At 48.5% G+C, this 115,343-nt stretch carries 96 protein-coding genes (2 of these 96 only partly in view); 41 read left to right on the top strand and 55 right to left on the bottom strand.

All coding sequences use genetic code 11. The features are described from left to right. Together metF and J0A67_RS08995 are read left to right on the top strand one after the other, a co-directional pair. Nucleotides 1–462 carry the end of a methylenetetrahydrofolate reductase [NAD(P)H] gene (gene metF, locus J0A67_RS09000; protein WP_206568980.1) on the top strand. 492 nt of this gene lie to the left of the window's left edge, so 462 of the gene's 954 nt are visible here — the last part of the coding sequence; its start codon lies beyond the left edge, outside the window; its stop codon occupies nucleotides 460–462. A 206-nt stretch (nucleotides 463–668) separates the two neighbouring features. Beyond that, nucleotides 669–1,520, top strand: a complete 852-nt coding sequence (locus J0A67_RS08995) for a hydroxymethylglutaryl-CoA lyase (RefSeq protein ID WP_206568979.1) — start codon at nucleotides 669–671, stop codon at nucleotides 1,518–1,520. 4 nt (nucleotides 1,521–1,524) lie between these two features. On the opposite strand, the gene dprA is transcribed toward J0A67_RS08995, so the two are convergent. From dprA to J0A67_RS08950, 9 genes are all read right to left on the bottom strand, one after another. Continuing rightward, the gene (gene dprA / locus J0A67_RS08990) at nucleotides 1,525–2,652 is read right to left on the bottom strand and encodes a DNA-processing protein DprA (RefSeq protein ID WP_206568978.1); all 1,128 of its coding nucleotides are present in this window, start codon (nucleotides 2,650–2,652) and stop codon (nucleotides 1,525–1,527) included. Continuing rightward, entirely contained in the window at nucleotides 2,624–2,977 is a 354-nt protein-coding gene (locus tag J0A67_RS08985; RefSeq protein ID WP_206568977.1) for a MerR family transcriptional regulator, read from the bottom strand. Before J0A67_RS08985 ends, dprA begins: the two co-directional genes overlap by 29 nt. Nucleotides 2,978–3,112: 135 nt before the next feature. Further along, a complete protein-coding gene (locus J0A67_RS08980) occupies nucleotides 3,113–3,817 on the bottom strand; it encodes a 16S rRNA (uracil(1498)-N(3))-methyltransferase (protein ID WP_206568976.1) in 705 nt (234 codons plus the stop codon). Between the two features lie 81 nt (nucleotides 3,818–3,898). After that, nucleotides 3,899–5,674 (bottom strand): DEAD/DEAH box helicase, encoded by a 1,776-nt coding sequence (locus tag J0A67_RS08975; protein WP_206568975.1) that lies wholly within the window; start codon nucleotides 5,672–5,674, stop codon nucleotides 3,899–3,901. Between the two features lie 331 nt (nucleotides 5,675–6,005). Then, nucleotides 6,006–6,797, bottom strand: a complete 792-nt coding sequence (locus tag J0A67_RS08970) for a queuosine precursor transporter (RefSeq protein WP_206568974.1) — start codon at nucleotides 6,795–6,797, stop codon at nucleotides 6,006–6,008. Next, nucleotides 6,790–7,722: a ribonuclease Z gene (locus J0A67_RS08965; RefSeq protein ID WP_206568973.1), complete on the bottom strand. Its 933-nt coding sequence runs from the start codon at nucleotides 7,720–7,722 to the stop codon at nucleotides 6,790–6,792. The genes J0A67_RS08970 and J0A67_RS08965 overlap by 8 nt, the downstream gene beginning before the upstream one ends. Further along, nucleotides 7,719–8,096, bottom strand: a complete 378-nt coding sequence (locus J0A67_RS08960) for an STAS domain-containing protein (protein ID WP_206568972.1) — start codon at nucleotides 8,094–8,096, stop codon at nucleotides 7,719–7,721. The genes J0A67_RS08965 and J0A67_RS08960 overlap by 4 nt, the downstream gene beginning before the upstream one ends. Nucleotides 8,097–8,198: 102 nt before the next feature. Next, the gene (locus tag J0A67_RS08955; protein ID WP_206568971.1) at nucleotides 8,199–9,140 is read right to left on the bottom strand and encodes a phosphoribosylaminoimidazolesuccinocarboxamide synthase; all 942 of its coding nucleotides are present in this window, start codon (nucleotides 9,138–9,140) and stop codon (nucleotides 8,199–8,201) included. A 58-nt stretch (nucleotides 9,141–9,198) separates the two neighbouring features. Next, nucleotides 9,199–10,266, bottom strand: a complete 1,068-nt coding sequence (locus tag J0A67_RS08950; RefSeq protein ID WP_206568970.1) for a toxin-antitoxin system YwqK family antitoxin — start codon at nucleotides 10,264–10,266, stop codon at nucleotides 9,199–9,201. 194 nt (nucleotides 10,267–10,460) lie between these two features. Between J0A67_RS08950 and J0A67_RS08945 the strand changes: the two genes are divergently transcribed. Beyond that, nucleotides 10,461–11,471 carry an FAD:protein FMN transferase gene (locus J0A67_RS08945; RefSeq protein ID WP_206568969.1) on the top strand — a complete coding sequence of 337 codons (1,011 nt, stop codon included), beginning with the start codon at nucleotides 10,461–10,463 and terminating at the stop codon, nucleotides 11,469–11,471. Nucleotides 11,472–11,566: 95 nt separating this feature from the next. On the opposite strand, the gene J0A67_RS08940 is transcribed toward J0A67_RS08945, so the two are convergent. From J0A67_RS08940 to J0A67_RS08925, 4 genes are all read right to left on the bottom strand, one after another. Beyond that, nucleotides 11,567–12,748, bottom strand: a complete 1,182-nt coding sequence (locus J0A67_RS08940) for an acetyl-CoA C-acyltransferase (protein ID WP_206568968.1) — start codon at nucleotides 12,746–12,748, stop codon at nucleotides 11,567–11,569. A gap of 70 nt (nucleotides 12,749–12,818) precedes the next feature. Next, nucleotides 12,819–13,427: a hypothetical protein gene (locus J0A67_RS08935; protein ID WP_206568967.1), complete on the bottom strand. Its 609-nt coding sequence runs from the start codon at nucleotides 13,425–13,427 to the stop codon at nucleotides 12,819–12,821. Next, nucleotides 13,417–14,061 carry a tetratricopeptide repeat protein gene (locus tag J0A67_RS08930; protein ID WP_206568966.1) on the bottom strand — a complete coding sequence of 215 codons (645 nt, stop codon included), beginning with the start codon at nucleotides 14,059–14,061 and terminating at the stop codon, nucleotides 13,417–13,419. The genes J0A67_RS08935 and J0A67_RS08930 overlap by 11 nt, the downstream gene beginning before the upstream one ends. Then, nucleotides 14,061–15,026: a VWA domain-containing protein gene (locus J0A67_RS08925; RefSeq protein WP_206568965.1), complete on the bottom strand. Its 966-nt coding sequence runs from the start codon at nucleotides 15,024–15,026 to the stop codon at nucleotides 14,061–14,063. Before J0A67_RS08925 ends, J0A67_RS08930 begins: the two co-directional genes overlap by 1 nt. A 142-nt stretch (nucleotides 15,027–15,168) precedes the next feature. Here J0A67_RS08925 and J0A67_RS08920 point away from each other — a divergent pair, with 142 nt between their 5' ends. The 9 genes from J0A67_RS08920 (at nucleotide 15,169) to J0A67_RS23380 (ending at nucleotide 23,323) form a co-directional block, all read left to right on the top strand. After that, nucleotides 15,169–17,559 (top strand): TonB-dependent receptor, encoded by a 2,391-nt coding sequence (locus J0A67_RS08920; RefSeq protein WP_206568964.1) that lies wholly within the window; start codon nucleotides 15,169–15,171, stop codon nucleotides 17,557–17,559. Then, nucleotides 17,559–18,395 carry a DUF4249 domain-containing protein gene (locus J0A67_RS08915; RefSeq protein ID WP_206568963.1) on the top strand — a complete coding sequence of 279 codons (837 nt, stop codon included), beginning with the start codon at nucleotides 17,559–17,561 and terminating at the stop codon, nucleotides 18,393–18,395. The genes J0A67_RS08920 and J0A67_RS08915 overlap by 1 nt, the downstream gene beginning before the upstream one ends. Nucleotides 18,396–18,471: 76 nt before the next feature. Next, nucleotides 18,472–18,810, top strand: a complete 339-nt coding sequence (locus tag J0A67_RS08910) for an ArsR/SmtB family transcription factor (protein WP_206568962.1) — start codon at nucleotides 18,472–18,474, stop codon at nucleotides 18,808–18,810. A 63-nt stretch (nucleotides 18,811–18,873) separates the two neighbouring features. After that, nucleotides 18,874–19,347 carry a DUF6428 family protein gene (locus tag J0A67_RS08905; protein WP_206568961.1) on the top strand — a complete coding sequence of 158 codons (474 nt, stop codon included), beginning with the start codon at nucleotides 18,874–18,876 and terminating at the stop codon, nucleotides 19,345–19,347. Between the two features lie 17 nt (nucleotides 19,348–19,364). Continuing rightward, on the top strand, nucleotides 19,365–19,988 hold the full coding sequence (locus J0A67_RS08900; protein WP_206568960.1) for a low molecular weight phosphatase family protein: 624 nt from the start codon (nucleotides 19,365–19,367) through the stop codon (nucleotides 19,986–19,988). A gap of 196 nt (nucleotides 19,989–20,184) precedes the next feature. Continuing rightward, nucleotides 20,185–20,556, top strand: coding sequence for a BlaI/MecI/CopY family transcriptional regulator (locus J0A67_RS08895; RefSeq protein ID WP_206568959.1), 372 nt, complete (start codon nucleotides 20,185–20,187; stop codon nucleotides 20,554–20,556). Further along, complete coding sequence (locus J0A67_RS23060) at nucleotides 20,556–21,869, top strand: M56 family metallopeptidase (RefSeq protein ID WP_241265123.1); 1,314 nt, start codon at nucleotides 20,556–20,558, stop codon at nucleotides 21,867–21,869. Before J0A67_RS08895 ends, J0A67_RS23060 begins: the two co-directional genes overlap by 1 nt. 104 nt (nucleotides 21,870–21,973) lie before the next feature. Beyond that, the gene (locus J0A67_RS08885; RefSeq protein ID WP_206568958.1) at nucleotides 21,974–22,726 is read left to right on the top strand and encodes an energy transducer TonB; all 753 of its coding nucleotides are present in this window, start codon (nucleotides 21,974–21,976) and stop codon (nucleotides 22,724–22,726) included. Nucleotides 22,727–22,819: 93 nt separating this feature from the next. Beyond that, nucleotides 22,820–23,323: an energy transducer TonB gene (locus J0A67_RS23380; RefSeq protein ID WP_206568957.1), complete on the top strand. Its 504-nt coding sequence runs from the start codon at nucleotides 22,820–22,822 to the stop codon at nucleotides 23,321–23,323. An 85-nt stretch (nucleotides 23,324–23,408) separates the two neighbouring features. Here the strand turns inward: J0A67_RS23380 and J0A67_RS08875 are convergent, their stop codons facing one another. Continuing rightward, a complete protein-coding gene (locus tag J0A67_RS08875; protein WP_206568956.1) occupies nucleotides 23,409–25,952 on the bottom strand; it encodes a M14 metallopeptidase family protein in 2,544 nt (847 codons plus the stop codon). A gap of 133 nt (nucleotides 25,953–26,085) precedes the next feature. Between J0A67_RS08875 and J0A67_RS08870 the strand changes: the two genes are divergently transcribed. The 4 genes from J0A67_RS08870 (at nucleotide 26,086) to J0A67_RS08855 (ending at nucleotide 29,827) form a co-directional block, all read left to right on the top strand. Beyond that, complete coding sequence (locus J0A67_RS08870) at nucleotides 26,086–26,853, top strand: 3-keto-disaccharide hydrolase (protein WP_206568955.1); 768 nt, start codon at nucleotides 26,086–26,088, stop codon at nucleotides 26,851–26,853. A 99-nt stretch (nucleotides 26,854–26,952) separates the two neighbouring features. Then, nucleotides 26,953–28,293 (top strand): Gfo/Idh/MocA family protein, encoded by a 1,341-nt coding sequence (locus J0A67_RS08865; RefSeq protein ID WP_206568954.1) that lies wholly within the window; start codon nucleotides 26,953–26,955, stop codon nucleotides 28,291–28,293. Between the two features lie 202 nt (nucleotides 28,294–28,495). After that, nucleotides 28,496–29,125: a carbonic anhydrase gene (locus tag J0A67_RS08860; RefSeq protein WP_206568953.1), complete on the top strand. Its 630-nt coding sequence runs from the start codon at nucleotides 28,496–28,498 to the stop codon at nucleotides 29,123–29,125. Nucleotides 29,126–29,257: 132 nt separating this feature from the next. After that, nucleotides 29,258–29,827, top strand: a complete 570-nt coding sequence (locus J0A67_RS08855) for a DUF3109 family protein (RefSeq protein ID WP_206568952.1) — start codon at nucleotides 29,258–29,260, stop codon at nucleotides 29,825–29,827. 6 nt (nucleotides 29,828–29,833) lie between these two features. Here J0A67_RS08855 and J0A67_RS08850 read toward each other — a convergent pair whose 3' ends face one another. The 7 genes from J0A67_RS08850 to rocF form a co-directional block, all read right to left on the bottom strand. Next, nucleotides 29,834–30,187 (bottom strand): translation initiation factor, encoded by a 354-nt coding sequence (locus J0A67_RS08850; RefSeq protein ID WP_206568951.1) that lies wholly within the window; start codon nucleotides 30,185–30,187, stop codon nucleotides 29,834–29,836. A 53-nt stretch (nucleotides 30,188–30,240) separates the two neighbouring features. Beyond that, a complete protein-coding gene (locus J0A67_RS08845; protein ID WP_206568950.1) occupies nucleotides 30,241–31,095 on the bottom strand; it encodes a universal stress protein in 855 nt (284 codons plus the stop codon). A gap of 75 nt (nucleotides 31,096–31,170) precedes the next feature. After that, the gene (locus tag J0A67_RS08840; protein WP_206568949.1) at nucleotides 31,171–32,079 is read right to left on the bottom strand and encodes a 1,4-dihydroxy-2-naphthoate polyprenyltransferase; all 909 of its coding nucleotides are present in this window, start codon (nucleotides 32,077–32,079) and stop codon (nucleotides 31,171–31,173) included. Between the two features lie 16 nt (nucleotides 32,080–32,095). After that, on the bottom strand, nucleotides 32,096–32,680 hold the full coding sequence (locus J0A67_RS08835) for a glutathione peroxidase (protein WP_206568948.1): 585 nt from the start codon (nucleotides 32,678–32,680) through the stop codon (nucleotides 32,096–32,098). Between the two features lie 2 nt (nucleotides 32,681–32,682). After that, on the bottom strand, nucleotides 32,683–34,473 hold the full coding sequence (gene argS / locus J0A67_RS08830; protein ID WP_206568947.1) for an arginine--tRNA ligase: 1,791 nt from the start codon (nucleotides 34,471–34,473) through the stop codon (nucleotides 32,683–32,685). Between the two features lie 115 nt (nucleotides 34,474–34,588). Beyond that, nucleotides 34,589–34,981 carry a GxxExxY protein gene (locus J0A67_RS08825; protein ID WP_206568946.1) on the bottom strand — a complete coding sequence of 131 codons (393 nt, stop codon included), beginning with the start codon at nucleotides 34,979–34,981 and terminating at the stop codon, nucleotides 34,589–34,591. Nucleotides 34,982–35,038: 57 nt separating this feature from the next. Further along, entirely contained in the window at nucleotides 35,039–35,989 is a 951-nt protein-coding gene (rocF, locus tag J0A67_RS08820) for an arginase (protein ID WP_206568945.1), read from the bottom strand. A gap of 184 nt (nucleotides 35,990–36,173) precedes the next feature. Between rocF and J0A67_RS08815 the strand changes: the two genes are divergently transcribed. Together J0A67_RS08815 and J0A67_RS08810 are read left to right on the top strand one after the other, a co-directional pair. Further along, nucleotides 36,174–36,617, top strand: a complete 444-nt coding sequence (locus J0A67_RS08815) for a hypothetical protein (RefSeq protein WP_206568944.1) — start codon at nucleotides 36,174–36,176, stop codon at nucleotides 36,615–36,617. A 210-nt stretch (nucleotides 36,618–36,827) separates the two neighbouring features. Next, a complete protein-coding gene (locus J0A67_RS08810) occupies nucleotides 36,828–38,216 on the top strand; it encodes an arginine decarboxylase (protein ID WP_206568943.1) in 1,389 nt (462 codons plus the stop codon). An 87-nt stretch (nucleotides 38,217–38,303) separates the two neighbouring features. Here J0A67_RS08810 and J0A67_RS08805 read toward each other — a convergent pair whose 3' ends face one another. The 5 genes from J0A67_RS08805 to uxaC all read right to left on the bottom strand — a co-directional run bounded on the left by J0A67_RS08805 (nucleotide 38,304) and on the right by uxaC (nucleotide 43,540). Further along, a complete protein-coding gene (locus J0A67_RS08805; protein ID WP_206568942.1) occupies nucleotides 38,304–39,026 on the bottom strand; it encodes a DUF5715 family protein in 723 nt (240 codons plus the stop codon). A gap of 197 nt (nucleotides 39,027–39,223) precedes the next feature. Next, nucleotides 39,224–39,802, bottom strand: coding sequence for an O-methyltransferase (locus J0A67_RS08800; protein WP_206568941.1), 579 nt, complete (start codon nucleotides 39,800–39,802; stop codon nucleotides 39,224–39,226). A gap of 191 nt (nucleotides 39,803–39,993) precedes the next feature. After that, nucleotides 39,994–41,175: a mannonate dehydratase gene (gene uxuA / locus J0A67_RS08795; protein ID WP_206568940.1), complete on the bottom strand. Its 1,182-nt coding sequence runs from the start codon at nucleotides 41,173–41,175 to the stop codon at nucleotides 39,994–39,996. 104 nt (nucleotides 41,176–41,279) lie between these two features. Next, complete coding sequence (locus J0A67_RS08790; RefSeq protein WP_206568939.1) at nucleotides 41,280–42,101, bottom strand: SDR family oxidoreductase; 822 nt, start codon at nucleotides 42,099–42,101, stop codon at nucleotides 41,280–41,282. After that, nucleotides 42,101–43,540, bottom strand: coding sequence for a glucuronate isomerase (uxaC, locus tag J0A67_RS08785; protein ID WP_206568938.1), 1,440 nt, complete (start codon nucleotides 43,538–43,540; stop codon nucleotides 42,101–42,103). Before uxaC ends, J0A67_RS08790 begins: the two co-directional genes overlap by 1 nt. A gap of 177 nt (nucleotides 43,541–43,717) precedes the next feature. Here uxaC and J0A67_RS08780 point away from each other — a divergent pair, with 177 nt between their 5' ends. Next, complete coding sequence (locus tag J0A67_RS08780) at nucleotides 43,718–44,746, top strand: LacI family DNA-binding transcriptional regulator (RefSeq protein ID WP_206568937.1); 1,029 nt, start codon at nucleotides 43,718–43,720, stop codon at nucleotides 44,744–44,746. A gap of 61 nt (nucleotides 44,747–44,807) precedes the next feature. Here J0A67_RS08780 and J0A67_RS08775 read toward each other — a convergent pair whose 3' ends face one another. The 10 genes from J0A67_RS08775 to J0A67_RS08730 form a co-directional block, all read right to left on the bottom strand. Further along, complete coding sequence (locus tag J0A67_RS08775; protein ID WP_206568936.1) at nucleotides 44,808–46,640, bottom strand: RagB/SusD family nutrient uptake outer membrane protein; 1,833 nt, start codon at nucleotides 46,638–46,640, stop codon at nucleotides 44,808–44,810. Between the two features lie 20 nt (nucleotides 46,641–46,660). Next, nucleotides 46,661–49,756 carry a SusC/RagA family TonB-linked outer membrane protein gene (locus J0A67_RS08770; RefSeq protein ID WP_241265122.1) on the bottom strand — a complete coding sequence of 1,032 codons (3,096 nt, stop codon included), beginning with the start codon at nucleotides 49,754–49,756 and terminating at the stop codon, nucleotides 46,661–46,663. Between the two features lie 404 nt (nucleotides 49,757–50,160). Further along, the gene (locus J0A67_RS08765; protein ID WP_206568935.1) at nucleotides 50,161–51,849 is read right to left on the bottom strand and encodes a RagB/SusD family nutrient uptake outer membrane protein; all 1,689 of its coding nucleotides are present in this window, start codon (nucleotides 51,847–51,849) and stop codon (nucleotides 50,161–50,163) included. A gap of 19 nt (nucleotides 51,850–51,868) precedes the next feature. Beyond that, nucleotides 51,869–54,886, bottom strand: coding sequence for a SusC/RagA family TonB-linked outer membrane protein (locus tag J0A67_RS08760; protein WP_206568934.1), 3,018 nt, complete (start codon nucleotides 54,884–54,886; stop codon nucleotides 51,869–51,871). A gap of 378 nt (nucleotides 54,887–55,264) precedes the next feature. After that, entirely contained in the window at nucleotides 55,265–56,620 is a 1,356-nt protein-coding gene (locus J0A67_RS08755; protein ID WP_206568933.1) for a Gfo/Idh/MocA family protein, read from the bottom strand. A 6-nt stretch (nucleotides 56,621–56,626) separates the two neighbouring features. Further along, the gene (locus tag J0A67_RS08750) at nucleotides 56,627–58,012 is read right to left on the bottom strand and encodes a 3-keto-disaccharide hydrolase (protein WP_206568932.1); all 1,386 of its coding nucleotides are present in this window, start codon (nucleotides 58,010–58,012) and stop codon (nucleotides 56,627–56,629) included. 244 nt (nucleotides 58,013–58,256) lie between these two features. Next, nucleotides 58,257–58,997: a sugar isomerase domain-containing protein gene (locus J0A67_RS08745; protein WP_206568931.1), complete on the bottom strand. Its 741-nt coding sequence runs from the start codon at nucleotides 58,995–58,997 to the stop codon at nucleotides 58,257–58,259. Between the two features lie 22 nt (nucleotides 58,998–59,019). After that, nucleotides 59,020–61,134 carry a c-type cytochrome domain-containing protein gene (locus J0A67_RS08740; protein WP_206568930.1) on the bottom strand — a complete coding sequence of 705 codons (2,115 nt, stop codon included), beginning with the start codon at nucleotides 61,132–61,134 and terminating at the stop codon, nucleotides 59,020–59,022. Between the two features lie 9 nt (nucleotides 61,135–61,143). Continuing rightward, on the bottom strand, nucleotides 61,144–62,598 hold the full coding sequence (locus J0A67_RS08735) for a DUF1501 domain-containing protein (protein ID WP_206568929.1): 1,455 nt from the start codon (nucleotides 62,596–62,598) through the stop codon (nucleotides 61,144–61,146). Between the two features lies 1 nt (nucleotide 62,599). Beyond that, entirely contained in the window at nucleotides 62,600–64,906 is a 2,307-nt protein-coding gene (locus J0A67_RS08730) for a PSD1 and planctomycete cytochrome C domain-containing protein (RefSeq protein ID WP_206568928.1), read from the bottom strand. A gap of 482 nt (nucleotides 64,907–65,388) precedes the next feature. On the opposite strand from J0A67_RS08730, the gene J0A67_RS08725 reads away from it, so the two are divergent. The 4 genes from J0A67_RS08725 to J0A67_RS08710 all read left to right on the top strand — a co-directional run bounded on the left by J0A67_RS08725 (nucleotide 65,389) and on the right by J0A67_RS08710 (nucleotide 72,127). Beyond that, entirely contained in the window at nucleotides 65,389–68,010 is a 2,622-nt protein-coding gene (locus J0A67_RS08725) for a TonB-dependent receptor (protein ID WP_206568927.1), read from the top strand. Next, nucleotides 68,007–69,062, top strand: coding sequence for a DUF4249 domain-containing protein (locus J0A67_RS08720; protein WP_206568926.1), 1,056 nt, complete (start codon nucleotides 68,007–68,009; stop codon nucleotides 69,060–69,062). The genes J0A67_RS08725 and J0A67_RS08720 overlap by 4 nt, the downstream gene beginning before the upstream one ends. Nucleotides 69,063–69,152: 90 nt before the next feature. Next, nucleotides 69,153–70,211, top strand: a complete 1,059-nt coding sequence (locus J0A67_RS08715; protein ID WP_206568925.1) for a DUF4249 family protein — start codon at nucleotides 69,153–69,155, stop codon at nucleotides 70,209–70,211. Next, complete coding sequence (locus J0A67_RS08710; protein ID WP_206568924.1) at nucleotides 70,208–72,127, top strand: hypothetical protein; 1,920 nt, start codon at nucleotides 70,208–70,210, stop codon at nucleotides 72,125–72,127. Before J0A67_RS08715 ends, J0A67_RS08710 begins: the two co-directional genes overlap by 4 nt. A gap of 67 nt (nucleotides 72,128–72,194) precedes the next feature. Here the strand turns inward: J0A67_RS08710 and accC are convergent, their stop codons facing one another. The 7 genes from accC to pdxA all read right to left on the bottom strand — a co-directional run bounded on the left by accC (nucleotide 72,195) and on the right by pdxA (nucleotide 77,870). Continuing rightward, nucleotides 72,195–73,544 (bottom strand): acetyl-CoA carboxylase biotin carboxylase subunit, encoded by a 1,350-nt coding sequence (gene accC / locus J0A67_RS08705; protein WP_206568923.1) that lies wholly within the window; start codon nucleotides 73,542–73,544, stop codon nucleotides 72,195–72,197. 25 nt (nucleotides 73,545–73,569) lie between these two features. Then, nucleotides 73,570–74,043 (bottom strand): acetyl-CoA carboxylase biotin carboxyl carrier protein, encoded by a 474-nt coding sequence (accB, locus tag J0A67_RS08700; RefSeq protein WP_206568922.1) that lies wholly within the window; start codon nucleotides 74,041–74,043, stop codon nucleotides 73,570–73,572. Nucleotides 74,044–74,138: 95 nt separating this feature from the next. Beyond that, the gene (efp, locus tag J0A67_RS08695) at nucleotides 74,139–74,702 is read right to left on the bottom strand and encodes an elongation factor P (protein WP_206568921.1); all 564 of its coding nucleotides are present in this window, start codon (nucleotides 74,700–74,702) and stop codon (nucleotides 74,139–74,141) included. Between the two features lie 24 nt (nucleotides 74,703–74,726). Beyond that, entirely contained in the window at nucleotides 74,727–75,725 is a 999-nt protein-coding gene (locus J0A67_RS08690; protein ID WP_206568920.1) for a beta-ketoacyl-ACP synthase III, read from the bottom strand. Nucleotides 75,726–75,955: 230 nt separating this feature from the next. Next, complete coding sequence (rpmF, locus tag J0A67_RS08685; protein ID WP_206568919.1) at nucleotides 75,956–76,147, bottom strand: 50S ribosomal protein L32; 192 nt, start codon at nucleotides 76,145–76,147, stop codon at nucleotides 75,956–75,958. A gap of 12 nt (nucleotides 76,148–76,159) precedes the next feature. Continuing rightward, complete coding sequence (locus J0A67_RS08680; RefSeq protein ID WP_206568918.1) at nucleotides 76,160–76,738, bottom strand: YceD family protein; 579 nt, start codon at nucleotides 76,736–76,738, stop codon at nucleotides 76,160–76,162. 109 nt (nucleotides 76,739–76,847) lie between these two features. After that, entirely contained in the window at nucleotides 76,848–77,870 is a 1,023-nt protein-coding gene (pdxA, locus tag J0A67_RS08675; protein ID WP_206568917.1) for a 4-hydroxythreonine-4-phosphate dehydrogenase PdxA, read from the bottom strand. A 103-nt stretch (nucleotides 77,871–77,973) separates the two neighbouring features. Here pdxA and rsmA point away from each other — a divergent pair, with 103 nt between their 5' ends. The 5 genes from rsmA (at nucleotide 77,974) to J0A67_RS08650 (ending at nucleotide 82,113) form a co-directional block, all read left to right on the top strand. Beyond that, nucleotides 77,974–78,759, top strand: coding sequence for a 16S rRNA (adenine(1518)-N(6)/adenine(1519)-N(6))-dimethyltransferase RsmA (gene rsmA / locus J0A67_RS08670; RefSeq protein ID WP_206568916.1), 786 nt, complete (start codon nucleotides 77,974–77,976; stop codon nucleotides 78,757–78,759). Beyond that, on the top strand, nucleotides 78,746–80,113 hold the full coding sequence (gene mgtE / locus J0A67_RS08665; protein WP_206568915.1) for a magnesium transporter: 1,368 nt from the start codon (nucleotides 78,746–78,748) through the stop codon (nucleotides 80,111–80,113). Before rsmA ends, mgtE begins: the two co-directional genes overlap by 14 nt. 2 nt (nucleotides 80,114–80,115) lie before the next feature. Next, nucleotides 80,116–81,048: an NAD(P)-dependent oxidoreductase gene (locus J0A67_RS08660; protein WP_206568914.1), complete on the top strand. Its 933-nt coding sequence runs from the start codon at nucleotides 80,116–80,118 to the stop codon at nucleotides 81,046–81,048. Nucleotides 81,049–81,205: 157 nt separating this feature from the next. Further along, nucleotides 81,206–81,679 (top strand): transcription elongation factor GreA, encoded by a 474-nt coding sequence (greA, locus tag J0A67_RS08655; RefSeq protein ID WP_206568913.1) that lies wholly within the window; start codon nucleotides 81,206–81,208, stop codon nucleotides 81,677–81,679. A 41-nt stretch (nucleotides 81,680–81,720) separates the two neighbouring features. Beyond that, entirely contained in the window at nucleotides 81,721–82,113 is a 393-nt protein-coding gene (locus tag J0A67_RS08650) for an HIT family protein (RefSeq protein WP_206568912.1), read from the top strand. A gap of 90 nt (nucleotides 82,114–82,203) precedes the next feature. Here the strand turns inward: J0A67_RS08650 and J0A67_RS08645 are convergent, their stop codons facing one another. Then, the gene (locus J0A67_RS08645) at nucleotides 82,204–82,953 is read right to left on the bottom strand and encodes a 3-keto-disaccharide hydrolase (RefSeq protein WP_206568911.1); all 750 of its coding nucleotides are present in this window, start codon (nucleotides 82,951–82,953) and stop codon (nucleotides 82,204–82,206) included. Nucleotides 82,954–83,145: 192 nt separating this feature from the next. Here J0A67_RS08645 and ypfJ point away from each other — a divergent pair, with 192 nt between their 5' ends. Next, a complete protein-coding gene (ypfJ, locus tag J0A67_RS08640; protein WP_206568910.1) occupies nucleotides 83,146–84,045 on the top strand; it encodes a KPN_02809 family neutral zinc metallopeptidase in 900 nt (299 codons plus the stop codon). Nucleotides 84,046–84,054: 9 nt separating this feature from the next. Here the strand turns inward: ypfJ and J0A67_RS08635 are convergent, their stop codons facing one another. Continuing rightward, the gene (locus J0A67_RS08635; protein ID WP_206568909.1) at nucleotides 84,055–85,281 is read right to left on the bottom strand and encodes an Nramp family divalent metal transporter; all 1,227 of its coding nucleotides are present in this window, start codon (nucleotides 85,279–85,281) and stop codon (nucleotides 84,055–84,057) included. A gap of 88 nt (nucleotides 85,282–85,369) precedes the next feature. Between J0A67_RS08635 and J0A67_RS08630 the strand changes: the two genes are divergently transcribed. The 4 genes from J0A67_RS08630 (at nucleotide 85,370) to J0A67_RS08615 (ending at nucleotide 90,571) form a co-directional block, all read left to right on the top strand. Further along, complete coding sequence (locus J0A67_RS08630) at nucleotides 85,370–86,383, top strand: alpha/beta fold hydrolase (RefSeq protein WP_206568908.1); 1,014 nt, start codon at nucleotides 85,370–85,372, stop codon at nucleotides 86,381–86,383. Next, entirely contained in the window at nucleotides 86,373–87,614 is a 1,242-nt protein-coding gene (locus J0A67_RS08625) for a DNA recombination protein RmuC (RefSeq protein WP_206568907.1), read from the top strand. Before J0A67_RS08630 ends, J0A67_RS08625 begins: the two co-directional genes overlap by 11 nt. Before the next feature lie 158 nt (nucleotides 87,615–87,772). Then, entirely contained in the window at nucleotides 87,773–89,119 is a 1,347-nt protein-coding gene (gene trkA / locus J0A67_RS08620; RefSeq protein WP_206568906.1) for a Trk system potassium transporter TrkA, read from the top strand. A 3-nt stretch (nucleotides 89,120–89,122) separates the two neighbouring features. Beyond that, nucleotides 89,123–90,571 carry a TrkH family potassium uptake protein gene (locus tag J0A67_RS08615; RefSeq protein ID WP_206568905.1) on the top strand — a complete coding sequence of 483 codons (1,449 nt, stop codon included), beginning with the start codon at nucleotides 89,123–89,125 and terminating at the stop codon, nucleotides 90,569–90,571. Here J0A67_RS08615 and J0A67_RS08610 read toward each other — a convergent pair. Next, the gene (locus tag J0A67_RS08610; RefSeq protein WP_206568904.1) at nucleotides 90,568–93,024 is read right to left on the bottom strand and encodes a ligase-associated DNA damage response DEXH box helicase; all 2,457 of its coding nucleotides are present in this window, start codon (nucleotides 93,022–93,024) and stop codon (nucleotides 90,568–90,570) included. The two genes, J0A67_RS08615 and J0A67_RS08610, sit on opposite strands and share 4 nt — an antisense overlap. A gap of 174 nt (nucleotides 93,025–93,198) precedes the next feature. Here J0A67_RS08610 and J0A67_RS08605 point away from each other — a divergent pair, with 174 nt between their 5' ends. The 3 genes from J0A67_RS08605 to J0A67_RS08595 all read left to right on the top strand — a co-directional run bounded on the left by J0A67_RS08605 (nucleotide 93,199) and on the right by J0A67_RS08595 (nucleotide 95,273). Then, nucleotides 93,199–93,711: a hypothetical protein gene (locus tag J0A67_RS08605; RefSeq protein WP_206568903.1), complete on the top strand. Its 513-nt coding sequence runs from the start codon at nucleotides 93,199–93,201 to the stop codon at nucleotides 93,709–93,711. Nucleotides 93,712–93,912: 201 nt separating this feature from the next. Further along, nucleotides 93,913–94,557, top strand: a complete 645-nt coding sequence (locus J0A67_RS08600) for a hypothetical protein (RefSeq protein WP_206568902.1) — start codon at nucleotides 93,913–93,915, stop codon at nucleotides 94,555–94,557. Next, entirely contained in the window at nucleotides 94,554–95,273 is a 720-nt protein-coding gene (locus J0A67_RS08595) for a DUF3307 domain-containing protein (RefSeq protein WP_206568901.1), read from the top strand. The genes J0A67_RS08600 and J0A67_RS08595 overlap by 4 nt, the downstream gene beginning before the upstream one ends. 183 nt (nucleotides 95,274–95,456) lie before the next feature. Here J0A67_RS08595 and J0A67_RS08590 read toward each other — a convergent pair whose 3' ends face one another. The 7 genes from J0A67_RS08590 to J0A67_RS08560 form a co-directional block, all read right to left on the bottom strand. Further along, nucleotides 95,457–96,056, bottom strand: a complete 600-nt coding sequence (locus J0A67_RS08590; protein WP_206568900.1) for a hypothetical protein — start codon at nucleotides 96,054–96,056, stop codon at nucleotides 95,457–95,459. 10 nt (nucleotides 96,057–96,066) lie between these two features. Beyond that, entirely contained in the window at nucleotides 96,067–98,379 is a 2,313-nt protein-coding gene (locus tag J0A67_RS08585; protein ID WP_317195055.1) for a TonB-dependent receptor, read from the bottom strand. Nucleotides 98,380–98,685: 306 nt separating this feature from the next. After that, nucleotides 98,686–98,838, bottom strand: a complete 153-nt coding sequence (locus tag J0A67_RS08580; protein WP_206568898.1) for a hypothetical protein — start codon at nucleotides 98,836–98,838, stop codon at nucleotides 98,686–98,688. 324 nt (nucleotides 98,839–99,162) lie between these two features. Continuing rightward, nucleotides 99,163–99,597 (bottom strand): hypothetical protein, encoded by a 435-nt coding sequence (locus tag J0A67_RS08575; RefSeq protein WP_206568897.1) that lies wholly within the window; start codon nucleotides 99,595–99,597, stop codon nucleotides 99,163–99,165. A 67-nt stretch (nucleotides 99,598–99,664) separates the two neighbouring features. Further along, on the bottom strand, nucleotides 99,665–100,846 hold the full coding sequence (locus tag J0A67_RS08570) for a class I SAM-dependent rRNA methyltransferase (RefSeq protein WP_206568896.1): 1,182 nt from the start codon (nucleotides 100,844–100,846) through the stop codon (nucleotides 99,665–99,667). Further along, nucleotides 100,833–102,230, bottom strand: a complete 1,398-nt coding sequence (locus J0A67_RS08565; RefSeq protein ID WP_206568895.1) for a high affinity choline transporter 1 — start codon at nucleotides 102,228–102,230, stop codon at nucleotides 100,833–100,835. The genes J0A67_RS08570 and J0A67_RS08565 overlap by 14 nt, the downstream gene beginning before the upstream one ends. 10 nt (nucleotides 102,231–102,240) lie before the next feature. Next, nucleotides 102,241–103,860 (bottom strand): ABC-F family ATP-binding cassette domain-containing protein, encoded by a 1,620-nt coding sequence (locus tag J0A67_RS08560; RefSeq protein ID WP_206568894.1) that lies wholly within the window; start codon nucleotides 103,858–103,860, stop codon nucleotides 102,241–102,243. A 524-nt stretch (nucleotides 103,861–104,384) separates the two neighbouring features. Here J0A67_RS08560 and J0A67_RS08555 point away from each other — a divergent pair. The 5 genes from J0A67_RS08555 to J0A67_RS08535 all read left to right on the top strand — a co-directional run bounded on the left by J0A67_RS08555 (nucleotide 104,385) and on the right by J0A67_RS08535 (nucleotide 111,848). Next, a complete protein-coding gene (locus J0A67_RS08555; protein WP_206568893.1) occupies nucleotides 104,385–107,444 on the top strand; it encodes a SusC/RagA family TonB-linked outer membrane protein in 3,060 nt (1,019 codons plus the stop codon). Between the two features lie 45 nt (nucleotides 107,445–107,489). After that, nucleotides 107,490–109,235, top strand: coding sequence for a RagB/SusD family nutrient uptake outer membrane protein (locus J0A67_RS08550; protein ID WP_206568892.1), 1,746 nt, complete (start codon nucleotides 107,490–107,492; stop codon nucleotides 109,233–109,235). A 308-nt stretch (nucleotides 109,236–109,543) separates the two neighbouring features. Beyond that, nucleotides 109,544–110,539, top strand: coding sequence for an SDR family NAD(P)-dependent oxidoreductase (locus J0A67_RS08545; protein ID WP_206568891.1), 996 nt, complete (start codon nucleotides 109,544–109,546; stop codon nucleotides 110,537–110,539). 4 nt (nucleotides 110,540–110,543) lie between these two features. Then, nucleotides 110,544–111,371 (top strand): AraC family transcriptional regulator, encoded by an 828-nt coding sequence (locus J0A67_RS08540; protein WP_241265121.1) that lies wholly within the window; start codon nucleotides 110,544–110,546, stop codon nucleotides 111,369–111,371. Between the two features lie 210 nt (nucleotides 111,372–111,581). Beyond that, nucleotides 111,582–111,848 (top strand): hypothetical protein, encoded by a 267-nt coding sequence (locus J0A67_RS08535; RefSeq protein ID WP_206568890.1) that lies wholly within the window; start codon nucleotides 111,582–111,584, stop codon nucleotides 111,846–111,848. 132 nt (nucleotides 111,849–111,980) lie between these two features. Here J0A67_RS08535 and J0A67_RS08530 read toward each other — a convergent pair whose 3' ends face one another. Both J0A67_RS08530 and J0A67_RS08525 read right to left on the bottom strand, forming a co-directional pair. After that, on the bottom strand, nucleotides 111,981–113,417 hold the full coding sequence (locus J0A67_RS08530; RefSeq protein WP_206568889.1) for a SusD/RagB family nutrient-binding outer membrane lipoprotein: 1,437 nt from the start codon (nucleotides 113,415–113,417) through the stop codon (nucleotides 111,981–111,983). 12 nt (nucleotides 113,418–113,429) lie between these two features. Continuing rightward, nucleotides 113,430–115,343 carry the 3' portion of a SusC/RagA family TonB-linked outer membrane protein gene (locus J0A67_RS08525; protein ID WP_241265120.1) on the bottom strand. It continues 1,533 nt past the right edge of the window, so only the last 1,914 of its 3,447 coding nucleotides appear in the window; its start codon lies off the right edge, out of view; the stop codon is at nucleotides 113,430–113,432.

Here is a 115,343-nt window from a genome sequence, read left to right as displayed (position 1 = left end):
GAAAACAGCTATCATACCGATTTTTGCATTGGCGTAGCAGGCTATCCGGAGAAGCACTTTGAGGCACCAAGTATGAAATTCGACCTAAAATACCTCAAGGAAAAAGTGGACAAAGGAGCGGAGTACATTGTGACCCAGATGTTTTTTGACAATCAGAAGTATTTTGAGTTTGTAGACAAAGTGCGTCAAGCGGGAATCACGGTTCCGATTATTCCAGGAATCAAACCCATTGCGACTATGGGGCAAATCACCAATCTGCCGAGGACTTTCTTCTTGGATTTGCCGGATGAGCTTACTGATGAGCTCGAGAAATGCAAGACCAATGCAGATGTCAAAGCCGTCGGGATCGAATGGTCGATCAAGCAATGCAGGGAATTGATCGATGCTAATGTCCCATCGCTTCATTTCTACACGATGAGCAAGGCGGACACGACTTACAAGATTGCAAAAGAAGTTTTCTAAGGTCCTTGATTTCTGTTAGTCCAAAAGGCTCAATTCCAGACGGAATTGAGCTTTTTCTTTTGATAAACGAAGATTATATTCTCACTGATCGAAATAGTTTACTTTGCTTACTCGGGAGGGCAATTAAATCTAAAGAGAGGCTGCCGGTTCGGTTTAAGTCGAGTTGGTAGTCAGCTTTTAGTTTCAAAATCTCACTATCTTCGGCCATGATCAAGCTAATAGAATGCCCTCGCGACGCTATGCAGGGGATATCCGGATTTATCGACACGGCGATCAAGGCTGCCTATATCAACCAGCTTTTGGAGGTTGGTTTTCATACGGTAGACTTTGGAAGTTTTGTCAGTCCTAAGGCGGTTCCGCAGATGCGGGACACTGCCGAGGTACTGGAACTACTTGATTTGCACGATGCCAAATCCAAGCTTTTGGCCATCGTTGCCAATGTAAGAGGAGCCGAGGATGCGTTGCACTTTCCCGAGATCGACTACCTGGGTTTTCCGCTTTCCGTTTCGGAGACTTTTCAGCAGCGCAACACCCACGCCTCAATCCAAGATGCATTGGAGACTGTCGAGACCATCCAAAATCTCTGCGAAACCAAGGGCAAAAAGCAGGTCGTCTACCTCAGCATGGGCTTTGGAAATCCATATGGAGATCCGTACTCGCCCGAATTGGTGGCGGAGTTTGTCGAGAAACTGGCTGAGCTGGAGATAGAGACGATATCGCTGTCCGATACGATTGGCGTGGCCAGTCCCGAGTTGATCACCCAACTTTTTGAAGTGCAAAGTCAGGCGTTTCCCCAGATTGAATTTGGTGCGCATCTGCATAGTCGCCCAGAGGGTATTTCGGAGAAAGTCTTGGCGGCGCTGAAAGGCGGATGCCAGCGTTTTGATGGGGCATTGAACGGGTATGGAGGCTGTCCAATGGCAAAAGATGAGCTCGTTGGCAACCTAGCGACAGAAGTATTGATAGAAGCACTCGAAGGTGAAGGCTATGACTTGAATCTAGAGAAGACGGAGTTGGCAGAGGCGATGAAGCTGACGGGATTTGTATTTAATCCCTGATTCTTTACACCAAAAGCTTAAACTTCTTTCCCGGCAGTGATTTTACTATCCCTTCAAATTCAAGCGAGAGAAGTTTGGAAGAGAGCATACCCAAGGGAATGTCCGTTTGGTAACTGATCTGGTCGATCTCGGATTCTCCTTTTTCCAGAAGAAGTCTCAGAATAGATAATTCTTCCTCGTCTCGACCTCCAAGTTCAAGACTTGGTTTTTTTATGGCTTCTTCTCCTGGCTTTGTCCAATAAAGGGCCTCTGCAACATCGTTCGGTCCGGTATAAATTCCGGCTTTCATCTTACGAATCAGCTGATTGCAGCCTTCGGAAAATGGAGACTGAAGATTTCCTGGGACAGCAAATACGTCTTTGTCGTAGCTATAGGCAATCTCCGCCGTGATCAAGGCGCCACCTTTTTCAGCAGCTTCCACGACGATCAAAGCATCCGAAATTCCTGCGATAATGCGGTTCCTTGCAGGGAAATTGCCCGGTACCATCGTGCTTCCAGGCGCATACTCGCTCATTAGGATTCCCGTTTCTTGGAGCTGTTCTGCCGTTTTACGATGTGCTGCTGGATAAATCTGCGACAGTGGAGAGCCCATCACTGCCATTGTAGGCAATCCAACCTGCAATGCCGCTCGATGTGCTTCAATGTCTATCCCATAGGCTAAGCCTGAAATAATCATCGGTCGATAGGGCAGGAGATCTTCCACGATTTTTCGGGTGATGGACTTGCCGTAGGCAGTGGCAGATCTGGTTCCTACGATTCCCACGCTTCGATCCATGTTCAAGTCTCCCTTTCCTTGGACAAAAAGGACGACCGGCCCATCCTCCAAGGCTTTTAGTCTTTGGGGAAAGTGCGGATCGGTTGACGTCAAGATGCGAAACCCTTTCTTTTCACAAAGTGAAATCAGGTCATCCGCCTTGCGCAACAGGGATTCAGATTGTTTTTGGATTTCGAGCAGCTTTTCTCCAACCCTCGGGATTTTCGAAGCTTTTGCCTTGTTCAGGTCAAAAAATGCTTTTGCCGAGCCGCTGTAGGCCAAGATAGCTTTGAACACACCAGGCCCAACTTTGGGAGCTTGGGAGAGAGCGAGCTGGTAGCGTAGGTTTTCAGGATCCGTGGCGGGCTTTGAGTTCATCCTTCAGATTGATTAAAAAGTCTTTGATTTCCTGAAGTTTTTGAACGGCCGCCACTTTGTCAAAACCCTGGTTTTTGCCGGAAGCGATTACCTCCTGAGCACCTTGGAGTGTGTAGCCCTTTTCTTTGACGAGATGGTATACGTAGCGGATCTTTTGGATGTCATCCTTGGTGTAGCGGCGATTGCCTTTCTTGTCTTTTTTAGGGCGGATGATGTCAAATTCCCCCTCCCAATAGCGGATCAGCGAAGGAGCGACCTTAAACATCTCGGCAACTTCGCCAATGGAATGGTATTTTTTCTCGATTTCTCGCTCTTTGTACGGCACAGCAGGTTAGGTTTTATTGTCAATTCCGATTTCTTCAGGAAGTAAAGGGAAAGAGAATTGGGTTAAATATCTAAGTTAAAAATTTGCTTTGTCACTTCAAGGTATACTTGAGGCATATGTGAAAAAACGTCGTGATTATCGATTTATTACCTGAAGAATCTGGACTGCCGTTAGGCCAGCTGTTTCTGTCCGGAGTCTGCTTTTTCCCAGGGATATTGGAACAAACCCATTGTCTAGTGCGGTTTGAATTTCTTTTGCATCAAAATCTCCCTCCGGACCTACCAAGATCAGGTAGCGTTTGTTGGGAAGGGCCACATCAAAAAGGTGGTTTTCGTGATCCTCATCCACGTAAGCGATGAACTTCTGATAGTCGTCAAATTCCCCGGCGTTGAAAAGCTCGCTCAGTTTGGTAGTCGCCTTGATAGTCGGTGTACGGTATTTCAGACTCTGTTTGCAGGCCGAAATCATCTTCTTCTGCAAGCGGTCTGTTTTTAAAAAGCTTCTTTCGGAGTTTATGGTTTCCAAAAGTGTCAATTCATGAAAACCGATCTCGGAGATTTTTTCCACCATCCACTCCATTCGATCGGGGCTTTTCGTAGGCGCAATGGCCAGATGGATGTAGAAGCCATCCTCTGGTACATCCTCCACAGAGAGGATATTGAGCACAGCTCTTTTTGGATTTGCTTCAGAGACTACTCCCTCGAAAACCTGACCTTTGCCATTGGTAAGCCGAATGGAATCGCCTTGTTTTTTGCGCAGCACCCTGATCAGGTGTTTGGACTCCTCTTCGTCAAGGTAAGTGAGTGGTCTCTCGATGTTTTCCTGAAAAAAAAGCTGCATGTACGTGGTGTGCGATTTGGGCACAAAAAAAGCACATTTCTTCAAGAAATGTGCCTTTAACCTAATTAACCTTTAACCAAATTAACCTTTTGAAATTTCCATATTGACGGTTTTTCCTTTGATCGTGTTGTTCTTCATTACTCGAATCACGTGTTCCGCGTCCTTGTTTGGAACATCCACGAAGGAGAAGTTGTCGAAGATGTCGATTCCGCCTATGCTTCGTCCCGGTACACCGGTTTCGCCAGCGATTGCACCCACGATATCATTTGGACGAATCCTGTCCCTGTTGCCAAGGTTCAAAAACAAGCGAGTCATATTCGCATCGCGGGTTCTCTCTTCTCTAGGGCCTCTTCTTTCACCTTCTCTGCGGTCACCGAATCGCTCTTTGCGATCACCACCTCTTTCAAAGCGATCTCCGCGTCCGAACCTACCGGCACCTCTGTCTCCACGGCCAAATCTATCACCACCGCCGAACTCCCGACCTCCGTCTCTTGAGCTTTCTCTTCTGCGATCGCCGTAGGATTCGATTCCGAAATCCTGCTCTTTCAATTCTTTCACGGTTTCACCCATGTTCATCTTGATCAAGCCCAGTGCGATCTGCTCGATGCTAAGGCCTTCAGCCAGCATTTGACCGATAGTCGCTTCAAACAGTTGGTTGTCCTCTTCGACTGCCAATACACGATACACGTCTTTCACCAGCTGCGCTTTTTTCAATTCTACCAATTCCGCCACGGATGGAGGAGTCATTTTACTGATGGTAGCCTTGGTATATCGCTCGAGATCCCTGAGTTTCATGGATTCTCTACGACCGGTGATGAAGGTGATGGCAGTACCGGACTTGCCTGCACGGCCTGTACGGCCGATTCGGTGTACGTAATATTCTTCGTCGAGAGGCAGGTCGTAGTTGAATACGGCCTCTACATTGTCAACGTCTATACCTCTGGCGGCCACGTCAGTTGCCACCAAGACAGAACAAAGTCCTTTGCGGAATTTGCCCATTACTTTGTCCCTCTGAGCTTGGGAAAGGTCCCCGTGAAGCGCCTCAGCCAAGATACCTCTAGCACCCAAAGCTTCAGTTACCTCATCGGTCATTCTCTTGGTGTTACAGAACACCACGCTCAGTGCGTAGTTGTTGATGTTCATCAATCGGGTCATCAATTCCATTTTCAAGGAAGGTTTTACTTCGTAGTAAACCTGCTCGATTTTGGAGACAGTCAGCTCATTTTTGGCGACTTTGATGATCTCTGGATTGTTCTGGTATTTTCTGGTCAAGTCCATGATAGGCTTGGCCATGGTAGCGGAGAAGAAGACAGTCTGTCTTTCTTCCGGCATTTCCTGCAAGATTGCTTCGATATCGTCCCTGAAGCCCATGTCGAGCATTTCGTCCGCCTCATCCAACACGATGATTCCAACGTTGTCCAGCTTGAGCGTACCTCTGCTCATGTGATCCTGAATACGACCTGGAGTTCCTACCACGATCTGAACGCCTTTTTTCAGGATTCTGATCTGCTTGTCGATGGATTCGCCTCCGTAGATCGCCACAGAATTGATGGCTCGGTGGTGCTTTGCAAGTTTCTGGATTTCGCCTTCCACCTGAACTGCAAGTTCGCGGGTAGGGCAAAGGATGATAGCCTGGGGCTTGTTGAAGTCAGCATCGACGAGGTCGATGATGGGAATGGCAAAAGCGGCGGTTTTACCGGTGCCGGTTTGAGCCTGACCTATTACATCGCGTCCTTCGAGAACGAAAGGAATGGCTTGTGCTTGAATTGGGGAAGGGGTAGTATAACCCATCTCTTCCACGGCCCGCAAGATTTCTCCCGAAATCCCCAGGTCTGAGAATTTTACTGTGTTTTCCATGAATGTTTTCCTTACTTTTTCTTGCCATGTTATCCTAAATCCCAGACAAGCGACAGTAAGGATTCACGGCACGAAAAATAGCTGTGTCAAAATTGACGATGCAAAAGTAGGGTTAATAATTTTGAATTCCAAACCTACTCTAAAAGTTTTTTAGAATATTCGATAGAAATCAAGCGGTTAAAACGAAATTAATTTGGTTTACATCGATTGCGTTCCTGAAATAAGAAAGATTACTTGGAGGACGTTGGAGAAAAAATGTTTGTGAAAAGAGATCTTGTTGTCCGAGGGTCTGAATTTTAATAGCATGGAATGCCCTAATCCTTTGGAGTCGCTAAAAAAATGACCGATCCTCGCTGGCATCTTTTACCATCTCCTCAGAAAGCTCCCTTCCCAAATACCGATCGATCAGTCCGTGTCCAAGGTAGAGCAAGGGGGTGAGGAGGACGGCTATGGTGAATTTGTAAATATAGTTGATGATGCCTACTGCGATGATCTGGCTCAGGCTCCAGTTGCCAAAAACGTAGAAGGCTATGCCCAAGACGACAAAGGAATCGATGAATTGGGATACCAAGGTAGAGCCGGTTGCCCGTAGCCAAATCATCCGATGTCCAGTCACGGCACGGAGTTTTTGGAAGACAAACACATCCACCAGCTGACCCAGCAGGAAGGCTGTGAGGGAGCCGATGATGATCCCCAGTCCCTGCCTGAAAATTGTGTTGAAGGCATAGTCGATGTTAAAACTTTGGCCCGATGGAGTCTGGCCATTCACCTCAATCCAGAAGTCTGCAGGCACCAAGACTGTGACTACGCTAATCACCAAAAAGACATAGGCAATCAGTCCCGCCGTAATAAAGCTGATTTTGCGGACTCCTTTTTTGCCAAAATATTCATTGATGATATCGGTCGTGATGAAGACCACCGGCCAGATCACCACGCCGGCTGTGAGGTTAAAGTCCAGTACATATTCGCCAAAAAAAGTCCAGTTCACCGGATCGAATCCCAAGGTCTTTTCGGCTGAGAAAATCTTGACACCGATGATTTCGGCGAGAACGGCATTGGTGAGGAAGATGGCGCTTAGGAGGACGAAGAGGTTGGTCTTGCGGCTCTGTTGGACTTCATTCATTTGGCGGTAAGATTGTGTAGGTTGCACCTTCCTCGCTCAACTCAGAATCGGCAAAAACAGCCCTAGCTTCCCAAAGCATGGCTTGCAAATCAACATATCTTGAGGAAAAGTGACCTAAGATAAGAGATTTTGCCTTGATTAATTTGGCCAATTCGGCAGCCTGTCTTGCCGTGCTGTGAAAGGTGAGCGTTGCTCTGGCAGCTTCGTCCTCCATAAATGTGGACTCATGATAAAGAAGGGTAGGCTGGTCAAGGTATTGCGCGAGTCGCGGTTCGTAGCGCGTATCCGAGCAGAAAGCATAGCTTCTGAGCGGAGGTAGCGGGCAGGTGTACTCTTCCATCCGGTAAACAGCACCACTGGCGTCGACGAAATCTTTACCATGCCTTAGGCTTTGGATAGCCGCCAAGGGGATTTTTCGTTCCTGGAGTTTTTCTTTGATCAGGCTTCTTAGTCCTTCCTTTTCCCGGATCAAAAAACCGGTGGTCGGAAGTCGGTGGGTAAGGGGAAAGCTGTGGACGGTGAACTGGGGATGTTCCAGCAGGAGGTGGAGTCCGTCTGCTCTTGTCTCTATGAAACTAAGCGGGTACGTAAGTCGGGTGTTGCTCCACTTAAACTGCGTAGTAATAATCTCATCCAATCCCCTCGGTCCATAGATCGTCAGTGGCTTGGTTCTTTTTGAGAGGTTGTAGCTAGACAATATTCCCATCAAGCCCAAATAATGATCTCCGTGGAGATGGGAAATGAAAATGTAGGAAATACTGGATGATTTGACCCTGAATTTCCGCATTTGGATCTGGGTACCTTCTCCGCAGTCCAGCAATAAACACGTTTGCCCAAATCTTACGACTTGGGCAGTGTGATTTCGTCCATGTACAGGGATGGAGGAGGTATTTCCTAAAATCGTGATTTGGAAATCGGGAATCAAACCACTTCTTCGTCTTCGCCTCCCTCGATCTCGTGCATGAAGATCGCTTCTCCGGCTTCTTCCAGTGTGCTCACCAGGTTCAGCTTTTTGTCCAACATGGAGATCTTCAGTAGCTTCATGACATGGTCCTGAACTCCGGAGATGATGAATATTCCGCCGTTTCGGCCAAATTCACGATCGCCGACCAACAGGGCGCTCAAGCCGCTGGAGTCCACATACTTTACCTGACTGAGATCCAGCACAATGTTATTGTAGCCTTCTGCATGGATGGTCAGTAGCTCTGATTTCAGTTTGGGAGCAAGTAGGGAATCTATCTTTTCTTCCAATGGAGCAAAGACTACATATTGCTCTTTTTTATCGATGGTGTATTTCATGTGTTTATGATTGTTTTTAATGGCACATGGAATCTCGCTGGGTTGGTAGTCAAATTGAATTAAGGCTTGGGCCTAGCTCGATTTCATGATATTTAGTTGGGTTTAGCGATCCAAGTGAGCGAGGATCGCTTGTTCTATTCTGTTTTCGATGTTTTCGGTTTCGGCTTTGACGAAGTTTTCCCCGGTGATTTTTTCGAAGAGCTCAATATAGCGATCCGAGATGCTTTCTACAATTTCGTCAGTCATTTCAGGTATTGTTTGGCCATCTTTTCCCTGAAAACCGTTGGAAATCAGCCACTGACGGACGAATTCCTTGGAGAGCTGTTTTTGCGGGAGCCCCTGTTTTTGGTTTTCCTCATAGCCATCAGCGTAGAAGTACCTGGAGGAATCAGGCGTATGGATCTCGTCGATCAGGAGGATTTCGTCACCAAACTTGCCGAATTCATACTTCGTGTCCACCAAGATAAGGCCTTTTTCTTTCGCCATTTCCTGGCCTCTTTGGAAGAGCGCTCGCGTGTATTTTTCCAATACGGTGTAATCAGCTTCGCTTACTATTCCCTTTGCGAGAATGTCGGCTCTGGATATGTCCTCATCATGTCCTTGGGAGGCCTTCGTGGTGGGAGTAATGATTGGCTCAGGAAGCTTGTCGTTTTCCTTCAGCCCTTCTGGCAAAGCCACACCGCAGAGTGTCCGTTTACCGGCTTTGTACTCGCGGGCCGCATGACCGGCAAGGTAACCTCTTATGACCATTTCCACTTTGAAAGGCTCGCAGCGCTTGCCAATCGTGACGCTTGGATCAGGTGTCGCCGTCACCCAATTGGGGACGATGTCAGAGGTGGCCTTGAGAAAGCCTGCCGCAATTTGGTTGAGCACTTGGCCCTTGAAAGGAATCGGGCGAGGGAGGACTACGTCAAAAGCTGAGATTCTGTCGGATGCGACCACGACCAATTCTTGGTCAAACATATAGACGTCTCGTACTTTTCCCTTGTAAAAACCCACCTGTCCAGGGAAATTGAAGTGGGTCTCCTTGATGGCCTTGCTCATTTGAAAATTGTTTCGGCAAAAATAGAAAAAGGTATTTCCACTGCCTTAGACTTGGGTTTTATTTATCGATTTTATTTCCGTTTTCCCAAAATTCGGTGGCGACGACCTCGCCAGACTTGTTGTAAAATTTCCGCAAACCGTTCAGTCTTCCTTTGGTATAATTCTTGGTTTCCAGCAAATTGCCATCCTCGTCGTAGATTTTTACTTCACCCTCTTCAAGTTCGTCGACAAATCGGACGGTACTCGCGTTTTTTTCGTTGGAGTGGAAGTTTTCCTCGAGGATTTTTTGGCCTCGTTCGTTGTAGGAAGTGCGCTGTCTGGTCTTTCCGTTGGGATGGAAGTAGGTGATGGGGCTATTTGGGAGGCCTTTTCGGTAATTGGCCTTCATCCTCACCGTACCATCTGCATAGTATTCGGTTATTTCTCCCTCAGGAAGTCCGTTTTTGTATGTCCCCCGCCGCTCTGGGCTCCCATCTGGATAGTTGAGTTCGTAAGCTCCATGGAGTTCTCCGTTGCGAAATTCCCTTTTCGCTCTGACGGACCCGTCGGGGAAATACTGGATTTCCAACCCATCTACCACTCCCCTGGTGTAAAATGCGCTGAAGACCAACTGCCCATTTTCATCATATTCTTCATAGGGTCCGTTATATTGGCCGGCGGAAAATGAAATTTTTGTTTTTGGCTGTCCGTTTTCGTAGAAGGCCTCAGACAATCCCTCCGGTTTGTTGTTTTTGAAGTTAGTCTGGTCGCGGATAGAACCATCCTCGTAGTAGGAGGTGATTTTTCCCTCCAGCTGGTTGTTGACAAAAAAGGATTCCTGGCTTACCGCACCGCTGGAAAAAAAGCTCATCGCTTTGCCTTCACGAAGGTTGTCTCTAAATGGTACGATTCGGAGCGTGTCGCCCGTGTCAGGATCCAAATCGTAGAAATTGCCGTTTTTCTGGTCGTTTTTAAGATTTCCGATCAGGATCAGCTTGCCGGTGGGGTCGAAGAGGCGGACTTCTCCCTCGGCCTTCCCGTTGATCTTGGTCAAAATCTCTTTGATATGGAGTGAATCTTCGTCATAGTAGGTTCGGATGGTGTCCTGACCTAGGGCTATTGTTCCAGATGATAGGAGGACAACCAAGATTGAGAGGAAACATTTTGCGGAAAATCGTGTCATTCGCTTGCGGAAACTGAAGTCGGGTAAAGGTTTGCCTTCGCTTCGGAGGTGATACTTTCCGGAAATTTACGCGGAAGGGATTCAATTTGACTACTTTTGGACAAAATTTCCAGTTTTGCCAGAAGTCAGCCTTGCCTCCTTTTCCCAATTCCTAAATTATGAGACTTCCCTTGATTTGCATACTAACTATTTTGATGGCCTTAACTTCCTGTGCCGAAAAGGAAAGAATTTACAAAACCTACGAGGGTGAAATTTTCGGCACCTACTACCGTATCCAAGTTGAGAACCTTGGCAAAGACCTACAGCCAGAGTTTGACTCGGTGTTTGCCGCGATCAACGCTGCTTCTAATTCTTATGTACAGGAGTCGGAGGTTTCAGCCTTCAATCGCGAGGGGAAGTTGCTCAATCCCTCCGCCACTTTCAGGGAAATGATGGATTCAGCGGCAAAATACAATCGAATTTCGGAAGGTTTTTTTGAGCCGACTCTTTTTCCGCTGATCAAATCTTGGGGTTTTTCTTTTGAGAAAAGAGAGGAAATGGACTCGGCTAGAGTGTCTGAACAATTGGGCTTGATTGGTTTTGACCAAATGATTCAAGTGACCGATTCGGGCTATTTTGCCGCCAAGCCGGGTGTCATGTTGGATATCACCGGACTTGGTGAGGGCTATGCCATTGACGAATTGGTCACCGTGGTGGAGAAAAACGGCATCGCTAACTATATGGTTGAAATCGGCGGAGAAATGAAGGCTAAAGGGCTAAATTCGCGAAATACCCGGTGGACCATAGGGATCGAAGACCCCGTACAGGCTGAGCTGGGGGTGATGAGCTCCATGCTGACCAAGGTCGAGCTGGACAACCGATCAATCAGTAGCTCGGGTAACTATCGCAAATTTTACGTCGACGAAGCTGGAAACAGAAGACCTCACATCATAGACCCGAAAACCGGCTATCCTGTAAGCCACAGCATGGTCTCCGTTTCGGTACTCGCCCCGTCAGCCACCCAGGCTGATGCCTTGGCCACGGCATTTATGGGCATGGGTCCGGAGAGAGCCAAAGCCTTAGCCGAAAGTATCCCCGGAGTTGAAGCTATGTTCGTGATGGGTGGGAAAGAAAAGCTGGAGATGGAGTTTACAAGTGGATTTCCGAAGCCTGTAAGTAGTGAGCAGTAGGCAGTCTCAGCATTTTGCCAAATCTTTTATCTAGGGGGAAGGTTGGAACGATCGTGTAGGCCAATTTCTGCCTTCTGATTTCAGCTTTCTGATTTTTACAACTTCTCAATCACTATAGCTGATGCGCCGCCTCCGCCATTGCAGATGCCGGCCACGCCGATGTCTCCGGATTTTTGGTGAAGGACCGAGTTGAGCGTGGTGATGATCCGTGCACCGGAAGCTCCCAGGGGGTGGCCAAGTGCGACGGCTCCGCCGAATATGTTGAGGCGATCATTGTCTAGGCTTAGTTCGCGCTGGTTGGCGAGGGCAACGGCTGCGAAAGCCTCATTAATTTCGTAATAGGAAACCTCGTCCGAAGCTACTCCTGCGTGTTTCAGAGCTTTTGGAATGGCTAGGGCTGGAGCGGTGGTAAACCACAGCGGGTCGGTCGCTGCGTCCGCAAATCCAAGTATTTTAGCCACGGGTTTGAGGCCCAATTCCTCAGCCTTTTCCTTACTTACTAAGACCAAGGCGGAAGCGCCGTCATTCATCGTAGAGGCATTGGCAGCGGTGACTGTGCCATTTTTGTCGAAGACAGGTTTGAGCGATGGTATCTTTTCAAAGACGACGTTTCTGAATTCCTCGTCTTCTTCGATCAGAATGGTTTCGCCTTTTCTTCCGATCATCTCCACTGGGACGATTTCGTCTTTGAACATTCCCTTTTCCCAAGCTTCGGCAGATCTCTTGTAGGACTGGATAGCATAGGCATCCTGTTCTTCTCGGCTAATATTTAATTCCTTGGCGGTATTCTCGGCACAGTTGCCCATCGGGAACTTATAATAGACCTCAAAAAGTCCATCCTTTACCAGTCCATCGGTCAGCTCTGCATTTCCGTATTTGTAGCCAAAACGCGCCTTTGGAACGTAGTAAGGGACATTGGACATGCTTTCCATCCCGCCCGCCACGACCAAGCCATTGATGCCGAGCATGACAGATTGGGCGGCGAGCATCACGGCCTTCATTCCGGAGGCGCATACCTTGTTGATGGTGGTGCAGGGAACCTGATAGCCGATTCCGGCGCCTATTGCCGCCTGTCTGGCGGGTGCCTGACCTAGATTGGCTGAGATGACATTGCCCATGAAGACTTCGTTTACCGCTTCGGGAGATACTCCAGACTTGGCAAGTGCGCCCTTTATTGCGATGCTTCCGAGCTCGATTGCGCTCAGTCCTGCAAGTTTTCCTCCAAAACTCCCGATGGGAGTCCGTACTGCTGAGACGATATAGACTTCTTTGTTCATGGATATTTGGGTTTAATTTAAAAGGGACAGAAGAAAGAAGACAGAAGTACTCTTCGGTCTTCCGAATTTTTTACCAATCCGGCAGTCCTCGTTTGGGTCTTTGGGTAGGCTTCTTCTTGTTGTCTTGGATATAGCGGAGCTCGGCGGCATTCAGGGACTCGAGAATCTGCGCTGCTTGTTCTGGCGTGAGGTTCATGCCTTTGAGCTTTTCCCGCGTTTCCTCTAGTTTTTTGGCTCGGTCTGCGAGATTGGCGTCCATTTGGTCGTTTGCGTTTTCGCCGGCTTCCTCACTTTGTTGGGATGGGTTTTCGCCTTCTTGCCCTTCTTTGGCTTTGTCTTCCTCGGTTTGTTCTCCGTCTTTTTGCTGGGAGTCGCTTTCTCCCTCTTCGCCTTGGCTATCTTGGCTTTGGTTCTGCTGGTTTTGCTGTTGCTGATCCTGCTGGTTTTGTTGTTGCTCGTCTTCCTGTTCCTTTTCCAGCTTCTCTTTCAAAGCCTGGAGTTTGGCGTCGTTTGGATATTTGCCCAAGCCGTCGTTAACTTCTTTGAGTGCGTTTTCCTTTTCTGTTTTGACGTAAGAGCGAGCCGCTCGGTTGAAGTAATCGCCTGCGGTTTGGGCCATACTTTTCTCAGCGAAAAAGAAAAGAAAACCCACAATAAAGAATGCTAGTTTAGTTTTCATCGATCTCCACTACCTCCTGAAGTGTGCTCATAAAATCTTGATATGCCGCCACAGTTGAGTCCTGTGCCATGGCGTCTTGCATTACCTGTAACGCATCGCCGAAGAGGAATTGTTCCACCAGGCGGTCTGCCTCGGCTTTTTTGCGCTTGGCAAAATCCGATGGTTCCGGCTTATTCTGTTCTTGGTTTTTGCGTTCCTCGTCGCGCTGCATCCAGCGGGCAAGTAGCTCGTAGTTATATCTGGCCGTTTCGTTGGTGGGATCTTTGATCAGCGCAGATTGGAATTTGCTAAGCGCCGCTTCATACTCTTTTTTGTTTCCCGTGATTACCCCGCTCTGGTTGAAGGCAAAGGAGGCCAGCATAGTATTCGGGCTTTGCGTAGCTTGGTCGTAGTGGGTGAGGGCCTCGTCCGGTTTTTCAGAAAATTGATGGCTCAAACCTAGATCAAAACTCAAGGCGGGGGAACTGTATTCAAACTCATTGGCCAAAACCAAGTGATCGGCGACGGATTTCTCGTAGTTCGCTGTGGAATAGCTCTCTTCCGCTGTGGTGATGGCATTGTTTAAGCGAGTCACCCGGGTCCAGGAACTCGGGATAATGAGTAGGGCAGCGATGATCAGTTTGCTCGAGTTCATCAGATTTTAATCGTTTTGATGGGCAAGATCATATCCAAAAGCGCCAGTCCCAAAGCTGCCAATAGGAAGTAGAAGTACTTGTTGGAGCTGGCTTCGACCATGCGGGTATTGGCTACTCCGCCTTCCAGTCGGTCCAGGGCCGACACAAGATCTCCAATCTGCTGTGCTTCCTCTGAAATCTCGAAATACTCTCCGGATGTCTCCGAGGAGGCCATGCGGAGCGACTGGGACTCAAGTTTAGAAATCGCCGGCTCGCCTGTTGCTGGATCGATGACGACGCCATTTCCTCGGGGGATTTGGCTTCCTTTTTCCGTGCCAATGCCGAGAGAAAAGACTTTGATGTTGTTTTCTGCAAGTTCGGAAACGGTGTTTTCCAAGTCATCCCCAAAGTTTTCGCCGTCTGAGATCAAAATCACGGATTTCGCTTTTATTTCCTGGCTTTCATCTTTCATAAATCGATCCATGGCCATCTTGAGCGGTGCGGTGAGGTCGGTGCCGGCATTGGGCACCAATCCTGTGTTTAATCCATCGATATACAGCTGGATGACGGCTTGGTCAAAGGTCAGCGGACACTGCATAAATGCCTCCGAGCTGAAGATGATCAGTCCGATGCGGTCGGAGGGAAAGCTCTTGATAAGGTTTTTCAGCTCAAACTTGATGCGCTGGAGGCGGCTGGGGCCGATATCGGTCGCATTCATGGATTGGGAAAGATCCACTGCAATGAAAATGTCCTTGCCTTCTTCCTTGACTTCCTTGAAAGAATTGCCGATAGATGGTCCGGCAAATGCGATCAAAAACAGGACAAAATAAGCGGAGCGAATGATCAGCTTCGTAAACAGCCTCTGCTTCTCGACTTTCAGCCTGCGATTGATTGCCCAGAATCTAGTCAGGTAAAGGAGGTAAAGCAGGACGAAGACGCCCGTCAGCAAAAGGGTAAGTCTAAGGTCAGGATAAGCCCAAATCATGGCCTGAAATTAGGAAAATAACCTAACTTTGAAAGCCGGGTTTCGGGGAGAGATCTGATGATGGGGAAACTTTTGGCAGAATTAACAAACATTAATTTCTGGTGGCCGTTGGTCAAGCGTATTCCTTCCAAAAGTTTCCTTCATGCCCTTTTTTAGAGTTCTGACCCTGTTTTTTTTGGCAAGCTTTGGTTTTCAGGCCTTTTCGCAGCAGCAGAGATCGATCGTGGGGGAGGTGCTGGACGTTTCCAACTCGGAGCCTTTGGTGGGAGCCAATGTCTATTGGGAAGGAAAAAGCAGTTCGGGAGTAGTGTCTGATATCAATGGAAAATTCCAGCTGGCGGTCTCCGAATTGCCCTTTCGGCTTGTGATTTCCTATGTAGGATATGAACAATCCATTCGGATCATCAACGAAAAGGAGGCTGAAAAGCCCATCCGCTTTTTCCTCAAACCAGAGGAAATGTCGCTGGATGAAATCATTATTCAGGAGCGCCGTCCCGACGAGCAAGTAAAAAATATGGAGATGGGCAAGGCGACTGTGCCGATCGAGACAATTAAAAATATCCCTGCGCTCTTTGGAGAAGTGGACTTGCTGAGAAGCTTGCAGTTGCTGCCCGGTGTCAAGTCGGCGGGGGAAGGCACAACGGGGATTTTTGTAAGGGGCGGTTCGGCAGATCAAAATCTTGTACAATTGGATGGCGCTCCCGTCTACAATCCTTCCCATTTTTTTGGGATTTTTTCGGTCTTCAATCCGGATGGGCTGAAGAGTGTAGATCTCTACAAGGGGAACATGCCGGCGTCTTTTGGCGGGCGCGCTGCCTCCCTTATCGACGTTTCGCTGAGGGAGGGGAACAATGTGAAGATCCGGGGCGAAGGAGGGATCGGAAGTATTTCCTCCCGACTGACCTTGGACGGTCCGCTTTTTGGAAAAAACTCCACCTTCATCATAAGCGGAAGAAGAACCTATGCGGATCTTTTTCTCAAGCTTTCATCTGACGAAAACATCAAAAACAACAAGTTAAACTTCCATGACCTCAGCGGCAAAGTCGCTTTTGTACTCAATAATCGTGATAAGATCTCTCTATCTAGCTACGAGGGAAGTGATTTTCTGGGCCTGGATGAAGAGTTCGGTTTGGGCTGGACCAACTGGGTGAGTTCGGTGAATTGGAGTCGTGTGAATACTGAAAAGTTCTTTTTTGACTTGCAGGGATACCATTCCCGCTACAGTTATACGGTAGAATTTGACGACCCGGAGAATGGCTTCGAATGGAGCAACAAGCTTTCGGAATCCGGGTTAAAGGCATTATGGACACTTTTGCCTGGCTCTGGGACGCAGGTGAAATGGGGTGTCCATAGCCAATATTATCACTTTGCTCCAATAGACTTGGAACCCTCTCCCGAGAGTGCGATACAGCCTATCGCGACCAATCCGAAAAATGGCCTGTTGAACAACCTTTTTGCAAGTGTCGAGCAAGAGGTCTCACCAAAACTCCGCGTTGAGGCCGGTTTGAGATGGGGTCTGTTCAACCAGGTCGGGAAAGGGGTGGACTACCTCTACGAAGGAGGAAAACCAGGGCCTGAGATCGACATTACGGACTCACTGTCCTACGGCACATTGGAAAACATGCAGTTTTACCAAGGACTGGAACCCAGACTGGCCTTTCGCTATCTGATCAATGAAAGATTTTCCATCAAGACGGCCTACAATCGCAATTTCCAGTACATACAGATCGCGTCAAACAGCTCTGCCGGTCTGCCGATCGATCGGTGGGTGCTCTCTGGTCGATATGTCGAACCAGTTCGAAGCGATCAGGTTTCGCTTGGCCTATTTCACAACTTTGACCAAAACCGCTGGGAGTTTTCTGTCGAAGGATACTACAAGGATCTGGACAACGTGATCGATCTCCGCAATGGCGCCCAGGTGCTTTTTACCGACCAAGTAGAAACAGAGCTGCTCGCCGGAAAGGGTTGGGCCTACGGAGCAGAGTTTCTGCTGCGGAAAAATATCGGCAAGACCACCGGATGGCTGGCATACACTTGGTCGCGCACTTGGCGAAAGATAGACGGTGTAAGCAAAAACGAGCCCTATAATCCGAGATTTGACCGGCCAAATGACGTGACCTTGGTACTCAATCACGAGTTTTCGCCCAGCTGGTCAGCGGGGCTGACATTCGTATATACTACCGGACAGGCCGTGTCCTATCCGGTTGGCTCCTATGAGATGGACAATCAGTTCGTGCCGCTGTATTCGGAATATCGTAATCTCGACAGATTTCCAAACTATCACCGCATGGATGCCTCGGTCACCTGGAAAAATGCCGACAAGGGGCGAAAATGGCGCGGCAGTTGGAACTTCAGCATCTATAATCTGTATGGGAGAAAAAATCCCTTTGCTTACGAGTTTAGAAAGATCTACAACGATGACATCAATTTTGACACCTCGGAAGATGGAGAGATCATCTCGGCGACGCCCGGTGTTGTGATGACCTATCTTTTTACCTTTCTTCCATCGATCACCTACAATTTTCAATTTTGATGAAAAGGCTGCTAGTAATTTTGTTTTCCATCGCCCTCTGGTCTTGCCAGGAGGAAGTGGTCTTGCCTTTGGGAGAAGAGGAATCGCCCATTCCGACTATCGAGGCTTACTGGACGGACCAGCCGACCTTCAACGAGGTCAAAATTACCCTTTCAAAGGACTACTATGACTCTGCCGACGTGGAAGTCGTCAACGATGCGGAAGTTTCCATCATTAATCCCAATACTGGAAAGGTGATTCCCTTTGTCTACTTGGGCGGTGCGAATATCTACAGGCCGACAAACCCCCACGAGCGGGCTATAGTGGGGGAAACGTACCAACTCAATGTCAAGTGGCAGGGTCAGGAGTTTGTTTCTGAGGGGCTGATGCTTCAAGCACCCACGGTTGACAGCGTGACTTGGAGCTTCGAAGAAGAGCGGCTTTTTAGGGATGAAGGGTACTATATCAAGGTTTATGGCCAGATTCCCTTTGAAGAGGACAACAATTATCGTATACGGGTGATAGAAAATGATACCCTTAAAAACCAGCGTGAAGACTACTTGCTTTTTGATGATACTTTTGGTCTTGAATTTTTTGAACAGGGGCTGGAGCTGGGCTATCCCTTTGAGGAAAATGACAAGGTCAGGTTGGAGCTTTTCCGATTGAATCGGGATGCGTACGACTACCTTAATCAACTGGTAAATCTGCTTTTTAATGACGGCGGGCTGTTCAGTCCTCCTCCCCAAAACCCTGACTCCAATATCAGGGTTGTCCGGGGAGATACTGACGTGTTGGGGTATTTTGTAGTTACGCCTGTGTTGTCCCGCACGGTACTGATCCAAGCCAAATACGACTGAGTAAAAAAAATATTTTAAAAAAACCTAAAAACCGGTAAACAGAAAGTAATAATAATCGTAATATTGCAATGTAATTATGGGTGTCACGAAAACAGACTTGTTTACAAAACAGCAGAATGAACTAGCGCAAATCGCCAAGGCTTTTGCCCATCCAGCGCGGATTGCAATCCTTGAGATTTTGGTCGAATCAAAAAGCTGCATCAATGGGAATTTGGTACAGGAACTTGGTTTGGCCCAAGCCACGATCTCCCAGCATCTGCGGGAGCTCAAGGAGCTGGGACTCATCAAAGGTTCGATTGAGGGAACTTCGGTGAGCTATTGCATCAATTCCCAGAAGTGGGAGCAGGTTAGGAGTTTATTCAATGGTCTTTTTGACCAAGTAGCCGATTCCTGCGATTCTGATTCTTGTTGTTAAAAAAAATTTGAACTAATCAATCGTAATATTGCAATAAAACAAACATGTCAAAATAAATAGAATATGAAACTATCGGAAATCAAATCCCAGCTTCCTCAATTGAATGAATTGACATTCCTGTTGCCTGATGGCACATCCGTCCCAACGCATTTTCATATCACGGAAATCGGTCAGGTAAACAAGAAATTCATCGACTGCGGCGGAACGCTCCGTGACGAAAAAACCATTAGCTTCCAGCTTTGGGAAGACGGGGATTTCGACCACCGATTGGGAGCGAAGAAACTATTGGACATTATCCAGCTTTCGGAGCGAGTCTTAAACCTCGAGGATTTGGAGGTGGACGTCGAATATCAAGGCGAAACCATTGGCAAATACGGCCTGGACTTCAACGGAGTCGCTTTTGTTCTGACTACAAAGACGACCGATTGTCTGGCCAAGGAAAAGTGTGGAATCCCTTCTCAAAAACCCAAAGTTCGGCTTTCCGAGTTTAAGGCAGCAGCTTCAGGATCTTGCGCACCTAATTCAGGCTGCTGTTAATCCGTATTTTCCAGTTTATGAAAAACTCTTTTTATCCGGCGGTGGAGGAAACGATTTCCTCCCTGCCCATTCATGAGATTCCTGCTGATCGTATGTCTGCGATCGATAGCATGGTGAACTATGTTTTGGGCAAGATCAAGGCAAATGAGCAAGTCAGGCTGAATTTCATCTGTACACACAACAGTCGCCGCAGTCAGTTTTCACAGATTTGGGCTCAAACGGCAGCAGATTACCTTGGAATTGAAGTCTCCAGCTACTCCGGCGGAGTAGAGGTAACGGCGTTCAACGAGCGGGCAGTGGCTGCAATTCGTAGGGATGGATTTAAGGTTGTCCAGAAAGGGGAGGAGAATCCAGTTTACTTTGTTTTCCACGGAGAGGCATCCGAGCCAATCGTCACGTTTTCCAAAGTCTACGACGATCCAATCAATCCAAATTCTGGTTTTGCCGCGGTGATGACCTGCGATCATGCAGATAAAAATTGCCCAATTATACCGGGTGCGGAGACGAGACTTCCCCTTCGCTTTGAAGACCCCAAAACTTACGATGGAACAGACTTCGAAGAAAGAATGTACACGGAGCGTTCCCATCAGATCGGCGCAGAGGTGTTTTTGATTTTTAAGAAAGTCAAGGAGAATCTCTAAGAACCAAGATTTGATAGAATCTTGAGTTGAATGCTTAATTTTTGGGGCTTTCTCTAAGTTCCCAAATGGCCTACATCACTTGTTCATTACTTTATCACTCGGGGAAATAAGTCTTTTCCGGGCAAATTCTAAGATTTTTCCGTAGTTATACGAAAAAATCGTAGGAAGTTAATTTCTGATTTTTTATCTTTCAACTATGGAAGAATTAAATCAAAACGAAGAGCAGATCATGGCGATCTTCTGGACCCAGGGAGAATTGCTAATCCGGGACGTGCTGGACCAGCTGCCAGATCCCAAGCCGCCGTATACCACGCTGGCCTCGACTATCAAGAATATCGAGCGCAAAGGGTATCTCACACACCGGATGTATGGGACGGTCAACATCTACAAGCCGGCTGTCAAGCAGGAAGACTACAGCAAGAAAAGTTTCAACCGACTCGTGACCCATTTTTTTGGGGGATCGGTAGGGAATTTCCTCTCCTTTATGGTGAAGGAAAAAAGCATTTCCGATAAGGAAGTAAAAGAGCTACAGGATATGATCGACAAGATGGACGAGACCTCCAAGTAATGGAAGCGCTGCTGATCTACCTGCTTGAAGCGTCTGTTTGCCTAGGCATATCCCTGCTCATCTACAGACTCCTACTTAGCGGATTGACTTTTTTCGCGTGGAACCGGTTTATTTTGCTTACCATGCTGATCCTTTCGGGAATTATCCCCTTGCTGCGATTGGAGTTTTTCGGCATAGGCAATGAAGTGTCCGAAATGACTTTACCCGTTTTCCAAGTTGGGGAGCCAGGCAAAGCCTCTGGGACGGACTGGATGTCTTGGCCACAGCTCTTGGTTAGGATTTATGTGGTTGGAGCGGTGTTTGTCGCTGCCAGACTGGTGTTTGGATTCATGTCCTCCCAAAAACTCCTAGGACAGGCTCGACTTGCGAGGTTTGGGACGTTTTGGGTCGCAATACATCCTAAATTCGTACCGGCGTCTTTTTTTGATTACATCCTAATGCCGGACTTTCATCCGGAGGATGTGAAGCAAAAGCAGATTTTGGCGCATGAATCCGTGCATGTAAAGCTTAGACATAGCTGGGATCTGTTGTTGATCAACTTTGCCAAAGTCCTTTTCTGGTTCAATCCCTTGGTTTACCTCTTTGAGCGATCGCTTCGCGAAGTGCATGAATATCAGGCAGACCGTGGTGTGACCGCTGAGGTGGCACCCAAGGAATACGCTACCCTGCTTCTGCAGCTGATCACGGCAAAGCCAGGTTTCCAGTTTATGAATAACTTCAATCACTTCCAGACCAAAAAGCGAATCCAGATGATGGCAAAGTCAGCTTCTGAGCCTCTGCAAAGGTTGCGATTTCTTACGCTTGTTCCAGCCGTCGGTCTATTGCTCTTTGTCTTTTCCTGCGAAAAGGAAGATATGGTGCCGAGTCTGTCTGTTGAAAGTTTGAAAACGACCGACCTATTGATAGGTCAAGCCGATGAGGTATTCGATGTGGTGGAGCAGCAGCCCAATCCGCCCGGGGGTATGGCTGGCTGGAATACCTATCTAAGCAAAAATCTGAAATATCCCTATCAGGCTCGACGCATGGGGATAGAGGGTACGGTCATCGTGGTTTTTGAGATACTAAAGGACGGATCCATTCGCAATGTAGAAGTGCTTCGCGGAATCGGCGGTGGAGCGGATGAGGAAGCGATGCGAGTAGTGGCAAACTCTCCAAAGTGGCAACCAGGAAGACAAAGAGACCAAGCGGTAGTCACAAGAATGAGATTGCCGATCCGCTTCAAGCTGGGGAACAGCAAATCCATAGCTTCGGATCTAAAGGAAGAAATGGCTACGGGGGTAAAGCCGCAGGTTACCGTCGTGGGGTACAATTGAGTTTATGCATCGATAATAAGAGAATTGAGCTTTTAAAAGCCAGGTTGAAGTCCAATCTAAGCCTGGTTTTTTAAGCCGGTTTTCTACTAAAAAATCATAAAGACATGAAAAAACAAGTTTTAGTACGCACACTGGTTTACACCGCCTTGCTCGCGCTGGGCTTTCATACGGCGGTTTACTCCCAAACAGAGGAATTCATTGTGGAGAGGAAAATAAACGATCCCAATGGAAATAAGGCGGTGGGTGCAACAGTCGTCATCAAGGGTACAACTACGGGTACTGTCACAAACACGGATGGCAATTTCAGCATCAAAATTCCCTCAAAAGAAGCTGTGTTGGTGATCCAACATTACACGACTTCCCAAGTGTGGGAAGATTCCTTTGAAGCAGGGAAAAAATATGTCATCAAGCTGGCTGAAGATCCTGTTTCGGAGCCCAAGCAAGTTTTTGACAGGGTGGAGGAAATGCCGAGGCCAAAAAGCGGCGACCAGGGTTGGTTTGAATATCTCGCCAAAAACATGAAATATCCCCAAAGCGCCCGCGAAAATGGAATGGTGGGTACGGTAATCGTAGGCTTTGTAGTCTATGCTGACGGGAGTGTTCAAGATGTGGAAATCCTCCGGGGAATTGGCAGGGAATGCGACCAAGAGGCCGCTCGGGTAATTGCGGCCGGACCCAAGTGGGAGCCGGGGAGGATTGCTGGCGAAGCCGTGAACACGCGGATGAGTATTCCGGTGCAGTTTAAACTTCAGGGTGCCGGCGGTTCGCTTCCAGATATCAAGGAAAACACCATAGCCAAACTCTATGGAGAAAAGAGCATGGTGGTGATCGGTTACCTTCCACGGGCTTCCAAATAATTTAATCCAGAGTTTATTTCTGTCCCTCTCTTTCGGAAAAATCCGGAAGCAGGGAAATCCATTTCAAAATTTTAACCAAAAACCAGATAGAACATGAAAAACAACATCTTCAAAATCAGTCAAATAGCATGGATTCCCGCAGTGGGGTTGATGCTCTTGTCAAGTGCATGCCAGATCACTACTGAGGAGGAACTGGAGGGACCGACACAAGTCGAATCTAAGCCTGGCGTGGGCCCGACCAATGTACTTGCCAGAGTCAATGACGTGGGCAAGGATGGGAAAGAAATCTTCGACGTGACCGAGGAACAACCTGTTCCTCCCGGGGGATTGGAAGGCTGGAACGGTTATCTCTCTTCAAATCTTACCTACCCCAACCAAGCAAGACAAATGGGAATTGAGGGTACGGTGATCGTTGTGTTTTTGGTAAACTCCGACGGCTCCATTTCCAATCCTGAGGTTCTGAGGGGAATCGGCGGTGGATGTGACGAGGCGGCTATAAAAGTTGTCGAAAACTCGCCAAACTGGAGCCCTGCCACGCAAAAAGGAAAAGCAGTAAACTGTAGGATGAGGCTGCCGGTTCGTTTCAAGCTTGGCTAAAGAATATTTTCATAGGTTTTAAGTAAAAAAAGCTGCGGAGCGTTGCTCCACAGCTTTTTTGCATCCAATCCAATATAGTTGATCCCTAGTCCATGCTCTCCCCGTGGAAAATCGCATTCAGAAATAGCTTGTTAGTACCAAACCAAGTCCCCCGAAAATTGGGACTGTCGAAGAAGTGAACCACCCGACCCTGACCAACAGGGGAAATTAGCACGCCTGCGCTTTGCTTCAGTTTTTCCAAGTTTGCCTTTGAAATGTATCCTCCCAAGTGGGGATCGGCCGCATATTTTACCGGTGTCAGGTATTTGTTTTCTGAGGGCTTGACGAAAATATCCGTGTTTCGATAGACAGGAAGCGTGCTTCGATGATAACCATAGGCGATGGGGTGGCTGAGGTCCAGTTCGGCACGGTAGATGCTTCCGCCTACCTCCTTGGCCCCTTCAAAATCATTGCGAACGGCAAAAGGAAGGGAGTCAGGGTCTTTCGGAGCTTCTTCCAACTCAACCGGAAGCTCTTCGCTAATTCCTTTTTGATTGAGCCAAAGTGAAGCGTTTTTCATGGAAATGACCGTTCCCCCTCGGTTGATCCAATCTTTCAGATGGTTGACTTGGCCTTCGGAAAATGAATTGTAGCTACCAGAAGGCAGAACTAACATGTTGTAGTCGAAGAGATTGATTCGGCCAAACTGATCAGAATTGACCTTGGTGATCGGCATGCCGACCTGCTGATCCAGTAGGTTCCAGATTTCCCCAGCCTCGTAGGAGTTGATACCATTTCCCACTACCATTAGGACTTTGGGTTGCTGAATGGCGGAAACCAAATTCGAACCCAAGTCGATGCCGCTGAGGTTGAGTCCGGTTTGCACCGCATAGACTTTCTGGCGGTTTTTGGCAGCCAGTTCTTTTAGTTTGGCGGAAATTTCTTCGGCTTTTAGCTTTTGAAAACCCAAAGGGATCATCAGGGTTCCCGCGGTGAAATCCACCTTTCCGTCTTGGGTTTGCGAGGAAAAAGGCCGATGAATCGCTTCCACGTGAATACCGGCTTTTTGCATCTCAAACAGCATCTTTGGTGCGTAGTAGTCCGTCCAGTCGACTAGATAGGCGTATGCTTTTCCCTCCGGGAAGGTAAAATTTGGTACTGCAACTTCGGTGATTTCGGTTCCGGATTTTGCTGATGCTGCAGCGGAAAATGGCATTCCATAGGCCGCGGCCATGGTCCAAGCCGAAGCGTCATAGAACACCGAATCCGCAAACTCCTTTTCATATTCAAACATCGTTCGCACCATTCGGTATTGAGGCTGATTGGTTGGGACGATCCAGGATTTCCCTTTCTTGAAGGATTGACCTGAAACGGTCAGATCGGATGAGTTTTCGTAGACCTTGATTTTGTGATCCAGGAGAAACTTCACAAAAAGTCGGTTTCGGCTTTCGTCAAATTCATCTCCGAAAACATAGCTTTTTGCCTCATCTTTTGCTCCCTCAGATTTTGCGCTTTCGAAGAATTCCCGAAGGTAGTCGTGCATATACACTCGATTGTCAACGGAAGCTTCCATCGTCGCCAGTGAATTGACAACGTGGTTTCTGATGGTGAAAGCAAATGTGATGTCACCACGCTGGCTGCTTTGCACATGTCCTCTAGAGCTGGCGGTTTCAAAGACGAGACCCAATCCTCCGTGGATGTCCGGATAGGTGGATCCATAGCCAGGATAGCTGTTGTCAAAGACTTCCTTGGTCCAGTAGAGACTACCGATATCGTCCATGTATTTGGCAAAATACTTGGCAAAACGTGGATTGATATCATCGTAGTTTTTTCTCGGAACGACTGGATTCTCGGAGCCGTATGGTTTGGTGGGTTCAAAGAAATAGGTGCTGTTAGTTCCCATCTCATGAAAGTCCGTCGTCACATTGGGATACCATTGGTGATACCATTCGACCTTCGCGCGGGACTCGGGATGGGCAAGCGGCAGCCAGTCGCGGTTGAGGTCAAACCAGTAGTGGTTTGTTCGTCCGCCTGGCCAAGCTTCGTTGTGCTCCCGGTCGAGAGGATCGGCGACGGGAGGGAAGCCTTTGTTAGAGTTTGCCCAGAGGCTATGGCGGTCGCGTCCGTCGGGATTCAGCGTGGGGTCGATATGTATTACTGCATTTTGACGGATGTTTTGGGCCAAATCAGACTGAGCTGCCAAAATCCAGTAGGCGGTCAACATCGCGGCTTCGGCGGAGGATGGCTCGTTTCCATGTACGCCATAGCCCAAGTGGATGATCGAGGGCATGGTGTTGACATCCGGTTTGGACTGAGTGGGATCGGCCAGCTGGACTTGCTTGATTCGGATTTGCTCTAGGTTTCCCATGTTTGCTGCGGAAGCCAGCGTAAGGATGACCTTGGGTCTATGCTCGTGGGTATAGCCTATGGTTTGGAGCTGGGCCATCTCGGTCACTTCGTCCAGCTTTTCGAAGTACTTCACGATGAGGTCATAGCGGGTATGCCATTCGCCAATCGGATAGCCGAGGAACTCGGAAGGAGAGGGGATCGCAGGGTCGAATTTTTCCCCGGGAAAGTAATATTCCTCCTGAGCGTATACAGCAGGATTGATCAAAAGGGCCAAAAATAGCCAGAGTAAAGGTTTGTACATGGTGGTCAATTTTGTTTTAAAGTAGAAAAGGAAGGGCGCAATTCCCGTAAAAATCCATCAACGGCTTTCCGATTCACGGCATTTTTCCTGTAATTTATCGGGTTAACATTCATTTCCTAAAATAATCTATTGTATGAACAAGCAAGTATTCGCCATATCGCTGCTAGCAATGGGCCTATCATTGAGTTCCGTGTCTTTGGCTCAGGAGCAAACTCCCCCCAAATTGCCGCCTCAGGCGACCGAGTTTTACACCCCAGTGCCTCCGAAAATCACTCCCGGAGCAAATAATACCGCGCCTCCTTCGGATGCAATTGTCCTTTTTGACGGGAAAAATCTAAACGGCTTTGTCAGTGCCAAAGAAGGAAATGGCCCGGCGGAGTGGACGATTGAAAACGGTGAACTGGTGGTAGCAAGAGGAAAAGGAGACATCCAGTCCAAGCAGGCTTTTGGTGATGCGCAGTACCATTTGGAGTGGTCAGCCCCTACCGAGATCGTTGGCGAGGGCCAAGGTCGTGGTAACTCTGGTTTTTTCTTGATGGGCATGTATGAGGTCCAAGTGCTGGACAGCTACGAAAGCAAGACCTACACCAACGGCCAAGCAGGTTCGATCTACAAGCAGCATCCTCCACTGGTGAATCCGCTGAGAGCTCCAGGCGAGTGGAACTATTATGATATCATCTTCAAAGCGCCACGATTTGACAAAAATGGCATGGTGACTTCCCCTGCGACAGTGACCTTGTTGATCAATGGCGTATTGGTACAAAACAACGTGATCCTGAGAGGCCCAACCGAATATATCGGCATTCCAAACTACAAGGCTCATGCGGAAGAACTTCCTATCAAACTCCAAGACCACGGCAATCCGGTAAGATTCAGAAATATCTGGGTGAGACCGCTTTAATCAGTTGGCAGTGTTTAGTAATCAGTAAGCAGTAAGCCTGCAAACAGCCTACTGTCACTGCCTACTTTTTGAAAATTGACAATTAACCCTAAACAACCTATGTCTTCAAGAAGAAAATTCCTCCAAAATACCATGCTGCTGGGAGCGGGGCTGAGCATGCCCTCGGTCCTCACCGCTGCGGATTTCGGGACTTTCACCCGGAAAATCAAAGCTTCTGACCAGATCAACTACGGCCTGATCGGCTGCAAAGGCATGGGCTGGTCCAATATGAATGCCCATCTCAAGATCCCCAATGTCAATTGCGTGGCATTGGCGGATATTGACCAATCCGTGCTCGATCAAAGAACCGAAGATGTATTCAAGCTTCGCGGCACGCGTCCAACACAGTACAAAGACTACCGCAAACTCCTCGAGGATAAAGACATTGATGTAGTGATCATTGGCACACCGGATCACTGGCATTGTCTGAACATGGTCGACGCGGTATCTGCCGGCAAACATGTCTATGTGGAGAAACCCATCGCCAATACCATTGAAGAATGCCAGATCATGGTTAAGGCACAAGAGCGTTATGGTAAGGTCGTACAAGTAGGGCAATGGCAGCGCTCGGGTTCGCAGTATGACGAGGCCATCCAATACGTCAAGTCAGGTAAACTCGGCCAGATCCGTTTGGTAAAGTGTTGGGCTTACCAAGGTTGGATGAAGCCGGTTCCGGTAATGCCTGATGGGCCTGCACCTGCTGGGGTGGACTATGACATGTGGCTCGGCCCGGCTCCGAAAAGACCATTTAATCCCAACCGCTTCCATTTTAACTTCCGTTGGTTTTGGGACTACGCGGGTGGACTGATGACGGACTGGGGCGTGCATGAAATCGACATCGCGCTCTACGCGATGGGTGTGAGCGCTCCAAAGTCAGTAATGGCTTCCGGTGGGAAATTTGCCTATCCTAATGACGCCTCTGAAACTCCAGACACGCTGCAGACTGTCTATGAATACGATGGGTTCAACATGCTTTGGGAACATGCCACTGGCATAGATGGCGGTAACTATGGTACGACCGAAGGCATTGCGTTTATAGGAAACAATGCGACTCTTGTCGTCAATCGGGGAGGCTGGAAAGTCATTCCGGAAACGGAAATGGTAGACGGGCAGCGGAAAAATAAAGTGGACGAGGTAGCCCATACCAAGCCTCAGGGAAATGCGCTGGACCACCATGCCAACAACTTTGTGGAATCTGTCTTGGCCAACGATCCAAGCAAGCTCAAATGTGCAATCCAAACCGGTTCGGTCGCCGCGATCAACGCCCAGATGGGTAATATCGCCTATAAAACCGGCAAGAAGGTGTATTGGGATGCTGGCAAAAACCAGTTTACTGACTCGGAAGCCAATCAGCTGATGAAGGCACATTACCACAATGGCTGGAATGTGCCAAAAGTTTAAATTAGGATTATCATTGTCACCCTGAGCCGAGTCGAAGGGTTAGGATTTACGAACCCTCCGGAGAGATTTGGAGGGTTTTGTTATTTTTATTGGAACAGAAGCGATATGAAAAGAAATCTAGTTCTTTTTGGAGACCTCGGGGTTGCCACTCCCATTTTTTTGCTTTATCATAGTCAAAGCAATTAACCAAAAGAATATTTAGATGGACATATCCAAGATTTTTGAAAACAACGAAAAGTGGATTCAATCCAAAACTGAGAATGACCCCGGCTACTTTGAAAACCTCGCCAAAGGCCAAAAACCAGATGTGCTCTATATCGGCTGCTCAGATTCCCGGGTGACTGCAGAGGACCTGATGGGCATGCAGCCCGGTGAGCTCTTCGTACATCGCAACGTCGCCAATGTCGTCAACGCCATAGATCTGAATGCCCAGAGCGTGATTAACTATGCGGTAAAATATCTTGAGGTCAATCACGTGGTGGTTTGTGGGCATTACGGCTGCGGCGGAGTCAAGGCGGCAATGGAGGCAAAGGATCTTGGAATCCTAAATCCATGGTTACGGAACATCAGGGATGTTTACCGAGCTCACAAGGACGAACTAAACGCCATTGATGACGATCACCGACGCTATGATAGACTGGTCGAACTCAATGTGGAAGAGCAGGCGATCAACGTGATCAAGATGGCTGCGGTACAAAGCGCCATTCGGAAAAGAGGAATGCAGATCCATGGCTGGGTCTTTGACATCAAGTCCGGCAAGCTGGTCGATTTGAAAATCGACTTTAGGAAAGTGCTGGAAGGCGTAATGGAGATCTATAGGCTGGAGGATTAGCAATTTGGGCCTGCGTCATCAATTCTGTCAGCTCCGTAGTTCCTACTCGATCCTACGAATGAGCATGATGTAAGACGAAATGATAGGATCGGCAAGCATAGATTTTTACCTTTACGGAAACAATCCAAACGTATGATTCTGGTAGGAAATGCCGTGCTGTCTGACGATATCAAAGAAAACTTCTTTGTCTGTGACCTGGAGGCCTGCAAAGGAGCGTGTTGTGTAGAGGGAGATGCAGGTGCGCCATTGGAGGATGAAGAAACCCAGATCTTGGAACAAATCTATCCCATTGTCAAAGATTACATCACCGAGGAAGGACGCCAGGCTATTGCCCAGCAGGGAGTTTGGGTGATAGACAAAGACGGTGACAAAGGGACACCTACCATAGGCGACAACCGGGAGTGTGCCTACGCCCTGTACGATGAGCGGGGAATCCTTAAATGCGGAATCGAACAGGCCTACATAGCGGGTAAAATCTCATGGAAGAAGCCCATATCCTGCCATCTCTATCCGATCCGAGTCACCAAGTACGATCAGTTTGATGCGCTCAACTACGACAGATGGCATATCTGCGATCCTGCTTGTCAATTGGGACAAAGCCTCAAGGTTCCTTTGTATCGCTTTCTCAAAGACTCGCTGGTCAGGAAGTATGGCGAAGCTTGGTATGAAGCTTTGCTGGACGAGATTGAAGGTGAAAAATAACCGAAATCAGCCGCCTGACTTTTTGGCTCCGTAGCCGGCCTGCTGTAGGACCTGAAGTACTTTGTCCCGATGATCGCCTTGGATAAGGATTTCTCCATCTTTGGCTGAGCCGCCAACTCCGCATTTGTTTTTCAGCAATTTGCCCAATTCTTTGAGATCGTCCTCGGTTCCGACAAAACCCTCAACCAAGGTTACCTGTTTACCCGCACGGGCTTTTTTGTCGAGCAAAACCTTCAGCTTCTGTTGGGCAGGAGGGAGGGTTTCGGCATCGTCCTGATTTCCGAAGTTGTATTCAAAATCGTCGCTTGTTGAGTAAACGACTCCGTCGCGTTTTTTCCAGTCGTTGTTTTTCTTTGCCATAGGGAAACTAAAAAGGCCCACACCGAAGTGAGGGCCTCAAAGTTAACGGTGAATTACTTGGTTTTGTAAGTCCAGACGGGTCTTTTTGAATGGTTGACTACATCCTCTGCGATACTGCCGGTGATCAGGTGGAGCAGGCCCGTGCGACCATGTGTGGTCATGGCGATCATGTCCGCATCGATGTCGTCCGCAAACTCGATGATGCCGGACTCCTCAGACAGGGAATTGTAGATCTCCGCTTTGATGTTTTCAAATTTATATTTCTGGACAAAAGCCCGAATCCTCTCCATAGACTCTCGGGTCGTCTCGAAGTTGCCTGGAGTGTTGATTGCTACAAAATAGAATTCCGCATCAAAGATGGCTTGCATGCGCTTGATACGGCTCGCCACCTCATCGTTTGACTCCCTGAAGTCGGACGCAAAAACGATCTTTTTCATCGACGAGATGGGAGTCTCCGCTTTGATGGTAATGACTGGGCATGAGGCATTTCTGACGACCTTTTCGGTGTTGCTGCCGACTAGCACTTCTTCAAAGCCGGACGTTCCTTTGGATCCCATGATGACCAAGTCGGGTTCCTCATCCTGGATAGCGTTGCTAATGCCTCTAAATACATTACCGAGAACCAATTTGGTCCTGAATTTAAATTTGGAATCCGCATACCTTTCTTCCAACTCTTTGAACTGTCGCTTGCGCGTCTCCACCAGCTCCATGTAGAAAATCTGGTTTTGGATGTCGGGAATAGCCTCCAATCCGCCGCCCATGGTTCCCATGCCTGTGGTCACGGGTGTCTCTACCACGTGGATGACACTCAGCTCAACCTCGTGGTATACTTCAGTCAGGCTGGTGGCGAAGTTTAGGGCATGTTGCGCTGTTGAGGAAAAATCAAAAGGGACTAAGACTCTGATCATGGCTAAAAGGGTTGTTTTTGTTGATTTTAAATTAGCTATTTAAAACGACAGGAAAATGATTTTTGATAGCTTTTACTAAAAAAGTAAACCGATGCCAAAAAGCATCACCCATAGGAGCGTACTGATCGCCATGCGTTTCAAAAAAGGATCGGTTTCCGCTGACGATTGCGCACGCTGTACGCCGAAACCTACTTTTAGCATGATCGGCATCGCAAGCAAAGCCGCGAGCGAGTAATATTTCCCTGTCGACACCGCAAAGACAGCCAAGCAAACATAGCCACCGATCAAGAGTGTCCAATTGTAAACCACGGCGGATTTTCTGCCAAAGCGAACGGGGATGGATTTCTTCCCCGCTTTCTGATCGGATTCTATGTCACGGATGTTGTTGATGTTAAGCACGACGGTACTGAAAAATCCCAGAGAGATGCCGATCCAAATGCTTGCCGTCATGAAACTCAGGGTATGGAGAAAGAATGTGCCAAGTACGCCCAGCAAACCAAAGAAAATGAACACAGATATGTCGCCCAATCCGGCGTAGCCGTAGGGATTGCTGCCGGAGGTGTAGGTGATCGCCGCCCAGATCGCCGCTAGTCCCAAGCCTAGAAACAGCGCGAACAGCTTCCAGTCCTGTACCGCCGAGTAGACCAGAAGCAGGCCGGAAACCAATGCCAAAATGCCGAACAGATACATCGCACGCTTCATCTCTTTCAGGGAAATCATCCCTGATTGAACGGCCCGGACAGGTCCGGTCCGATCCGCCGAATCCGCCCCGTGAACCGTGTCTCCGTAGTCGTTGGACAGGTTGGATAGAATCTGTAGGCAGATCGTGGTCAGTGCCGCCAGCAGGAGAATTTCCCATCTGAACGCTTCCTGCCATGCCGCAAGGAAGGAACCTGCAAAAATACTGGCTAGGGCGAGGGGCAAAGTACGAAGCCTGACCGCGTGCAGCCAGGCTTCTTTTTTTGATGTAATTTCTTTTTTCAAGGAGTAAATTCTTGAATCAGGCTTCGATTAGTTTAAGGATTTCTTCGTCCAAAGGTGTAACTGCTGAAGGGAAGAACTTGACCAATTCCCCTTTCTCGTTGACGAAGTATTTGCAGAAGTTCCAGTTGGGTTCTTCATTGTTCCACCCGTTTTTAGAGGCATCCGAAAGCCAGCGATAGAGTGGATGCTTGTCAAATCCCGCAACGGAGATCTTTTCAAACATTGGGAAGGTTACGCCATACTCTGTCGAGCAGAATTCCTTGATTTCTTCATTTGAGCCGGGCTCCTGGCCGCCAAAGTTGTTGGCAGGGAAGCCGAGGATGGTGATCTTGTCACCGTGCTCCGCGTACAGTTCCTGAAGCTGGGCATACTGCTTGGTGTATCCGCACTTGGAGGCGACATTGACCAAAAGGAGTTTTTTGCCTTTGAATTCTGAGAAATCAACTTCCTTACCGTTGATGTCCTTGAGTTTGAAATCGTAAAATGAGCTTTCCGCCATAGTGTTGGATAGGGATTGTAGTTTTACTTGACTAGCTGGTCTTCCCAGAAAGTCACCAGAGGCAAGCAAAATTGTGCTGATGAGTACAAGAAGTGTTTTCATAATTACATTCGTTCTGGGACCGCAATACCAAGTAAACCCATTCCTTTTTTGATTGTTTTGGCAGTCAGTGCTGACAGTGCCACTCGAAAGGCTTGAATTGCCGGGTCCTTTTCATGGAAGATAGGAAGATCTGCATAAAAGCGGTTGTATTCTTTGGCCAAATCGAAAAGATACTGTGCAATAACTGCTGGAGAGTACTCGTCCGCCGCCAATTTGATTTTCTTTTCAAAACTGTCCAACAGGAAGATCAAGGCAGTTTCTGTCTCGGCTACAGCTGTGATCCCCGAAAAGTCGGGATGCTGGTAGTCCACGCCGATTTGATCGGCTTTCCTGAGGATGGCGGCAATACGCGCATGGGAGTATTGCACAAATGGGCCCGTATAGCCTTGGAATTCGATAGATTCTTGTGGGTTGAAGAGCATTCGCTTTTTCGGGTCCACCTTGAGCAGAAAGTATTTCAAAGCACCCATTCCGAGGACTTGATAGAGTTCCTGAGCCTGCTCCTCGGTGAATCCTTCGATTTTACCCAGTTCCTTGGTGTGGTGCTCAGCGGTCTCGACCATTTCCTGCATCAGGTCGTCGGCATCGACTACCGTCCCTTCGCGCGATTTCATCTTGCCGGTAGGTAGATCTACCATACCGTAGGACAAATGATAAAGGCCGTCCCCATAAGTTCTGCCGAGTTTTCGCATAATCTTGAACAAGACATCAAAGTGGTAATCCTGTTCATTCCCAACGACATATACAGACTTGTTTATTTGAAAGTCCTTGTATTTCAGATCGGCTGTTCCCAGATCTTGAGTGATGTAAACAGAGGTTCCATCGCCTCGTCGAACGAGCTTCTCATCAAGACCTTCATCGCTCAGATCCACCCATACCGAACCGTTTTCTTTTTTGAAAAACACGCCTTTTTCAAGTCCTTCCTCGACGATGTCCTTACCCAAAAGATAGGTGTCCGACTCGTAGTAGTACTTGTCGAAGCTTACGCCCATTCTTTTGTAAGTCTCCTCGAAACCCGCATAAACCCACTCGTTCATCTGCTTCCAAAGAGAAACAACTTCCTTGTCGTTTGCCTCCCATTTGCGAAGCATGTCTTGGGCTTCCAAAAGGATCGGCGCATTTTTCTTTGCTTCCTCCTCAGATTTGCCAGCAGCCTTCAATTCGTCAATCTGTTTTTTGTATTCCTTGTCAAAAAGCACGTAGTATTTTCCCGCCAGATGGTCTCCTTTGAGTCCAGAAGATTCCGGGGTCTCACCATTTCCAAAATGCTGGTAGGCCACCATAGATTTGCAAATGTGGATGCCGCGATCATTGACCAGATTGGCCTTGATAACCTCGTAGCCGTTGGCTGCCAGTATCTCGGCGACTGAGAACCCCAAAAAGTTGTTTCTCAAATGCCCTAGGTGAAGGGGCTTGTTGGTATTGGGGGAGGAGTACTCCACCATCACTTTTTGCCCATTGGCTGGAAGCTGGCCGAGGTTTGGGTTTTCGTAGATCTGCTTGAAAAGGTCGACCCAAAGCGTTTCGTTCAGGACCAGATTCAGAAACCCTTTCACCACGTTGAAGTCCGCGACCTCACTGAGGTTGTCCTTGAGGTATTCTCCGATCTGCTTGGCGGTCGTGTCTGGATTTGCCTGGGAAATTTTCAAAAAGGGGAAAACCACAAAAGTGTAGGTCCCTTGAAATTCTTTACGCGTAGGAGCGAGGCTGATCTGCTCCAGCGGGAGCTCATGGTTGTAGATATTCTGAAAGGCCAGCTGAATGCCCTGGATGATTTTGTCTTGTATGTTCATTTTATTTGCCGCAAAGTCCTCCAAGTTTTGCTTAGAGGACGCAAAGGTTTTTGTTTAAACAATTTAAGATTGTTCGATAGGTCTAAGTGACCGTTCTTGAATGATTAAAGGGTTTCTACTTGCTATTGATCACTCTTTGAAGGCCGAATTTAAGGCGGGTTACGTTAAAATTGATCAAAAGAGCGAGTTTATACTTTCCTAATTTCAGGTAATTCAACGTCTGGGCCATGTGAAGATCGGAGAGCCTCTCCACCGACTTAAGTTCCAAGACCAATTTCCTTTCCACGAGAATATCGATTTTATAGGCCATTGCAATTCGGATATCATCCAATTCGAGTGGCAAAGCCTTCTCGACTTCAATAAAAAAGCCAGCGTTTTGGAGTTTCCTTGCCATCACTTGCTTATAAGCATTTTCCAACAATCCTGGTCTAAGCTTGGTATGGACATCTATAGCCATTCCAATAACCTTGGAAGCCAATTCATCTTCCGAATGAAGTCCAAAGTCCATAGGTTGAAAATCTTTGCGTCCTTTGTGTCATGATCCTTGCGTCCTTTGCGGTTAAAGTTAAAAATAATCCACCAAAGACTTCGTGGTTGCTTCGAGGACTTCGAAAGCGGCTTCGGCCATGGTGTTCTCCGTGTCCAAAGTCGGGTTGACCTCGACGATTTCCCAACAGCAAACCCGCCTGTCCCGAATCAATCGGACGTTGAGTTCGATCGCTTCCTGGATCGTCAAACCGTTTGGCACAGGGGTTCCGGTGCCGACAGAGATAGAGCTATCGAGACTGTCCACATCAAATGAAATATAGATTTGCTCACATTCTTTCAGGACTTCCAACGCTTGGGCTGCTACCTTTTCAATTCCTTTTTCCCGAACCTCCTGCGTGCTGAAATTATTTATCCCATACTTTCGGATCAGATAGTTCTCTGGTTCTTCGGTATCACGGACAGAAATATAGACGATGTCTTTTGGGTCAATTTTTGGGAAATCGCCCCCTATTTTTTTGATTTTCTCCCAGTAGATGATAGTCTCTGCCCTAGGACTATTGACTTCACAATCCCTGTTGTCGAGCTGCGCTGCCATGGCTAGCGGCATGCCGTGCATATTACCCGAAGGGGTAGTAAATGGGGTATGAAGATCGGCATGTGCGTCGATCCAGATGATCCCAAGCCGCTTTTCCGGATGTGCTGCCTTAATTCCCATGATGGTACCTGCTGCCGTACTGTGGTCTCCCGCGAGTATAATGGGGAATTTTTTTTCCAAGCGAAGGGACTCGATCGTAGAATAGACGTTTTTCAAAACCTGGTAGACTCCATCAATGTACTTGGCGTGTGGATGTTTGTTGCCCTTCCATAGGAAGCTGTTGGCATCTGGTACCTCGATGGGATCAAATTGGGTGAAAAATGCCGACTGCTTGTCGAGACTGGCGATTTTGAGGGCATCTACTCCCATACTAGCACCGCGTGTGCCCGCGGCGATTTCTGAGCGGACTTCCACAAGTTTGATGTTTCTCATCCCTGGTTTGGTATTTGGGTTTTTATTGGTTCTCGTTTCGAAGGTAAAACTAGAAAAAAGCCCCGAATTCCATTTTGGGCAATTTTTCAACAGATCAAAACAAAAGTCTATAAAAATTATAGGGAATATAGGAAAATAAAAATATGGCCCTTACCTTTGGTCTATCGTCAACAAATCATTTCCGATGAGCGCTTTAGTAAAACCAGTCAAAACCGAATTGAAGTCCAATGCATGGACTGTATCTACTTCACCTGATCTCTCCCAATTCATTGTGGGCAAGGAAGTAATCCTCAAGATTTTTTCCCAGGAAGTAGGCAACCAGATGCAGGGGATGTGCCGGTTTGAGCGTGGTTTTGAGCAACTGTTGCCCCTGTTCAGGGGATTGATCTTGCTTGGAAAGCCTTCCTCGTTGAGCCTGATTTACGACTTTGACCGTGCCCAGGCTTTCTTTACCTTTTTCCAGTCGGAGAAGGTCGAGGTAGTCCGTTTTTTCAACCGGATCATCGAGTTGCTGAAGCGAGAGGTGGCTTTCAAGGAGATTCTGGATCAAGTGATCGAAAACAAAAAGCGATTCAGAGCTGAACAATCCCTGCTGCATTCCGCACTAAAGGGTGCAGCTTGGGATTAATTTACTATTAACCTTGCGTTAAATGGGGCAAGTCCGGCGCGGATTTGCCCCATTTTCATATGATGTGGGTATATTGGGTTTTTTAACGGTCGCATCGAATGCCAAACATAGTCATTCTACTAGGACAGAAGTTTTCTCGCGGGCATTTGAATAACCCCGATAAAAGCGCAATTTTTGCACCCTTATTTCATGTATTTAACCCCTTGGTAAATGAACAGATACATTGACCTGATCCAACAGACGTTTGATTTTCCTACCCGAGAGTTTCATGTTGAGAACAATGAGCTCTTTTTTAATGGAGTCAATCTGATGGAGATCATCGAAACCTACGGCACGCCGCTCAAATTGACCTACTTGCCCAAGATTTCGGAAAGCATCCAGAATGCAAAGACTTTTTTCAACAATGCAATCCAAACGCATGACTATAAGGGGAAATATACCTACTGTTATTGCACCAAGTCCTCTCATTTTAGTTTTGTCTTGGACGAAGCGCTGAAGAATGACATCCATATCGAGACTTCTTCCACTTTCGATATTCCTTTGATCAGAAGTCTATTTGCCAAGGGGAAGATCACCAAGGAAACTTACATAGTTTGCAATGGCTTCAAGCGAGAGCTTTACAAAAAATACATCTCTGAACTGCTGAATGACGGTTTTGTAAACTGTATTCCAATTCTGGACAACCTCGGTGAGATCGACTATTACTTGGAGCATGTCAAAGTGCCCTTCCAGGTTGGAATCAGGATTGCAGCCGACGAGGAGCCAAAATTTGGCTTTTATACCTCCAGACTTGGAGTACGCTACAACGACATCATCAGCCTGTACGAAGAGAAAATCAAGAACAATCCCCAGGTCAGCCTGAAGATGCTTCACTTTTTCATCAATTCAGGGATCAAAGACACAGCCTATTACTGGTCTGAACTGACCCGTTTTATCCAGAAGTACGTGGATCTGAAGAAGATCGCTCCTTCGCTGGATACCATGGATATTGGAGGTGGCTGGCCAATCAAGACCAATGTGTTTTTCGACTACGACTACCAATACATGGCAGATCAGATCGTAAAAAACATCAAGTGGATGTGTGCCAAAAACAACACGACAGAGCCCAATATTTTCACCGAATTCGGAAGCTATACGGTAGGGGAGAGCGGTGCCGTGCTCTACTCGATACTGGAGGAAAAGCTTCAAAATGACAAGGAATTGTGGTACATGATAGACGGATCTTTCATTACGCAATTGCCGGACAGCTGGGGGCTAAATCAAAAATACATCATGCTGGCGGTGAACAATTGGGACGAGACCTATCAAGGCATCTCGCTCGGCGGTCTGACCTGCGATAGCATGGACTACTACAACTCCGAAGCACACCAGTATAATATTTACCTTCCGAAGATAGAACCTGGTAGAAAGCAATATATCGGCTTCTTCCACACCGGAGCCTATCAAGAGTCGCTTGGAGGCTATGGTGGGATCCAGCACTGCCTGATTCCAGCACCCAAGCACGTCCTAATCGACAGAGACCAAACCGGCAAGGTCGTCCATAGGCTCTTCGCTAAGGATCAGACCGAGGAGAGCATGCTGAAGGTGTTGGGATATTGATATCGAAAAATTGCGTGTGGAGACACACGCAATGGCATATAAAAAGACCGCCTCTCAGCGGTCTTTTTTGGTTTGTCGTAATTTCCGTCACCTTACGGTGACGTGGTAGCAAGCTTGCCTTCTTTCCTTGATGACAAAGATTTTGTTTTCCTTCTGAAAATGCTTGAGCACTGCTTCTAAGTCCTTTTGCGCTTTTCGGTCATAGTTCTTTTCGCCATTGAAGCGGATGTAGGAGATGTCAAAGGATACCCCATACGAATGGGAGCTTTCTCCTTTTGTGGCGTTGCGGTTGCGTCTTTTCAGCCTGTTTTGCTGCTCCATGGTGCGGGTGGTCGAAGTTACCGTAAAGTACCTTTCTTCGTCGGACATTGCCTGAAATGTTCTTCCAAGCTCTTCCAGCACTTTTTTGGAATGTAGGGTGATGTAGGGATAGCTATGCGTCAGCGAATCGACTTTGTATCCGATTCCCTCGCTCGCCTCTACCAGCACTCTGTTTTTCACCAGACTGAAGAGTTGCCTTTCATCGAGAATCAAACCAATCCCCTTTAATTCAGCTGCATTCAAGTGATCGTCGTAGGAGTCTTTTGTAAGTCTACCGGAAAAGTCGGGAAGTTTGATGTCCGTGAGCGGTTCTTCTCGTGGAGGCACAGGCAGAGCCATCGAGTCTTTGGGCCCAGGATCCTCCATCAATGTGCCATAGGTTTGTTTTAGTCGTTTTGTCAAGTCCGGTTGGTAGCTGACCATGGCTAGTGTTCCGAGTGAAAAAAGGGTAATGAAAGCGAATACAATGACTGCGGAGGTTTTATTCATTGGTAAGGAAAAGGGGTGATTTTCGTTGGGGAGGTGATTAGTCCTTTCTGAGTTTGCAAATTATTGAGAGAAACTGGCATTCGACATCACATTTATCCAAACGGAGAGCAAGCGCAGAAATTTCCCCTTGCCTCGAATCTTTCGGAGGATTAGATCTCAGATTGCGTTTGACTAAAGCGAAGCCCGAAAAACAGCTTCTACCATTTGCGCGTTGCAATGATGATGCCAGTGGACCAATTCAGCTTGGTAATCGTCAAATTCGGCATGGATTCGAGCTTTTTGATAAAATTCTCCGCTTTCGCAGCATGGCCTTCTGGCCAGTTTTCTTGTGGCAGCATGTCGTCAACAATATAAAGTCCGCCCGGAGAAAGCATCTCCAGCACCTCATCTAGCAAAAGGTATTTACCATGCCAAGTGTCGGCAAAAATAAAGTCAAATGTTTGCTCCCTATTTGATTCGACCCATTTCTCCCCATCGATCAGTTCCAGTGTAAGTCGTGTATCATCGCCCAAAAACTTTCGGGCAATAGAAAGAAATGCTTCGTCAAAATCAATGGAGACCAAGCTGGATCCTGAGTCCATACCGTCCAAAATCCAGGAGGTAGAGAGGCCAGTTCCGGTACCCAGTTCGAGGAAATTCCCTTTCGGTTTGGTGGCTGCCAGAGTTCGAAGCAAACTCCCGGTGGAGAGGTCGGAAGCCATGGAAAAGCCACTTTCGAGGGTGGCTTGCTGGATTTTGGAATAGAATGGCGGAATAGGCAAGAAGTCCTCTGTCATGGGATGGTAGGTTTAGATGGTCCGACAAAACAAAAATCCACCTGAAATTGATTCAAGTGGATTTTACGGGTAAAAGATAGGGGAAGAAATCCTGTTTCTCAGTTGCTGGAGCTGTTTTTATCCCGAACTGAGGCAGCCAAACCTGGGATGTCGGTCGCTCTTCACCCGAATTTCGAGCTTATCTACTTGATTTACTTTCCACTTTCTTTTACCCAAAGCAAGGCTTCTTCCACGCCGCGGATTTCAGCCAGACCTTTCAGGCGGCCTATAGCAGAGTAGCCTGGATTGGTCTTCTTGTGCAGATCGTCGAGCATCTGGTGTCCATGATCGGGACGCATGGGCAGACTTTTACCTCTTTTCTCCTGGACTTGGAGGATCTCATTGATTACCGATACCATCGGCACATTTCCCTCGAGATGGTTGTCTTCGAAGAAGTTGCCCTCGGCATCCCGCTTCGTACTGCGCAGGTGTATAAAGTGGATTCGATCTCCAAACTCTTTTACCATCGCAGGGAGGTCATTGTCCGCACGAACGCCGTAGGAGCCCGTGCAGAAGGTCAATCCATTATGATGGCTAGGAGTTTCTGTAAGAATTCTACGGGCATCCGAAGCTGTACTCACCACCCTAGGAAGGCCATAAAGTGAAAATGGTGGGTCATCCGGATGGATGCATAGAAATACGCCAACTTCCTCCGCTACAGGGGTGACCGCATCAAGGAAAAGCCGCAGGTGTTCGGCAAGCTTCTTTGCATCAATGCCTTCATACGTCTTCAGCATTGCCCTGAATTCATCCATTGTATAGCCGATTTCAGAGCCAGGGAGGCCTTTTAGGATATTATCGATGATGAGCTGCTTGGCGTCGGGCGTAAGTGCTTCGTAATAGGCTTTCACTTCAGCGATCTCTTCGGCAGAATATTCATTGGATGCCTCTGGTCGCTGCAGGATGAAAAGGTCGAAGGCTTGGACCGCTTTTTTCTCATAAAGCAACGCTTTCGCACCGTTTTCCAACTCAAATTCGAGATTGGTACGGGTCCAGTCCAAGATAGGCATGAAATTGTAGCATACCGTAAAGACACCCTCAGCTGCCAGATTCCGCAAAGTCTGCTTATAATTTTCAATGACTTGAAGATAGTCACCGGTGCGGGTCTTGATCACCTCATGGACAGGTACAGACTCGACGACCGACCAGGTCAATCCGGCGTCTTCTATGGTTTTTTTACGGATTTGAATCTCCTCACGGCTCCAAACTTCACCGTTTGGGATATGGTGGAGCGCCGTCACGATGCCAGTGGCGCCAGACTGTCTGATGTCTCTCAGGCTTACCGGATCTTTGGGACCATACCAGCGCATGGTCTGTTCCATTTTAATGCTCATGGAAATTGCGAATTGGTTAAAGGTTTATTGTTATCGAGTTTTTGGCTACTGCGTGAAAAGTTAAGGGATAATTCTGGGCAAATAGCCAATTGTTAGTTGTTTTATCACACGCCCGAATAGGCGCTAAAGCCGCCGTCCACCGGTACGATCGTACCCGTCACAAATGCCGAAGCATCACTGCACAGCCACTGCAGTGCTCCAAGCAGATCCTCGGGTCTCCCAAATCGACCCATCGGCGTATGGGTGATGATCTGGTTTCCCCTTTGGGTCAGACTGCCGTCCGCCTCGGTCAGGAGTGTGCGGTTCTGCTCTGTCAAGAAGAAGCCAGGCGCGATGGCGTTAACCCTGAAATCCGGTCCATGCTTCTGGCACAGCTCTACCGAGAGCCATTTAGTTAGATTGTCAATGGCCGCCTTTGCCGATGCATAGCCCATCACCCGTGTCATAGGTCGGGTGGCGGCCATGGAGCTGATATTGAGGATGTTGCCTTTACCTTGTTTGAGCATGAGTGGAAGCAAAGCCTTGATAGGCAATACTGTACCCAGGTAGTTGAGGTCCATGACCTTGCGAAGGGACTGCGTATCCAAATCCAAGAAGTTTTGGTCGGGTCTTACCACAGCGCCAGGCATGTTGCCTCCGGCAGAATTGATCAGAATATCGATATATCCGTGTTTGGTCTCGATGACTTCGGAGACTTTTGACAGGGATTCCTCCTCGGTCACATCTACGAAATAGCCCCAGGCTTTCCCCCCTGTTTCTTTGATCTCTGTCACGAGTTCATTTACTTTTTCGGGCGTTCGGCCCAGTATCAACAATTCGGCACCTGCTGAGGCCAAGTGTAGAGCCATGGTTTTGCCTAGCACTCCGGTGGCACCGGAGAAGGCGATTTTCTTTCCCTCTATGGAGAATAGATTAGAAAAACTCATCAAAGGCGATAATTAGAAGGGGAGAAGTCAAAGTAGTTTTTGGCGTTGTGGTAGCAAATGTCGGAAACCAGCTGTCCCAGCCACTTTTCGTCTGCGGGAAGTTCGCCGTTTTGCACGTCTTGGCCGATCAGGTTGCAGAGGATACGACGGAAATATTCATGTCTGGGAAAAGACAGGAAGCTTCTGGAGTCGGTCAGCATTCCGATAAAGCAGCTGATCAATCCCATGTTGGAAAGGGCATTCATTTGCTTTTCCATGCCATCCTTCTGATCCAGGTACCACCAGCCGGATCCGAATTGGATTTTGCCTTTGATCGAGCCATCATTGAAATTGCCGATCATGGAAGCTAATACCTCATTGTCGCGCGGATTCAGATTGTAGAGAACCGTTTTGGCCAGCTGGTCGGAAGAATCCAGTTCATTGAGGAAGGAAGCGATTGCTCTTGCTTGGTCAAAGTCTCCAATAGAATCAAAGCCGGTGTCCGCTCCCAAAACTCTCAACATGCGGGAATTGGTATTTCGTAGCGCGCCGAGATGAAACTGCTGTACCCAGCCTTTAGCATGGTACATCTTGCAGAGTTTCTTTAGAACCTTGTATTTGAAATATTCTATTTCCTCTGATGTGGCATGGTTGCCCCGGAGAACTTTAACAAGAATCCCTTCGGCGGAAAGTTTGGTTTCCGAAGAGTAGACGAGCTTTTCCATACCGTGGTCAGAAAGTCGGCATCCCATGGAGTGGAAGAAATCCACCCGATTGGAGAGCGCTTCTACCAAATGGTCAAATGTAGAAATTTCGAAACCAACGACGTTTCCGAGCTTGGTCAGATAGGCCTTATAAGTTTCTGGATTTTCGATGGCGAAGGATTTGTCGGGTCTGAAGGCGGGATAAAGCTTCACTTTGCCATTAGCCTGAAAATAGTCCTTGTGTTCGGACAAAGAATCCACCGGATCATCTGTAGAGCAGACTACTTCCACATTCATTCTTTCCAAAAGGCCCCTCGCTCGAAACTCATCCTTTTGAAGCAACTCCGTAGTGTGCAGATAGATCTCAGCCGCATTTGCAGAAGTCAACAGTTCATCCACCCCAAAATACCTCCTCAACTCCAAGTGGGTCCAGTGGTAGAGGGGATTCCTCATCGTATAGGGAACGGTGTGGGCCCACTTGTCAAACTTCTCGGTATCGGAAGCATCACCGGTGATGTATTTTTCAGAAATGCCTAGGGTACGCATCGCGCGCCACTTGTAGTGGTCTCCAGCCAGCCAGATTTTGCTGATATTTTCAAACTTTCTGTTTTGCGCGATTTCAGCAGGGGGGAGATGGTTGTGATAGTCTATTATAGGAAGATCTTTTGCATAGTCATGGTACAGCATTCGAGCGAAATCAGAATGCAGCAAAAAATCTTCGGTGAGGAATGAATTTTGGGTTTGGACAGGGATCATATCAATTATGAGTGCAAAGCGAGTATCAATTTGATAGGCTAATTTATCCTGAAATCGGCCCCATCCCTTATTAAAATACGGAAACGATTGCGAAATAACTTTACTGGAATAATTTATTTATTTTAACGCACGGAAATTGTCCGATAAACCCTAAGCACAATAAACCTACCAATACCGATGAGTACCGGAGTCAATCTGAAAGAACTGGCAGCGGAGCTGAAGTTATCGCCTTCGACGGTTTCGCGGGCGCTCAATGACAGCTACGAAATCAGCGAGGAGACCAAGAAGAAGGTCGTCAGCATGGCTGAAAAGTTGAACTATCAGCCCAATCCATTTGCCCGCAGCCTGAGAGAAAACAAAAGCAAGACCATCGCCGTGGTCATGCCGGAGCGGATGAGCAGCTTTTTCTCCAAGGTAATTGACGGGATAGAGGAAGTCACACACCAGCATGGGTATCACCTCTTGATTTACAGCACGCACGAGGATGTAGAGCGGGAAAAAAAGATCGTCAATCTATTGATGAATGGTCGAGCGGATGCGATAGTGATGTCCGTTTCCAGCCAAACGAGTGACATTTCCCACTTGGCTAGATTGCATGAGCGAGGTTTCCCATTGATTTTCTTTGACCGGATATGCGACAACATCCCCACGACGAAATTCATTACCAACGACTACGAAAGCTCATTCGAGGGTACCCGACACTTGATCCAACAGGGCTGTAGAAAGATCGCTTTTCTGATGCTTTCCAAAGAACTGTCCATCACCAAGGAAAGGTACCGTGGGTATTTGGACGCTTTGAAGGCTGCGGGACTTTCTCCGACTCCCTCACTTCAAGTGACCTGCGCGCATGAGGAAGAAAAAAACATCGAGGCGATCCGGAATTTGTTGCTCTCAGAAGACAGGCCGGACGGATTGGTTTCTTCCGTGGAAAAGCTGGCTTTGGCGACCTATCACGCAGTGAAAAAGACGGACATTAAAATTCCTGAGGACCTGAAGATCATCAGCTTCTTCTCCAATCTGAGTATCGCGGGGCTTTTGACGCCTTCGCTAACGACGATTACCCAGCCGGCATTCAATATAGGCGAGGAGTGCGCAAAGCTCTTGATCAAAAAGCTCACCAAACCACGACAGCCGGATCTTCCCAATCAGACCATCAGCATCCCTTCGAAGATTACGATTCGGGCGAGTACTTTGGTGGAATACTAACCGATAGCGAAATACATAAAAAAGGCTCCGAATATTCGGAGCCTTTTTTATAGGTAGTATGTCAATCCTCTTCAATAGTCGTTAAAGGAGGGACATTGTTTTCAAAACCGGAATAGCCTTCATTTTGGTTGATTTGGCCTTGAGTATTGCCATCAATCGAGCTTTGGGGAACCGGCCACAAGACGTGGTATGGACTTAGCGTATAAGTGTCTCCATGCCGGGTGAATACGCCCTTGTTGTAGAAGTCCGTCTTTTCCATGATTCGATCATAGTAGAAGTTGTCTCTGGAAAAGTCCGCTTCGTTATAGGTTTTGCCATTATACGCGGACTTCCCGGTCTGAGCGAAGATTCTCGCAATTCGCGTCAATTCAGTTTTCCTAGGCTCTTCGTAATAAAGCTCCCGCGCTCGCTCGTCCAGAATGGTACCGATGTTAATTTTATCGGGTGTATACGGAGCTGCTCCAGCCCGAGTCCTGACCGCATTCAAATCCTCAGCTGCACCAGCCAAATCACCCAACCAGAATTTCGCCTCCGACCTAAGTAGATATGACTCGGCAAGTCGGAAGACATACCAGTCCGTAGGCCCGCCTTGAGGCTGAATTCGCTGGGGATCTGGGACATAAAGCTTGTAGTGGGGCCAAGAAAACCAGCTTCTGATGGTGTCTACCGCCAATACTACTCCTGCGTCATTTCTAAACTGTAAATTTTTCCCATAGTAGGGGTCATTGTTACTGATACCCGGATTGTTGTAGACCAAGTCAGTCATATCCATCCAGTTCCCGGGAGCGTGCCTCAGGTCGTTTTCGTCATCCCAGATCATACTCTGATGGTACCAGGTGGCTCTCAGTCTTCCAATACCTCTTCCGTAGGTAGTCACAAGATTGATTGGGGCCGTAGCAAGATCCGAAGTTCCTTTGTTACCTGCCGGAGTATTGATGTTGCTGCCCCAGAATGGCACTGCATTTCTCATCGAGATGATCCCACTGGAGTTGCCTTCTGTGTCTACTCTATCCATTACAAGTAAGATAGCTTCTGTGTTGGTCACGAGGGATTTGTTTTCTGGTCGGTGAAGATCCCAGATCACGTTTTTGGTAGGATCGTTGGCGTCCACGCCAAATCTCCTCGTCATTAGTGCATAGGGACCTTGGTCGATCAGTCGGTTAGCCACATCCAAGGCATCTTGAAAATCACCCAAAGCAAGATTGATCTTGATGAGTAGGTGCTGGAGAGCGCCTTTGGGCACCCTGCCTCTATCGAGCCCGTCTGGAATCCACTCTTCGCCCCACTCCAAGTCTTCCTTCATTTTGCGAAGAATGACTTTCCTGTCGGTGGAAAAGAAGTCAAGCTTTGGGCTAACGATTTCTTCGAGAATTAAAGGAACATTGCCAAACTGCTGGGTTAAGCGGTAGTACCGTAGCGCCCGGTGGAAATAAGCCGTGGCCAAAATGTGGTTGCGTTCTGCCTCGGACTCATAGTCTTGCGGCTCGTCAATTCTGGAGACGACGGTATTTGCATATTTGATGCCTTTGAACCCTTCCAGCCAATACCATCCGATTCGATTGAAATCGGTGTGGTTTAATTGTGCATCAGGTGTGATGAGGAGGTTCATATCTTGAGCAGGGCCTGTCTTGTCGGTAGTACCCTCGACAGCCACCTCTGAGAAGATATGCTCGGTAAGGATCGGTGAGCCATCACCTGTGTACTCATGACGCATATTACGCTCACAGGCTACCAAGGCAGCCCAGAGACCGCTAGCTTCATTATAGGTATTTTCCGGAGTGTAGAAAGAAAGGGGTTTTGGATCCAGCCAATCTTCGCTACAGCCTGGAGCCACCGCTAGAATCAATCCTGTCAATAGGGTTTTTATGGAAAAAGATTTGATATGTATTTTCATATTACTGTTGCTCTTTAGGTTTAGAATGTGACATCGAGTCCCAGTGTAAAATAGCGAGGGGTTGGGCCGGAATTTTCAGGATCCCAGAAATCCCATTCAGGGGCATAGTAGCCTACGTTTCTTATGTTGAAGTACATGCGTGCATTAGCCATATTGGCTTTTTCTACCAGCTGTGTTGGGAAAGTATAGGCGAGTGAGATATTCTCGAGACGGATAAAGGACTTTTTGCGATAAACGCTGAAACCGCTAGCTCCGCCCTCGCTGGAATTGAGTCTAGCCCATTCATTGTTTGGATTTTCCTCTGTCCAATAAGGAGTAATGTATGAGCTGGTTCTGTCCAGGAAGCCATCTCGGTTTTTCATTTGATTGAAGGTGTTTTCATGCCCCCAATAGGAATACATCATGAAGGAGAAGTCGATGTTTTTCAGGATGGTAAACTCGTTTCGTAAGCTCCAACGGAATCTGGGCTGGGTAAACCCTTGAAATTGTCTGTCAGCGTTAGTGTAGAGTCCGTCGCCATTCACGTCTTGGATCTTGAAGTCTCCTGGACGGACACCGTATTTTTTCGCCTCTTCCTCCTCGTTGCTTTGCCAGATCCCTTGGGTTTTGTAATTCCAGATTTCATCTATCGCATGCCCGATAAACCATCGGTTGGTGATGTCGTCTCGCTCCTTGCCGTTTTCATCATAGTCGCCGTAGAGGTGCACGATTTCGTTTCTGTTTAGCTGAAAGTTGCCGGTTGTTCTCCAGCTGAAGTTGGTTTTTTCGATGTTGGTCGAGTTCAAGGTGAGCTCAAATCCCTTGTTGTCCACTTGTCCGAGGTTGTCATACACATTGTCAAAACCCAAGAAATTGGGAAGTGCGCGCTGTACCAATAAGTCTGTGGTAGACATCTTGTAGGCCTCAAGGGTACCGGAGAGGCGTGTTTTCAGTATGGAGAAGTCGAGGCCAAAGTTGAAAGACTCAGTACGTTCCCACTGGAGATTTTTGTTTTCCATTCGGTTCACGTAGAGTTGGTTGACCAGATTGAGCTCGCCACTAGGGGTTTGGTAGAAATATTTTCCTGTGTTAAGATCCGAAAGAGCCACGTAGCGACCGATGTCCCGGTTACCGTTGCTTCCCCAAGAGACTCGCATTTTGCCATAGTCCAGCCAATCTATGTTGATGAAGTTTTCGTCCGAAAATACCCATCCCACTGCTGCTGAGTAAAAAAGGGCTCTTGGGTTTGCCCCGCCAAATGCGGAGTAGCCGTCGCGCCTTACTGAGAGAGTAGTCGAATACTTCGCGTCATAGGAGTAGATCAATCGTCCCATTAGAGCGTCTCCCGTGCTGTATTCGTCGTTACTGCTGATGATGGGGTTGATACCAGCGCCGATGTTGTGATAACCAAGTCGGTCGGTAGGCTCGAATTCGTTGTTGTTCATCGTGTTGGACCAATACTGGAATTTCTCCGCATTGGCCAAGAATGTAGCATTGAAGTCGTGTTTTTCTCCAAAAGTCTTCTGCCAGGTCAGGATATTGTCGATCTGCCAGTAGTATTCTTTTTGGTTTCTTCGGTTTGCCACGCCTCCTTGCGCACTCCACTCAGCATGTTCGGCAGATCGATGGTAAAAACGTTCCTCATATCTAAACCGAGGGCTAAAGTTGGTTCGGAAGTTAAAGCCGAAGGGTAGCTTAATTGAGGCGAAAATCGTGGAATTCAGCGTCAAGGTTTTTTCATAGCGATCAGTGAAGCTCATAGCATAAAGCGGGTGATTTCCACCGCTTGCTTCGTCGTTTGGCCTCCATTTATAGCTGCCATCCTCGTTGTACTCGGAGCCCCACGGAGACAGGGTGCGAAGCAATCCCCAGCTAGCATACATTGGCGCTGGGTCATCATCGATGGGCACATGGCTATCATCACTTACTGCAAATTGGGTATTTACTCCGACGCTAAGCCACTTGTTTACTTTACCCTCGAGATTTACCCTGCTTCGGATGGTCTCGTACTCATCACCGATGACGATCCCCTCGTTATTAAGGTAGCCTAGGGACCAGTAATAGTTGATGTTTTCAGAACTTCCGGAGAGGCTGACTGTATAATCCTGCCGCAGACCGGTTTGGAAGATTTTATCCTTCCAGTTCACAGATTTTCCAGCTATGTAGTTTTCTATTTCTGCAGGCTGCATATTCAGGCGCTGTAACCAAACCGTCACGGGATCGCCCGATGAACCGTCATAGGCCATCCACTCTTCTAGAGTGATGTCACTGGGAAGAGTTCTTGGGTCCGAAAATTCGTAGGGTTCGTAGCCACCTGCATTGATACTTTTGAAGACATCTTCCCGCCAAGCTACGAATCCGTCCGGCCCATACACCTCAGGAAATGTACCCAAGGTAGCCAATCCGGTATTTAGGTTGAACTTAATGGTAGGCTTTCCTTTTGCCCCCTTTTTCGTTGTAATCAAAATTACCCCGTTGGCGGCTTTTGCACCGAAAACTGCCGCTGCACTCGCGTCCTTCAACACTTCGATATTTTCAATGTCATTGGGGTTGATATCGGCTAGCTCGCCGTAGTAAATTGCCCCATCCAATACAAGCAAGGGGCTGTTTCCAGCCGTAAGGGATGTTCTGCCTCTGACTTCCAAGCTACCACCGCCTTTGGCCGAAGTACTGAGGCCAACATTGAGACCAGCGGCGTTTCCTCTTAGGATATCCTGTACTGAGTTGGGATTTTCGTTTTCCAGCTTGGTTGGGTTCACCGAGGACACGGCACCGGTGATATCCCTCTTTTTCGCCGTACCGTATCCAATTACTACTACTTCCTCCAGATCGGCCAAATCGGGACTTAGGGCCAAGTCAATTTTACTGCGTGTTCCTACGATTTCTTCTATTGTCTCGTAGCCGATAAAAGAAAACACCAGCACTCCATCTGAGGGGACAGAGATAGCGTACTTTCCATCCAAATCGGTGGTAGTTCCGGTTGTCGTGCCCTTTAGGACGACTGTTACTCCAGGCATTGCGGTACCGGTTTCATCCGTAATGGTCCCGGACACCTGCGAATTTTGGGCTCTTGCCATTCCTAGGCTGAGAACCCATAGCATCGCTACTGCACAGTAGGTGTAGAGTTTTTTTTGCATAGTTTATTGGGTTATGTTGTTTAATTGGACGGTTCATGTTTTTGTCAAAAATCCGATCAGGGAGGTGATGGATTTAAGCTCCAAAATGACCGGGATTAAGGTATTTAGTACGTTTAACTCAGACAACCCAATCATAGGCTCAATCACGAAATCGATTGCGGAAGAAGGAGAGCAGGAAAATCTATCAACAGACGCGTATGAATCGGTTGATAATCCTTATGGAAGGTGTGTTTTTGGTTTGGTTGGAAATGCCGAAAAACACTCATTTATGCTAGTAATGTCTTACCTGAATAGAGCGGGGAAAAAAATGCAATTGCAGCGAGGTCCAATTCGTAACATATAGATTGAAAACAAAAAAAGGCTCCGAATATTCGGAGCCTTTTTTTGTTCTTAAGCCAGTCGGATCAGTAGCCGGGATTTTGGGGAAATGCGCTTGCGCCGCCCTGGGTTCGGTCTATCTGGTTTTGCGGGATGGGTCTCAGCACATGGTAGTCTTTGATGTTGGGAGCCGCTTGTTCGTTATGAAGCTTTACTCTTTCCACCAATACTCCCCAACGCTTCAGATCCAACCATCTGAATTGCTCACCGATCAATTCTCTGGCTCTTTCCTCCATCAGAAAATCCATGGTCATCTGATCCGCGGTGATTTCCATTGCAGCTTCCTTGCCCGGAAATGCAGCTCTTCTTCTGACGACATTGATGGTCTCTGTCGCCTCAGCCGTCTTGCCCAACTTCAGCTGGACTTCAGCCAGCAAAAGGTAGGTCTCGGCCAATCGCATCGCGATGAAGTCCCGACCGCCTTCAAACTGCGTCAGATCTGCACGTCCCGGATCCATGTGTTTAGTTAAAGCCGGAAACAATCGCTCGTCATATCTGCTTGGCACCAAAACCTGATATGGTTTTTTTGCCCGCTCTTCTAGGGGCATTTCATATCCAGGGATAAACATAGCCGTGTCACCTAATGCGAAGGTCACTGTCGGCTTGGAATTATCAAAGCTGGTATTAAACGTTCCGTTATTCGTGCCGAGGTTGTTGGAGTAGTAGGTGTCTTTGAAGGAAGCTTTGTAGCGGCTGTCGTTGACCCGATCTCCAAATACCGTGTTGATCGCGTAGTTGGTCATCCGGTACCTTTTGAATGGTCTTCCGTTCTGAACATCCCTCCTCATCCCGGGCTGTACGTCGTATTCCATCAGGAAGAAAACGTGAGAGTTGTTGCCACCGCCGTTTGTCAAAGGATCACGGGTATACTGGATTGCCCAAATCACTTCGTCGTTACGCTCATTTCCAAACTGGTGGACCTGTGCAAAGTTAGGCATTAAAGAGAATCCATAGTCGTTGATCACGCTATTGAGCAAAGGCTCTGCCTTGGCATAGTCGTCTGCTGCAGCCGTTTCAGAAGTTGCTTTGGTCATATAGACTTTGGCAAGGAGGTGCTGGGCTGCTGGCCGTGTCACACGACCATACTGGGAGGAGGCTTTTAGTGCTTCCAGATCTGGGATCGCAGCTTCCAAATCAGCTATGATAGAGGCATAGATCTCGGATACTGGTGCTCTACTTACTTCCTTGTTTGGAACGAGGTTCTCGGACAGCTGCAAGTCCACTGCTCCAAATAGCTGAACCATCAGGAAATAGTGATGTGCTCGGATAAACTTCACCTCCGCAATTCGCTGCTTTTTGGTAGCTTCATTTAGGCCTGTAACGTTCACCGAACGGTCAATGACCGCGTTGCAGGTGTTGATACCCCGATACAGTTCATCCCAAAGCTCCCGAACGTGGCCATTTTGCGAGTCGAAATCATTGGTATAAGTATTCATGAATTTCCAGGATCCATCCGCACCGTTGGTGTAGATGTCTGTACCGAATTCGGTCATGTTGTGCCCCCTTTCAGTACCGTACCAGGCTCTGAGAGAAGTATAGGCGGCGTTCACGGCGTCATCCAGGCCTTTTGGAGTGTTCATGTAGTCGTTGCCAATTTGGGAGATCACGTCTTCCTGTAGGGCATCTTGGCAGGAAAATGGTAGGGCAAGCGCCAATGCAAGCGACCCGGTCCTAAGCCAAGATTTAATTGGATATATTTTTGATCTATTTTTCATGGTCAGATTTACTTTGGGGTTAAAACTTCGCATTGATACCAAATGTGAATTGGACTGTTGCTGGTGTGATATTGGCGTTTATTTCTCCTGCTCCTACACCTTGCTCTGCATCCATAAATACTTCAGGATCGATGCCCTTGTGTACTCGTCGGTATTCCGCGAAAATGAAGGGGTTTTGGATGCTGCTATACAGTCTTAGACTTGTGAGACCGATTTTTTCCAAGACGTTAGACCCAAAGGCGTATCCGAAGTTGATGTTTCGAACCTTCACAAATGTTCCGTCATAATATCTCAACGAGGTATTGTATTTCGGGAATTCCTGATTTTGGTTTGGTCGCGGATACAGGTTTGTCGGATTGGTAGGAGTCCAATAGTCCACATCCAGGTTGTTGTACCTTCCTGCCAGATTGTTGTTACCAGTATGGAAAGTACTGTTGATCATGGATCCGAATCGACCGAAAATAAAGAAGGAGAAGTCGAAGTTTTTGAAGTTGAATCGGTTAGTCATCCCCATCGCGAAGTCTGGAACAGCCGAGCCCAGAATGACCCTATCATCTGCGTTGATCCTTCCATCGTTATTGGTGTCCTGTATCTTGATTACACCAGGTACATCGGAATATACAGCGGCTTCGTCTTTCTCGTCTGTTTGCCAGATACCGATTTTTTTGAGGTCATAGAATACAGTCAAAGGCTGACCAATAAAACGGCCGGCTGCGATATCATCCCCATTAGGAAGGGAAAGGATTTCTTCCCGGTTCCGGGTAAAGATAAAATCCGTTTGCCATACAAAATCACCTTTCTCGATGTTCAGTGTGGAGATAGTGGCCTCGATGCCTCTGTTTTGGGTTTCACCGATGTTGGTGGTGAATCCGCCAAATCCGGTGGAGTTAGGCAGAGGCTGTGGAGCCAATAGATCAGAGGTGTTGGTAATGTAGTACTCGATAGAGCCAAATACTCTGTTTTTCAAAATGGAAAAGTCCGCGCCTATGTTGAAGGTGGTCGAAGTTTCCCATTTCAGATCCGGGTTTCCGATCGTATTGGGGCGATAGCCAAAGGCGGCTGTATTGTCCCAGGCATAGCTGGTTCTACCCAAAAGTGCTTGGGTTTGGTAAGGGTTGATCGCTTGGTTACCGATGGAGCCATAGCTGACCCGCAATTTCAATTGGTCGACAAAGGAGGAGTTTTTCAGGAAGTCTTCCTGATCCATATTCCAGCCCACGGCCACGGAAGGAAAGTAGCCAAACTTATTGTTTTCACCGAATCTGGAGCTACCATCCGCCCGGATAGTACCGGTTAGCATGTATTTTCCTTTGTATCCGTAGTTTACACGAGCCATATAGGAGAGTAGGGCCCATTCGACTAGGTTGGTATTCGCGCCGGTTATTTGCGATGCATCGCCCAGACGGTGATAGAGCTGGGAGGCCGCAGGGATACCCAATACGCTGATGGTGCTTTGTTCCCATTTATCCTTTTGGAAAGACTGCAGCAAGTCCACCTTGAGATTATGATCCTGTCCGAATGTCTTTTGATAGGTCAGTATGTTTTCGATAGTGTAGTTGAACTGGAAGCGCTCGTCTACACTTCCGGTAGGAGCAGCACCGCGACGAGCGTTGGTCTGGGAGCCAGTAAAGCGCCCATTTCGACTCACGTTGAAATCTGGCCCCAAAACCAAGCGGTAAGTAAGGCCTTTGGTGATTTCCCAGTTGAGGAAGATGCTGTTGAAAATTCTGGTTCTGAAGGTCTCATCCACCTGCGCCCCGGGTACTACCTCTGCAAAAGGATTGGTTCGCAATCCATCTTGTGTTGGAAGGAAGATCAAATTTCCTTCATCGTCATAGGGCTTGCCCAGTGGGTTTTCCGCCAGAGCTCCACCGATTGGGTTGAAGTTTTCTCCATTTCTCTCGCTATAGGTTACCAACGTAGAAGTGCCAATTTTTACCTTTTTATTTAGTTGGTGATCCAAGTTAACACGGAAGGTATAGCGGGTAAAGTCTTGGTTTTGAATGATACCCACATCTTTGAAATAATTTCCGGAAACGAAGAAGGTGGTTTTGTCACTGCCTCCACTGACGCCGATTTGATGGCTTTGGATGCTTCCACGCTGCATCAGGCCAGCGACATAATCTGTGCTTCTGCCTAACTCGATACTTTCCATTTCCACTGGCTCAAAAATCTTCGCGTCATCCGCAGTGGTACCCGGGCCCTCTGGATACTGGCCTACTGCTCTTCTGGATTCCCGCTTGTATTCGGCAAACTCAGGGCCGTTGAATACGTCAATTCTTCCCATTTCCTCATTTATTCCATAGTAGGAGTCGAGAGAGACGACGGTCTTGCCCACATTACCACGCTTGGTAGTGATCAGCACAACCCCGTTGGAACCTCTGGATCCGTAGATCGCAGTGGCGGAGGCATCTTTCAAAACCTCCATGGAGGTGATGTCCTGAGGGTTGATGTCGCCGATACCTCCCACGGTAGGGATACCATCGATTACATACAAAGGTTCATTGGAAGCGTTGAAGGAGCGGCGGCCACGGATTCGCACCTGTGGTGCCGAACCTGGCTTGGAGCCCGCTTGGGTCACGTCCACACCAGCAGCTCTTCCCTGAAGTGCCTGCCGGGCATCGGTGATTGGAAGCTCCTGGATTTCCTTGTTACCTACGGAGGAGATCGCACCTGTTAGTTGGCTTTTCTTCACCGTACCGTAGCCTACTACGACGATTTCTTCCAAATCGGCGAGGTCGGGGCTAAGGCTGACATTGATCGAACTTCTGTTTCCAATGGTTTCTTCCAATGGAGTATAGCCGATAAACGAAAATACCAGCACGCCAGATGCTGGGCCGGAGATGGAATATTTTCCATCTAAATCTGTGGTGGTCCCTGTGGTGGTTCCTTTGAGAAGGATGGTCACACCGGGCAAAGGGGTGCCTGTCTCGTCGGAGACAGTACCGCTCACCTGGACATCCTGTGCCAACGCGAAGCCTGCGCTCAGCATCAGAAGCAACACCACCGAGAGGTAGGTGTAAAATTTTGTACGCATAGTGTAAGGGGTTATTGTTAAAAGATAGAATTGGGTCTTACAAATGTTTTTTTCGTTCGTAAATGATGAGCGGAAAAATTCGCAGACTTTTCAACCTAAAAGGTAGATAGAAGGGGATTGATCTTGCAAGTGCCTATGCTGTAATTTACGAAATCGATTGCGCACCAAAATCGGCGATTTACCTAACAATGGGTGTTTAGTGATTCTATTTTCAAAGCCTTATTCTGGTAATCAATAGTTAAGAAAAATATTGTTTTGTTGAATTATTCGTAAAAAATAGACAGGCTATTTGAAATGTAATGACGCGAAAAAACAAACACCTGCCTTCGATACGAAAGCAGGTGTTCTGAAAAAAAGAAAACCGAATTTTCAATTTTGCTAGACCTTGGGCGGCTCCCAGCCTTTTTCGTAGTCTCTCTTCCAGAGAGCTTTTCCTTTTTCGGAGTTTTGGATATGACCGTTTTTGGGGTCGCAGACGAGGGATTCCCCGGTACGACTGCTGATGTTTGCGAGGTGGCAAAGTAGTGTGGAGACGGCGCCTTCTTCGATATTGGAGTTTTGTTTTTCCAAGCCTCGCACTGCGTTGAAGAAATTCACTACGTGCGTGGTACTCATATCTCCGCCTCCGCCCAGTTGGGTGCCGCCTTCGCTTCCACCGCCCATGTTCTCCTTCACCATTTTGCCGCTTCGGTCAAATTGCTTGTAGCCGCCCCGGTCCACATAGACTGAACCCTCGGTACCATAGATAATAGTTCCACGGTCCGAGCCATAGGTTTTGGACGCATTTCGGCTCTTCCCATCCCATTGGATCACTTTATTGTCCCCAAACTTAAAAGTAGCCTCCATGGTATCGTACATCGTCCAGCCATCTTCAGGGAAGTGCATCTTGCCCGCAATGACCGACACTTCGCTTGGATAATCCACCTGCAGCGCCCAACGGGCCACGTCCAGTTCGTGGGTAGCGTTATTACCCGTCTCAGCAGTGCCATAGTCCCAGCCGTACCAGTGCCAATTGTAATCCCAAGTGTCATGCATGTAGGCTTTTCTAGGTGCTGGGCCCTGGAAAAGATCCCAGTCCAAACCTGTCGGTGCCGCTTGGGCAACGGGCTTTGGCACAGCTCCACGGTTGTTGCTATAGAATGCCTTGGCCATAAAAGCTTTGCCAATCACCCCATCGTGGATTGCGGCGATTATTTCCCTGCTTTCGGGTGCAGAGCGTTGCTGGTTGCCCATTTGGACGACCTTGTTGTACTTCTTTTGCAAAGCGATCAGCAGCTCACCTTCCCAAGGATTGTGGGAGCAGGGCTTCTCTACGTAGACGTGTTTGCCGCGTTCCAAGGCAAGCCAGGTTCCTGGGGCATGCCAATGGTCCGGGGTAGCGTTGATCAGCACATCGACTTCTTTGTCATCCAGCACCTTCAGAATATTCTGCTCCAGTTTTGGCGTGTAGCTGATGTGTTTCTCGAAGTTTTTTGCCGCCTTGGTCATTTGCGATTGCATCGCATCGCACAGGTAGAGTAGGTTGACATTGCTGGAGGCCAGCCCGATAGGCTCATAGTAGGCGCCAAGTCTTCGTCCCAAACCGGCAATCGCCACGTTTAGTCGCTCATTGGCTCCGATGATTCGAGCGTAGGATTTTGCAGAAAAACCAACAGAACCCAAGACGGATAGGCCCAGCGTTGCTGCGGTACTTTTCTTGATAAAATCCCTTCGATTCTGTTGGTCGATATTCATAACAGGTTAGTTAAGGGTTTTGATTTTGATGTTTTTAAAGCTTACCTCGTCGCCATGATCCTGGAGTAGGATGTGGCCTTCTGTAGCCTCTCCAAAGTTTTCCCAGTTTTTGTACTTGGAGCCAGCCACCAGGTCTCGGTATTCTTGGGAGCCGCGGACGTATTCTACGACCTTCACGCCATTCAGGTAGTGCTCGACGCGGTTGTCAGGATATACCACTACGCGGCCTTTGTTCCATTCGCCAATCGGCTTCACAAACCTTGCCTGCTTGCTGGAGGTAATCAGATCATAAAGCGAGGAAAGGGTACGATTTCCGGCGATGCCCATTTTCGCATCTGGATGCTTCTCATCATCCAAAATCTGGTATTCCAAGCCGATGGCCGATCCAGTATTGCCTTCAGAAAGCGTTACGAAATACTTCAGGCCGCTGTTTGCTCCTTCCGTCAGTTTGAAATCAAAAGAAAGGTCAAAAGCGGAGTATTTGTCCACCGTGACGATGTCACCGGCATTTTGGGATTCGCTCCCGTCTGTCTTTGCAATGGTAAGGACGCCGTTGTTCACCGTCCAACCACTGGTAGGGAAGGTTTCCATTCTTGCGCCTCTCCAGCCTTCGCTGTTTTGTCCGTTGAAGAGCAGCTTGTAGCCGTTGGTTTTTTCGAAGTCCGTCAATGTGTTGTCTACCGTACTCACGACGTAGACATCTTTGCTAAAAGGCTGGGGCTGTAGATTCTCGGTTTGGATTTTGACATTTTTGAAATAGGTTTTTCGTCCTGCTTCCGAAGAGTCGCGAACGCTATGCACCTGTAGGCCGACAAAGCCAGTTTTATCCATTTCGTCTACTACATAGGCAACTTCTTGCCCGTTGAGCCATGTTTTGATCTCGTTGCCAATTGCTTCGATTCGATAGTGGTTGTATTCTCCCATCTTGAAGGCTGACTTGGCGCCAGGATTCAGATCGAGGGGATAGAGCCAGCCTCTTCGTGCCTCATCATACACGCCTGCAGACCAGGCTCTTTCGGATGGATCAGCTTCGATTTGATAGCCAAAAACCAGGCCTTTGCCGTCGCGGGCAGCGGGGTCGTATTGGCCGCGGGCCATCACTCCAGAGTTGGAGGTCGAATGTTCCACCTTCAGGTCGAGCTCTAGGATAAAATCCCCAAAGGTTTCCTCTGTGATCAGGAAAGTGTTCGGTGATCCCGCTACGGAGGTTCCGACTATTTCGCCATTGACTACTTCGAAGGTCGCCGTGCCGGCCACCGGTTTCCAACCGCTGAGGTCTTCACCATTGAATAGATTTCTCCAGCCGTCACTTGCCTTTTCGGCAGGCTTGGAGCAGCTGATCAGAAGGACGCTAGTTAGAAAGAAGAGACTCTTTCCGAGAGAATAGTTCATTTATTTTTGGGTTAGGATTTGCGCTAAAATTCCAGATAAATGGAAGCAGGGACAACCGTCTGTAATTCCAATTTACGAAATCGTTTCCGAGTGGCATTATAGGGTGAGGATGTACGGTGAAAAATGAAAAGGCTTCGCCGGTTTCCTTGGATTCAGGAAGTGAGCGGCATTGCTCCTGCACTTAACAAAAACCCTCGCCGAGTTTGATCGGCGAGGGCGTTTGGATTTGGGAAGAGGCCAGTGCCTAAAGGATCTTTACCTCCGCCTTGTATTTACTGATGAGCGTCTCATTGTGGGATTCCCCTTCGTTGGAGTTGGAGCTGTTGAAGACCTCCGGCACCACGCCGTTTTCGAGTGCCAGTGCGGCGGCCTGAACCATGATGGCATTTAGGAGCGCTGCGCCTACGACCGTGGAGGTCGCTCCGACGTTCGTATGGAGACCGTCCAAGTTGATCGCGGCATCTCCGATCTCCCCAAAGGTGTCCAGAAAGATGTCGCTGACTTGAAACAGCTTCATGCCAGAGGAGTGACGCGAATCCACCGCCTTGCTATGCGCGTAGTTGGTGATCACGATCACCTTGGCGCCTTTTTCTTGTGCAATTTGTGCCATCTCCACACTTACGGAATTTCTTCCCGAATTTGACGCAATGATGAAAACATCCTTGGAGGAAATTGTATAAGGTTGAAAGAGGGTTTTTGCATAGCCCTCTCTCCGTTCCACTTCGGTACTGCCTGAGGCATCCTTGTGCAGCATCAAGTCCGGATCTAGGATAGGGATAACCCGTGCAAAACCTCCTGCACGATAGAAGATCTCTTCGGCAAGCATATGGGAATGTCCTGTACCGCTTGTGTAGATCCAGCCTTGGTGGGCGATAGCATTGGCAACCCATTTTGATGCGATTGCAATTTCCTTTTCCTGCCGGAACGCCTTCTGAAGTTTCTCAAAGACGGTTTCCCGGTAGCGCTTGAATGGTTCTAAACTCATTAATATGTTGTTGGGTGAATGGCTAATTTAGTAATATTTCGTCTACAAACACCCAGCCTTTGGCTCCTTTTCCGGGATGCCAAGACGGGAGTTTCGAAATAGGTTTCAGCCTGATTTTGACGCGGTCAAAATCTGTTTCCGGTAAGGGAAACGTCAACACTCCAAATCTAGCTTCTTCCATTTTGGTAGACTGGGTGCTTTCCGTTTCCGGAATTTTCTGCCAGGTCTGCTGATCACCAGTCCAAATTTCCACTTTTTCAGGGGGAAAGATGTAGGCGTTCTCGTTTAGAAGAATACTGATGCTGATCTCTTTTGGGCTATTGTTTTTTTCCAAAAATATCTCAAGCTCCAGAGGGGATTCGTTAAATCCAAGCCAGTTACCCGACCCATGGGTAGTCTTTCCCTTTTCATGGTCAAAGAGGGATCTGGCTCCGTTGGCTTTGTAGCGCCCGTTGCCTTCGTAGGCCAACTGGTAGGACACAGGGACTATGCCCGCTTTGAAAAAGACATCCTTGGTAGGCGTACTGCCAATCCAGTCGGCGGCAAAGGCTTTGGCCCGAAACTCCCCGGTTTTTTTAAGCCAAATCGGATCGGTATACAATGGACTGCTTATGCTATCGGGTTCCGTGCCGTCTGTCGTGTATCGGATCTCCGCCGTACGGATGGGGTGGGAGAGAACCAGCTCCATGGAGTCTTGGAAGAAAACCTTATCAAAGGTGACTTTGGGAGGATTTAGCGGATAGATGACTCCCTTGCCGTCGTATCCAAAGTCTATTTGTGCTGTGGAAAGGGCTTGGCTCAAACGGTTTTTGGAGTCTTCGTCCAGGCCCGAATTCCAGAGAAAAAGTTTTTTGACTTGGCTCAGCTTGCCCAAAATCGTTACAGCATTCGGTTCGAGCTTGTTTCCGGAGATGGCGAGATTTCTCAGGTTTTCCAAACCTTCCAGGTTGGAAAGTTGACCTGCTTTGACATCCGTGAAGTTTAATTGCAGTTCTTCTAGATTTGGAAAATCACGCAGAAAACCCAAATCGACCTGATCCAACGGCATCCGGTTGAGGTTGAGTTTGACGATCTGCTCGCGGATGGTTTTTAGATCCTTGAGTGATGTCGGATCAAAGGCCGAGGTGCCATAGTAGGCGACCTCCAGGGCAGGTGAGCCTGGAAAGACGGGATTTACCTTTCGGAAAAAGTTGTTTAGCTCTGCGATGTCCGAATCGGATGCCGCGTCGAAGGTATAGGATTTTTGATTGGAAAACTTGTTGGAAGCCAATTGGAAAAGCGGCGCGTCGGAAGGAAGTTCGGTTACTTTTTGTTCGAAAGAACTGCCGGACTCCACCCATAGCTGGAGTATTTCCAGCTCTTCGTCGGTAAGCTGTGCCTTGTTCTTGGGAGGCATGTGCTCTTTGGAGTCTTCGGGAAGGTTTATGCGTTGGATGAGCAGGGATTCCCGAGGGTCTCCAGGCACGATAAGCGGCCCATTTTTTCCGCCTTTTTGCAGACCAGCCAAGTCATCCATTCGCAACTCGCCTTTGACCTTGCCATCCTTGTGACAGGCGATACACTTTGCCTCCAGGATCGGCCGAACCATGTGCTGGAAAACCTCCGCATCGTCCAGAGCGACAAATTCCACTTCATTTTGTAGCACAGGGGCTAAGAGGAAGTTTTCCCCATGGGTAAGGTCAGCGCCAAAGTGCCCGGTCAGCGTAATTGTCAAAGCCAGGGTGACAGTGGTGATTTTCAAGAAGTTGCCTGTCTGCTTTCGGTAGAAGTAAATCAGCATCGCCAAGCCAAGTGAAGCTATCCCTAGCCATTGATGCCAGATGAGAACGTCTCCGTCATAGCCCTCGTTGGCAAGCAGCAAGCCTGCCAGCACGGTGATGCCGGTAAGATTGGCTCCCAAGAGCAGTATCCACGCCCCGGCGGCTTTTAGTTTTTCATCCTTGAGCCAAAGCAACACGACTGCCATCAGCAGAAGTACAATCGGAAAATGGAGAATGAGCGGATGGGCCCGCCCCAAAACTTGAAGTGGTGCTGGTATCGACAGACTGTCTACGGCAAAGCTCAGAATAAGGGCAAGGCCGAGCCAGAAGAAAAGCAGGTTTTCAAGGAAAGCAGCAATACGGGATACTTTGGGCATGGTGGGGAATTAAGCAATCAGGTCTTTTACTACTTTGCCGTGCACATCGGTGAGGCGATACCTTCTTCCGAGGTGTTTGTAGGTCAGTTTTTCGTGGTCTATGCCCATGAGGTGCATGACCGTCGCCTGGAAGTCATGGACATGGACTGGATTTTCGGTGATGTTGTAGCCAAAGTCGTCGGTTTCGCCATAGACCATTCCGGACTTCACGCCGCCGCCGGCCATGAAGATGGAGAAGGCCCTTGGATGATGGTCTCTTCCGTAGTTTTCGGGCATGATCTTCCCTTGACAGTAGTTGGTCCTTCCAAACTCACCGCCCCAGATAATCAAGGTCTCGTCCAAAAGTCCGCGTTGTTTCAAATCCGTAATCAGACCAGCGGTGGCTTGATCTACATCCTTGGCCTGTCCGATCATCTGATTCGGCAGGTTGTCGTGGGCATCCCAACCTTGGTGGTAAAGCTGGACGAAGCGTACACCGTTTTCGGAGAGCTTTCTGGCCAAAAGACAATTGGCGGCATAGGTTCCCGGTACCAGACAGTCAGGACCGTAGAGCTTCACTACACTGTCGGGCTCTTTGGAGGTGTCGGTGATCTCAGGAACGGCCGTCTGCATGCGATAGGCCATCTCGTATTGTTGCACCTTGGCGGTGATTTGAGGATCGTTAAATTCCCTATAGTTCAGGTCGTTCATCGCCGCGATTTGGTCGATCATCTTGCGACGCTGATCGCGGCTCATGCCATTGGGATCAGAAAGATAAAGAACCGGGTCTTCCGAATTTGAAAACTGGACGCCTTGGTGGGTGGCGTCTAGGAATCCGTTGCTCCAGAGCTTGGAGTATACGCCTTGTCCATTTCCTTTGCCTCGGCTGAGTAGGACGCAAAAGGCCGGAAGGTTGGCGTTTTCGCTGCCCAGGCCGTAGCTCAGCCATGAACCCATGCTGGGTCGGTTGCCTACCTGTGCGCCAGTCTGGAAGAAAGTCAAGGCGGGATCATGGTTGATGGCCTCTGTGTGCATGGACTTCACGATGAGGAGATCGTCCACCACGCTGGAGATATGCGGGAAAAGCGAGGAAATCCAAGCCCTGCTTTCTCCATATTGATTAAAGCCAAAGTAGGACCCGACGAGCGGGAAAGAGGTCTGTCCGGCGGTCATTCCGGTAAGCCGCTGTCCGCCGCGGATGGAGTCCGGAAGCTCCTGTCCAAAGTTTTTGGTCAAAAGCGGCTTGTAATCGAACGTTTCCAATTGGGAGGGAGCACCATTTTGGAAGAGATAGATGATTCTTTTTGCCTTCGGGGCAAAATGCGGCAAGGCACGCATCAGACCATCTTCGGCTTCCTGTTTTCCGCTAAACAAATCGGGTATCAGCAGAGAGCCCAACGCTACGCTTCCTATTCCCAAACTAAGCCTGGAGAGAAATTTTCTTCTGTTGTGATTCAGGCCCTGCTCTAATATTTCCTTTTCCATCTCAGCTTTTGGTTATAGTCTCCTCTAGGTTGTACATGCTCACGATCACCTGCATCAAAGCGGCATTTTCGGGCGTTATGGCTTTTTCAATCATAGGATATTCGCCGACATCAAGTGTCTTTTTCGCACTCTCCGGGTCGGCCTTGAATTCCTCGAGTACACCTTCGTAATACTCCGTCAGAAGATCCCTTTCCTCGGATTTCATTTCCCGACAAAGAATGCGTTTAAATGCTTGGGATATTGCTTCTTCGCCGGTATAGCTTTCCGAAAGCTTGGTCGCCAATACCCGCGATGCCTCCAGCACCATGGGGTCATTCATCATGACCAGTGCTTGCAAAGGCGTATTGGTTCGATTTCGGCTGATTTCGCAGCGGTCTCGGTTACTGGAGTCAAAGATGATTGCTTTGGGAGGTGGCACGGTCAGCTTGATGAAATTGTAGATACCCCGACGGTAGAGTTTGTCGCCGCTATCTTGGATATAGGTGGCCAAAGTGCCCCTTCCAGAGGTTGCCGCCTCCCAAAGTCCGGAGGGCTGATATGGCTTCACACTGGGTCCGCCTATCTCTGTATGAAGCAAGCCACTGCTGGCCAGCACCAAGTCTTGGATGTTCTCCGCTGGAAGTCTGAGCCGCGGGGCTCTGGAAAGGTATAGATTGTCCGGATCGATCTTCAAGTGATCCTTGGTGATTGCCGCCGATTGGCGGTAAGTGGACGACAGCATGATCTGCTTCAGCAAACGTTTGATATCCCAGCCGTTTTCCATGAAGTCAGCCGCAAGCCAATTCAGCAGCTCGGGATGGGTAGGCAGGTCACCCTGCATCCCAAAGTCACCCGAAGACTTGACGATGCCTTTTCCGAAAATTTCCTGCCAGATCAAATTCACAAAGACCCTAGAGGTTAGCGGGTTGTTTCTGTTTGTTGCCCATTTTGCCAATCCAAGACGGTTTTTTTCGAGATTTTCGGGAAACTCAAAAATCGAAGCGGGAGTGGATACATCGACAGAATCGGTAGGCGCATCATACACGCCACGATCCAAAATGTAGGTGGTGCGCTTCACCTCATTTTCTCCCATCACGGACACGCTTAGTTTGGTGGTGTCGGAGTGGTTGATGAAGCTCATGATGCCGTCAAGGTCGGTTCGGTCTATCCAGAGTATGGGAGTCTTGGCGGGCTTGGACTGGCTCACGTCTCCTTCGAAGCCTTTCTCCTTGGAGTTGTTGAAGAAGGCGAAGAGTTCATAATATTCCTTCTGCGAAAAGGGATCGTATTTATGGTCGTGGCACTGCGCGCATTCCATCGTAATCCCAAGAATTCCTTTGCTGAATGTATTGGTCTTGTCCAGGACATATTCTATCCTGTATTCCTCTGGGATAATTCCTCCCTCCTCAGTGTATTTGTGGTTTCGATTAAACGCCGTGGCCAGAATTTGCTCTTTGGTTGCATTCGGGAGCAGATCTCCCGCGAGTTGCCAAGTGAGGAATTGATCATAAGGCATGTTTTCGTTGAAGGCGTGGATGACCCAGTCGCGATAAGGCCACTGGGACCGGACTTCATCGTCCTGATATCCGTAGCTGTCGGCATAGCGGGAAATGTCCATCCAGAGCACCCCGAGCTTTTCGCCAAAGGCCGGTTGGGCGATCAATTCATCCAATAGCTTATCGTAGCTGTTTTCCCCTGAAAAGTCCGCATACTTGTCCAGCAACTCTGGCGTAGGAGGCAAGCCGGTCAAATCCAAACTTGCACGTTTGATCAGTTCATGGGGCTTGGCTTCCGGATTTGGCTCCAATTTTTTGGAGATTATTTTCTTATAGACGAAGGCGTCTATTTCACCATTCCCCCATTCGCTTTGTGGTACGGTCGGCTTTTCCACTTTCAAGAATGCCCAATGCGGCTCATACTTTGCGCCTTGTTCAATCCACTTTTTGATCAGTGCAATTTCCTCTGGCGAGAGTGAAAGATTTGATTCTGGTGGCGGCATCAGCTCGCCTGGATCTTCGGAAGTGATACGATGGTATACGGCGGATTCCTCCGGTTTCCCTGAGACCAGTGCAAACATCCCGGGACTTTCCTTAAGACCCTTAAAGGCACCTTCTTCCGTGTCCAGTCGCAGGTCCGCTTCACGCTTGTTTGCGTCTGGCCCGTGGCAGGCAAAACACTTGTCTGATAGGATGGGACGGATGTGGAAGTTGTAGCTGATCTGGTCGGAACCTGCTAAATCTACCGAATTGGGCTCCTTTTGTCCACAGCTCCACAGACCGCCCAGCGATGCAATAAGCATCAGGGGAAGATAGGCTTTTCGGAAAGACATTTTTGGAATTTATTGTTTGACGGGAAAAAGTTAATGAAAAATTTTAAAATAGTGCGGATGCCCAAAGGAAATTAAAGGGACACCAGCTTGCTCAAAGAAATAGTTTTTTAATCTCCTAATTTCTCCGCTGTTGACCTTGGCTTGAGTTGGTGGGCCTTTGTGCTAATCAATGAAAGCGTCCGGCTTTTTGGTGGCTATCGCAGCGTCCAGGAGAGGGAGGGCTAATTTTCGTTAGGATTGACATTTGTCAAACTTTTGCGGAAACTGACGAGAAATATAATTGATAGCATCTTCGAAGTCCTAAAATCCCCATATTTGTCGTTCTGGGAAGTTTTGGTGCACTTGACCAAGTTTTTCCGCAGAATTATTTGGATGACTCCAGACCATCCGAAAGGAAAAATCACCGATTCTCAAGTTTCCGACATGCAAATGGAACTTTTGGACAGATTTGGCTGGGCTATTGAAAACGACCAACTATTTAAATGAAAGCAATCTTTACCTTCCTGGGCCTTGTCCTGGTTTTTTTTGCGGTTTCCGCCCAACAAAAAACTGATCCCAACGCACTACCGGGTCTATTGGAGAGGTATTATGAATTATCGGGAAAGCGTCTGTTGATTCTCGACAAGGACGTCGCCGCTCTGAATGCTGTGACTGTGGGGGATTTGGAGATTTTGCCTGAGGCGCTTACGGCCGGAACGCCTTACTCATTTTTTGCTTTTCGCGAGAGCTACGTGGTGATCTACCCTGCTTATCTCAGAGAAAGGTACCGGCAGACTACCGACGGTTCCGTAGCAGCGGACGAAAAGAAGATATTTACTATAAAGGGCAAGATCCGCGACAATGAAATGAAGACCATGTTGCCGGGCGCACTTTTTTCCATTCCGCAGCTTGAATTGGCGGCGCAGGCTGATGTCAGGGGAGAGTTTACCATCGATATTCCAGAGGGTACTTATATCGGCTACTTCAGCTCCATGGGCAAGCAGACCGAGCAGAGAATCCTGAAGATCTACAGAGATCAAGATATTGACGTGACGCTTTTTGAGTCGGTGAGCGAGCTGGATTTGGTCACCGTGACGGACCGAGCTATCGATGCCAATGTGATGAGCACCCTTCCCGGCGCTACCCGACTGCCCATGGAGGAGCTGAAACTGCTGCCGCCGCTTTTGGGAGAGGTGGACGTGGTCAAGAGCATGCTTTTGCTTCCGGGCGTCTCTACTGTGGGAGAGGGGGCTTCCGGCTTCAATGTGCGTGGGGGTGGAGTGGACCAAAATCTCATCCTTATGGACGGCACGCCGGTATTCAACCCTTCTCACATGTTTGGCTTTTTCAGCATCTTCAACCAAGATGCGGTCAACGATGCAACTCTATACAAAGGTGACATTCCAGCCGCCTATGGAGGCAGACTGAGTTCGGTTTTGGATATCAAAACCAAAGCTGGCGATACTGAGCGCTGGTCGCTCAATGGTGGCGTAGGCTTTCTCTCAAGTAGGCTAGGATTCAACGGTCCCTTGAGTGAGAAGACCCAAGTGATGGCCACGGCACGAGCCGCCTATCCGACTTGGGTGCTGCAAAAGATCCCCAATCCCAGCGTGAATGGAAGCAGCACCAATTTTCTCGATGGAAATCTGCGCATAGACCATACTATCAATGAGCGAAACAGCCTAGTGCTTAGCGCTTACACCAGCACGGATTATTTCCGATTCGATTCCGACACCGCTTACACTTGGCAGACGAATCTTGCGAGCCTAAAATGGAAAGCTTATTGGGGCGAAAACCTTGGGACTGAAATCAATCTTAGCTATTCGGGCTACCGCTACTCTGTCTTGGGAGAGCGAACTCCCTTGGACTTTGAACTGCAGTCGTCCATTGACTACATCGGCTTGCAGCAGCAGTTTGAGTGGTCGGGGGAAAAGCTCGAGGGACTGCAATTTGGCTATCAGATCGGCTCCTACCAGATGGGTATGGGAGACCTAAAAGCCAATTCTTCCGAAAGCCTAGTCAATCCTGAGCTGATCCAGGATGAGCAAGGTTTGGAAGGTGCGATGTACTTCCAAATGCCATGGAAAATCAATGATCGGCTGGAGGGACAGGTAGGATTGCGCTATTCGCATTTTGCGGCGATGGGGCCAAAGGAAGTCTACCTTTATCAATCTGGCGTTCCAATGGAACCAGAGACGATCACCGATACGGTCTATTACAATTCTGGGGAGGTCATCAAATCCTATGGGGGATTTGAGCCGAGGTTGACGCTGAGGTATGCATTCACGGAGGATTTTTCCCTCAAGGCATCAGTCAACCGAAGTATTCAATACCTGCACCTGCTCACCAACAATTTTGCGTCTGCGCCAGTGGATCTTTGGAAGCTAAGCGATAGCTACGTTCAGCCCCAGACATCTTGGCAATACGCCTTAGGCCTGTACAAAAACTTGAACCAGAATAAGATTGAAACCTCACTCGAGCTTTATTATAAGGACATGCCGAGCATCGTGGAGTACAGGGACGGCGCAGAGCTTTTTCTAAATCCAAACCTAGAGACGGATCTGGTGATGGGAAGCGGCTATGCCTATGGTTCTGAGTTTTTGGTCAAAAAAAACGGGGGCAAGGTGAATGGCTGGGTCTCCTACACTTACAGCCGAACGCTGAGAAAAGTGGCACCTGAATTCGGCGAACCGATCAACAACGGTGAGTATTTTCCAGCCAACTGGGACCAGCCCCACGATGTGACTGTGGTGGCGACTTGGCAGCCTGTGAAGAGGGTGTCCTTCAATGCTACCTTCAACTATCGTACGGGTCGTCCCATCACGCTGCCGAGTGGGATCTATGATATTGGCGGAGAGATTGTGATCGACTATCAGGAGAGAAATCAGGCGAGAATTCCCGACTATCACCGGCTGGACTTGGGCTTGACCTATTATTTCTATCAAAAGAAAAACAGCGACTTCCGCAGCTACATCACCTTTTCTGTGTACAATGCCTACGCCAGGAGAAATGCATTCTCCTGGTTTTTCCAGCCCTCGCCAGAGGTGGGTATTCCAAAGTCCTATCGCCTAGCGGTGATCGGCACCATGATTCCTTCGGTCACTTACAATTTCTCCATCCGATGAAAAAGCAGTATACGATAGCGGCGCTGCTTTTGGCTTTACTGTCGGTTTCCTCGTGTGTAGATGAGATTAACTTGGAAATCGTAGAGTCCAATCAGGCGCTGGTAGTCGATGCCTGGATGGGCAATGTCCCAGAGGATACCTATGTCAAGATCTACCGAACCGTCCCATATATGTCAGGGATCCTAAATCCCGACTATCTCAGCGTCCCGGTGACACGTGTTGAAATTGAGGAAAAAGATGGCCAAACCATTCCTTTCAGCCAAGTGGAGCCTACCGTGTTCAAACAGACTTGGAGTTTCCAGCCCAGCCCGGGAAAATCCTACCGACTCCTCGTTGAAACGGCAGAGGGAGAGGTGTTTGAAAGCAGTTGGGAAGTGATGCCTCCTTTGGTGGAGATTGAGGATATAGTGGCTAAAGCCATTGAAAAGGAGGTGATGCTGACCTCCGGAGCCGAGCCATTTTTCCAAACCCAGACTTTTGCCGAAGTACGGGCTAAACTAACCGATCCTGGTCTTGGCGAATTTGGATACCTGATCCGAACCTCGGGAATCACCGAACTGTATACCAGTTCCAGCAATGATCGTTGCCGATGCGTTTGCTTTGAAGATGATCCGGACATCTTTGCTGGAATGAATGTGGTATCCAACAAGAACTTCCAAGGAGTATCCTTTCAAGCAACGATCGGAGACGTCTCGCTCAGCTATCTCGGGCGATATTTTGTGAGTACGAAAGTAAAAACCCTGAACAAATCCGGGCTGGATTACCTCAACCGGGTGAACGATCAGCAACGTAACACCGGAAGTATCTTTGATCCAGCGCCCTCTCGGGTAAAGGGAAACATCAAGAAAAAGGGAGCTGAAAACGAGACCGTTCTCGGTGGGTTTTTCCTTTTTCAAGAGAGCCAACATGAGCAAATGCTCTATCGCAGCCAAATAAGGTCAAGTGCGATCGGCCTTAACCACCGGATAGAACCACTTCCAGTCGTGGTAGGCAGCTGCACGGAGTATTACTTTGGAGCCACTGCTATTCCGCCAGATCCTTTTTTGCCCTAAGCTTCACAAAAGTAATAGTGACCTTTTACCGAGATTTATGAGATATATAGTTCAGTTCAATTCATCATTTGAAAACAGTCAGGGAAAAAGATGGGTAAAGTAGGAATAGGTATAATCCTTTTGTGCTTGGTGCTGACGGCTTGTATAGACGAGATTTATCTAAGTGTCCCGTCCTCAGAGTCCAACCTCGTGATCGATGCTTGGCTTGGCCGCACCTCAGAACAGTCCTATGTGCGTGTATACCGGTCTGCTCCGTTTCTTTCCGGTACACGTGAGCCCAGGTATTCCAAAGTGCCCACCTCCGAAATCTACGTGGAGGATGAGACAGGGGGGCGAGTCTATTTCCGAAACACCTCAGATACCACACTGGCCTACTGGCCTAGCAAGGGCCAGGTTTTTCCCTCCGGAAGAAAATATCGCCTTCATCTGACTACCCAGCAGGGAAAATACGAGTCCGATTGGGTGCTGATGCCAGAGGCTACTACAGAGGGGGATTTTCAAATCGTCGCCAGAGAAAAACTGGTATACGTCATTTCCGGGAATACGCCTATTCAGGTACCTGGTACGACTGCAGAGCTAAACCTGAACCTTACCAACTCATCCATGGAAGAGGTCGGCTATCTGATCGAGGCCAAGGGCATTTCTGAGGTGTTTACCACAGGTGGTCCGGAAAATTGTGTCTGCAATTGCTACCTTGACCAGCCTTATATTTTTACTGGAATGAACTTGGAGTCCAGCGGAACCCGCAACAGCCCAAAGCCAGTGACGCTAGCGGAACTCGAAATCACTTCACTCGGGAGATTCTACCTTCAATCCACTATCAAAACTGTATCCAAGGCCAATTTCGACTACCTTCAACAGATCAACAAACAACAGCGGAGTACGGGAAGCATCTTTGATCCAGCACCCTTCAAGATCAGGGGTAATGTCAAGAATGTAAACTATCCCGAGCAGGAAGTATTGGGAAACTTCACAGTTTTTCAGGAAAACACTTTTAACCAGATGATCTATCGTGCGGAGATTTATCGTCATTATCCCGAGTTGACATTCGCTTTTGATCTCACTCCACATCTGGAGGCTCCGGATGACAGTTGCCACGATGTGTATGAAGATGCCCTACCCGAAACCCCCGAACCGTTTTTGCCATGAGAGTAAGATTTATCCTCTTCGTCTTCCTTATTTGCTGGCCCTTGAAGCCTTTACTTTCGGCGCAAGTTGACCTGCAAAGCGAGGAGCTCGAAAATTTTCTAGTGATCACTGACCGGGACTTTTATCTTTCCGGAGACCGGATCTGGTTTGCAGCCAAGTTGCTTAAAAACCACGATAGCTACCGGTACAGCAAGTTGGCCTACATCGCTGTTTTGGATGGATCTGGTAAGCCTATTCACGAGGAAAAGATGCTGATGACTGGTCAGGATATGGTCTATGGTGACGTTTTTATACCAGAGACGGCCCAATCGGGAGTGTTTGCGATAGTCGTGTACACCAAATGGATGTCCAACTACCAAGACTTCCCTATTGCGAAAAAGGAGTTTTTGGTTACCAATCCCACGGCAACCCGGGCGGAGGGTGAGCCAGCTTTGTTTTGGGAAAAAATTCCATTTGCAAACGCTTCTGTAAGCCTTTACCATACCTCCAGCCAAGCGGAGGTAATCGAGATACAGGATCTTTCGGGAAATACGCTCGAGGTGCTCGAATCAGTTGCTCCTTGGCAAAAGGTACTCTCGAAAGTCAAACCGTCGGGTTCTTATCGCATCATTTTCCGAAATAGGGAGCATAGGATTTATCCGCAGGGCTGGTTTTGGGATCCCGCTGAGTTTGCCCTGATTTCCAACCTGACAGCACAAAAAGTCAAAGTCGTGACTCACAAGGACTGGACGGTGTTGGAGGAGTTGGAGGCTGACGGAGGTAAGACTCAGCTCAACAAGACGCTTTACCAAAATCTTGACTCATTCATGATTTCTGTAGTGGACGATTCAGGCCGTCTGGTCTGGACGTATCAGGCGCAATTGCCAGCCACAAGCCAAGGGCAGCTGCAGGTCAGTTCCAAGGGCGAAGTGGGCGAGGGGATGAAGCTGGACTTGACGGGATTTCCCCAGCAGTATAAGAGCGGGCTGGTCATGGCTGTAAGGGAGGAGAATGCGCGGGTATCTGAATTCGTGGAAATCCTCAACCATCCCAATTGGGAAAGCCTAACATCCAAAAATACAAAGCCTAATTTGGTAGCCGCGCTGGACGATATTGTCGAAAATCCCCGGTTGCTAAAGGACTACAGTCCAATGTTTGACTATAAGGTATGGTCTGTATCCATTGCGGATCGCTTCAAGAGCTCAGCAGCACCGGCAAGAGTGGGATTCGCACTGCCTACTACTCTGATTGAAGAGGAGATCGACCGAAGGGTCTATCAGGAACACTTTGAAATCGGCGATGAAGTAGCCTCCTTGCAGTCGCCCTTTACCCCAGACAGAGTTTACAAGCTTGAGGATTACGAGGAGTTTTCTGACTTGGAGTCGCTGATCAAGGAGATCATTCCACAGGTTCGTTTGAAGAAAACAAGTTCTGGAGGAGGGAAGGAGATCTTCGCTGCCAACACGGACAATCAGCACGTGAAGTTTAACAAAAAACCTTTGGTACTGATTGATTTTTATCGACCTGCATCTCTAGACGAACTGTGGAATATCGATCTAACTACCCTGGATCGTATAGAGCTCTACTACCATAGATCCACCGTAGAAGCCACTAATCTTGGTGAGGCCGTAGGCGACGGCCTGTTGGTCCTATATACCAAAAACAACAGCTACTTTTTGAAAAACAACGTGCCAAAGCAGCGATACTTCCTTTCGGATGTGAGCGTTCCCCGTATTCAGGACTATTCCAATCGTATGGTCAAAGTCGCCACGGCAAATCCACTTCAATACTTGGATCCGAGCTTGACCTTTGAGCGGGGCAAGAGCCGGGCGGAAAATCTCCGGTTCGATACCGCGGGAGATTGGGTAGTTCAGACTTGGCTCTTCGGAAATTCCGAATTCGAGAAACTCCAAAGAAAAATAGAGGTAGAGCCTTAGCGAATAGTTAAAAAAAAACAGCCGCTCGTATTCGAGCGGCTGCTTTCGTTTGTATTGAGTTTGAATTTCAGGCTTTGAAAACTGAGAAGTCAAAAGTTTCGAGAAACTTGGTGGTGAAGTTCCCTTCTTTAAACTGTTCGTTTTCCAACAAGGCGATGTGGAAGGGGATGGTCGTTTTGATCCCATCGATCACAAACTCTTCCAAGGCGCGCTTCATCCTCACGATCACTTCCTCTCTGGATTGACCACTTACAATGAGTTTCGCAATCATGGAGTCGTAATTCGGCGGGATCACGTAGCCTGCATACACGTGGGAATCCACTCTCACTCCGCGTCCACCAGGGATATGAAGGTTGAGGATCTTGCCCGGACTTGGTCGGAATCCATGGGCCACATCTTCGGCATTAATTCGGCATTCCATCGCATACAGCTTCGGAAAATAGTTTCTGCCAGAAATGGTCTCGCCCGCAGCAACTTTGATTTGCTCTTTGATGAGGTCAAAATCGGTGACTTCTTCCGTAATTGGGTGCTCCACCTGAATTCTGGTGTTCATCTCCATAAAGTAGAAGTTGCGGTTTTTGTCAACCAAAAACTCGATCGTCCCCGCGCCTTCATAGCCGATGGCTTCCGCGCCTTTGATTGCCGCTTTGCCCATGGCATCACGAAGTTCATCCGTGATGAAAGGAGAAGGAGTCTCTTCGACCAATTTTTGGTGTCTTCGCTGGATGGAGCAATCGCGCTCCGACAGGTGGCAAGCTTTTCCAGTCTTGTCTCCGACTATTTGGATTTCGATGTGACGCGGTTCTTCCACGAATTTCTCAAGGTAGAGTCCGTCGTTTCCAAAGGCTGCACCAGATTCCATTTTGGCATCGTCCCAGGCCTTTTTGAATTCCTTGTCTTCTTTGACGATGCGCATTCCGCGGCCACCGCCTCCAGCGGTTGCCTTCAGAATCACAGGATAGCCCATTTCGTTGGCAATCTTTAAGCCTTGCTCGATGGAGTCGAGCAATCCATCGGAGCCCGGAATGGTAGGTACGCCGGCAGCTTTCATGGTTGCCTTGGCAGTCGCCTTGTCGCCCATTTTGGCGATCATATCTGGAGACGCGCCGATGAATTTGATCCCGTATTCTTCACAGATCCTGGAAAACTCTGCGTTTTCGGAAAGGAACCCGTATCCGGGGTGGATGGCGTCCGCGTTGGTGATTTCGGCGGCAGCGATGATTCTTGGAATATTCAGGTAGGATTCGCGGCTAGGAGCGGGACCGATGCAGACGGCTTCGTCAGCAAATCGGACATGTAGACTGTCCTTGTCCGCGGTGGAGTAAACGGCCACGGTCTTGATCCCCATCTCCTTGCAGGTGCGGATCACGCGAAGCGCAATTTCCCCTCGATTTGCAATCAATATTTTGTTAAACACGGTCTAGTTCTGTTTAGTGAAAAAATCAACCCGCCGGATCTACCAAGAACAAAGGCTGATCGTACTCTACCGGAGTGGCATTGGAAACGAGGATTTTTACGATTTTGCCCGACACCTCGGATTCAATCTCGTTGAAGAGCTTCATGGCTTCGATGATACAGACGGTTTGGCCTGCCTTCACCGAAGATCCTTCGCTGACGAAGGCTGGAGAGTCGGGATTTGGAGTCAGGTAGAAGGTGCCGATCATCGGGGATTTGATCTCTACCAAGTTGGAAGGAGTAGCGGCTGGGGTAGCTGAGGGAGCAGCAGCTGGTGCTGGAGCTGCGGCGACTGGAGCCGGAGCTGGAGCCGGAGCAGCTGGAGCGGCAGCATGTACTACTTGCGCGCTCTCGGCGTATTTTTTAATGGAAAGTTCGAATTCCTCGGTCTTGATTTTGACCTCTGCCAGGCCGGAATTGGAGATGTAGTCAATCAATTCCTGGATCTCTTTAGCTTTCATAGGGTTCTTTTTTGGTACAATGTCTTGAGACATCTTGATTTGGGTTAAAAACAGAAAAGCTGCATAATTTAAGCAAATCGTGCAGCTATTAATATTTATTTTACTCTTTCTGAATACGAGCCGTCTCGGGTATCCACCTTGATCATGATGTCTTGATCCACGAAGAGCGGTACCATGACGGTAGCGCCGGTCTCCACAATGGCAGGTTTCAAGGCGTTGGTAGCGGTGTCGCCCTTGATGCCTGGCTCGGTGTAGGTGATCATCAGTTCTACAAACGGGGGCAATTCAACTGACAGCGGGGTTTCGTTTTCCGCATGTACGAGAATGTCGACAAGCTGCCCATCTTTGAGTAGGTTTGGACGTTCTATCAGCCGCTCTTCGAGTGACATCTGCTCGAATGTCTCCGTATCCATGAAGTTGTACCCCATGTCGTCTTTGTAGAGAAACTGATGGGGTCTTTTTTCCACGCGGGCGGTAGTGACTTTTTCGCCGGCGTTAAAGGTTTTTTCCAGGGTCTTGCCAGTTCTCAGGCTTTTCAGTTTGGTACGCACGAAGGCTGCTCCTTTTCCTGGTTTCACGTGCTGGAATTCGACGATCGAAAAGATGTCGTTGTTCATTTCCAGACAGAGTCCATTCTTAAAATCCGCAGTACTTGCCATAATATTGAGTTTTGTTCTGTTTGTTTATTTTGGATCGTAGGCCCACTTCAGGTAGATGGAGCCCCAGGTAAAGCCGCCACCGAAGGCAGCCAGTATGAGGTTGTCGCCTTTTTTCAGTTGCCTTTCGTACTCCCAAAGGCACAGTGGGATAGTGGCAGCAGTCGTGTTGCCATAGCGCTCGATGTTCATCATGACCTTGTCTGACCCTACGCCCATGCGGTTGGCAGTTGCATCGATGATTCGCTTGTTGGCCTGATGCGGCACGAGCCAGGCAATGTCTTCTCCGGTCAGTCCGTTTCTTTCCATCACCTCTGCGCTCACATCAGCCATGTTGGTCACGGCAAACTTGAAAACGGTGGAGCCTTCCTGGTAGGCGAAGTGCTCCCGCGCTGCCAAGGTTTCGGCCGTGGCGGGCTTGCGGCTGCCTCCAGCCTTCATGTGCAGGTAGGGTGCTCCAGCTCCGTCAGACTTGAGAATGGTGTCCATGACTCCCAGTTTCTCGCTGGTCGGTTCTAGCAAAACAGCTCCCGCTCCGTCACCAAAGAGGATGCAGGTAGTCCGATCTTGGTAGTCGACGATCGCCGACATCTTGTCAGCGCCAATGACCACCACCTTTTTGTGTGTTCCATTTTCGATGAACTGGGCACCGAGCTGCAGGGCATATAGAAATCCGGAGCAGGCAGCACTGATGTCAAAGCTGTAGGATTTTTTGGCACCGACCATATCTGCGATGATGTTGGCCGAGGAGGGAAAAGGCATGTCTGGGGTGACGGTCGCGCAGATGATCAGCTCGATGTCCATCGGATCTGTTCCTGTTTTTTCCAAGAGTCCTTTTACCGCGGCCGCTCCCATTACAGAGGTACCTTGGTTTTCTCCTTTCAGGATTCTTCTTTCCTTGATGCCAGTGCGGGATACAATCCACTCATCATTGGTCTCGACGAGGGTTTCAAGCTCCTGATTTGTCAGCCGGTATTCGGGTACATAGCCTTCTATGCCGGTGATCATGGCTCTTATTTTGTCCATTTGTATAGGTTTAATTGGAGCAGGAATAGCTATAGATGCCCCAAAATGGGTTGTTTGTATTTCAGGCATGGCCCGAGGAAGGCCAAAAATAGTACAATGCCATCTGACCACCAAAACCTAAGCGCCCACATTGGCTAAACTCCTTGCAAGTCAGGTCTTTTCAGTTTGTGAAAACAAAAAATCCACTCCTTTGCGGGAGTGGATTTATAGGTGTTGGAGTCGGAGTGCAATTAAGCCCTTACCTCTTTTTCGATGATTACCTGTCCTTTGTAGTACAATTTGCCATCAAGCCAGAATGCTCTGTGAGGCAGGTGCATTTCGCCGGTAGTTGGGCATTTCGCCAATCCCGGAGCTTCCAGTTTGTAATGAGTTCTTCTTTTATCTCTTCTGGTTTTCGAAATTTTGCGTTTAGGATGTGCCATTTTATGCGTGGTTTATGATTGTTCTTTGTTTTTTAACTTCATCAATTGTTCCCATCGGGGATCGACAGGCTTGGTTTCTTCCTTCGAGTCAGGAGTTTCGTCCTCGGTTTCACCCTCCAATTCATCGTCGATGTACACATATCCTCCGTCTACGTCCAAGTCTTCATCGTCCAGCTCGTTTAGGTAGTCTGGATGGATTTTCTTGGCCGGTAGAGCCAGCAGGATAAATTCATAGATCAGCTGCGCCACATTGATCGTGGGTGTATCCCGGGTGATCATATAGACGTTTTCATCTATCTCCTGCTCTTCGCCGCCATACTTGTAGATCATCTTTTCGGTGAAATCCAAGGGATGATCAAACAACTCCAGGCTGCGGTCGCAGGTCAACTGCACAGTGCCTTTGATGTGGAAAGTGAGCTCAATTACATTAGCCCCTTTGTCCATGATGACCCGTGTGGTCAGCTTTCCTTTTTCGACAATTTCGTTGTCTTCGAAGTTTTGGAAAAAAGAATCCCCAATTTCAAAGTCGATTTCGTGCTTTCCTTCTTTGAACTTAATGATCTCAATATCAAAGCTTTTCCAGAATTTCACGATTTGTCCTCCCGATTTAAGACCGCAAATGTAGGTAATAATTTAAAATTGCTAAAGCGGATCTTAAAATAATATTTGGTTTTTGGCTTTGTTTTTAAACTTAAACTGCTCAGGTTTCCACTTCCTCTGGTTCGTGGTGGTTAATGATGTCCGCTGCCAAAAACAAAGCAGCTCGCATCGAACCTTCATCCGCCACGTTTTTTCCTGCGATGTTGTAGGCAGTGCCATGGTCGGGAGAGGTGCGAATGACTGGCAATCCGGCGGTAAAATTCACCCCCGAGCTAAAGGCGATGGACTTGAACGGAATCAATCCCTGATCGTGGTACATTGCGAGCACTCCGTCAAACTTTTTGTGGTGCATCATCCCAAAGAAGCCGTCTGCAGGATAGGGGCCAAAGACCATTTTGTTTTGGTCCTTGAGCTCGCGGATGGCGGGTTTGATGACCTTTTCTTCCTCTTCGCCCAGCAGCCCATCCTCGCCGGCATGCGGATTCAATCCGAGGATGGCGATTTTGGGCTTGTTGATCCCAAAGTCTGTCTCGAGACTTTTCAGAAAAATGTTCGCTTTCTGAAGAATACGTTCTTTGGTGATGGCTTGCGGGACTTTTGCCAAAGGCAGATGGCCAGTCGCCATGCCGACGCGGATCGTCTCGTCCACCATCATCATCAGACTGTCTTTGGCTCCAACGGCCTCAGTGATGAACTCGGTATGTCCAATGAATTTGAATTCGGCTGAGTTGAGGTTGTTTTTGTTCAGCGGCGCGGTGACCAGCCCCTTGATTTTCCCTTCCTTGAGATCGTTGACCGCCGCTCGGAGGGCCTCGAGGGCCATTTTGCCAGCCTCTGCGGTTTCCACGCCAGGGATGATTTCAGGACAGTCTTCCGACACGTTGATCACGTTGATCTTGCGGTGTTGAATTTCGTCCAAGCTACGGATTTGGGTGAAATTGAAATCATCCAAACTCATGAGCTTACGATAAAAAGTCAACGCTTTGCCATGCCCATATATCAGTGGCGTAAATGACTTGAACACGCGGCTGTCGGATAAGGCTCTCAAGGTGACCTCTATCCCTATTCCGTTGATGTCTCCTATGCTGATCCCGAGGATGGGCCTTTGCTTTTTGGCGTTCATGATTTGATCTGCTGAATTTGGGGCCAGGACAAAATTCCCGGCCGTTTTGGAATATTCCCTTAATTTTAGGCTGCAATTTATTAAAATTTATCAGAGCCCGAGGATGGAAAAAGTCAAACCCAAAAAGCATCTAGGACAGCATTTCTTGACCGATTTGAGCATTGCCGAGCGTATCGCCCAGGCCGTCAAAGGGCATGGAGGTGTAAACCAGGTGTTGGAGATCGGCCCCGGGATGGGCGTGTTGACGGATTTTCTCCTGAAGAACCCCCAGGAACTTTACCTGATAGATATCGACAAAGAGAGCATCGCCTACCTACATCAGAAATATCCCCAGTTGGGAGACCGAATCATCGAGGGTGACTATCTGAAATACAACTCGAGTACTCTACTGCCGGACAAGTACGCGATAGCGGGAAATTTCCCCTACAACATTTCCTCCCAGATTTTTTTCAAAGTGCTCGAAGAGAAAAACCGCGTGACAGAAGTGGTATGTATGTTGCAGAAGGAAGTCGCCGAAAGGATCGCGTCCCCTAAGGGAAACAAGGACTACGGTATTTTGTCTGTTCTTTTGCAGGCTTGGTATGATATCGAATACCTGTTTACCGTACCGCCCGGAGTGTTCAATCCTCCTCCGAAGGTCAATTCGGGAGTGATCCGGCTGACAAGGAACGCCGTCGAGAAGTTGGACTGCGACGAGCGTCTTTTTTTCAAAGTCGTCAAAGGAGGTTTCTCCACCCGGAGAAAAACGCTGAGAAACGCGCTCAAATCATTTGAACTTTCCGAAGAGTTCAGATCCAATCCTATCTTGGACAAACGCGCTGAGCAGCTGGATGTGGCGGATTTTGTGTTTTTGACCCAACAAATCGAGAAAGGTCGTGGAGCCAATTAAGCAATTTGAGCTATCGAAGGAATATCTGGAAAGCCTCAAGCAGGGGATCGAGCAGGAGAATATTGACTTTATCCGGGATTCCCTGGAGGGGGTCAATGTGGCGGATATCGCTGCGATTCTGGATGAGCTCAGCATGCAGGAGTCGATCTATGTGCTGCGATTGCTGGAAAAACAGCTGGCAGCGGATATCCTGATCGAGCTGGATGAAGACACGGTGGTCAAGGTACTTCGTGAGCTGGAGACGTCCGAAGTCGCTTCATGGATTGAGTTGATGGATTCCGATGATGGGGCGGATATTTTGAGCCTTTTCCCCGAGAAAGAAAGGGAAGAAGTCATTGCCGAAATCCAAGACCGGGTCAAGCTCGAGCAGATCCTCGAACTCCTCCGCTATGAAGAGGACACAGCTGGTGGTATCATGGCGAAGGAATTCATCCGGGCCAACAAAAACTGGAACGTTGTCCAGACCATCGCGGAAATCCGCCGCCAAGCCGAAAACGTCGAAAAAATCTATTCCATCTATGTGGTCAACAATCGGCAGCAGTTGCTTGGCAGGGTCTCGCTGAAAAAGATCATTTTGGCGTCTTCCGATACCAAGATTGAAGATATCTACGACGAGGATGTCATCTCGGTACCTGTCCACATGGATCAGGAGGAGGTGGCTGCCATCATGAGGAAATATGACTTGGAATCCGTCCCTGTCATCAATGCCAAGAAAAAGCTGGTCGGCCGAATCACCGTCGATGATATTCTGGACGTCGTGCAGGAGGAGGCCGAGGAGGATATCCAGGCGATGGCGGGGGTGTCGGCGGATATTGAAGAGTCCGATTCCGTTCTCACAATCTCGAAAGCCCGACTTCCTTGGCTGCTCATCGGTGTGCTAGGTGGACTGATGGGGGCCAAAATTATTGGCTATTTTGAAATGGGGCTCAGCAAATACTTGGCGCTGGCCTCGTTTATCCCACTCGTTGCGGCGACGGGAGGAAACGTCGGAATCCAGGCATCTTCACTCATCGTCCAGTCTTTGGCATCCAAATCAGCTTTTGACGATACGCCGATGCAGCGTTTTTTGAAAGGACTTTTTGTAGCGTTGCTAAATGGAGTCGTATTGGGAGCATTCGTGTTTTTAGTCGTGGTTTTTGTTTACAGGTTTGAACCGATTTTCGGAGTTACAATTGGGTTTTCGTTGTTTTGTGTGGTCTTGTTGTCCTCGTTTATGGGAACCGTGACTCCGTTAGTGTTAAATAGATTTGGAATCAACCCGGCCATCGCATCGGGGCCTTTCATTACGACGACCAACGACCTGTTGGGATTGACAGTTTATTTCGCTGTCGCGATGCTTTTACTCAAACTTTAGAAATGAAAATTCTGATTATCGACGAGATGCATCTCAGCATTATGGATATGCTGCAAAAAGATGGACATCAGGTTACCTATTCTCCCAAGATCACCCGCATGGAAATCCTAGACCAGGTTGGCGAATTCGAAGGGCTTATTATTCGTTCCAAGACTCCCATGGATCGGGAATTGATGGAAAAAGCGTCCAAGCTCAAATTTATAGCAAGGGCGGGAGCTGGGCTGGATCAGATCGACTTGGACTACATGGTGCAGCGCGGGATCAAACTCTTTCACGCAGCAAAGGGAAACCGAGACGCCGTCGCAGAGCATGCGGTGGGAGGCTTGTTGGCTTTGTTCAACCATATCATCAAGGCGGATTCGGAAGTCCGCAAAGGAATCTGGGATAGGGAAGGAAACCGTGGAGACGAACTGATGGGAAAGACTGTGGGGATCATGGGCTATGGAAACATGGGAAAGTCTTTCGCGAAACGCCTCGGCGGATTCGGCGTGAAGATTCTAGCCTTTGACAAATACAAGATCGACTACACGAAGGAACCCGTCAAGGAGGTGACCTGGGAAAAACTAAAGGCCGAAGCTGATGTCCTCAGCATCCACGTTCCGCTGACACAGGAGACCCGCAATTTCTTTACTTTGGATGAAATTAGGAGCTTTTCGAAACCTTTTTGGCTGATCAATACTGCGAGGGGTGAGGTGGTCAGCTTTGCCACACTGAATGCCGCACTGGATCTGGGCGTTCTTCGCGGGGCTGTGCTGGATGTACTGGAAAATGAGAAATTCAAGAAGTTTACTCCAGAACAAAAAGAGGAATTTGAGAAACTTGCCCAGAGACCGAACGTCCTCTTTTCCCCCCACGTGGCGGGCTGGACTTTTGAGTCTTACGTGAAGATCAACCAGGTGCTGGTCAAAAAGATCAGAAAGGCTTTTAAAGAATAAATTACGCGTTGAGGGGCGGAGCGCCGAAGCTCCAAGGTCTTGCTTAGTCAAAAAGCTTTCCTATCTTTGCTTATCAAATAAAGGCAAAAACAAAGTAACGGTCTCCACCACGTGACCGTTACTTTGTTTTTTGTGCCTTTCGAAAAAGCAAAAAACTATGTCAAAAGTACAATACTACACCGAGGAAGGACTGAAGAAGCTGAAGGATGAACTTCAGGAGTTGAAGACCAAAGGCAGGACAGATATAGCCCGTCAGATTGCCGAGGCGCGGGACAAGGGTGACCTGAGCGAAAACGCGGAATATGATGCGGCGAAAGACGCTCAAGGCCTTCTGGAACTCAAGATCGCCAAATTGGAAGCGGTAGTAGGCAACGCCCGTATCTTGGACAATTCCCAAATGGACACTTCCAAGGTGGGCATCCTAAGCACCGTGACGATCAAAAACGTGAAGAACGGCATGACCGTAAGCTACAAGTTGGTATCTGAAGAGGAAGCTGACTTGAAAGCGGGGAAGATATCTCTTGCATCTCCCTTTGGAAAGGGTCTGGTAGGCAAATGTATCGGCGAGATCGCTGAGATCAATGCCCCTGCCGGCAAGTTGCAGTTTGAAATTCTGGACATTAAATATTGATCATCATCCCGGATTGTCCCGGGATTTTTTTTTGAAACACTATGGCAAGCATTTTCTCCAAAATCATCAACCGGGAGATTCCCGCACACATCGTCGCCGAAGACGAGCATTGCATAGCATTTCTGGATATTATGCCTTTGGTAAAAGGCCACGTGCTGGTCGTGCCAAAGGAAGAAACTGACTATATTTTTGATATGCATCCGGATACCTTGGCTCGGCTCACCGTATTTGCACAGAAGGTGGCAAAAGCCATAGACAAGACCATCAAGTGTACGAGGGTGGGAGTGGCTGTGATCGGACTGGAAGTACCCCACGTCCATATCCACCTGATCCCGATGAAAACCATGGATGATGTCAATTTTTCAAGACCGAAGTTGAAACTAAGCCAAGAGGAACTGGCGGAAATTGCTGAGACGATCCGCAAGGGCTTCTAGGAATCGGATATACTTACTGTGAATTGACGAAAAGCAAAACCCGGCACCAATTGATGTCGGGTTTTCAATTTTTTAAGGTTTCAAAGCCACTTATTTCACGGCCTTGATCCAAATATTGCGATAAAGCACATCGTGCCCCTCTGCTTGTAGCTTTAGTCCGCCTGGGGTATCGGTGATGCCTTTCCCGCCATCGTTCCCGCCATCAATTCCTGAATTCGGGCCACCCCAGACCTGCTGTATCTCCACGTCGTCATGGATTTTCACCCCATTAAAGTAGAGTGTCACACGAGCTTTTTCCGTCAGTTTTCCATCTACAAAGCGGGCCGCCCTAAATTGGATATCGTAGGCATTCCACTTGCTAATGCCCTTGTATTCCTCAGAAGTGGGAAGATGCTCGTTGATCACTGCGGCCATGCCGTGTGTTCCATAGTCTCCGTCCAAGACTTGGATTTCGTAGCGGTTCTGTAGATAAACGCCACTGTTGCCGCCTTCCTTTGCGATCAAAAATTCCACATGGGCTTCGAAGTCCCGAAATTCGTCCTTGGTCACGATGTCCGCTGCGCCGTATTTACCACCGGCAGCCGCTGGATCATTGCTACTGATGGCTTTGCCACCGTCTACTGGATCTGTGACCTCGGGCCATTTGATGGGCATCTCAGCGGAAAACCGCGGTCCTTCCCAATATTTCCAGTTTTTGTGGAGTGATTTCGCGGTGCCGTCAAGGTAGACTTTTGCACCTTTTGGAGGCTTGGTTCCAAGATAGGATGCTTCTTGGGCAAAGGAATCAAAAGCGCCCAACAGAGCAATGGACAAGGCGTAGGCAAAAAACTTCAGTTTCATAGGTTATGGGTATTATTTTTGGAATTGATGAAATACGGAATTAGCTTAATTCTTGATGGATCAATTTGGTTAAATTTAACCGAAAACAAATTTTTTATCCCATGAAATCGAGCATGTGTCAATCTATCACTGGAGCACTAACTGCCCATCATACGGGATCCCAAAAGGCCTTTAAATTTAAATGACATAAATATGAAATGGCAAGGCAGAAGACAGAGCTCAAATATCGAGGATAGACGGGGACAGGGAGGACCGAGGGTGGGAGCGGGTGGATTCAATCCCCTGTTGATTGGACCGCTTTTAAGAATACTTTTCTCCAAGACGGGATTGATCCTGGTCGGGGTATTTCTGGTTGGTTCTGTGCTGTTGGGGTATAATCCGCTGAATCTGATCGGAGGAATGCTGGGTGGCGGTGGTGGCCAAGGTTTTACTTCGGAAAATTACGCGCCGAGTGCAGAGGAGGAGGAGATGGCTACCTTTGCCGCGACTATACTAGCAGATACCGAGGACGTGTGGAACACGCAGATCCAGGGTTATCGAGAGCCGACTTTGGTGTTTTTCACTGGCTCTGTTTCTTCAGCTTGTGGGTCAGCGAGCAGCGCGACAGGGCCTTTCTATTGCCCTGCTGACGAAAAACTATACCTCGACTTGAGTTTTTTCCAGGACATGGAGACCAAGCTGCAGGCAGGGGGAGACTTTGCTTACGCCTACGTGATTGCCCATGAAGTGGGGCACCATATCCAAAAGATCATGGGGATTACGGATGAAGTCCACAATCTTCGGGGCAGGGTGAGCGAAAAGGAGTACAATCAAAATTCGGTTAGACTTGAACTACAGGCAGATTTTTTGGCCGGCGTTTGGGCCCATCACAGCCAGCAGTCTGCAGCGATGATGGAGGCGGGCGACTTGGAGGAGGCGCTCAATGCCGCCAATGCGATTGGCGACGATAGACTCCAAAAGCAATCTACCGGACGGGTGGTGCCGGATTCATTTACCCACGGGACCTCGGCCCAGCGGATGAAGTGGTTTAAGAAGGGTTTTGAGACAGGGGATTTGCGACAAGGGGACACTTTCAGTGCGGATGATCTGTAGGCTTTGACTTTAAAACCAGCCAAAAACGGCGCCCACGCTTTTGATTCCCAACACCAGCGTAACCAACCAAATCGCACTGGCTAGGGCGGTTGCCAAAGGCTTGTTTCTGTAGCTACCCAAAAGCGACTGTTGGGCTGCAATCCAGATGATCCAGGCGCTGATCACCGGAAGCAGGATGCCATTGGCCAATTGCGCCAAGGTAATGAGCTGCACGGGCTTGATTCCAAGTGATGAAAAGACCAAACCTAAGCAAACGATGGCTCCCATACTGAACCTCATTCCTTTGGATTTGACGTCCGTATCCCAGCCCAATATCCCACAAACTACGAATGCGGCCGCAAGGGGAGCGGTCATGGCGGACGTCATACCCGCCGCCAGTAGTCCAAAGCCCATCAAATACCCGGCGAAACTCCCGAACACAGACTCCAGACCTTTGGATACATCTATAGCGGAGGTTATTTCAGCACTGGTATTAGCCGCGCCGACGATCAAAATGGCCATGGAAACAAGGCCGCCCAAGATCACGGAAATCGAAATGTCCCTCCTCATGTGGACCAGATCGGAATCGTCTTTCCATTGCTTGTTGACCAATGAGGCATAGAGGAAAAGATTGTAGGGAACTACGGTCGTGCCTATGAGGGCGACGAGGGTGGGTATCTCGGCCTCATTCCAGCTCGGGACAAAGCCTGCCAAAAGTCGAGACCAGTCCGGTTTTGTCAATGCAGCCGTCGTCAAAAAAGCAAAAGACATCAGGATCACCAAAGCAACCAAGATCCGCTCTAGCATCTTGTAGCTGCCCAGCCATAGTAGGACAAATGCGAGCGTTCCCAACAGAAAGTTGCCGAGCTGCAATTCCGAACTTCCAAGATCCAAGGCTGGGGCATTCCAATAGAATGATAAACCGAGATTGGCGCCGGAGATGTTTCCGGCCTCATAGGCGGCATTTCCGAGCACGATGGCGATCAGCACTAAGACCATTCCGGCAATTCTAAAAAACGGTTTGTCTTTTTGATTTCTAATCAGCGTACTCAGGTCTGTGCCCGTGATGATCCCAATCCTCCCCGAGATCTCCTGGAGGACCACTGTAGCCAAGACCGAGAGGACCACAGCCCAAATCAGGGAAAAACCGAAATTCGCTCCGGCTAGGGTGCAGACGGTGACAGTCCCTGGCCCGATAAACGCCGCGGCGACAAGTGGTCCAGGGCCGATGTTTCCAAAAAGATTTTTGAGACTCAAGGAATGAATTTTTTTGAAAATAGAGATTTGGAAAGAATTTTCGTAGGTTTTGGTAGCAGGCTGAAAATATTTGCCTGGATATTGTCTTATGAATTGGTTCAAAGGTCTGGGGAAGTTGTTGGGAAGCTTACTGTTAGGCTGCGTCTTCTTTTTTCTGCTGCTTTACCGTGGCGACATCCCCGCGGATGAGCTGGTGGTCAAATACAGGACTCCCCAGTCGCATTTTTTGGACGTCGATGGCAGGAGCATCCATATCCGGATGATGGGAGAGGGCCAGCCTATCATTTTGTTGCACGGAAGTTTTGCATCCCTGCATACCTGGGATGCTTGGCAGAAGGAGTTGAGCCAGTATTTTTTGACCATTTCCCTGGATTTTCCCGGTCACGGCCTTACAGGCCCGGATGAGTTGAAGCGATACTCGACGCAGGATTACAGTGACTTGGTACTTTCCCTGGCTGAGAAACTCAACCTCGAAGAATTCCATCTAGTCGGAAGTTCCATGGGTGGCGCGGTGGCAATAAATGTCGGTTCGACTCGTCCTGACAAGGTTTTGACACTCACGCTCGTGGACGCCTCTGGTGCTCCCAAGCGCGAGTCCCGCAGTCTCGAGACGGATTTTCGCTCTGAGGCGGAGGAAAGGCCATGGATTTTGAATTGGGTACAAAACCCGTTGTTTTCGGAGCTGGTGGTGAAATGCACCCCCAAGTTTCTCTTTGCCATGAATCTGAAAAATGTCTATGGGGACAAATCCAGAATCGAGGAGGAGACCATTGATCGCTATTACGAATTGATGCTTCGGGAGGGAAACCGACGGGCCACGCTGGACAGAATGAAAGTGCGCAAATCCGATTTGGACTTCCGTCGTCTAGATATGCCGACGCTGATACTTTGGGGGGCGAAGGATTCCTGGATTCCTATTTCCCACGCCTATGCATTTGAAAAGGCGATTCCAGGCTCCAACGTGGTAGTCGTCGAAGAGGCGGGACATGTGCCTATGGAGGAATTTCCGACGGAATCTGTCTCAGAATACTTGGCCTTTCTGGGTGTGAGGGTGAGAAAAAACTACCTTGAGCTCCCAAAACAATTGGCCTATGCCCACTGAAACGCTGTTCTTCCTTGTGATCGCAATCCAGATCATAACCCTGATTGTGGTCTTGCTCAGGGGTAAAGGACATCAGGACAAACTCTTTATCCAATCTGAACTTTCTAGGCTTAGTAAGGAGCTGGCGCAAGCCTTGGCTGAGTCGCGCAAAGAGTCCGGTGAGAACCTCGCCCGTCAATTTGGGCTGATCTTCGAAAACCAGCGCGCCGGAGCCAAAGATCAAAACGATGCGCTCAAGGCATTTGGAGATGTGGTGAGAGGCACGATGCAAGACTTGAACAATCTCCAGCGGGAGAAATTTGGGGAACTGGGAAGAAGGCAGGACGAGCTAGTCCGAAATACTGAAATGCGTCTGGAGAAGATCCGGGAGACTGTCGACGAGAAGCTTCAGAAGACACTTGAAGCTAGGCTGGGGCAGTCTTTTGAGATGGTCAGCAACCAGCTGCAGGCGGTTCAAAAGGGGCTGGGTGAGATGCAATCCCTGGCAAACGGCGTAGGTGATCTGAAGCGAGTGCTGACTAACGTCAAAAGTCGCGGCGTCTTGGGCGAGTATCAGTTGCAAGCTTTGTTGGAAAATATGCTTTCTCCCGATCAATACGTCTCCAATGCATCGGTTAGCGGCGGACGGGAGCGGGTAGAGTTCGCGGTGAAAATGCCTGGTCAGGATGGTCAAGTGCTGTTGCCGATAGACTCCAAGTTTCCCCAAGAATCCTACCTTCGCCTTGTGGATGCCTATGATTTGGGGGAGAAAATGGCCATCGACGCCTGTAGACTGGAGTTGATCCGGGCAGTAAGGAAGTCCGCACTGGACATCCAGAGCAAATATATCCAGCCTCCGGGGACCACCGATTTCGCGATTCTTTTCCTTCCGGTGGAGAGCCTCTACGCGGAGATACTCAGGGAGCCGGGACTTGCCCAGCAAATCCAGCAGGATTTCAAAGTGATTGTGACTGGTCCAGCGACGCTGTCGGCGATCCTGAATTCTCTCCAGATGGGCTTTCGTACTTTGGCCATCCAAAAGCGCAGTTCGGAAGTATGGCAGATTCTTGGCGCGATTAAGACAGAGTTTGGGAAGTTTGGAACCCTGCTCGAAAAGACGCAAAAGAAACTGCATGAAGCCAACACGGAATTGGACAAGTTGGTCGGCGTTAGAACCCGCATTATCCAAAGGAAACTCAAGGAAGTTCAGGAGCTACCCGAGAAAGAAAGCCGCTCTTTACTGGAAGATTGAAGGGGGAGCTGGAAGGAAAATCCCCAAAATAGTGGGACGGTACCGCCGCTTATGTTTACCTTTTGCTCCCTTTGGTAAAAGAAAAAACCTTAGAGCCTGAAAACCATAAATAAAGGTTTTAATTTTGCCACCCTTCAAGATCACACCGAGAAACCTCTATGGGGATGAATATTGTGATTGCCGGAGCCGGGGATATGGGATATCACTTGGCGGAGCAATTGAGTTTTGATAATAAGGATATCACCCTTATTGACACCGAGCGGGATGTATTGGACTATGTGGCCTCCAAGCTGGATGTATTGACCATCCAGGGAGATGCCACCTCCATTGAGACCCTTCAGCAGGCGAACGTGGAGCGGGCGAGCATGGTCTTGGCGGTTACCACCTCCGAAAAGACCAACATTGTCACTGCGGTACTCGCCAAGCAACTCGGAGCGAAGCGGGTAATGGCTCGTGTCAGAAACCACTCCTATTTGTACCAGGAGAATATACCCTACTTCAATAACTTGGGCATAGACAACCTGATCTCTCCGACCATGCTTTGCTCCAGGGAGATCTACAATATGATCGAAAACTCCAGCTTTACGGACGTTTTTGATTTTGGAGGCGGTAAACTGAACATCGTCGGGTTTACACTGGATCAGTTCAGTCCCTTGGTCAATCAACGGATCATGGACACCAAATCCGATCCGACCTACGAAGACATTAGGATCATCGCCATCGTGCGTGACCAAAAGACCCTAATTCCTAGGGGAAGCACGATCATCCGAAACAACGACCATGTTTTCTTTATTTCCAACAAGAAAAATACTGATACGATCCAAGAGGTTCTTGGGCAAAAGCGAGTGAGGATCAAGAATGTGATGATCATCGGCGGCGATGACATGGCCGTGACTACCGCCATCAAGCTGCAGGACAAATATCGGGTCACGCTGGTAAACAAGGACAAAGAAAGGTGCAAGTGGCTGGCCGAGCATCTGCCGGATACCCTGGTGATCAACGGAGACTACAAAAACATTGAAATGCTGGTCGAGGAAGGACTTGAGCAGATGGATGCTTTTCTCGCGCTGACCGATTCTTCCGAAACGAATATCATCACCAGCCTTTCCGCAAAAAACCACGGTGTTTACAAGACCATCGCCCATGTGGACACCCGGGAATACATTCACATTTCCCACAGCATCGGCGTGGATTCGCTGATCAACAAGAAGCTGGTGGCCGCCAACGAAATCTCCAGATACCTCAAAAAAGGAACAGTCGAGGCTGTGTCCGGTATCTATGGAGTCGATGCGGAGTTTATCCAATACAGTATTTGCAAAAACAACCGACTGACCAAACACCCGCTAAAGGAGCTGCATTTTCCGCATACTGCGATTGTGGCGGGGGTGATCCGCGGAGAAGAGGTTTTCATCCCGGATGGGGAATTTATGCTCAATGTCAACGATAAAGCCATCGTGCTGGCGCTGCCCGAGGCTAAGCTGGCCTTGGAAAAACTTTTTCACTAAGCGATGATCCATTTCAGAGCCATTGGTAAAATCATGGGGGGTCTCCTTTTTTTGTTGGGAACCCTGATGCTGCCGGCTTCTGCCATTTCCTGGTTTTATCGGGAAGATTCCAGCCCGATCCTGATTTCGGCGGCAATCTCGCTTTTCATGGGATTGGTCTTGTTTTTTTCTTTTTCCAAGCAAGACCAGTTGGTCAGAAAAAGGGAAGGCTACATGATCGTGGCCTTGAGCTGGCTTTTGATGACGCTGTTTGGGATGATTCCCTTTATACTTTCCGATGAAGTCACCACAACTGCTGACGCGATCTTTGAGACTGTGTCAGGACTCACGACTACCGGGGCTTCAATTCTTACGGATATCGAATCCATGCCCAAGGGTCTTCTTTTTTGGAGGAGTATGACGCACTGGATCGGAGGCTTGGGAATCATCGTGCTGACAGTTGCCATCTTCCCTCTCTTGGGAATAGGCGGGATTGAATTGTTTGTCGCGGAGTCGCCTGGGCCTACTTCCGACAAAGTACATCCCCGAATCTCGGAGACTGCCAAGCGGCTTTGGTACATCTACGTGGGACTCACGGTACTTTGCGCCCTTTTGTATTGGGCTGGAGGAATGACGCTATTCGATGCCTTCAACCATTCCTTTGCGACCCTTGCGACGGGTGGTTTTTCGACGAAGAACTCCAGTTTTGCCTACTACAACTCTGCCTTTTTGGAATATGTGGCGATCCTTTTTATGTTTTTGGCAGGCACCAACTTCACGCTTCTCTATTTTGGCTTGGTGGGCAAGTTTCGCAGAATTATCAGAAATGACGAGTTTAAAACCTATGCCTTGGTCGTCGCTACCCTGATCGTGGCGGTATTGGTTCCGATCTATTCTCAGTCCGGTTCTGAGTTTGAATCGGCCTTTCGTAAGTCGGCGTTTCAAGTGGTATCCATCATCACCACCACAGGCTTTATCACGGACGACTATACCCAATACGGCTCTGGGGTCACCTTTACCTTCTTTATGCTCTTGTTTTTGGGAGGATGTGCCGGTTCTACGGCAGGGGGGATTAAGTTTATCCGGCACACGGTTTTTCTCAAAAATTCTTGGCTTGAGTTTAAGCGTATCGTGCATCCTAGAGCCATAGTGCCACTCATCATCAACGGGGATCGGGTCACGGGCCGGATCATCAACAACATCATGAACTTTTTGCTGATCTATCTCCTGACCTTTGTACTCGGGGTATTGATTATTTCCTTGTTGGGATATGACCTCGCGACATCCTTGGGATCGGTGGCTACATGTCTGGGCAACGTCGGTCCGGCGATAGGCAAGGTAGGGCCGGTAGATAACTTTGCCTTTTTCACTCCCGGCGCCAAGATCGTACTCTCCGTCATCATGCTGCTGGGAAGACTGGAGCTGTTTACGATCCTGATCCTATTCACCCCATTTTTCTGGAGGGCAAACTAGTCCGCCGTCATCTGTGCGAGGATCTTCACAACCTTGTCCTCTACAGTTTCGGAAGAAATGTTGGACCTGCTCAGCCTATCCACCATCAAGGGGAAAGAGAAGGGTGTAAACTGGACGGGGTGCAGGATCACGATTTTGGACTCGCTTACTTTTTTCATGGCTCGGATGAATTTTTCCTGCTCCATTTGCTGGTTGAGTGACTCTTCCCTTGCTTGCTTGAGGAGGAGATTGTCCGGGTCGTATTGCTCAAAAACCTGGAACAAAAGACTGGAATTGGCTTGGATGTGCTTGAAGGTGGTCGGTTTGCCGGGATAGCCCTGAAACACCAAGCCCGCGATGCTGGCGATTTCCCTGAATTTTCTGCGTGACATTTCGCTGGCATTGACGCAATGGAGGATGTCTCTTTCGATGTTTTTGAGGGAGAAAATATCCACTTCCATCACCTCTTCCGGCGCTACGTACACGTCCGACAATAGCTCAAACCCATAGTCATTCATAGCCATGTTGAAGGAGACCGGGATACTCTGCGAAATCCGGTAGGCAATCAAGGCACTCATCAGCTCGTGAATCATGCGGCCTTCGAAGGGATAGAAAAATAGGTGAAAGCCCTCCTCACTCTGATGGGCTTCGATCAGAAACGTATTCCGATCAGGCACCAGTGAAAGACGTTTTTGAAGGTCCAACACCGGCAATACGCGCCGAACCTCCTCGGAATTCACTATTCCAGAGTTAAAGTCTTGGAAAATCTCCCGGATCTTGTCGGCAAGCTTGGACGAAAGCGACATCCTTGCGCCTGACCAGCTCACCACGTTATTGGTCTTTTTTTCCGAAAGCCGCACGATCGCGCTCATGTCCTTGATCTGAACCAATTCCAGGCTTCTTCCCGCAAAGAAAAACCGGTCTCCAATCTTCATTTTGGCGATAAAGTATTCTTCCACAGTTCCAAGATAGGTTCCATTTTTGAGCCTCACCTTGAGCATGGGATCAGACACTATCGTCCCCATAGACAGGCGATGTTTCATAGCTATTCGCTTATTCTTGACTCGAAAAAGCCCGTCCTCGTCGGAGACGACTTTCAAAAAATCCTCATAGCTCCCCAGCGAGTTGCCGCCTTTGGTGATGAAGTCCATCATCCAATCCATCTCTTCCGAAGTCAAGGTGCGAAACGAGAGCGTCCGTTTCGCCACTTGAAAGACGAACTTCGGATCAAATCCCGATCCGACGGCCAAAGTCACCAAAAACTGGATGAGGACATCGTAGGGGAGTTGCGGAGGGAATTGGGACTCGGTCTCTTCCTTGTCTATGGCATCCCTGAGCGCTGCCGCTTCTATCAGTTCCAAGGAATTAGTGGGGACAAAGAAAATCTCGGAAGGAAGTCCCGGCTGATGGCCCGCCCGTCCTGCTCGCTGGATAAAGCGGGAGACGCCTTTGGGGCTGCCGACTTGGATCACCCTGTCCACAGGTCTGAAATCCACGCCGAGATCCAAACTCGAGGTACAGACGACCAACTTGAGCTTTCCCTCATGGAGCGAATTTTCCACCCAAGCCCGAACGGAATTGTCCAGCGAACCGTGATGCATGGCAATCCATCCAGCCCAGTCAGGACGCTCATTCAGAATCTTCTGGTACCAGATCTCGGTCTGAGAGCGGGTGTTGGTAAACATCAGTACCGTCCTGCCGGCTTCGATCACCGGAATGACCTTGTCCATCATCCGTATGCCCAGATGGCCGGACCAAGGGTATTTTTCGATTTCGTCGGGAAATACGGAATGGAGGATAATTTCCTTTTCGACCTTGGCCTTGATGAGATGTACGGGAAGGCTTTCTCCCAAAAGTGCCTTGGCTGCCTCTTCCAGATTGCCGATGGTGGCGGAAATGGCCCATCGGCGAAAGGTCGCTGGGCAGATGGCCTGAATGTATTCGAGGGCCAGCTGCATTTGGACACCGCGCTTGTTTCCAACCAGTTCGTGCCATTCATCGACCACCACTGCTTTGACGCTTTGGAACAGCTGCTGATGGTCCTTTTGGGAAAGTAGCATGTGGAGCGTCTCGGGGGTGGTGATCAGGCATTCGGGCGGGCGTCGATTCATGGCCGCCCGGGTTTTCGCGTCAGTGTCACCGTTTCTCACGGCTACTTGCCAAGGTAGGCCAATGTGGTCGCAGACCTCCTGCATGGCCTTTTGGATGTCCTGAGCCAAGGCCCGTAGTGGCGTGACCCAGATGAGTTGTATCCCGTTGTTTTTGGTTCTTTGCCATGAATCCGGATGGGCTTGGATAAACTCCAGGATAGCCGGAAACCAGAGTGCAAAGGTCTTTCCCGATCCGGTAGGGGCGTTGAGTATGCCGGACTTTCCGTCCAGGAAATCCCGCCAGGTTTCGAGCTGAAAGGGAAAAGGAGACCAGCCTTTTTTCCGGAAATATTCCAGTCCCACTGCCAGACGATGATCTTCCATTTTTTCCTCCAATAGCTTTTTTGTCCAGACCTCAGACGGCTTTTGTATGGGCAGGCCGTTGATTCAGATTTTGATTTGTGCTTTTCCCGCTTGATTTACGGCTGAAATTGGTAATTTTTACCTGGAATTAAACAGGATTCGGAAGCATTTCGTTACTTGAAAAAAACTACAGCCATGAGAAAGTTGATCCTTGCCATTTTTGTCACCGCCGGTTTGGGAGCTTGTACTGAGCAGGAGCCTGACCTGTACACTGGCCAGCAAATGGAATTCGATTTGTTCAAGTCTAGCGAATTTGACTACAACGGCACTTTGATGGTGAAGGAGCTCAGGGATGGCAAATTGGAATTTGACATCCAACTGGAAGGTGCAAAGTCCACGACTGAATACGATTTTCCAGCCCATCTCCATTTTGGGGGATATGATCAGGCGGATGCGCCGATTGCCTTTTTGCTCAATCCCGTCTCTTCCAAAGATCTGGAAAGTACTACCGTTTTGGAAAACCTCTCAGATGGTACCACGCTGAGCTTCGAGCAAATGAAGACTTTTGATGGGCATGTCAAGATCCATTTGGCCAACGAAGGCCCAGACTATGAGGTCATTCTGGTAGCTGGAAACGTGGGGACAAATTTCTCCACGGAGGTCGGTTTTGATGCTTCGAGAATCGCTGTTTGTGGCAAAAGCTTTTGATTTTCGTCGCTAGGTCAAGCAGTTAAGGCAGCCGGAAGGCTGTTTTTTTGTTTTCGTACAGCTATTGCATCAAGTCACGATAGATAAAAATATTGCGTTATTTGGCAATAATTTATTTTATTGCTTTATTATGCAATATTTTAGATTATCTCAAGAATTCACAATGTACTATACCAAAGTATTGAAACCATTCCCTTTACCATGATCGCCATCCTCAAGGGAGATATCGCCGCATCCAGAAAGCTCGCGAACCAGGATCTGTGGCTACAGCCACTCAAGCAGCTATTTGCAAGCTGGGGGAGCACGCCGGAAACCTGGGAGCTGGTGTGGGGAGACTTTTTCCAAGTAGAAATATCCAAGCCGGAAGAGGCTTTACAGAAGGCTTTTGAAATCAAGGCCCTCATAAAAAAAATCAAATCCCCCGAATCCCAGAAGATGATGGGTGTGATCGATGTGCGCTTGGCAATAGGAATTGGGGAAAAGAGCTATTCTGCAAACCGTATTTCGGAAAGCAATGGCTCAGCTTTCATCTATTCGGGGGAAAAATTCGACACCCTAAAAAAGGAAAACACGACGATTGCCGTGAAAAGCAACTGGGAGACTTTTGACGAGGAAATCAATCTGTACTTGAAGCTGGCCGAAACATTCATGGAGCGCTGGACCGTATCTTCGGCCGAACTGGTGGAGATTGTCTTGCAAAATCCGGGTATAACGCAAGAGGAGATCGGAAAGCGATTGGGAATCAAGCAAAGTGGAGTCAGCGGGAGATGGACTAGGGCCCATGGGGATGAACTTCTGAAAATAGAGCGCGTCTTTCGTCGAAAACTCAAAGAGCTCCTGCCATGATCATCTTGCTCAAGCTGCTATGCGCACACTTTCTGGGAGATTTTGTCCTGCAGCCCAAGTCGTGGGTAGCCGACAAGGAACAGCGAAAAGCCAAATCTTCCAAGCTTTACCTGCACCTCTTGCTTCATGGTTTATTGGCATGGCTTGTCCTATGGAATTTGGGTTATTGGTTCTTGGCTTTGGCCGTGGCGCTTATACACGGGGTGATCGATTTGGCCAAGCTATATGCCCAAAAGCCGGATAGCAAAGCGCGCTGGTTTCTGATAGATCAGGGAATGCACCTTGCCAGCTTACTGCTCCTATGGCAGATTTGGTTTGGCCCAGCTCTCATGGGCTACTTGGCCTGGCTAGAAAACCCCGAGATCTGGCTTTATGCGACCGCATTGATCTTCCTGACGGCGGTCAGCGGGATTGTAGTACAGGTCATGCTTTCAACCTGGTCCAGGGCCTTGGAGGATGGCAGCGGCGAATCGCTCAGCAATGCCGGCCGATATATCGGGATATTGGAGCGTCTGTTTGTCTTCACCTTCGTTGTCACAGGCAACTGGGCCGCCATCGGTTTTCTACTTGCGGCCAAGTCAGTATTTCGCTTTGGTGACTTGAAGGAATCCAAGGACAGAAAACTCACGGAGTATATTCTGATCGGAACCCTTCTGAGTTTTGGGATTGCCCTAGGCACAGGGATGCTCGTATTGAGGATCAGCTCGTACTTCTAGGGAGAATCCAATAGAGCCGCAACACCGGCAGCAGCAAAGCAAAAGGCATGGTGGTGCTGTGTCTCGCAGTGGGAGAGAAAGATTCAAGATGCTCGGGAGAAATGTGGAGCGGGAAAAGCGAAAAAAAGAAAACCAAAAAAGGGTAGCCCATCGACTACCCTTTTTCAATTCTGCTTTATTTAATCAATTTTCGATCACCACAGGGAAAGTGATGTCCAAATCTGTTTCACCGCCCGCTTGTGCATAATCCTGGAAGTTGGGATTAGTGGCGCCAGGATAGCTTTTGTTCAAAGCATGCCTCAAAATCACCTGCATTTGGGTATTGTTGGTGCCGGGAGAGGAGGATACTCCCAACTCCGTGCGCAAGCCAAGCAGTTCGCCACTTGGATCGTCGTAGGCGATGGTGAGGATATTGCTTGAGAATGCTCCACCGAGGAAAAAAAACTGGTGCTCGTCAGCTTCTTCGAGAATTTCGGCGGTGATGTCCTCACCGGCAATGCTGTTGGTCACGGTAATGTCCATACGGTAGGTTTTGCCCTTCTTCACAGTGACTGTTTCGATCGTGGGAGTTGCGCCTACCTCTATCCCCTCGGGATCGCTGGCCGTTGCGGAAAAAGGAGTGCCAACAGGGCTTCCACTTTCGTCTAGTTCCTGAAGAGTCAGCGTGACATCGGTGATCAGCTCTCCGTCATTTTCAGGAACTGGATCCTCACTTTCACAAGATGCAAAGCCCATCGCAAGAGTTGCAAAAAGGTAAATTGGAAATTTTTGGAAGTTTTTCATAATTGGTCAGTTAAAATTGATAATTGAGTTTTAGTAAGATATTTCTTCCCATGTCTGCGGTAAAATATCGGAATCGGTTCATGTATTCTTTGTACTCTGTGTTGAAAAGATTGTTTACTTGAAGTCCAATATTGAATTGGTTTTTAGCGAGTTGTATCTTTTTGAGATAGCCAATATTAAACAAGGCGTACCCGGGAGGGGCCGGTGCCAGATCGAAGTCGGGCTCACGCTTTTGACTTGCCACCAGCACGTTGCTGATGGTTATTTTGTCCGAATCCAAATTTCCTTTTTTTCCAAGTGAGTAGGAAACGCCCCAGTCCATACGATCAGAGGGGATGAAGGGAAAGTAGCTGTCCTCGTCGGTATTTTTGGCCCTGATGATAGAGCCCTTGAGGTAGGCGCTGGCGCGATCTGTGAAGTTGTAACTGCCGGAGAGGTCAAAGCCATAGAAGAAGGCATCCGCCTGCAGGTATTCGTACACGTTGAAAGTGCCTCGGAGGGAAACGTAGGTCTCTCCGGTGGGATTCAGGTAGATGTAGTTGCTAATTCGGTTCGCGTAGGCGGTAAGCTCGACCACGGCTCGGTCACTTTCATATTCCAGTCCGTTGACCCATTTGATTGATTTTTCCGAGACCATCGTTGGGTCTCCTATCTCCACGGCAGCAGCGCCGTGGTGAAGACCTTGGCTAAAGAGCTCATTGACATTTGGAGGTCTCCAAGCAGTCCCAATGTTGCTGGTAAAAGCAAAATAGGGACTGAGTTGGTAGAGTCCGCCAACAAAAGCGGAGAAATTCTTGTATTCCAAATTGGACTGCTGCAGTTCCTCGTCCACGTAGCGGGCGGCATCGACTGTCCTGAAATCATAGCGTAGCCCTGCCTCCAGTTCCAACGGGCCCTTAAGGTATTTTTCCATAGCGTAGATCCCACCGTTGAAGAGATCATAGTTGGGGATCAAGGGCGTGACACCCGTTCCAGGAACATTGGAATTGGCCTGTTGGATGATGTTCAGTCCGAATGAGCCGCTCCAGTTTTGTTTTAGGTTATGATCCAGAAAGAAATCCACGGTATTGGTGAACAGTTCCAAATCCAAGCTTGGTTTGGTGTTGAGCTCGCCTCTTCTCTTATCGAATTCCTGACGGTTGTTGAGCTGAAAGCCGTATTGGAAATTAAGCTTCCAGTTTGGATTGAGATGATAGTGTGATTTGAGTTTGGCGAGATGGTGGGAGACCTTTTGCTTGGGATTCTCGATTGCGTAGGAGAACTCGGCGTCGGTAAACGGCCGGCCATTTTCGATGATGTCGATCAGATCAGAGAGATTGCCTGTATGGGCATCTTTCAAAATCCCTATCTCGGTGTTGAAATAGCTGTAATAAGCCTCAATTCCGAGCTTTTCCGAGCTATAGCCTGCCGATCCAGATAGGTTGTATTCCGACATCCCCGTATTGGCTTGGTAATAGTCCGGCGATTTTACATTTCCCGCTCGTTTGATAGATCCCTGCACGCGGTATCCCAGTCCCTTGATCTTGCCCGAACCGCCAAGATAGGAGGCTGATAGGTTGCCCATTCCTCCGTTGGTTGCGCCAAGAAGGTGGATGTCGGTTTGGCTGGCCTTGTTGGTTGGCAGGGCTGGGGGATTGACCAAGATTACTCCTCCCATGGCTTCCGGGCCGAAGCGAACGGTCTCCGCACCTTTGATCACGGTGATTTCATCGGCGAGGAAAGGGTCTATCTCCGGTGCATGTTCGGCACCCCATTGCTGGCCTTCGAGCCTTATGCCGTTGTTCAAGATCATGATCCTATTGCTGTGCATGCCGTGGATCACCGGCTTGGATATGGTGTTTCCGGTGGAGAAAGTAGTGACTCCTGCCACGCGCTTGAGGCTTTCTCCCAGGCTTTCCCCTCTGGATTGGAGCATTTCATCCCCATAAAGTGAGGTGATTGCGGTGGTGGTCTGTACTGCCTCCCGATGCCCGTGTACTTCCACACTGCCTAGGTCGAGGGATTCTTCTTCCATTCGAAAAGTCTGCGCAGTTGAGTTTCCCGACAGGTTGACGGTCTGCCTTATTTCCTTGTGTCCGAGATATTGAACTGTGACGGTATAGGTACCGGGACAAAGCTCTCGAATGACAAAATTCCCGTTTTGATCGGAGACGGCTCCTGTTCTGGTTTCGAGAATCCAAACGTATGCGGCTTCGATCGCATCATCGTTTTCCAGATGCAATATTTTGCCCCGCAACACCAGATCACAGGTTTGGGCAATTGCCAATTGAGATCCAGCGAAGAAGAGGAAACCTAGAAGGAAAGAAGATACTTTGTGAAACACGGTTGCAAAAATAGATTGCTCTCTTTGACATTCCCAAAAATTTTGAAACAAAGTTGCAAATGGTGATAAATGGCAAAAAAGAGAAGTCCCCATGGAGTTTTGCGTATCTGCTATTGACTTTGGGAATCAGGGAAAGAAGCAGATGGGCCAAAACTGTTGCAACAAAAAGCCTGTGCCCGAAACAGGCACAGGCTAAAAAAAATAACACAACCTAATCTATGTATTCTTTCATTACCCAGATGGAATTGTCATTTTATTTCAACCACTTGGAAATGGCGTGGTTTCCTCATTGGCCTGCTTTTAACATCATGCGCAATCGACAGGCACGAAAGCTCTCGTTGCCAATTGGACTTTCCCGGCTTGTGCACCGATATTGATCAGGATGCTGACGGCGAGGTCAAGCAACGATATCATACCTAGGATGATATACAGAATCAAAAGCAAGTCGGAGATTTCCATTTCTTCAGTATTCTAGAATGCTGTGCGACAGAATTATTACAGGTCCAATCTGGGATCTATATATTTCCAATTGGAAACACAATAAAAATAGCGGAACTGTTGCCTAATAGACGTCGACTTGCCTTGGTTTGTAAATGAACTGCGGTGACGTAAACAAAAGAAAATCAGTTGGTTTGCGACGGATTTCGACTAGGCCATCGAGAGGAAAGTTTCAAATGTTTGCTTCGATATTCAGTCTGCAATAAACCTGGGCACTTTCCAATTCATGATCTGAATAAAAAAAATCCGGCTTTTGGCCGGATTTGAAGGTGGGTTTTGCAAGGATCAGTTGAGCCAGCTTGTCCATGGGATTCTGCTTAGGATGAGAACCAAACCAATCGCGTACATCATGTAGATACTCCGGAATTTTCCCCTGGAGGTACTGATTTTCTTTGCCCTGCTGTAGCCTACCGTGATCAGGACGATCGCCACGATGTTGATCAAGGGGTGCTCCACGGCAGTAAGTCTCGCTGTAGCGTCAGACATCGCGCCTCCTCCCTTTAACAGGGAAAAACCAAGCGGGCTTATAAAGTAAAGAATCAGACCTACCAGCAATTGGATATGTGACAGGATAAAAGCAATCAGTGCAATCTTTCTATCTTTTTCGGTGAATTCCCTGCCGGATAGCGACCCGATCAGGGCGTAAATGATAACCAAAATCAGGGCAAGCAGCGCCAGATAGGCAATTCCCGAGTGTAGGTGTTGGATTCCTGTGTACATGAGTTCTTGTTTAGTGGGTTGAAAATAGCAGAAATGTCATTTGGAGAGGCAGAGGAGGGAGCGAATCTTACTCGACATAAAGCACGAGACCTTTTAGGTATTCAGTTTCAGGATGAAAGATATTGACTGGATGATCTGCAGGCTGGGTGAGTTGGTGGAGGATTTTCACCTTTCTGCCGCTTTCCATGGCTGCCGCGGTGATGGTATGTACAAAAAGGCTCTTGTCCACGACTTGGGAGCAGGAGAACGTGAAAAGGATTCCTCCTGGCTTGATCTTTCGCAATGCTTCGGCATTGAGACGCTTGTAAGCCTGCACGGCGTTGTGGCGCGCCTTGATATTTTTTGCAAAGGCAGGGGGATCCAAGACAATCAGGTCAAAATCGTCTCCGATTTCACGGATGTATTTGACCACGTCGGCCACGATGGATTGGTGTTTTGCCGCAAATCCAGAATTCAACGCTACATTTTGCTCGGTGAGCTCAATGGCTTTGGCTGAGATGTCGACTGAATGAACCTCGGACGCGCCCTCGTTCAGCGCCAAGACGGAAAATCCGCCAGAGTAGCAGAAGGTATTTAGCACTTTCTTTCCCTTGGAGTAGGTCGAAACCAGCTTTCGGTTTTCCCGCTGGTCGATGAAGAAGCCTGTTTTTTGGCCTTTCTCCCAGTCGATTTTGTAAGTCGCGCCGTATTCCTTCACGAGATCGGTTTCGGCTTTTCCCCACACCCATTCGTTAGATTCGATGCCTAGATTTTTGGGCAAAGTCTCGGCGCTTTTGTCGTAGACCCCTTCCAGTTTTTCTCCCAGGACAGCACGCAATGCCTCCGATATCTCGGTGACGTGGCGATGCATGCCTACATGGTGGGCTTGGATCACCGCCGTCCTATTGTAGAAGTCGACAATCAATCCCGGTAGCAAATCACCTTCTCCATGGACTAGTCTATAGATGTTAGTTTCCTGATTATCAGTAAGTCCAAGGTTTTGTCTCAAAGCATAAGCGGAAGTGATTCTTTCCTCCCAAAAAGCGAGATCAATCTCACGTTCTTCAAAGGAAATAATACGAACCATGATCGATCCTTGGGAAAAATGGCCGATGCCTAAAAAGTCATTGCGAGAGGAATAAACAGCCACCAAATCGCCGTTTTCTATACCGGGATCGGCCTTGGCAATAGCTCCGGAAAACACCCAGTGGTGGCGGCGGAGCAGAGAGACTTCTTTTCCTTTTTGTAGTACTAGTTTAGGATAGTTCATCAGGGCTGTGGGTTGGGTCGGGAAAGAGTAGGCTTCCCAAGATCATGGCAAAGATACTGGCGAAAAGTCCGAAAACATGCGAATCTATAGCGAATTCGATGCTATCGCAGATCAGGTAGGTCAACATCCCAACCACCATGGAGGAAATAGCTCCGAGTTTGGAGGCTCTTTTCCAATACAAACCAGCGGTCAGTGGAGCGAAAAGCGAGACGAGTAGGAGGATGGAGGCACCGGCGACCAATTCGTAGATGTTGGAGTCTCGGGTGGCCATGTAGGTGGAGATCAAGGCGACGAGTAGCACATTTGCCCTCAGGAGCCAAAGCAATTCTCTATCCCTCAGCTTACCCCGGAAAAGCGGTTTGACGAGGTTTTCGGAGATCAAGGCAGCCGGGGCGAGTAAGCCCGAGCTTGCAGTGCTCATGACTGCGGAGATCAATGCGCCAAAGAAAATGATTTGAACGGGAAGTCCTCCGTGTGCCAAAACCATGGAGGGGAGGAGCATTTGCTTGTTTTCGAGGTAGAGCTCGGGATAGAGGGCTTTTGCTCCAAGTGCGATAAAAAGAGGCAAAAGTCCAAAGGTCAGGTAAAAGCCACCGGCAAGGTAAGTTGAGCGAACGGCCACTTTCTCGCTCTTGGAGGACATCACCCGCTGGTAGATATCCTGGCTAGGTATACTTCCCAGACCGAGGATGATCCAAGCTCCCAGGTAATTGGTCCAGTCGCTGAAGTCTCCCTCGGGAATAAAGCGAAAGGTCTCAGGAGGGGCTTCGCTGAGGATTTTTCCAACTCCACCAGCTTCCTCGGCAATCATCACGCTCACTGCCAAGAGCCCGATCACGATCATGGCAGTTTGGATAAAGTCCGTGATGGACACCGCCCACATCCCTCCGAGGAAAGTATAGACTACCACTATCCCCGCCGAAAGAAAGATTCCCTCAGTTAGTGAAAGTCCGGTCACCGTGCCGAAGATTAGGCTCAAGGCTACTAGCTGGGCGGCAACGTAGCCAAAAAAAACCGGCACCATAAAAACTGTCGCGAAAAACTCCACCTGCTTTCCGAAGGTCTGCTCAAAGACATCCCCGATGGTCAGCACGCCCATGCGATACATGGGGCGGAGGTAGAACATACCGAACAGAATTAGGCAAAGTGCACCGCCAAAGGGATCCTCTATTACTCCGATGAGACCTTCCTCCAAAAAAACAGAAGAGGCTCCGAAAATCGTTTCGGAGCCAAACCATGTCGCAAAAAGTGCGGATGCTGAGAGAAATAGCGGAAGGGAACGACCCGCCAACACGAAATCCTTGGAGCTCTTTACCAGCTTGGAAGCCCAAGCTCCGACGGCGATGGTGATCGCCAGATAGCAGATGATCGCGGTCAGCAGCAAGGCCTAGCGTTTAAGCTTTGGCGTACATTTTTTCACGAAGTGCCTTGATCTCGGCGCTTGCTAGGTAATCGTCATAAGGCATCCTTCGGTCGATGGTCCCGTTTGGCGTAAACTCGACGATTCGGTTGGCGGAAGACTGCACGAAGGCGTGGTCATAGGAGCTCATGAGTACCGTGCCGGAGAAGTCAATGATCGCGTTGTTGAAAGCCGTGATCGATTCCAAGTCGAGGTGGTTGGTGGGCTCGTCCATGACCAGCAGGTTTGGATTCTGCAGCATCATGCGTGAGATCATGCAGCGCACTTTTTCACCACCGGAGAGGACAGTACACTTTTTGAAAGTCTCCTCGCCAGTGAAGAGCATGCGGCCCAAGAAGGTTCTCACATAGGCTTCCTCTTGGTTGCTGGAGTATTGTCTCAGCCAGTCGATCAAGTTAAGATCGGTTTGGAAATACTTGGAGTTGTCGTTTGGCAGATAGGCCTTGTTGATGGTCACACCCCATTTAAAGGAACCTTTGGTCGCCGGGATCTCCTCCATGATCACTTGGAAAAACTTGTTGACCGCCTGCTTGGTCTTGGAGATAAAGGCAATCTTGTCGCCTTTGTCCACCATGAGGTTCACGTCGGTGAAATAGGTAACGCCGTCCGCCTTAAGTTCAAGTTGTTCGGTCATGAAAATCTGGTCACCAGCTTCACGTTCTGGCTTGAAGATGATACCGGGGTACTTTCTGGAAGATGGCTCGATTTCGTCGATATTGAGTTTTTCGATCATCTTCTTACGTGCGGTAGCTTGTTTGGACTTGGCCACGTTGGCAGAGAAGCGGTCGATGAAAGACTGGAGTTCCTTACGCTTGTCTTCAGCCTTTTTGTTGGCATCCGAGCGCTGCTTCAGGGCAAGCTGGGAAGACTCGTACCAGAAGGTATAGTTACCGGAGAAAATCTTGATCTTGCCAAAGTCGATGTCCACCACATGTGTGGACACTGTATCCAGGAAGTGCCTGTCGTGGGACACGACGATCACGATGTTTTTGAAGTCCAAAAGGAAGTTTTCCAACCACTCGATGGTGTCCGCATCCAAGTCGTTGGTAGGTTCGTCGAGAATCAAAATGTCGGGATTGCCAAAGAGCGCCTGGGCCAGCAATACCCTTACTTTCTGGTTACCGGCCAGTTGATTCATGGTCAGGTAGTGCAGATCCTCGGTGATGCCCAGACCAGATAGGAGGGAAGCGGCATCGGACTCGGCATTCCATCCGTCCATCTCGGCAAACTCGGATTCCAGTTCTGAGGCACGAATGCCATCCGCTTCGCTGAAGTCCTCTTTCATATAGAGTGCGTCCTTTTCCGTCATGATGGAATACAGCTTTTTGTGGCCCATTAAGACAGTTTTCAGGACTTCGACTTCGTCAAAGGCAAAGTGGTTTTGGCTCAAAACCGCCATACGCTGGCCCGGAGTGATGTTGACCGAGCCACTGGTGGAGTCGATTTCTCCGGATAGTATTTTCAAAAAAGTCGATTTTCCCGCTCCATTGGCGCCGATGACCCCATAGCAGTTGCCGGGGGTAAACTTGAGGCTTACCTCGTCAAAAAGGGTTCGCTTGCCAAACTTGAGGGAAAGATTATCTACTGAGATCATGGATATTTCTTGGTTTTAAGAGGGGCAAAGATAGGGTATATTTATTTGTTGGCTGGTCTCGAACTGAGGTTAGCCGTGGAAAATGATACTTTGAACCACCTTTTCCCGTGCCTATTTCATCGCCAATTGGATTCGGTTATTGCATAATGTCAAGGTCGCAGATGGGGGATTTTTGACTACTCTTCGCGGTGAGATTGATTTAAGCAGGAGGAGCGTCGTTTGAACGTTTCAGCGGATAAGATTCGCCAACGATTTTCCTATCTGCATTTGTGTCAAAATCTATTGTTCGCTAAATTAATGCTGTTGCTATCGATTGATTAACAATATTTTACTGCCTTTTTTCTGCTCTCGGAACCTAAGCCTTAATGATTTCCTAATACAAAAGTGATTTTATGGTAAATATTAGGTTCATTCTTCAAAAATATCGATTAAGTAAGTTCATAATCTAGTGATTGTAGGGTTCCTCCCAGGCAGTTTTTCAGCTCTACTTTTGCTCATTATTATTCATTTTAAACCTTTTAACTATGGGAAATTTTACACTTGTAAAGAGGTTCAATTCGCTTTTGACGATAATTTTGAGCGGATTATTCCTTTTCTTATCGGGTCTTTCGGGACTTCATGCCGAGCCTTCAGGATCTTATTTTCGGGAGAATTCCCGGGAAATTATAATGGGTTCCGTGAAGGATGAAACCGGTGCACCTTTGCCTGGTGCCGCGATTCTGGTAAAAGGCACCACTACGGGTACGATCACGGATCTGGATGGAAATTTTTCCATTGAGGTAGATACGGAGGCTGTGTTGGTAATTTCTTATCTGGGATACACACCGCAGGAAGTCCCCGTTGCTGGAAAGAACACTTTGACTATCCAACTTGAGCCGGAAAGCTCCCAACTTAACGAAGTCGTGGTGGTCGGCTATGGAACACAAAAACGTTCGGATGTCACAGGCGCGATAGGCTCGGTAAAACAGGAAAGCTTCAACAAGGGCGTAATTACCAATCCGGTGGACTTGATTCAGGGCAAAGTGTCCGGGGTGAATATCACTTCCACAAGTGGAGAACCGGGAGCGAATCAAAATGTGATCATTCGCGGGATCGGTAGCTTGAGATCCGGCACCCAACCACTCTATGTCTTGGATGGGTTTTTATTGGACAATTCCGATACCGGGATAGCCTCGAATCCACTCAATTTTTTGAATCCAAACGACATCGAAAGCATCGATGTATTGAAAGATGCCAGCGCCACCGCACTGTATGGATCCAGAGCCTCCAACGGGGTCATCGTGATCACTACAAAAAAGGGAAAAGCGGGGTCCTCACAAGTAAGTCTTTCTGCATCGATCGCTTGGTCTTCTATGTCCAAGCAGATCGACGTATTTGATGCGGATGAGTTTCGAAGACAGGTGGTGGCCGTAGGTGGCAACTTGGAAGATTTTGAAGGCGATACCAGATGGCAGGACGAATTGACCCAGGTTGGCTTTTCCCAAGATTACAATTTGTCCATGAGCGGAGCCAATCCTGAGAGATTTTCCTATTTCGCCTCTCTTGGCTATCAAAGTCAGGAAGGTATTCTGAAAAATTCAGAGTTGACACGCTACTCGGGAAAACTCAATATGACCCAAAAAGCATTCTCTGGTAGGCTATTGGTGGATTATAATCTGACAGCGTCTTATACGGAAAATATTCGTCCCGCTATGGGGTCCATCATCAGCGACATGCTCTATCTCAACCCGACGATACCCGCCTACACAAATGGCGAACCGACTTTGTTGAATACGAATGCGCTCAATCCCATCAAAAGGAATGAACTGTACAGCGATGATGCTGCCAACAACCGGATTCTTGGTACGATATCTCCTTCATTTGAGCTCTTCGACGGACTTACCTACAAACTGAATCTCGGGGTGGATTATTCCAATACGAGCAGGTATGTCCAATATCGCCCCTACACTGAGGTGGTCAATGAATCCAATGTTTCCGACGGCACTTTGGATGAGTTGATCTCGGCCAATACCAATAGCTTGGTCGAAAATACCCTCACCTACAACTGGATCAAGTACAAGAATAATCTCACCGTATTGGCAGGGCATTCCTACCAGACATTTTTGGATGAGTTCAGAGGAACCTCATCCAGGGGGTTTGCCGCAAACAATATTGAGCCGAGGTACCAAGACCACAACAGCACCAGCGAATTTCCGACAATCGTCAATTCATCTGCCGTCAAAAATGAACTTCAGTCTTTCTTTGGCCGGGTAAACTATGTCTATGACGAGAAATACCTGTTTACGGCGACTTTCAGAGCGGATGGTTCTTCGAAATTCGGGGATAACAACAAATACGGTTATTTCCCTTCCTTTGCTCTGGGCTGGAATATCAGCAAGGAGCCATTCATGGCGAATTCTCCATTCAACAACCTGAAACTTAGATCCAGCTGGGGTCAAACCGGAAATCAGGAAATACCCTCCAAAATCACCAAAGCGAGCTATTCAGAGGATCGCTTGGCCAACGGTTCGGGAAGTTTGAATACTTATCCAATTGACACGGATGGTAACACCCTCGATAGCTATCCTTATGGGATTGTGTTTACCAGACTGGCCAACCCGGATTTGCAATGGGAGGTCTCTACCCAGTTTGATGCCGGGATTGACTTTGCATTTTTTGATTTTCAGTTGACGGGTACCTTGGATTATTTCCACAAGGTGTCCTCAAATATCCTTCTGGAAGTAGTGCCCCCAGACCCTGTACAGCCCACCTCTACCTATTGGGACAATATTGAGGATATGAAGATCTACAACAGTGGTGTCGAGCTGGCATTGAACTACAGTTCCAAAACCCAGCGCGCATTTTCCTATGAAGTAGGGGGCAATATCACCTTTATCCAAAATGAGGTTAGGGATTCTCCTTATTCCGTGTTGACCACGGGGGCAGCCCAGGGCGCCGGGCAGACAGGCGCTACCATCAACGGGTATATCAACAATCAGCCAATCGGTGCATTTTATATGCTTCAGTTCGACGGAATAGGAGAGGACGGACTCAATCAATTCGTGGACGTCAATGGAGATGGTCAGATCCTCGACAATGATCGTAGTGTGGTAGGTAGTGCCATTCCGAAACTGATTTACGGGATCACTTCCAACTTCCGGTACAAAGGGTTTGACCTTGGTTTAAATTTCAATGGTATCTCGGGAAGCAAAATCTTCAATCATACGGCGATGTCTCTTTTCACCAAAGGGCAGCTCTCCCGATCCAACAATACCACCGATTTTGCAGTGCAGTTTCCGGAGGAATCGTTTAACAATTCCAACACGGTATCTACCCGCTACCTGGAAAACGGTTCCTTCTTCAGACTGAACAATGCGACATTGGGCTATAGCCTAAATCCTGAAAAAGTTGGCTTGGGTTCTTCTTTTCAAAACATCCGCCTTTCCCTGGTTGGACAAAATTTGTTTGTCATCACGGACTACACGGGCTTTGATCCGGAAATGAATACGGGCTCCACGTCTGGAGGAATCCAGACTTTTGGCATTGACCGGTTTACCTACCCGAGGGCAAGGACTTTTATGGTCAGTCTGAATGTCACCTTCTAATCTCCCAATTACCCAAAGGACAAAATCTTTAAACTATTCAAGCAAATGAAAATTCTTAACTATATAAAACTCGCTCCAACTGCGGTCTTTTTACTCGGGTTTCTGAGTTGCACCGATCTCAATGAGGAGATCCTGGACGAATCCCTTACGGGAACGGGGCAAGCCGAAATTGTGAGCGGATCGATCGCTCCGGTCTATGGCATGCTGAGACAGGTTTGGCTGCATACGGCCAATTTTGGCCTGCAGGAAGTTGCTTCCGACGAGGGTATTTTGCCATATAGAGGAGGAACCGACTGGTTTGATGGAGGAAAATTCATCGCGGTACACCAACACCTTGTGACTCCCGGAAATAGCCTCGTGGGAGACACGTGGACTAATATTACCTTGGCCTTGTCAAGAGCGGTGGCTGCCGAAGAACAATTACTTCTGGAAGTGGAAAACGGGAATGCAGCCGCGCAGAATCCACTTTATGAAATGGTGGCAATCAAAGCGTATCTCAACCTTCTGGCTTTGGACAATTGGGGATTGGTTTTTAGAAAGGACCGCTCTGACGAACAATCAGAGATTCTCAGAGGACAGGATGCGGTGGAGTATTTGGAATCAGAGCTTCTTTCTGTAGTCACGGTGATAAGTGATAGCAATGGGCCGGGAAGAATGAACAAACATGCAGTTGAGGCTCTGCTGGCAAGGCTCTATCTCAATGCAGCGGTTTATCGGGATCCCTATGGTACCCCAGAATTCAGACCCGAGGATATGGATAAAGTGATCCAGTACACCAACAGTATCATCAATGGTCCGTATTCTCTGTCACCTGAGTACTTCGAGCTATTTAATGACAACAACAACACCAATCCCGAGATTATCTTCTCATTGGATCAGCGAGGTGTACTGCAGACGGAGCATAGCAGATGGCAGTATTGGTCTATCTCTGGGGATCAGGTGCCAAGACCTGAATTTCCAAGTACTAGGGGGACCGATGCAGTTGCCGCAACTCCAGATTTTGTCCAGACTTGGTATGATGCCTATGGAAATGTGGACCCTGCAGACGCAGACGCCCGGTTTTTTCAGGAAAATACGATTATCCCTCAGGAACTCAGGAATTTGGCTGGAGTAGACCCCACCAATGATGCGGATCATTATTACTGCGTCGAGGCAGAGGATTTTGAAATGGACCGGGGAATCCTTCGGGGCGTAATCTGGGGACCTCGGAAAGATGGCAGTGGGAATATCATTCGATGCGAAGACGGCAAAGTCAGGGTCTATCCGGTGATCAACCGCAGAAGCAGCGGGGCAAACATCCGCTATGTAGACCATACCTTCCAGGTGGATTTTACCAACGAAGGTAGTCTCCACAATACCGGACACCGATTTTCAAAATATCAGTTTAGCCGAACAGCGACGGATTGCTGCTCCAGGAGTAGTGTGGATATCGTTTTGATCCGTTTGGGAGAGGTTTACCTTATGCGGGCTGAAGCCAAACTGAGAAAAGGAGATGCGGCAGGTGCTTTAGCGGATGTCAATACCTTGAGAACTTCCCGTACAGCGCGTCCTGCGCAGACTCCAGCACCTTTGAATACCCTGGATCTGGATATCCTGTTCAGAGAGTCCGGGTTTGAATTGTATTGGGAGGGATTGCGAAGAACTTATCAAATCCGATTTGGGAAATATGAAGATACTTGGACGGAAAAGACGGATCGCGACGTGAACAAGAGATTGTTCCCCATCCCGCAGCGGGCCATTGATGGGGCTTCCAATCTGCCGGGATTTTTGGTACAAAACCCGGGATATTAAGCGGTATAACGATAGACCATGGAAACGGCTTTGACAATCATTTTTCAAGCCAGATAGCCGTTCTCAAAAATGCTCATATGGTACCAAGGAAAAAGCCGGTCGGTCTCCGATCGGCTTTTTTTTAGAAATCCCATCCAGATTTTTTCTTCATGCAAAAAGCCCATCTTTTGTCTATCACACTATTGGTCGGAAAAGGCTGACGAGGTTTTCTTGCTGGATTGGCCTTCTGAACAAAGTAAATTTGGACTTTTGAACAAAGTCCGTCGAATCCTGGTGGCCTAATTTTGTTCCATAAACCGATGAAAAAAATGGAACAGACAAATTACAATGGAGCGCTTCAGCGAGCACTGGGTTCTGGTTTTGGAGCAAAGTCAACTGCCGCTGAGGTGATCAGGGGAATAGACCTTAAAGGAAAGGTGGCCATCGTAACAGGAGGTAATTCGGGCATAGGGCTGGAGACGGTGAGGACTTTAGCAGGAGCAGGGGCACAAGTGATCGTTCCGGCAAGAAACGTGGAAAAGGCCCGAGCCAATCTAAAAGACCTGGATCGTGTGGAGATACACGCGTTGGACATAATGTCTCCCGAATCAATTGATGCCTTTGCGGAATCATTTGTCAACTCTGGAAGCGCCCTGCATCTACTGGTCAACAATGCGGGCATCATGTGGGTACCCCTTCGGAGGGACGGGCGCGGGTATGAATCCCAGCTGGCCACCAACTATCTGGGGATGTTTCATCTGACGGCAAAGCTTTGGCCTGCACTCAAAAAAGCAAAGGGGGCTAGGGTAGTCAATGTTTCCTCAGGTGGACATCAGTTCTCCGATTTTGATTTTGAAGACCCAAATTTCAACACGCGACTTTATGAAACCTTGCTTGGGTACGGGCAGTCCAAAACTGCGGTCAACCTCTTTTCGGTAGAATTCGACTATCGGGCCAAAACCCATGGAGTTCGAAGCTATTCACTATGTCCTGGAGCAGTAGGCGGTACGGATTTGTCTCGGGAAGCGCCCATGGATCTCTTTCAAAAGTTGGGATATTGTGATGCCGAAGGTAATATCTTGCCCGAAGTCGCAGCTTCCTTAAAAACGCTGCCTCAGGGCGCCTCTACTACTGTCTGGTGTGCTGTCAGTCCCATGCTGGATCATATCGGCGGAGTGTATTGCGAAAATACCGACGTCGCAGACCTGAGCGCCGACTTGGCGATGATAGGTGGGGTCAAAACCTATTCGCTGGATCGGGGCAATGCCCTAAAACTATGGGAGCTCAGCGAAGAGTTGTTGGGGTTTGATTTTGATGTAAATTGAGCTCATGGCCCAGGAAATTGAATACGAGGTAGAATATATTCATTCAAAAATAAAACTATCCAGCTATACCGGCAGGTTGTTCAGGACAGAAGCTGCTTTTGAGGAGCATCTGTTGGTATGGCTGATTTCAGGAGAAACCAAAATCCTTGAAGCCGAAAGAACTTTGAGATTTGGGTCGGGGAGTACGTTTTTGATCCCAAGAAACCAGCTGGCAACGATTATCAATTACCCCAGCGGAGGCCAGCCGCACCAGGCTGTCACGATGCACCTCAGTCTGGAAGTCCTTCGCGAAATTTATGGCATCAGCGGCTTGAAGACGACAGACAAAGGCAAACTTGGAGTCTATGCCTTTGACAGACATCCCTTGCTGGACGGTTGTTTGGCGTCGCTGGTTCCTTATTTCGAACTGAAGGAAAAGATCCCAAGTGAAGTCGCAGCACTCAAAATCAAAGAAGCAATTACTATCCTCCGAAATACCGATGCAGGAATTGATCAAGTTCTGGGAAATTTTTCGGACCCATACAAGATAGATCTTGAGGCTTTTATGGAAAGGAACTTCATGTTCAACATGCCTTTGGAAAGATTCGGTTTCCTTACCGGTCGAAGTTTGACCACTTTCAAGCGGGATTTTCAAAAAATCTACCAAACCAGCCCCCAACGCTGGCTTACACAAAAGAGACTTGAACTGGCACGCGAACAGCTTCTGAAGACAGATAGGAAGCCTGTTGATGTTTACCTGGAGACAGGCTTCGAAAATTTGTCCCATTTTTCCCATGCTTTCAAAAAGCAATTTGGGATGTCACCGTCTCAGCTGCAAATACAGAATGGGTAGGATAGAGTGATGTGGCCAAAATAATTAAGGGCCGGTTCGCTAAAAGGTGTTTTTTGCCGTTGACGAATTTGAAGGGGGAACATGGTTAAAGTCGGTTCAGCGTAAAGTATCGGTCGGCAACATGCCAAGTGTTTGGAAAAACTGCGGTTGAAGACTGCTTTCGGCTTTAATTGTCAGAAAGATGATTGGTATAGTAGTCTAAAACACGACTTGCAAAGTATTTCGGAATTGGGTTTTGAAAGTGCATCTTCAAAAAATGCCATCGCCGTCACCCGATCTTCCGAAATCAACTACACCCAGTTGCAGCAGATCCGAAAGCGGGTTCCACCTTTGCTTTTTCCTGTGGGGACACAGCCTTCCAATCTCCAGGGTCGTTCATGTCCTGTTCAAGTTGAAATAGAAATCCCCGTCTATGGACGGGACTGGCAAATCCCCTGGGATATGAATGATATGTCTCCGATTGAGGTGGGTGACTAGACGCTCAATAGGCCCATGTAAAAGGCTTGGTTCAGACAAGAGTTTGAACTACAACAAAAAAAGCCCCGGTCACACGATCGGAGCTTTTCTCTTTATTGCTAAACCAACTCAGTTTTTAATTGGATAGTGCTTCTATTTTTCCCACCACACTTTCGTGTTGATATCGTCTCCTCCCATTCGGGCGACTGCGTCTTGGTAATTATCCGGATTGTTGATCTGTACGGAGACAGGATATTCGTATCGCACGGGCATGATTTGGTTGTTTTCCATGCCTGGGTTTTTGGGGAGCTCAGGCAGGCCTGTTCTTCGGTATTCAAACCACTGCTGAGTGTCGTTGAAGTAGAGCGCCACATATTTTTGCAACATGATCCGCTCCAGCGTCCCGTCGTAGGATGCAGCTGGATTGTCAAAATATCCGGCCGGGAGCTGCACATCCCATTGCTCCATGGCGGCCTTCACCCCTTTTTCATAATGTGCTTTAGCATCTGAAGAGATATATCCCCTTTGCGCCAGCTCGGCTTTGATGAATTCCACCTCGGCATAGGTCAAGATCAAAGAGAGCATCGGAGCCTGGACCAAGGCAATGTTGTGGTTGCTCGGGATGAATTTGAATTGCGTCTCCGCACCCTCGTATCCGCTTGGGATACCTTTGTATCCGATGGTAGTGGTGCCGTCCGAAGTTCTGGCCTGAGTCATAAATTTGGCTCGTCTCGGATCTTCCAGTGCATTCAGCTGATCGGCAAAGAACTCCGAGATGGAGCGGAAAGTCGTAAAATCAATCGCCCGGCCCCAAGGAGAAAGGTTTGGCGTTACCCCCGTGATCTGTAAGATTCCGGACTCTGCCGTGCTTGTGAACACAGGATAGGTAACAGGATCATTGACCATGGCGGCAAGTTTTGTGAATGCATTGACCTCCTCGCGATTCGAAACTCTCAAAAGCAGTCTTAGATGAAGCGAGTTGGTGAACTTTCTCCATTTCTCTACATCGTTATGAAAAAGGATGTCATCTCCATAGATCATGGCCTGGGAGTCATCATAGAGCGTATTCGCACGCTCCAAATCTTTGAAAATCTGGGTGTAAACTTCTTCTTGGGTGTTGAAGGTCGGCTGGAAAATACCGTCTTCTCCACGGCTTGCCTCGTCCATTGGAATGTCTCCAAAGCAATCCGTCAGCTGGCTCAGAGTCCAAGCTTTTAGCGTCAGCGATATCGCTTCATAGTTCACATCCGCATTGGCAATCGCAGAGGCTTCCATTTCCTTGATATTCACCAGCCATTTGTAGTGGTTGTTCCAAGTCGAGTTGCCTGTGGATTCCGTAAGCTCGTAGCGGTGGATGCCTCCGTTTGCACTCGGAAAGGGTAGTGCCACCTGCATGATCTGAAAGGTGAAGCCGTCCGCTCGACTGGTATTGAAACTGGCCAATCCATACAGGATCGGGTTGAGCAGGGTTCCGGGACTGATTTGGTCTATCCTGTTGGGATCTGTGTTGATTTCTTCAAAATCTTGGGTGCAAGATGTGGAAGCCCAAACCAGAGTTCCAATCAAAAGTGTTGCAATGTATTTTTTCATAATGATGTCTGATTAAAACTTGAGGGTAAGGTTCACGCCCATGGTTCTTGGGCTGGGCAGTTGTCCCATTTCAATACCGGGCAGCAAGGTTCCTCCGTTGAGTGCGGCGGTCTCCGGATCGAACATCGGGAAGTCAGTCCACATCGCCAGATCCCTTCCATATACTGCGATGGATGCCTGGCTGATGCTGGTTTTTTGCAGAAGTTTTGCCGGAATGGCGTACTCGATCCGTGCTTCCCGCAGCTTGATGAAGGAAGCGTCAAAGGAATTGGACTCCACATTCGCCCTGCGATAGTAATCCGCGTAATAATCCGCCAGGTTGACCTGCTTTGTGTTGGGAGAGAACGTTCCGTCCCCATTGTCCACAACGCCTTTGCCTATGATGAATCCGTCTTCACGGCCCTTCAGGGTGTGTGTCAACTTGCCTTGTTCAGACATCTTATGGTGCGTCTGGGAATATACCGTTCCGCCATACTGCCCGTCAAAAAGGATACTTACCCTGAGTGCTTTGTAAGCAAATTCATTTCTGAATCCGCCTTTCCACTTCGCATAGGCATTACCGATATATTGGATCTCCTCCGGTCTAGATGGCAAGCCATTGGCGCCGTAGACGATCTGTCCGTCCGGAGATCTGACGAATCCAAAACCATAGATGTCTCCCGTGGTTCCTCCTACTTTGGCAATAATCGTTGCGTTGCCGCCCACACCGATCACTTGGCTTCCGTCGACTTCATCGGGAAGGGAAAGCACTTCGTTTTTGTTCTTTGCCCAAGTAAGGAAAGCGTTCCACTGGAAGTTTGGTGACTTGATGGGACTGCCGTTCAAAACAAGTTCTACGCCTTGGTTCTTGACGTTTCCTGCATTCAGGATAGCACTGGAAAATCCGGTGGTAATGTCCACTGGTACTTCCAGAATTTGGTTTTTGGTTTCGGTGACGTAATAGTTTAGATCAAGGCCCAGACGTCTTTGGAAGAAAATCAACTCGATGCCGGTTTCAAAACTGGTTGTGATCTCCGGTTTGAAATCCGTATTGTAGAGGGTGGAAGGAACTGATGCAGAGCCAGGGAATTCACTCTGGCCGTAATATTTTGAGGTTCGGTAAGGTTCGGTGTCATTGCCCACCTGAGCTCCGGATACTCTAAGCTTGGCAAAGGAGATCTGGGTAGGCAGCGTGAAGATGTCGGACAGCACAAAGCTTGTACTGAGCGAAGGATAGAAAAAGCTGTTGTTTTGGGTGGGGAGCGTACTCGACCAGTCATTTCGGCCGGTAATGTCCACAAACACCTTTTCGTCAAAATCCACCGAAACCAAGCCATACAAGGAATTGATGACCCGGTTGGAATTGCTGGTGGAGAGAACGGGATTGTTGACCCCGTTGGCCAGCTTATAAACCCCCGGAATCACCAGCCCGTCCACATAGGCGCTCATCATCCGGTATTCCCTTTTCATGTGATTGCCACCGATACTTGCTCTCAGCGAGATCTTTTCCGCCAAGTTTCCCTTGTAGGTCAACAGGAAATCAGAATTCTGCTCGTAGTTGGTGATGTCCTGCTCCTTGTAATAGCCCCGCTGGAAATTGGCGGTGCTGTAGGGCCGCTGCTGCGCCCGTTCCTCTTGACTCATCGCCAGACCCGCACGAACCATCAATTCAAAATGATCATCGAAGGCATAGTTGGCGGAGAGATTTCCAAACACGGAGTTGTTGTTTACCGAGTTGGTCATCTCGTAGGCTATCAGGTAGGGGTTGTCAATGAAGGAGCTGAAAGGGTGAACCTGATCCACGTTTTCCTGGCCTGATTTCCAAATCGGACGATACCACTGCAAGTCCACATTTGGATTTTGGAAGATCATGAAATAGGCGATCGACTGGTTGTTGTAGCCCGTCGCCGGCAGATTATCCGAGTTTTTGTTGGTGTAGTTTGCCTT

Origin of the sequence: Algoriphagus aestuariicola (assembly GCF_017254835.1) — a bacterium.
Lineage (GTDB): Bacteria > Bacteroidota > Bacteroidia > Cytophagales > Cyclobacteriaceae > Algoriphagus > Algoriphagus aestuariicola.
The sequence above is the reverse complement of the archived record's forward strand: the minus strand, read 5'-3'. Positions and strand labels throughout refer to the sequence as shown.

Excerpts from the sequence above, each read along its gene's own strand:
- J0A67_RS08995 (WP_206568979.1), top strand. The coding sequence starts at position 669 with ATGATCAAGCTAATAGAATGCCCTCGCGACGCTATGCAGGGGATATCC.
- dprA (WP_206568978.1), bottom strand. The coding sequence starts at position 2,652 with ATGAACTCAAAGCCCGCCACGGATCCTGAAAACCTACGCTACCAGCTC.
- J0A67_RS08980 (WP_206568976.1), bottom strand. The coding sequence starts at position 3,817 with ATGCAGCTTTTTTTTCAGGAAAACATCGAGAGACCACTCACTTACCTT.
- J0A67_RS08975 (WP_206568975.1), bottom strand. The coding sequence starts at position 5,674 with ATGGAAAACACAGTAAAATTCTCAGACCTGGGGATTTCGGGAGAAATC.
- J0A67_RS08970 (WP_206568974.1), bottom strand. The coding sequence starts at position 6,797 with ATGAATGAAGTCCAACAGAGCCGCAAGACCAACCTCTTCGTCCTCCTA.
- J0A67_RS08960 (WP_206568972.1), bottom strand. The coding sequence starts at position 8,096 with ATGAAATACACCATCGATAAAAAAGAGCAATATGTAGTCTTTGCTCCA.
- J0A67_RS08955 (WP_206568971.1), bottom strand. The coding sequence starts at position 9,140 with ATGAGCAAGGCCATCAAGGAGACCCACTTCAATTTCCCTGGACAGGTG.
- J0A67_RS08945 (WP_206568969.1), top strand. The coding sequence starts at position 10,461 with ATGAGACTTCCCTTGATTTGCATACTAACTATTTTGATGGCCTTAACT.
- J0A67_RS08940 (WP_206568968.1), bottom strand. The coding sequence starts at position 12,748 with ATGAACAAAGAAGTCTATATCGTCTCAGCAGTACGGACTCCCATCGGG.
- J0A67_RS08935 (WP_206568967.1), bottom strand. The coding sequence starts at position 13,427 with ATGAAAACTAAACTAGCATTCTTTATTGTGGGTTTTCTTTTCTTTTTC.
- J0A67_RS08930 (WP_206568966.1), bottom strand. The coding sequence starts at position 14,061 with ATGAACTCGAGCAAACTGATCATCGCTGCCCTACTCATTATCCCGAGT.
- J0A67_RS08925 (WP_206568965.1), bottom strand. The coding sequence starts at position 15,026 with ATGATTTGGGCTTATCCTGACCTTAGACTTACCCTTTTGCTGACGGGC.
- J0A67_RS08920 (WP_206568964.1), top strand. The coding sequence starts at position 15,169 with ATGCCCTTTTTTAGAGTTCTGACCCTGTTTTTTTTGGCAAGCTTTGGT.
- J0A67_RS08915 (WP_206568963.1), top strand. The coding sequence starts at position 17,559 with ATGAAAAGGCTGCTAGTAATTTTGTTTTCCATCGCCCTCTGGTCTTGC.
- J0A67_RS08910 (WP_206568962.1), top strand. The coding sequence starts at position 18,472 with ATGGGTGTCACGAAAACAGACTTGTTTACAAAACAGCAGAATGAACTA.
- J0A67_RS08905 (WP_206568961.1), top strand. The coding sequence starts at position 18,874 with ATGAAACTATCGGAAATCAAATCCCAGCTTCCTCAATTGAATGAATTG.
- J0A67_RS08900 (WP_206568960.1), top strand. The coding sequence starts at position 19,365 with ATGAAAAACTCTTTTTATCCGGCGGTGGAGGAAACGATTTCCTCCCTG.
- J0A67_RS08895 (WP_206568959.1), top strand. The coding sequence starts at position 20,185 with ATGGAAGAATTAAATCAAAACGAAGAGCAGATCATGGCGATCTTCTGG.
- J0A67_RS23060 (WP_241265123.1), top strand. The coding sequence starts at position 20,556 with ATGGAAGCGCTGCTGATCTACCTGCTTGAAGCGTCTGTTTGCCTAGGC.
- J0A67_RS08885 (WP_206568958.1), top strand. The coding sequence starts at position 21,974 with ATGAAAAAACAAGTTTTAGTACGCACACTGGTTTACACCGCCTTGCTC.
- J0A67_RS23380 (WP_206568957.1), top strand. The coding sequence starts at position 22,820 with ATGAAAAACAACATCTTCAAAATCAGTCAAATAGCATGGATTCCCGCA.
- J0A67_RS08875 (WP_206568956.1), bottom strand. The coding sequence starts at position 25,952 with ATGTACAAACCTTTACTCTGGCTATTTTTGGCCCTTTTGATCAATCCT.
- J0A67_RS08870 (WP_206568955.1), top strand. The coding sequence starts at position 26,086 with ATGAACAAGCAAGTATTCGCCATATCGCTGCTAGCAATGGGCCTATCA.
- J0A67_RS08865 (WP_206568954.1), top strand. The coding sequence starts at position 26,953 with ATGTCTTCAAGAAGAAAATTCCTCCAAAATACCATGCTGCTGGGAGCG.
- J0A67_RS08860 (WP_206568953.1), top strand. The coding sequence starts at position 28,496 with ATGGACATATCCAAGATTTTTGAAAACAACGAAAAGTGGATTCAATCC.
- J0A67_RS08855 (WP_206568952.1), top strand. The coding sequence starts at position 29,258 with ATGATTCTGGTAGGAAATGCCGTGCTGTCTGACGATATCAAAGAAAAC.
- J0A67_RS08850 (WP_206568951.1), bottom strand. The coding sequence starts at position 30,187 with ATGGCAAAGAAAAACAACGACTGGAAAAAACGCGACGGAGTCGTTTAC.
- J0A67_RS08845 (WP_206568950.1), bottom strand. The coding sequence starts at position 31,095 with ATGATCAGAGTCTTAGTCCCTTTTGATTTTTCCTCAACAGCGCAACAT.
- J0A67_RS08835 (WP_206568948.1), bottom strand. The coding sequence starts at position 32,680 with ATGAAAACACTTCTTGTACTCATCAGCACAATTTTGCTTGCCTCTGGT.
- argS (WP_206568947.1), bottom strand. The coding sequence starts at position 34,473 with ATGAACATACAAGACAAAATCATCCAGGGCATTCAGCTGGCCTTTCAG.
- J0A67_RS08825 (WP_206568946.1), bottom strand. The coding sequence starts at position 34,981 with ATGGACTTTGGACTTCATTCGGAAGATGAATTGGCTTCCAAGGTTATT.
- rocF (WP_206568945.1), bottom strand. The coding sequence starts at position 35,989 with ATGAGAAACATCAAACTTGTGGAAGTCCGCTCAGAAATCGCCGCGGGC.
- J0A67_RS08815 (WP_206568944.1), top strand. The coding sequence starts at position 36,174 with ATGAGCGCTTTAGTAAAACCAGTCAAAACCGAATTGAAGTCCAATGCA.
- J0A67_RS08810 (WP_206568943.1), top strand. The coding sequence starts at position 36,828 with ATGAACAGATACATTGACCTGATCCAACAGACGTTTGATTTTCCTACC.
- J0A67_RS08805 (WP_206568942.1), bottom strand. The coding sequence starts at position 39,026 with ATGAATAAAACCTCCGCAGTCATTGTATTCGCTTTCATTACCCTTTTT.
- J0A67_RS08800 (WP_206568941.1), bottom strand. The coding sequence starts at position 39,802 with ATGACAGAGGACTTCTTGCCTATTCCGCCATTCTATTCCAAAATCCAG.
- uxuA (WP_206568940.1), bottom strand. The coding sequence starts at position 41,175 with ATGAGCATTAAAATGGAACAGACCATGCGCTGGTATGGTCCCAAAGAT.
- J0A67_RS08790 (WP_206568939.1), bottom strand. The coding sequence starts at position 42,101 with ATGAGTTTTTCTAATCTATTCTCCATAGAGGGAAAGAAAATCGCCTTC.
- uxaC (WP_206568938.1), bottom strand. The coding sequence starts at position 43,540 with ATGATCCCTGTCCAAACCCAAAATTCATTCCTCACCGAAGATTTTTTG.
- J0A67_RS08780 (WP_206568937.1), top strand. The coding sequence starts at position 43,718 with ATGAGTACCGGAGTCAATCTGAAAGAACTGGCAGCGGAGCTGAAGTTA.
- J0A67_RS08775 (WP_206568936.1), bottom strand. The coding sequence starts at position 46,640 with ATGAAAATACATATCAAATCTTTTTCCATAAAAACCCTATTGACAGGA.
- J0A67_RS08770 (WP_241265122.1), bottom strand. The coding sequence starts at position 49,756 with ATGCAAAAAAAACTCTACACCTACTGTGCAGTAGCGATGCTATGGGTT.
- J0A67_RS08765 (WP_206568935.1), bottom strand. The coding sequence starts at position 51,849 with ATGAAAAATAGATCAAAAATATATCCAATTAAATCTTGGCTTAGGACC.
- J0A67_RS08760 (WP_206568934.1), bottom strand. The coding sequence starts at position 54,886 with ATGCGTACAAAATTTTACACCTACCTCTCGGTGGTGTTGCTTCTGATG.
- J0A67_RS08755 (WP_206568933.1), bottom strand. The coding sequence starts at position 56,620 with ATGAATATCGACCAACAGAATCGAAGGGATTTTATCAAGAAAAGTACC.
- J0A67_RS08750 (WP_206568932.1), bottom strand. The coding sequence starts at position 58,012 with ATGAACTATTCTCTCGGAAAGAGTCTCTTCTTTCTAACTAGCGTCCTT.
- J0A67_RS08745 (WP_206568931.1), bottom strand. The coding sequence starts at position 58,997 with ATGAGTTTAGAACCATTCAAGCGCTACCGGGAAACCGTCTTTGAGAAA.
- J0A67_RS08740 (WP_206568930.1), bottom strand. The coding sequence starts at position 61,134 with ATGCCCAAAGTATCCCGTATTGCTGCTTTCCTTGAAAACCTGCTTTTC.
- J0A67_RS08735 (WP_206568929.1), bottom strand. The coding sequence starts at position 62,598 with ATGGAAAAGGAAATATTAGAGCAGGGCCTGAATCACAACAGAAGAAAA.
- J0A67_RS08730 (WP_206568928.1), bottom strand. The coding sequence starts at position 64,906 with ATGTCTTTCCGAAAAGCCTATCTTCCCCTGATGCTTATTGCATCGCTG.
- J0A67_RS08725 (WP_206568927.1), top strand. The coding sequence starts at position 65,389 with ATGAAAGCAATCTTTACCTTCCTGGGCCTTGTCCTGGTTTTTTTTGCG.
- J0A67_RS08720 (WP_206568926.1), top strand. The coding sequence starts at position 68,007 with ATGAAAAAGCAGTATACGATAGCGGCGCTGCTTTTGGCTTTACTGTCG.
- J0A67_RS08715 (WP_206568925.1), top strand. The coding sequence starts at position 69,153 with ATGGGTAAAGTAGGAATAGGTATAATCCTTTTGTGCTTGGTGCTGACG.
- J0A67_RS08710 (WP_206568924.1), top strand. The coding sequence starts at position 70,208 with ATGAGAGTAAGATTTATCCTCTTCGTCTTCCTTATTTGCTGGCCCTTG.
- accB (WP_206568922.1), bottom strand. The coding sequence starts at position 74,043 with ATGAAAGCTAAAGAGATCCAGGAATTGATTGACTACATCTCCAATTCC.
- efp (WP_206568921.1), bottom strand. The coding sequence starts at position 74,702 with ATGGCAAGTACTGCGGATTTTAAGAATGGACTCTGTCTGGAAATGAAC.
- J0A67_RS08690 (WP_206568920.1), bottom strand. The coding sequence starts at position 75,725 with ATGGACAAAATAAGAGCCATGATCACCGGCATAGAAGGCTATGTACCC.
- rpmF (WP_206568919.1), bottom strand. The coding sequence starts at position 76,147 with ATGGCACATCCTAAACGCAAAATTTCGAAAACCAGAAGAGATAAAAGA.
- pdxA (WP_206568917.1), bottom strand. The coding sequence starts at position 77,870 with ATGAACGCCAAAAAGCAAAGGCCCATCCTCGGGATCAGCATAGGAGAC.
- rsmA (WP_206568916.1), top strand. The coding sequence starts at position 77,974 with ATGGAAAAAGTCAAACCCAAAAAGCATCTAGGACAGCATTTCTTGACC.
- J0A67_RS08660 (WP_206568914.1), top strand. The coding sequence starts at position 80,116 with ATGAAAATTCTGATTATCGACGAGATGCATCTCAGCATTATGGATATG.
- greA (WP_206568913.1), top strand. The coding sequence starts at position 81,206 with ATGTCAAAAGTACAATACTACACCGAGGAAGGACTGAAGAAGCTGAAG.
- J0A67_RS08650 (WP_206568912.1), top strand. The coding sequence starts at position 81,721 with ATGGCAAGCATTTTCTCCAAAATCATCAACCGGGAGATTCCCGCACAC.
- J0A67_RS08645 (WP_206568911.1), bottom strand. The coding sequence starts at position 82,953 with ATGAAACTGAAGTTTTTTGCCTACGCCTTGTCCATTGCTCTGTTGGGC.
- ypfJ (WP_206568910.1), top strand. The coding sequence starts at position 83,146 with ATGAAATGGCAAGGCAGAAGACAGAGCTCAAATATCGAGGATAGACGG.
- J0A67_RS08630 (WP_206568908.1), top strand. The coding sequence starts at position 85,370 with ATGAATTGGTTCAAAGGTCTGGGGAAGTTGTTGGGAAGCTTACTGTTA.
- J0A67_RS08625 (WP_206568907.1), top strand. The coding sequence starts at position 86,373 with ATGCCCACTGAAACGCTGTTCTTCCTTGTGATCGCAATCCAGATCATA.
- trkA (WP_206568906.1), top strand. The coding sequence starts at position 87,773 with ATGGGGATGAATATTGTGATTGCCGGAGCCGGGGATATGGGATATCAC.
- J0A67_RS08615 (WP_206568905.1), top strand. The coding sequence starts at position 89,123 with ATGATCCATTTCAGAGCCATTGGTAAAATCATGGGGGGTCTCCTTTTT.
- J0A67_RS08610 (WP_206568904.1), bottom strand. The coding sequence starts at position 93,024 with ATGGAAGATCATCGTCTGGCAGTGGGACTGGAATATTTCCGGAAAAAA.
- J0A67_RS08605 (WP_206568903.1), top strand. The coding sequence starts at position 93,199 with ATGAGAAAGTTGATCCTTGCCATTTTTGTCACCGCCGGTTTGGGAGCT.
- J0A67_RS08600 (WP_206568902.1), top strand. The coding sequence starts at position 93,913 with ATGATCGCCATCCTCAAGGGAGATATCGCCGCATCCAGAAAGCTCGCG.
- J0A67_RS08595 (WP_206568901.1), top strand. The coding sequence starts at position 94,554 with ATGATCATCTTGCTCAAGCTGCTATGCGCACACTTTCTGGGAGATTTT.
- J0A67_RS08590 (WP_206568900.1), bottom strand. The coding sequence starts at position 96,056 with ATGAAAAACTTCCAAAAATTTCCAATTTACCTTTTTGCAACTCTTGCG.
- J0A67_RS08580 (WP_206568898.1), bottom strand. The coding sequence starts at position 98,838 with ATGGAAATCTCCGACTTGCTTTTGATTCTGTATATCATCCTAGGTATG.
- J0A67_RS08575 (WP_206568897.1), bottom strand. The coding sequence starts at position 99,597 with ATGTACACAGGAATCCAACACCTACACTCGGGAATTGCCTATCTGGCG.
- J0A67_RS08570 (WP_206568896.1), bottom strand. The coding sequence starts at position 100,846 with ATGAACTATCCTAAACTAGTACTACAAAAAGGAAAAGAAGTCTCTCTG.
- J0A67_RS08560 (WP_206568894.1), bottom strand. The coding sequence starts at position 103,860 with ATGATCTCAGTAGATAATCTTTCCCTCAAGTTTGGCAAGCGAACCCTT.
- J0A67_RS08555 (WP_206568893.1), top strand. The coding sequence starts at position 104,385 with ATGGGAAATTTTACACTTGTAAAGAGGTTCAATTCGCTTTTGACGATA.
- J0A67_RS08550 (WP_206568892.1), top strand. The coding sequence starts at position 107,490 with ATGAAAATTCTTAACTATATAAAACTCGCTCCAACTGCGGTCTTTTTA.
- J0A67_RS08545 (WP_206568891.1), top strand. The coding sequence starts at position 109,544 with ATGGAACAGACAAATTACAATGGAGCGCTTCAGCGAGCACTGGGTTCT.
- J0A67_RS08540 (WP_241265121.1), top strand. The coding sequence starts at position 110,544 with ATGGCCCAGGAAATTGAATACGAGGTAGAATATATTCATTCAAAAATA.
- J0A67_RS08530 (WP_206568889.1), bottom strand. The coding sequence starts at position 113,417 with ATGAAAAAATACATTGCAACACTTTTGATTGGAACTCTGGTTTGGGCT.